The organism is Sphingomonas sp. PP-F2F-A104-K0414 (assembly GCF_004340945.1).
GTDB lineage: Bacteria > Pseudomonadota > Alphaproteobacteria > Sphingomonadales > Sphingomonadaceae > Sphingomonas.
In genome coordinates, this window is sequence record NZ_SLYD01000006.1 from 1 (window position 1) to 115,343 (window position 115,343).

General features: G+C 60.2%; 104 protein-coding genes and 1 pseudogene (1 of these 105 running past the window's edge). 42 read left to right on the forward strand and 63 right to left on the reverse strand.

The features are described from left to right. Nucleotides 1-188, reverse strand: a 188-nt coding sequence (locus C8J46_RS15040; RefSeq protein WP_207894196.1) for a DnaJ domain-containing protein, incomplete at its 3' end; no start/stop codon positions are given. Nucleotides 189-585: 397 nt separating this feature from the next. On the opposite strand from C8J46_RS15040, the gene C8J46_RS15045 reads away from it, so the two are divergent. The 3 genes from C8J46_RS15045 (at nucleotide 586) to C8J46_RS15055 (ending at nucleotide 3,708) form a co-directional block, all read left to right on the forward strand. Beyond that, the gene (locus tag C8J46_RS15045) at nucleotides 586-1,683 is read left to right on the forward strand and encodes an alpha/beta fold hydrolase (protein WP_132740939.1); all 1,098 of its coding nucleotides are present in this window, start codon (nucleotides 586-588) and stop codon (nucleotides 1,681-1,683) included. Nucleotides 1,684-1,898: 215 nt separating this feature from the next. Beyond that, nucleotides 1,899-2,420, forward strand: coding sequence for a hypothetical protein (locus C8J46_RS15050; RefSeq protein ID WP_132740942.1), 522 nt, complete (start codon nucleotides 1,899-1,901; stop codon nucleotides 2,418-2,420). Between the two features lie 271 nt (nucleotides 2,421-2,691). Further along, nucleotides 2,692-3,708, forward strand: coding sequence for a hypothetical protein (locus C8J46_RS15055; RefSeq protein ID WP_165886573.1), 1,017 nt, complete (start codon nucleotides 2,692-2,694; stop codon nucleotides 3,706-3,708). A gap of 39 nt (nucleotides 3,709-3,747) precedes the next feature. Here C8J46_RS15055 and C8J46_RS15060 read toward each other — a convergent pair whose 3' ends face one another. Further along, nucleotides 3,748-5,106: a hypothetical protein gene (locus C8J46_RS15060; RefSeq protein ID WP_132740948.1), complete on the reverse strand. Its 1,359-nt coding sequence runs from the start codon at nucleotides 5,104-5,106 to the stop codon at nucleotides 3,748-3,750. Nucleotides 5,107-5,206: 100 nt separating this feature from the next. Between C8J46_RS15060 and C8J46_RS15065 the strand changes: the two genes are divergently transcribed. From C8J46_RS15065 to C8J46_RS15075, 3 genes are all read left to right on the forward strand, one after another. Then, complete coding sequence (locus C8J46_RS15065; RefSeq protein WP_132740951.1) at nucleotides 5,207-6,664, forward strand: caspase family protein; 1,458 nt, start codon at nucleotides 5,207-5,209, stop codon at nucleotides 6,662-6,664. A 462-nt stretch (nucleotides 6,665-7,126) separates the two neighbouring features. Then, nucleotides 7,127-9,100, forward strand: a complete 1,974-nt coding sequence (locus C8J46_RS15070) for an AAA family ATPase (RefSeq protein WP_132740954.1) — start codon at nucleotides 7,127-7,129, stop codon at nucleotides 9,098-9,100. Further along, nucleotides 9,097-11,100 carry a UvrD-helicase domain-containing protein gene (locus C8J46_RS15075; RefSeq protein WP_132740957.1) on the forward strand — a complete coding sequence of 668 codons (2,004 nt, stop codon included), beginning with the start codon at nucleotides 9,097-9,099 and terminating at the stop codon, nucleotides 11,098-11,100. The genes C8J46_RS15070 and C8J46_RS15075 overlap by 4 nt, the downstream gene beginning before the upstream one ends. 32 nt (nucleotides 11,101-11,132) lie before the next feature. On the opposite strand, the gene C8J46_RS15080 is transcribed toward C8J46_RS15075, so the two are convergent. The 3 genes from C8J46_RS15080 to C8J46_RS15090 form a co-directional block, all read right to left on the reverse strand. Further along, complete coding sequence (locus C8J46_RS15080) at nucleotides 11,133-11,759, reverse strand: hypothetical protein (RefSeq protein ID WP_132740959.1); 627 nt, start codon at nucleotides 11,757-11,759, stop codon at nucleotides 11,133-11,135. A 294-nt stretch (nucleotides 11,760-12,053) separates the two neighbouring features. Continuing rightward, nucleotides 12,054-13,241 carry a reverse transcriptase family protein gene (locus C8J46_RS15085; RefSeq protein WP_132740962.1) on the reverse strand — a complete coding sequence of 396 codons (1,188 nt, stop codon included), beginning with the start codon at nucleotides 13,239-13,241 and terminating at the stop codon, nucleotides 12,054-12,056. A 203-nt stretch (nucleotides 13,242-13,444) separates the two neighbouring features. Beyond that, nucleotides 13,445-14,605 (reverse strand): hypothetical protein, encoded by a 1,161-nt coding sequence (locus tag C8J46_RS15090; protein WP_132740965.1) that lies wholly within the window; start codon nucleotides 14,603-14,605, stop codon nucleotides 13,445-13,447. Between the two features lie 1,009 nt (nucleotides 14,606-15,614). Between C8J46_RS15090 and C8J46_RS15095 the strand changes: the two genes are divergently transcribed. The 3 genes from C8J46_RS15095 to C8J46_RS15105 are packed head-to-tail and all read left to right on the forward strand — an operon-like array spanning nucleotide 15,615 to nucleotide 17,597. After that, complete coding sequence (locus C8J46_RS15095) at nucleotides 15,615-16,034, forward strand: hypothetical protein (protein WP_132740968.1); 420 nt, start codon at nucleotides 15,615-15,617, stop codon at nucleotides 16,032-16,034. Then, on the forward strand, nucleotides 16,031-16,552 hold the full coding sequence (locus C8J46_RS15100; protein WP_132740971.1) for an ImmA/IrrE family metallo-endopeptidase: 522 nt from the start codon (nucleotides 16,031-16,033) through the stop codon (nucleotides 16,550-16,552). Before C8J46_RS15095 ends, C8J46_RS15100 begins: the two co-directional genes overlap by 4 nt. After that, a complete protein-coding gene (locus C8J46_RS15105) occupies nucleotides 16,530-17,597 on the forward strand; it encodes a hypothetical protein (protein WP_132740974.1) in 1,068 nt (355 codons plus the stop codon). Before C8J46_RS15100 ends, C8J46_RS15105 begins: the two co-directional genes overlap by 23 nt. On the opposite strand, the gene C8J46_RS15110 is transcribed toward C8J46_RS15105, so the two are convergent. From C8J46_RS15110 to C8J46_RS15130, 5 genes are all read right to left on the reverse strand, one after another. Further along, a complete protein-coding gene (locus tag C8J46_RS15110; RefSeq protein WP_132740977.1) occupies nucleotides 17,594-18,280 on the reverse strand; it encodes a hypothetical protein in 687 nt (228 codons plus the stop codon). The two genes, C8J46_RS15105 and C8J46_RS15110, sit on opposite strands and share 4 nt — an antisense overlap. A 370-nt stretch (nucleotides 18,281-18,650) precedes the next feature. Continuing rightward, complete coding sequence (locus C8J46_RS15115; protein WP_132740980.1) at nucleotides 18,651-21,284, reverse strand: ATP-binding protein; 2,634 nt, start codon at nucleotides 21,282-21,284, stop codon at nucleotides 18,651-18,653. Beyond that, complete coding sequence (locus C8J46_RS15120) at nucleotides 21,281-22,396, reverse strand: DNA repair exonuclease (RefSeq protein WP_132740983.1); 1,116 nt, start codon at nucleotides 22,394-22,396, stop codon at nucleotides 21,281-21,283. The genes C8J46_RS15115 and C8J46_RS15120 overlap by 4 nt, the downstream gene beginning before the upstream one ends. Before the next feature lie 99 nt (nucleotides 22,397-22,495). Beyond that, nucleotides 22,496-22,780 (reverse strand): transcriptional regulator, encoded by a 285-nt coding sequence (locus C8J46_RS15125; RefSeq protein ID WP_132740986.1) that lies wholly within the window; start codon nucleotides 22,778-22,780, stop codon nucleotides 22,496-22,498. Beyond that, on the reverse strand, nucleotides 22,777-23,118 hold the full coding sequence (locus C8J46_RS15130) for a type II toxin-antitoxin system RelE/ParE family toxin (protein ID WP_132740989.1): 342 nt from the start codon (nucleotides 23,116-23,118) through the stop codon (nucleotides 22,777-22,779). Before C8J46_RS15130 ends, C8J46_RS15125 begins: the two co-directional genes overlap by 4 nt. A 522-nt stretch (nucleotides 23,119-23,640) precedes the next feature. Here C8J46_RS15130 and C8J46_RS15135 point away from each other — a divergent pair. Continuing rightward, a complete protein-coding gene (locus C8J46_RS15135; RefSeq protein ID WP_243643427.1) occupies nucleotides 23,641-23,886 on the forward strand; it encodes a hypothetical protein in 246 nt (81 codons plus the stop codon). 45 nt (nucleotides 23,887-23,931) lie between these two features. On the opposite strand, the gene lldD is transcribed toward C8J46_RS15135, so the two are convergent. From lldD to C8J46_RS15150, 3 genes are read right to left on the reverse strand one after another with little or no spacing between them, the layout of a single operon-like run. After that, the gene (gene lldD / locus C8J46_RS15140; protein ID WP_132740992.1) at nucleotides 23,932-25,086 is read right to left on the reverse strand and encodes an FMN-dependent L-lactate dehydrogenase LldD; all 1,155 of its coding nucleotides are present in this window, start codon (nucleotides 25,084-25,086) and stop codon (nucleotides 23,932-23,934) included. Next, nucleotides 25,083-25,847 (reverse strand): SDR family oxidoreductase, encoded by a 765-nt coding sequence (locus C8J46_RS15145; protein WP_132740995.1) that lies wholly within the window; start codon nucleotides 25,845-25,847, stop codon nucleotides 25,083-25,085. Before C8J46_RS15145 ends, lldD begins: the two co-directional genes overlap by 4 nt. Beyond that, a complete protein-coding gene (locus C8J46_RS15150; RefSeq protein ID WP_132740998.1) occupies nucleotides 25,844-26,626 on the reverse strand; it encodes an IclR family transcriptional regulator in 783 nt (260 codons plus the stop codon). Before C8J46_RS15150 ends, C8J46_RS15145 begins: the two co-directional genes overlap by 4 nt. A gap of 95 nt (nucleotides 26,627-26,721) precedes the next feature. Here C8J46_RS15150 and rhmD point away from each other — a divergent pair, with 95 nt between their 5' ends. Genes rhmD through C8J46_RS15170 form a run of 4 tightly spaced genes read left to right on the forward strand, consistent with a single transcriptional unit; the run spans nucleotide 26,722 to nucleotide 30,498 of the window. After that, nucleotides 26,722-27,906 (forward strand): L-rhamnonate dehydratase, encoded by a 1,185-nt coding sequence (rhmD, locus tag C8J46_RS15155; protein ID WP_132741001.1) that lies wholly within the window; start codon nucleotides 26,722-26,724, stop codon nucleotides 27,904-27,906. Nucleotides 27,907-27,919: 13 nt separating this feature from the next. Beyond that, the gene (locus C8J46_RS15160) at nucleotides 27,920-28,780 is read left to right on the forward strand and encodes a fumarylacetoacetate hydrolase family protein (protein WP_132741003.1); all 861 of its coding nucleotides are present in this window, start codon (nucleotides 27,920-27,922) and stop codon (nucleotides 28,778-28,780) included. Next, nucleotides 28,777-29,526, forward strand: coding sequence for an SDR family NAD(P)-dependent oxidoreductase (locus C8J46_RS15165; RefSeq protein ID WP_132741005.1), 750 nt, complete (start codon nucleotides 28,777-28,779; stop codon nucleotides 29,524-29,526). Before C8J46_RS15160 ends, C8J46_RS15165 begins: the two co-directional genes overlap by 4 nt. A 45-nt stretch (nucleotides 29,527-29,571) precedes the next feature. Further along, a complete protein-coding gene (locus C8J46_RS15170; RefSeq protein WP_132741007.1) occupies nucleotides 29,572-30,498 on the forward strand; it encodes an amidohydrolase family protein in 927 nt (308 codons plus the stop codon). Nucleotides 30,499-30,624: 126 nt separating this feature from the next. Here the strand turns inward: C8J46_RS15170 and C8J46_RS15175 are convergent, their stop codons facing one another. Both C8J46_RS15175 and C8J46_RS15180 read right to left on the reverse strand, forming a co-directional pair. Then, nucleotides 30,625-33,012 carry a TonB-dependent receptor gene (locus C8J46_RS15175; RefSeq protein ID WP_132741009.1) on the reverse strand — a complete coding sequence of 796 codons (2,388 nt, stop codon included), beginning with the start codon at nucleotides 33,010-33,012 and terminating at the stop codon, nucleotides 30,625-30,627. A gap of 161 nt (nucleotides 33,013-33,173) precedes the next feature. After that, the gene (locus tag C8J46_RS15180; RefSeq protein ID WP_132741011.1) at nucleotides 33,174-33,857 is read right to left on the reverse strand and encodes a TetR family transcriptional regulator; all 684 of its coding nucleotides are present in this window, start codon (nucleotides 33,855-33,857) and stop codon (nucleotides 33,174-33,176) included. A gap of 343 nt (nucleotides 33,858-34,200) precedes the next feature. On the opposite strand from C8J46_RS15180, the gene C8J46_RS15185 reads away from it, so the two are divergent. Further along, nucleotides 34,201-35,712, forward strand: coding sequence for an MFS transporter (locus C8J46_RS15185; RefSeq protein WP_165886574.1), 1,512 nt, complete (start codon nucleotides 34,201-34,203; stop codon nucleotides 35,710-35,712). 52 nt (nucleotides 35,713-35,764) lie between these two features. Here the strand turns inward: C8J46_RS15185 and C8J46_RS15190 are convergent, their stop codons facing one another. After that, on the reverse strand, nucleotides 35,765-38,695 hold the full coding sequence (locus C8J46_RS15190; RefSeq protein ID WP_165886575.1) for an alpha-L-rhamnosidase: 2,931 nt from the start codon (nucleotides 38,693-38,695) through the stop codon (nucleotides 35,765-35,767). Between the two features lie 365 nt (nucleotides 38,696-39,060). Here C8J46_RS15190 and C8J46_RS15195 point away from each other — a divergent pair, with 365 nt between their 5' ends. The 5 genes from C8J46_RS15195 (at nucleotide 39,061) to C8J46_RS15215 (ending at nucleotide 46,346) form a co-directional block, all read left to right on the forward strand. After that, nucleotides 39,061-40,701 (forward strand): GMC family oxidoreductase N-terminal domain-containing protein, encoded by a 1,641-nt coding sequence (locus C8J46_RS15195; protein ID WP_132741017.1) that lies wholly within the window; start codon nucleotides 39,061-39,063, stop codon nucleotides 40,699-40,701. Further along, a complete protein-coding gene (locus tag C8J46_RS15200; RefSeq protein WP_132741019.1) occupies nucleotides 40,688-42,670 on the forward strand; it encodes a cellulase family glycosylhydrolase in 1,983 nt (660 codons plus the stop codon). Before C8J46_RS15195 ends, C8J46_RS15200 begins: the two co-directional genes overlap by 14 nt. Then, nucleotides 42,660-43,646, forward strand: a complete 987-nt coding sequence (locus tag C8J46_RS15205) for an alpha/beta hydrolase (protein WP_132741021.1) — start codon at nucleotides 42,660-42,662, stop codon at nucleotides 43,644-43,646. Before C8J46_RS15200 ends, C8J46_RS15205 begins: the two co-directional genes overlap by 11 nt. Before the next feature lie 18 nt (nucleotides 43,647-43,664). Continuing rightward, nucleotides 43,665-44,576: an alpha/beta hydrolase gene (locus tag C8J46_RS15210; protein WP_132741024.1), complete on the forward strand. Its 912-nt coding sequence runs from the start codon at nucleotides 43,665-43,667 to the stop codon at nucleotides 44,574-44,576. 132 nt (nucleotides 44,577-44,708) lie between these two features. Beyond that, a complete protein-coding gene (locus C8J46_RS15215) occupies nucleotides 44,709-46,346 on the forward strand; it encodes an AMP-binding protein (RefSeq protein WP_132741027.1) in 1,638 nt (545 codons plus the stop codon). A gap of 556 nt (nucleotides 46,347-46,902) precedes the next feature. On the opposite strand, the gene C8J46_RS15220 is transcribed toward C8J46_RS15215, so the two are convergent. Further along, on the reverse strand, nucleotides 46,903-48,603 hold the full coding sequence (locus tag C8J46_RS15220; protein ID WP_132741030.1) for a peptidase M61: 1,701 nt from the start codon (nucleotides 48,601-48,603) through the stop codon (nucleotides 46,903-46,905). A gap of 281 nt (nucleotides 48,604-48,884) precedes the next feature. Here C8J46_RS15220 and C8J46_RS15225 point away from each other — a divergent pair, with 281 nt between their 5' ends. From C8J46_RS15225 to C8J46_RS20890, 4 genes are all read left to right on the forward strand, one after another. After that, a complete protein-coding gene (locus C8J46_RS15225) occupies nucleotides 48,885-50,279 on the forward strand; it encodes a coniferyl aldehyde dehydrogenase (RefSeq protein WP_132741033.1) in 1,395 nt (464 codons plus the stop codon). Nucleotides 50,280-50,301: 22 nt separating this feature from the next. Continuing rightward, nucleotides 50,302-51,984 (forward strand): acyl-CoA dehydrogenase, encoded by a 1,683-nt coding sequence (locus C8J46_RS15230; protein ID WP_132741036.1) that lies wholly within the window; start codon nucleotides 50,302-50,304, stop codon nucleotides 51,982-51,984. Then, nucleotides 51,984-53,669: a fatty acid--CoA ligase gene (locus C8J46_RS15235; RefSeq protein ID WP_132741039.1), complete on the forward strand. Its 1,686-nt coding sequence runs from the start codon at nucleotides 51,984-51,986 to the stop codon at nucleotides 53,667-53,669. Before C8J46_RS15230 ends, C8J46_RS15235 begins: the two co-directional genes overlap by 1 nt. Before the next feature lie 122 nt (nucleotides 53,670-53,791). Continuing rightward, nucleotides 53,792-54,067 carry a hypothetical protein gene (locus C8J46_RS20890; protein WP_165886576.1) on the forward strand — a complete coding sequence of 92 codons (276 nt, stop codon included), beginning with the start codon at nucleotides 53,792-53,794 and terminating at the stop codon, nucleotides 54,065-54,067. A gap of 721 nt (nucleotides 54,068-54,788) precedes the next feature. Here the strand turns inward: C8J46_RS20890 and C8J46_RS15240 are convergent. Then, a complete protein-coding gene (locus tag C8J46_RS15240) occupies nucleotides 54,789-55,679 on the reverse strand; it encodes a LysR family transcriptional regulator (protein ID WP_207894197.1) in 891 nt (296 codons plus the stop codon). A 79-nt stretch (nucleotides 55,680-55,758) separates the two neighbouring features. On the opposite strand from C8J46_RS15240, the gene C8J46_RS15245 reads away from it, so the two are divergent. The 4 genes from C8J46_RS15245 to C8J46_RS15260 all read left to right on the forward strand — a co-directional run bounded on the left by C8J46_RS15245 (nucleotide 55,759) and on the right by C8J46_RS15260 (nucleotide 59,822). Next, nucleotides 55,759-56,259 carry a lactoylglutathione lyase family protein gene (locus tag C8J46_RS15245; protein ID WP_132741042.1) on the forward strand — a complete coding sequence of 167 codons (501 nt, stop codon included), beginning with the start codon at nucleotides 55,759-55,761 and terminating at the stop codon, nucleotides 56,257-56,259. Nucleotides 56,260-56,298: 39 nt separating this feature from the next. Then, nucleotides 56,299-57,417, forward strand: a complete 1,119-nt coding sequence (locus C8J46_RS15250; protein ID WP_132741045.1) for an NADH:flavin oxidoreductase/NADH oxidase — start codon at nucleotides 56,299-56,301, stop codon at nucleotides 57,415-57,417. Between the two features lie 30 nt (nucleotides 57,418-57,447). After that, the gene (locus tag C8J46_RS15255; protein WP_132741048.1) at nucleotides 57,448-57,957 is read left to right on the forward strand and encodes an SRPBCC domain-containing protein; all 510 of its coding nucleotides are present in this window, start codon (nucleotides 57,448-57,450) and stop codon (nucleotides 57,955-57,957) included. Between the two features lie 110 nt (nucleotides 57,958-58,067). Next, a complete protein-coding gene (locus C8J46_RS15260) occupies nucleotides 58,068-59,822 on the forward strand; it encodes a tannase/feruloyl esterase family alpha/beta hydrolase (protein WP_132741051.1) in 1,755 nt (584 codons plus the stop codon). 175 nt (nucleotides 59,823-59,997) lie between these two features. Here C8J46_RS15260 and C8J46_RS15265 read toward each other — a convergent pair whose 3' ends face one another. The 4 genes from C8J46_RS15265 to C8J46_RS15280 all read right to left on the reverse strand — a co-directional run bounded on the left by C8J46_RS15265 (nucleotide 59,998) and on the right by C8J46_RS15280 (nucleotide 64,854). Continuing rightward, the gene (locus C8J46_RS15265) at nucleotides 59,998-61,464 is read right to left on the reverse strand and encodes an efflux transporter outer membrane subunit (protein ID WP_132741054.1); all 1,467 of its coding nucleotides are present in this window, start codon (nucleotides 61,462-61,464) and stop codon (nucleotides 59,998-60,000) included. Continuing rightward, the gene (locus tag C8J46_RS15270; protein WP_243643429.1) at nucleotides 61,464-63,032 is read right to left on the reverse strand and encodes an MDR family MFS transporter; all 1,569 of its coding nucleotides are present in this window, start codon (nucleotides 63,030-63,032) and stop codon (nucleotides 61,464-61,466) included. Before C8J46_RS15270 ends, C8J46_RS15265 begins: the two co-directional genes overlap by 1 nt. Nucleotide 63,033: 1 nt before the next feature. Beyond that, nucleotides 63,034-64,218, reverse strand: coding sequence for an HlyD family secretion protein (locus C8J46_RS15275; RefSeq protein WP_347812384.1), 1,185 nt, complete (start codon nucleotides 64,216-64,218; stop codon nucleotides 63,034-63,036). Between the two features lie 90 nt (nucleotides 64,219-64,308). Beyond that, entirely contained in the window at nucleotides 64,309-64,854 is a 546-nt protein-coding gene (locus C8J46_RS15280) for a TetR/AcrR family transcriptional regulator (protein WP_132741056.1), read from the reverse strand. Between the two features lie 290 nt (nucleotides 64,855-65,144). Here C8J46_RS15280 and C8J46_RS15285 point away from each other — a divergent pair, with 290 nt between their 5' ends. The 6 genes from C8J46_RS15285 (at nucleotide 65,145) to C8J46_RS15310 (ending at nucleotide 73,037) form a co-directional block, all read left to right on the forward strand. Beyond that, nucleotides 65,145-65,720 (forward strand): sigma-70 family RNA polymerase sigma factor, encoded by a 576-nt coding sequence (locus tag C8J46_RS15285; RefSeq protein ID WP_165886577.1) that lies wholly within the window; start codon nucleotides 65,145-65,147, stop codon nucleotides 65,718-65,720. Nucleotides 65,721-66,111: 391 nt separating this feature from the next. Further along, complete coding sequence (locus tag C8J46_RS15290; RefSeq protein WP_132741060.1) at nucleotides 66,112-67,905, forward strand: ABC transporter ATP-binding protein/permease; 1,794 nt, start codon at nucleotides 66,112-66,114, stop codon at nucleotides 67,903-67,905. Beyond that, complete coding sequence (gene trxA / locus C8J46_RS15295) at nucleotides 67,902-68,228, forward strand: thioredoxin (RefSeq protein WP_132741062.1); 327 nt, start codon at nucleotides 67,902-67,904, stop codon at nucleotides 68,226-68,228. The genes C8J46_RS15290 and trxA overlap by 4 nt, the downstream gene beginning before the upstream one ends. Then, entirely contained in the window at nucleotides 68,228-69,091 is an 864-nt protein-coding gene (locus C8J46_RS15300; RefSeq protein WP_132741064.1) for a hypothetical protein, read from the forward strand. The genes trxA and C8J46_RS15300 overlap by 1 nt, the downstream gene beginning before the upstream one ends. A 25-nt stretch (nucleotides 69,092-69,116) precedes the next feature. Next, nucleotides 69,117-71,063 carry a S9 family peptidase gene (locus tag C8J46_RS15305; protein ID WP_207894198.1) on the forward strand — a complete coding sequence of 649 codons (1,947 nt, stop codon included), beginning with the start codon at nucleotides 69,117-69,119 and terminating at the stop codon, nucleotides 71,061-71,063. A gap of 351 nt (nucleotides 71,064-71,414) precedes the next feature. After that, complete coding sequence (locus C8J46_RS15310; RefSeq protein WP_132741066.1) at nucleotides 71,415-73,037, forward strand: family 20 glycosylhydrolase; 1,623 nt, start codon at nucleotides 71,415-71,417, stop codon at nucleotides 73,035-73,037. A gap of 109 nt (nucleotides 73,038-73,146) precedes the next feature. Here C8J46_RS15310 and C8J46_RS21465 read toward each other — a convergent pair. From C8J46_RS21465 to C8J46_RS15325, 3 genes and pseudogenes are all read right to left on the reverse strand, one after another. Beyond that, nucleotides 73,147-73,458 (reverse strand): annotated as a pseudogene (locus C8J46_RS21465) (Tn3 family transposase); the annotation flags it as partial. Between the two features lie 624 nt (nucleotides 73,459-74,082). Next, complete coding sequence (locus tag C8J46_RS15320; protein ID WP_132741068.1) at nucleotides 74,083-74,406, reverse strand: hypothetical protein; 324 nt, start codon at nucleotides 74,404-74,406, stop codon at nucleotides 74,083-74,085. Between the two features lie 193 nt (nucleotides 74,407-74,599). Beyond that, nucleotides 74,600-74,896 carry a hypothetical protein gene (locus tag C8J46_RS15325; RefSeq protein ID WP_132741070.1) on the reverse strand — a complete coding sequence of 99 codons (297 nt, stop codon included), beginning with the start codon at nucleotides 74,894-74,896 and terminating at the stop codon, nucleotides 74,600-74,602. A 240-nt stretch (nucleotides 74,897-75,136) separates the two neighbouring features. Here C8J46_RS15325 and C8J46_RS15330 point away from each other — a divergent pair, with 240 nt between their 5' ends. After that, nucleotides 75,137-75,454, forward strand: a complete 318-nt coding sequence (locus C8J46_RS15330) for a hypothetical protein (protein WP_132741072.1) — start codon at nucleotides 75,137-75,139, stop codon at nucleotides 75,452-75,454. A gap of 687 nt (nucleotides 75,455-76,141) precedes the next feature. Here C8J46_RS15330 and C8J46_RS15335 read toward each other — a convergent pair. After that, the gene (locus C8J46_RS15335; protein WP_132741074.1) at nucleotides 76,142-77,377 is read right to left on the reverse strand and encodes an integrase; all 1,236 of its coding nucleotides are present in this window, start codon (nucleotides 77,375-77,377) and stop codon (nucleotides 76,142-76,144) included. Between the two features lie 348 nt (nucleotides 77,378-77,725). Here C8J46_RS15335 and C8J46_RS15340 point away from each other — a divergent pair, with 348 nt between their 5' ends. Beyond that, nucleotides 77,726-78,619, forward strand: a complete 894-nt coding sequence (locus C8J46_RS15340) for a hypothetical protein (protein ID WP_132741076.1) — start codon at nucleotides 77,726-77,728, stop codon at nucleotides 78,617-78,619. A gap of 83 nt (nucleotides 78,620-78,702) precedes the next feature. Here the strand turns inward: C8J46_RS15340 and C8J46_RS20895 are convergent, their stop codons facing one another. The 11 genes from C8J46_RS20895 to C8J46_RS15385 form a co-directional block, all read right to left on the reverse strand. Then, nucleotides 78,703-79,053 (reverse strand): hypothetical protein, encoded by a 351-nt coding sequence (locus tag C8J46_RS20895; RefSeq protein WP_165886579.1) that lies wholly within the window; start codon nucleotides 79,051-79,053, stop codon nucleotides 78,703-78,705. Beyond that, complete coding sequence (locus C8J46_RS15345) at nucleotides 79,050-79,733, reverse strand: ParA family protein (protein WP_082445157.1); 684 nt, start codon at nucleotides 79,731-79,733, stop codon at nucleotides 79,050-79,052. The genes C8J46_RS20895 and C8J46_RS15345 overlap by 4 nt, the downstream gene beginning before the upstream one ends. Before the next feature lie 347 nt (nucleotides 79,734-80,080). Continuing rightward, nucleotides 80,081-80,320 (reverse strand): hypothetical protein, encoded by a 240-nt coding sequence (locus C8J46_RS15350; protein WP_165886580.1) that lies wholly within the window; start codon nucleotides 80,318-80,320, stop codon nucleotides 80,081-80,083. A gap of 280 nt (nucleotides 80,321-80,600) precedes the next feature. Then, a complete protein-coding gene (locus tag C8J46_RS15355) occupies nucleotides 80,601-81,359 on the reverse strand; it encodes a hypothetical protein (RefSeq protein WP_132741080.1) in 759 nt (252 codons plus the stop codon). Continuing rightward, nucleotides 81,349-81,651 carry a hypothetical protein gene (locus tag C8J46_RS15360; protein WP_132741082.1) on the reverse strand — a complete coding sequence of 101 codons (303 nt, stop codon included), beginning with the start codon at nucleotides 81,649-81,651 and terminating at the stop codon, nucleotides 81,349-81,351. The genes C8J46_RS15355 and C8J46_RS15360 overlap by 11 nt, the downstream gene beginning before the upstream one ends. After that, nucleotides 81,638-81,805, reverse strand: a complete 168-nt coding sequence (locus C8J46_RS20900) for a hypothetical protein (protein WP_165886581.1) — start codon at nucleotides 81,803-81,805, stop codon at nucleotides 81,638-81,640. The genes C8J46_RS15360 and C8J46_RS20900 overlap by 14 nt, the downstream gene beginning before the upstream one ends. Before the next feature lie 139 nt (nucleotides 81,806-81,944). Further along, on the reverse strand, nucleotides 81,945-83,138 hold the full coding sequence (locus tag C8J46_RS15365; protein WP_132741084.1) for a nuclease-related domain-containing protein: 1,194 nt from the start codon (nucleotides 83,136-83,138) through the stop codon (nucleotides 81,945-81,947). Next, nucleotides 83,129-83,890 carry a hypothetical protein gene (locus C8J46_RS15370; protein ID WP_132741086.1) on the reverse strand — a complete coding sequence of 254 codons (762 nt, stop codon included), beginning with the start codon at nucleotides 83,888-83,890 and terminating at the stop codon, nucleotides 83,129-83,131. Before C8J46_RS15370 ends, C8J46_RS15365 begins: the two co-directional genes overlap by 10 nt. A gap of 2 nt (nucleotides 83,891-83,892) precedes the next feature. Next, nucleotides 83,893-87,156: a MobF family relaxase gene (gene mobF, locus C8J46_RS15375; protein WP_132741088.1), complete on the reverse strand. Its 3,264-nt coding sequence runs from the start codon at nucleotides 87,154-87,156 to the stop codon at nucleotides 83,893-83,895. Nucleotides 87,157-87,158: 2 nt separating this feature from the next. Further along, nucleotides 87,159-89,492, reverse strand: coding sequence for a type IV secretion system DNA-binding domain-containing protein (locus C8J46_RS15380; protein ID WP_132741090.1), 2,334 nt, complete (start codon nucleotides 89,490-89,492; stop codon nucleotides 87,159-87,161). Then, nucleotides 89,482-89,769, reverse strand: coding sequence for a hypothetical protein (locus tag C8J46_RS15385; RefSeq protein WP_132741093.1), 288 nt, complete (start codon nucleotides 89,767-89,769; stop codon nucleotides 89,482-89,484). Before C8J46_RS15385 ends, C8J46_RS15380 begins: the two co-directional genes overlap by 11 nt. A gap of 547 nt (nucleotides 89,770-90,316) precedes the next feature. Between C8J46_RS15385 and C8J46_RS15390 the strand changes: the two genes are divergently transcribed. Next, entirely contained in the window at nucleotides 90,317-90,541 is a 225-nt protein-coding gene (locus C8J46_RS15390) for a hypothetical protein (RefSeq protein ID WP_093400787.1), read from the forward strand. A gap of 176 nt (nucleotides 90,542-90,717) precedes the next feature. On the opposite strand, the gene C8J46_RS15395 is transcribed toward C8J46_RS15390, so the two are convergent. From C8J46_RS15395 to C8J46_RS15410, 4 genes are all read right to left on the reverse strand, one after another. Beyond that, nucleotides 90,718-91,299 (reverse strand): hypothetical protein, encoded by a 582-nt coding sequence (locus C8J46_RS15395; protein ID WP_132741095.1) that lies wholly within the window; start codon nucleotides 91,297-91,299, stop codon nucleotides 90,718-90,720. Between the two features lie 388 nt (nucleotides 91,300-91,687). Further along, nucleotides 91,688-91,996 (reverse strand): hypothetical protein, encoded by a 309-nt coding sequence (locus C8J46_RS15400; protein ID WP_132741097.1) that lies wholly within the window; start codon nucleotides 91,994-91,996, stop codon nucleotides 91,688-91,690. Nucleotides 91,997-92,572: 576 nt separating this feature from the next. After that, nucleotides 92,573-93,661 (reverse strand): DUF2493 domain-containing protein, encoded by a 1,089-nt coding sequence (locus tag C8J46_RS15405; RefSeq protein ID WP_132741099.1) that lies wholly within the window; start codon nucleotides 93,659-93,661, stop codon nucleotides 92,573-92,575. A gap of 77 nt (nucleotides 93,662-93,738) precedes the next feature. Then, nucleotides 93,739-94,185 carry a DUF736 domain-containing protein gene (locus C8J46_RS15410; protein WP_132741101.1) on the reverse strand — a complete coding sequence of 149 codons (447 nt, stop codon included), beginning with the start codon at nucleotides 94,183-94,185 and terminating at the stop codon, nucleotides 93,739-93,741. Between the two features lie 1,033 nt (nucleotides 94,186-95,218). Between C8J46_RS15410 and C8J46_RS15415 the strand changes: the two genes are divergently transcribed. Continuing rightward, nucleotides 95,219-95,635 carry a hypothetical protein gene (locus C8J46_RS15415; protein ID WP_132741103.1) on the forward strand — a complete coding sequence of 139 codons (417 nt, stop codon included), beginning with the start codon at nucleotides 95,219-95,221 and terminating at the stop codon, nucleotides 95,633-95,635. Nucleotides 95,636-96,154: 519 nt separating this feature from the next. Here C8J46_RS15415 and C8J46_RS15425 read toward each other — a convergent pair. From C8J46_RS15425 to C8J46_RS15440, 5 genes are all read right to left on the reverse strand, one after another. Then, the gene (locus C8J46_RS15425; protein ID WP_236701757.1) at nucleotides 96,155-96,568 is read right to left on the reverse strand and encodes a response regulator; all 414 of its coding nucleotides are present in this window, start codon (nucleotides 96,566-96,568) and stop codon (nucleotides 96,155-96,157) included. Nucleotides 96,569-96,622: 54 nt separating this feature from the next. Continuing rightward, nucleotides 96,623-96,787 carry a hypothetical protein gene (locus C8J46_RS20905; protein WP_165886582.1) on the reverse strand — a complete coding sequence of 55 codons (165 nt, stop codon included), beginning with the start codon at nucleotides 96,785-96,787 and terminating at the stop codon, nucleotides 96,623-96,625. A gap of 77 nt (nucleotides 96,788-96,864) precedes the next feature. After that, nucleotides 96,865-97,110, reverse strand: a complete 246-nt coding sequence (locus tag C8J46_RS15430) for a hypothetical protein (protein ID WP_132741107.1) — start codon at nucleotides 97,108-97,110, stop codon at nucleotides 96,865-96,867. A 121-nt stretch (nucleotides 97,111-97,231) separates the two neighbouring features. After that, a complete protein-coding gene (locus C8J46_RS15435) occupies nucleotides 97,232-97,657 on the reverse strand; it encodes a type II toxin-antitoxin system VapC family toxin (RefSeq protein WP_132741109.1) in 426 nt (141 codons plus the stop codon). After that, a complete protein-coding gene (locus C8J46_RS15440; protein ID WP_200874032.1) occupies nucleotides 97,657-97,965 on the reverse strand; it encodes a type II toxin-antitoxin system Phd/YefM family antitoxin in 309 nt (102 codons plus the stop codon). Before C8J46_RS15440 ends, C8J46_RS15435 begins: the two co-directional genes overlap by 1 nt. A 78-nt stretch (nucleotides 97,966-98,043) precedes the next feature. Here C8J46_RS15440 and C8J46_RS15445 point away from each other — a divergent pair, with 78 nt between their 5' ends. After that, a complete protein-coding gene (locus C8J46_RS15445; RefSeq protein WP_132741111.1) occupies nucleotides 98,044-98,532 on the forward strand; it encodes a hypothetical protein in 489 nt (162 codons plus the stop codon). Between the two features lie 462 nt (nucleotides 98,533-98,994). Here the strand turns inward: C8J46_RS15445 and C8J46_RS15455 are convergent, their stop codons facing one another. The 5 genes from C8J46_RS15455 to C8J46_RS15475 all read right to left on the reverse strand — a co-directional run bounded on the left by C8J46_RS15455 (nucleotide 98,995) and on the right by C8J46_RS15475 (nucleotide 101,457). Next, the gene (locus tag C8J46_RS15455; RefSeq protein WP_132741113.1) at nucleotides 98,995-99,384 is read right to left on the reverse strand and encodes a type II toxin-antitoxin system VapC family toxin; all 390 of its coding nucleotides are present in this window, start codon (nucleotides 99,382-99,384) and stop codon (nucleotides 98,995-98,997) included. A 14-nt stretch (nucleotides 99,385-99,398) separates the two neighbouring features. Next, complete coding sequence (locus tag C8J46_RS15460) at nucleotides 99,399-99,665, reverse strand: antitoxin (protein WP_243643430.1); 267 nt, start codon at nucleotides 99,663-99,665, stop codon at nucleotides 99,399-99,401. Between the two features lie 299 nt (nucleotides 99,666-99,964). Beyond that, nucleotides 99,965-100,810 (reverse strand): D-alanyl-D-alanine carboxypeptidase family protein, encoded by an 846-nt coding sequence (locus tag C8J46_RS15465; protein WP_132741117.1) that lies wholly within the window; start codon nucleotides 100,808-100,810, stop codon nucleotides 99,965-99,967. Nucleotides 100,811-100,906: 96 nt separating this feature from the next. After that, entirely contained in the window at nucleotides 100,907-101,176 is a 270-nt protein-coding gene (locus C8J46_RS15470) for a DUF1488 family protein (protein WP_132741119.1), read from the reverse strand. 59 nt (nucleotides 101,177-101,235) lie between these two features. Further along, nucleotides 101,236-101,457 carry a hypothetical protein gene (locus C8J46_RS15475; protein WP_132741121.1) on the reverse strand — a complete coding sequence of 74 codons (222 nt, stop codon included), beginning with the start codon at nucleotides 101,455-101,457 and terminating at the stop codon, nucleotides 101,236-101,238. A gap of 204 nt (nucleotides 101,458-101,661) precedes the next feature. Here C8J46_RS15475 and rpsU point away from each other — a divergent pair, with 204 nt between their 5' ends. Then, complete coding sequence (rpsU, locus tag C8J46_RS15480) at nucleotides 101,662-101,862, forward strand: 30S ribosomal protein S21 (protein WP_056483632.1); 201 nt, start codon at nucleotides 101,662-101,664, stop codon at nucleotides 101,860-101,862. 20 nt (nucleotides 101,863-101,882) lie between these two features. Here the strand turns inward: rpsU and C8J46_RS15485 are convergent, their stop codons facing one another. The 9 genes from C8J46_RS15485 to C8J46_RS15525 form a co-directional block, all read right to left on the reverse strand. Beyond that, on the reverse strand, nucleotides 101,883-102,233 hold the full coding sequence (locus tag C8J46_RS15485) for a protealysin inhibitor emfourin (RefSeq protein WP_132741123.1): 351 nt from the start codon (nucleotides 102,231-102,233) through the stop codon (nucleotides 101,883-101,885). Beyond that, nucleotides 102,233-103,306 (reverse strand): M4 family metallopeptidase, encoded by a 1,074-nt coding sequence (locus C8J46_RS15490; protein WP_243643431.1) that lies wholly within the window; start codon nucleotides 103,304-103,306, stop codon nucleotides 102,233-102,235. Before C8J46_RS15490 ends, C8J46_RS15485 begins: the two co-directional genes overlap by 1 nt. Nucleotides 103,307-103,331: 25 nt before the next feature. After that, complete coding sequence (locus C8J46_RS15495; RefSeq protein ID WP_132741127.1) at nucleotides 103,332-104,093, reverse strand: hypothetical protein; 762 nt, start codon at nucleotides 104,091-104,093, stop codon at nucleotides 103,332-103,334. A gap of 10 nt (nucleotides 104,094-104,103) precedes the next feature. After that, nucleotides 104,104-105,123, reverse strand: a complete 1,020-nt coding sequence (locus C8J46_RS15500) for a hypothetical protein (protein WP_132741129.1) — start codon at nucleotides 105,121-105,123, stop codon at nucleotides 104,104-104,106. Between the two features lie 26 nt (nucleotides 105,124-105,149). After that, nucleotides 105,150-105,320, reverse strand: coding sequence for a hypothetical protein (locus tag C8J46_RS20910; protein ID WP_165886583.1), 171 nt, complete (start codon nucleotides 105,318-105,320; stop codon nucleotides 105,150-105,152). Nucleotides 105,321-105,395: 75 nt separating this feature from the next. After that, nucleotides 105,396-106,322, reverse strand: coding sequence for a DNA/RNA non-specific endonuclease (locus tag C8J46_RS15505; RefSeq protein ID WP_132741131.1), 927 nt, complete (start codon nucleotides 106,320-106,322; stop codon nucleotides 105,396-105,398). A gap of 252 nt (nucleotides 106,323-106,574) precedes the next feature. After that, a complete protein-coding gene (locus C8J46_RS21255; protein WP_243643432.1) occupies nucleotides 106,575-106,745 on the reverse strand; it encodes a hypothetical protein in 171 nt (56 codons plus the stop codon). A gap of 840 nt (nucleotides 106,746-107,585) precedes the next feature. Then, complete coding sequence (locus tag C8J46_RS15520) at nucleotides 107,586-108,017, reverse strand: DUF3768 domain-containing protein (RefSeq protein WP_132741137.1); 432 nt, start codon at nucleotides 108,015-108,017, stop codon at nucleotides 107,586-107,588. Between the two features lie 113 nt (nucleotides 108,018-108,130). After that, complete coding sequence (locus C8J46_RS15525) at nucleotides 108,131-109,423, reverse strand: hypothetical protein (RefSeq protein WP_132741139.1); 1,293 nt, start codon at nucleotides 109,421-109,423, stop codon at nucleotides 108,131-108,133. A gap of 225 nt (nucleotides 109,424-109,648) precedes the next feature. Between C8J46_RS15525 and C8J46_RS15530 the strand changes: the two genes are divergently transcribed. Then, nucleotides 109,649-110,707, forward strand: coding sequence for a serine hydrolase domain-containing protein (locus tag C8J46_RS15530; RefSeq protein WP_132741141.1), 1,059 nt, complete (start codon nucleotides 109,649-109,651; stop codon nucleotides 110,705-110,707). Between the two features lie 132 nt (nucleotides 110,708-110,839). Here C8J46_RS15530 and C8J46_RS15535 read toward each other — a convergent pair whose 3' ends face one another. The 3 genes from C8J46_RS15535 to C8J46_RS15545 form a co-directional block, all read right to left on the reverse strand. Next, nucleotides 110,840-112,249, reverse strand: a complete 1,410-nt coding sequence (locus tag C8J46_RS15535; protein ID WP_243643433.1) for a hypothetical protein — start codon at nucleotides 112,247-112,249, stop codon at nucleotides 110,840-110,842. 29 nt (nucleotides 112,250-112,278) lie between these two features. After that, nucleotides 112,279-112,779: a hypothetical protein gene (locus C8J46_RS15540; protein WP_132741143.1), complete on the reverse strand. Its 501-nt coding sequence runs from the start codon at nucleotides 112,777-112,779 to the stop codon at nucleotides 112,279-112,281. A 781-nt stretch (nucleotides 112,780-113,560) separates the two neighbouring features. Next, nucleotides 113,561-113,968, reverse strand: a complete 408-nt coding sequence (locus C8J46_RS15545; RefSeq protein WP_132741145.1) for a response regulator — start codon at nucleotides 113,966-113,968, stop codon at nucleotides 113,561-113,563. A gap of 169 nt (nucleotides 113,969-114,137) precedes the next feature. Between C8J46_RS15545 and C8J46_RS15550 the strand changes: the two genes are divergently transcribed. Further along, on the forward strand, nucleotides 114,138-115,343 hold the 5' portion of the coding sequence (locus C8J46_RS15550; RefSeq protein WP_132741147.1) for a GAF domain-containing protein. Its footprint extends 759 nt past the window's final position; 1,206 of the gene's 1,965 nt are visible here — the first part of the coding sequence; the start codon lies at nucleotides 114,138-114,140; its stop codon lies off the right edge, out of view.

Genomic DNA, 115,343 nt, shown 5'->3' on the forward strand with positions numbered 1-115,343 from the left:
GCAGACGGCCTGATCTGCGACCGATCATAGGCGGCGCGTGCTTCCTTCTTCCCCAAAACGGAATACGCCTCGTTGATCTCTTTCGCACGAGCAGAAACATCCACACCATGATTGGTATCGGGGTGATATTGACGGAGCAGCGCTTTCCATGCGGCGTGGATAGTGTCGCGACTTGCCGTCGAGGACACCCCTAGAACAGAATAATAGTCCGGTGAGAGAGCCATCTAGCCGTAACTTGCGGCTAAATCGCGCCAAAGGAAAGTCCACACGGCGCGTGATCTTAACCTGGCCTTCCTGGTAATCCAAAGATTGGCTTTAGGCGCCAACAGTCAGATAGCTACCGTTCCCACCCGCAACTTCGTGGTTTTGACGGCACCACGCCGCCCCCCGGCGCAGACCCGGAAGCAGTCGTTGAAGCTCGAAAAGGCGCTTCCCGAAATTGGCCTTTCGTTCATGCCCGAAGTCAGATGCCCGAAAGTCGAGTGCCCGATCACGAAGCCATCCAGCTCGAACGCATGAAAGGCACGCGTATGGCGGTTCGGAATGCCCGCTTGCACCGTAGGCAATCAGGCGCGACGATGCGCCATGCTGTATCTCCTGCCACTTCTGCTCCTCCAAGCCGCGACCACCCAGACCCCGCCGCTCACTCCGGCGAGCAAGTCTGCGCCATCGGTCTCCAAGTGGCCGGCGCGCGACGCGCAGTTCACGGTCCGTGCTTTCCGCCTTCGTTCCGGTGAAACTATGCCCGAGTTGCGCATCAATTACACGACGCTCGGATCGCCTCACCGGAACGCCAAGGGTGAGATTGATAACGCTGTGATGGTCCTACACGGCACCGGCGGCACCGGCCGCCAGTTCCTCGCCCCACAGTTCGCCGACGAGCTCTACGGCCCTGGCCAGCCTCTTGACATCAAGCGCTACTGGATCATTCTCCCCGACGGGATCGGCCACGGCAAGTCTTCCAAACCTTCCGACGGCCTGCACATGCGCTTTCCGCACTATGACTACGATGACATGGTCGAGGCGCAATACCGCCTGCTGCACGATGGGCTTGGCATCAGGCGCATGCGCCTTATTATGGGAACCTCGATGGGCTGCATGCACAGCCTTATCTGGGGCGAGACGCACCCCAACTTCTCCCGTGCGCTGATGCCTCTCGCCTGCGAGCCGGTCGAGATTGCCGGCCTCAACCGGATGTGGCGCAAGCTTGCGATTGATGGGATCGAAGCGGACCCGGCATGGGCGGGTGGAGAGTACCGCACGCCACCCACGCAAGGACTGCGCACCGCCGCCAGCCTTCTCTTCGTGGCCGGTGCCGCACCCCTTTACTTCCAAGCGCAATACCCCGGGCGCGAAGCGGCTGAGGCGTTTGCCCGGGAGCGGGTTGCAGCGTCTATCAAGGGCACGGACGCGAACGACCTGATCTACCAAGTGGACGCATCGCGCACCTACAACCCCTGGTCGGAGCTAGAGGCGATCACGGCGCCCACGACTTGGGTGAACTCGGCCGACGACTTCATCAACCCGCGCAACCTCGACTACCCTCAGCGTGCGGTGGCGCGCATGAGAGATGCCAGATTTCGCCTTGTCCCCGAGACGACTGACACTCGCGGTCACGGGACGCACACCTCTGCCCGGTTTTGGAAGCGGGACTTGGTCGACCTGCTCCGTCGCACAGAATAGACTTCAATCCGCCTACTGGTGGGAGAGATCATATGAGGCTCAATGGTTCAGTCAAAGCACGGATCGTCATAGCATCGACTATGCTGCTGGCAGCGAATGGAGGGCATGCACAGTTCGTACCCCCGTCGGGCTTTAGCGGGCAAGGTGACAGGCCTGGAGTTGCCGCTCCGACCGACCCTACGGCGCCAGCGCTGACGCGCCTTCCGAACAATGGCTTGGCTGATCGCTTCGCCATCGTGCCAGGTTACAAGCGCGGAGCAAGCACGGGACACGTCGAGGTCGTAGGAGCCTTTGAGATCAAGGAGACGGATAAGCGACATCTTATCGCGGCATGGTCTACTGGCTTTCTCCCAATCACACTCTCGTTCGATGATGGCGAGTGCTATTCTCTACAGGCGGACTATTTCGGGGGCACACTTTCGAACGGCCGTATGTCCCCGATCGACTGCAACGAGCAGCAGGTAGCAAGTGAGGCAATTCCTCCTTCGCCTACGGGTGGTAGCGGCCTAGCATTCATTAACAGCGCTTGGAGCTATGCGGCATGGTCGGACAAGCAAGCAGGGACGACGATTGTCACGGCTCCGTACACGGACTCCTTCAAACCTCTATTCACCGCGAAGATGGCAACTATCGCAATCATGGCGATGAACGGACCGGACTATCCGGGCGGGAATGTTACTTTGGTCGGTAGGGTTGACGGCCGCCTTACGGTCGTAACGCTGGAGGTGGGTTACTAAGGCAAATACCCGCCTAGACGAACGCAGGTTAAAGACCCAATCTCGGTCATCCAGAGCCTTGCGCGCGGCGCTCAACTCCGGACGCTCATTCACGCTGATGACTAGCCTGTTACAAACAGGGTGCTCTCGCCAATCATCGCAATCGAGTAGACGTGGCGTCGACCCGCGCTAGTCCGACCGGCCGCTCGGACGCAGGCGGGAACGCCGCTCGCGAGGCGACGCGGCCGCCTAAGCGCTAGGCGAGCACAGCCGCCGCCGCTACCGTCCCGGCATGGACCTAATGCAGGGCGTCAGCCGCATCCTCGAGCATCTCGAGAACGACAGCGTCGAGGGCGCGACCATGGCCTGCATGCGCCTCGCAAGGCTCGCGCAGGACCACCTGAACGCCGCGATCTTCTTGCGCGAGCTCTATCCCAAGAAAGAGGAGGTCGCCCGCACGCTCTACGACGACACCTGCCATCTTGGTGCCGAGGCCGGAAAGTTCGTCTTCGAGACCTCCTTCAAGCGCTGGATTGAGATCCACACGCTCGACTATCCGCTATCGTCCTCCGCAGGCGAGGACATGACGGTCCTGCGCGTCGCCGCGGGCGAGATCGAGCCGGAGTTGGAGCAGTGGAAGGCGACGTTGGTCGACCTGCAGCCACCTCCGGGGCTGGCGGCGTTCGACGCTGCGGCGTTCCACGATTCAGCGACCTCGGAACGCGCGGGCATCAGGCTGCGCATCACCGCGCTCAACACGATCAAGGCCCGACTGAAGACGCGCTGCCTCAACTACGCGGTGCGCATGGAGCGGCAGCTCGCGTCGCAGGACCGCAACCAGCAACTGCTTTGGTCAGTGCAAAACGACGTCAACAACCATTTCAAGGAGCACGCGCCCGACGTCTACGCGAAGATGCAGAAGGCGTCCGTGCTCGCGGCGTCGCCTGACGCGGAGGACGCCGCCCTGACGCTCACCGAGGTCCGGCGGGCGCTGCAGTCGGCCGCCGACCACTTCTATCCGCCCAGCACGGAGCCCGTCATGTGCTCGGACGGCAAGGAGCGCGTGCTGGGTGCGGACAGATACTTGAACCGCCTCAACGAACACCTCGCCATGAGCCTGCGCAGCAAAGCGCAGCGAGACCTCGCCGCAGCAGAACTTACCCTACTCGACACCTTCATGCGCCGGTTAAACGACCTCGCGTCGAAGGGCGTGCACGCTGAGGTGACCCAGGCCGAAGCTCGGCAGGGACTGGTGGGACTTTTTCTGTTTCTGTCGACGATCACGCGCAGCGCGGCAGGCAACGGGTGACTTAATCTTGTTCGACGTCGAGACGTTGCCCGCTGCCGTTCAGAGGTGAGACCCCGGCTGGCCATCCTGGTCCATGAAGAGCAGATGGCCGGGAAGAGGCTCCCTCATCGGTTTTCGCCCAACCGGATGCCACGCCAGCGTCTCCGTGACGGCGGCGCTCTCGTTGCGGGCGGTCACCAACTCGGGCATGAAGTAGTTACCGTACACCATGCGCAAGCCAGTCATACCGGGCTCGAATGTCGCCATCTCGCGTCGGTTGAGCGCATGCCGGCGGCCATCCTCGTTGTTTCCGCCGGCGCCCTCGTAGCCGACGTGGATAGCGCCAGGCCGGTCGCCAGGAAGCTGCAGGGACGCCTGGCCGATCAGGCCGCGAAAGTGCGTCGACTTTCGCCGCGCGGCCTCGTCCGAGCCACTCCGCCAGCCGACCAGGCTCAGGTGGTCGACCCAAGCGGCATGAAGCGGGCGCCCCTCCGCGGGCGTCCAGTCGCCGGCCATCGTGAAATCGACCGCCGGCTCGTAGCTGCCTAGCAGCAGTTCGACCATTCGGCTGGAGCCGAAGTAGATGTCATCCTCGACCATGACTGCGTGTAGACGGGCCCAGCCGACGTCGGCCACCATACCTTCGCCACCCTCGTCGTCCCACTCGTAGATGCCGTCCGACCCCAGGAAGCGCTCGACCTTGGCGGATAGATAGTCGTCACCCAGAGTGTGCAGCTCCCCACGGAACCTGGTCAGGAGGAGGAGCGATCGACCAGCGTCGCGTGAGAGCGCGTGCACGCCATCCGCCATGCGTTCACCGGCGAGCCGCTCGTCGCGAGCGTAGCCGGACCGACCGGCACGCTTGATCTCGACTGCCCAGCTGTTGCCGGGGCGCTCCACCATCAAGTCGTTGCGCTTGGCGACTCCCGGCGCTTCGGGCACGAACCGCACGTCGTCCCACCCCCGTCTGGCATAGGCGCCGGCGACCAGAAGCTCGTAGATGCCGTCGTCCGGCTGCGCCGTGTTCTCCGTCATCACTCTGGCGGCGCGGGCCTCACCGCCATCGACGCCAACGAGGGTGTCGCGCAACTGCCCGATGCGCTGGAAGAGCGGCGCGATCCGGTAGCCTGCGGGCAGGAAGAAGTCAGGTCTCAGCGCCGGGTCCGCGTAGCGGGTCGCCTGATACACATACCACGCGATCGCGTCGGCGGGATCGAACAGCGCGGCCCGCCGGCCTTCGGCCCATTCTAGCTTGGCCGCCTGGAACCGCTCCTCAACGGCAGCCAGGCGAGGCGCCCATTCGGCCGACGGCACGAGCGACTGCAGCCAGGCGACGGCGGTCAGCACATCGTCGTCGCGCCAGTCCTGGCCATGGCGCTGCGCGAGCCAGAGCGTGTTGTGCTTCGGCTTCCTAGCCATCAAACATCTCCTTAATCAGCATGTTCTGCGCATCGCAAGCACCTGGGCGCGGCGCAAACTGCGCGCTACATGCGCAACCAGAGTAAGATAAGGCAGCGGTATGACACGTAAGGCGCTAGTCATTGGCAACGGCAAATATCCGATCGGCTACGATCTCTTGAATCCCGTTAATGACGCAGTCGCTATCGCAGAGGCGCTCCGCCGCAACGGCTTCGAGGTGACCGAGCTAACCGACGTCGACCACAACGAGATGGAGATCGCGACGGTCGCGTTCGGCAAGTCCCTCGAGCGCGACGGCGCGGCCGCCTTCTACTTCGCCGGTCACGGCGTAGAGATAGATGGCGTCAACCACTTGGTGGGCATCGACGCGGATCCGACCAACGAGACCTCGACGAAATACAATTCGCTCAGGCTTGATTTTATCGTCGACGCCATGGATCGTGCCGGGTCCGAGACTAACATTGTCATCCTCGACGCCTGCAGAGAGAACCCGTTCGGCAAGAAATGGGCACGCTCGTTCGGCGCCGGCGGCCTCGCGCCCGTCACCGCGCCGCGCGGGACGCTTATTGCCTTCTCAACGTCGCCCGGCGAGAAGGCAATGGACGGCGAGGGTTCGCACGGTCGGTACACGGAAGCGCTGCTCCAGCACATCGACGCAGTCTGCCCGGTTGAGACGATGTTTAAGCGCGTGCGCGCGACGATGGCCACCACCACCGGCAAGAAGCAAACCCCGTGGGAGCATACGTCGCTCATCGCCGAGTTTTTCTTAAACCGCAGCCGCCACGTGCCGATCACCCAGTACAGCGACCAAGCGGTCAAAGACGGCGGCTTCATCGCCGACCCCAAAAAGCCATCGCATTTGGTAATCGCGGAACTCAAATACCGCCATTACGACCGACAGAACACGGCTGCGCGGGGCCTGTCGGTGTCGGCGCTCAACAAGTTTTCCGACAGCTCTTGCTTTATGATCGGCCGCGCGCTGTACGCAGCCGCCGACGGCGACGCCCACGCCGCTAAGGGGTGGATCGCGAGCTTTGTCGGCAACGCGGCGAAGGTGAACCCGGGTAAGCGGAAGGCGCTTCTCGACGGAATGCTATTCGAGGTATTCTTTGATAGTCAGGGAACGCTTCGCGCCAAGCCGAAAGGTAAGCACTTCGACTCCCTGTACGCGATGGTGGACGTGCCGGCGCTTCGCCCCAGCCTAGAGTTTATCGCGGAGGTGCTCGTAAGTACCGGCCGAATGTTCCTGGCATTCCCGAACCTTGACGACGACGTCTCCATCGATGTCACGACGTCAATCATGCCGGGCAAGCCAAATCCCGCGGTCACCGGCATCATGGTCGGTGGCCGCGACATTCTGAAGCTTGACAGCCCCGACCGGCTGGATGACAAGGGTGTCCCGCTATACTTCATTATTTCGCTAGGCGAACTGAAGAGGCGGCTTGCGGCGGATGCGGCGTTGCCGACGTCGCGACAGGTGCTCAATTTTCCCGACCTTTCCAAGCCGCCAGAGGAGCTGCGCTACCCGGCGGGCTATTCGTTGGCTTGGTCGGGCTGAGGTCGCCGCAGAGGCGACCCACAAGACGACATTCAGCCAAGTTTGCGCGCTCACCGACTTTGGACATCCGTTCATGTCCACTCTACGTCTCGAAGAGCGATCGCGGAATGGCAAAAAGTGAGACAAACCCGTCGTTCCGATGCCGCAGGTTGAGCAGTAGCTCTTGTCGGAAGCCGACGTCCAGCGCCTGTTCGTGCGGCGTGGCGTTACGACTGAAACTGGGCCGGTCTGGGACTGTCCGGTCTTGGTCGCTTGATCCAGCGAAGCCGCCATTCGACTGTGGCAATGTCCGTGGCCGTTTCCGACCCATTCTCGGTCACTCAGCCACCAATCTTTCATCCCTAGCTGCGCCAGTCCGCTTTTTCTATCTCGGATGCCCAAGACTATCGGTGGATTGCAGTCGCGAGACCGCTATGTCTTAGCGGGGGGAATGTGTTTTAGCGAACTCTCCGGGGAGGGCATGTGCGACTGGCTGAAATACAGATCGAGAACTTCAGGACTTTCGGCGAAGGGGATGCCGCGTTTCGGCTGACTTTGCCGGCCGGCATCGCGGCATTGGTGGGAGAGAATGATTCCGGCAAAACCGCTATCGTTGACGCCATCCGACTCGTTTTGGGTACGCGGGGCCAGGATTACTTCAGGGTGGGTGAGGCAGATTTCCATCAGCCACCGGACGGTGGTGTAGCCAGAAACGACATCCGAATTGTCTTGAGGTTCGATGCGCTCAGCGCTGGCGATCGTGGGGCTTTCCTCGAGCATCTCACTTATCTCGATGGCAAGGCCCATCTGTTCTTGCATTGGCAGGCGGTGGCGGGCTCCCGCGGTCCGTCCAGACGTTTCACAACCGTAGAGTGCCGTTCGGGTGCCACGGGCGGTGGTCCGGCTCTGGAGGCCTCGGCACGGGCTCTACTCTGCGCGACTTATCTGCGGCCACTCCGCGATGCCGATCAGGCTCTTTCGGCCGGCCGCGGCTCTCGGCTCGCCCAGATCCTCCAGCAGACTGAAGAGATCGAGAGCGTTGGCGAGGACTTTGATCCTGCGGCTTTCCCGGAAGATCCGACGACACTGAGCGTCCTCGGCATAGGCGACTTCGCCAACGAATTGTTGGAGCGTCAGGCCGGGATAGGTAACGCACGCGCACGCCTAAACGACGACTATCTCGCCAAGCTCTCGTTCGAAGGCGATACGCTAAAAGGTGCGATCTCCGTTAGTGGCGCTCGCGGCGACAAATCCGCACGGCTACGACAACTTTTGGAGAAGCTTGAACTCGATTTGCGCGACGACGGCGTCGCGGACCCACCCCCAGGGCGCGGCCTTGGTTCCAACAATCTATTGTTCATGGCATCCGAGCTGCTTCTCCTCAGCCAAGAAAATGAGGGTTATCCTGCGCTGCTAATCGAAGAGCCCGAGGCGCATCTCCATCCCCAGCGCCAACATCTCCTGATCAACTTTCTGAAGCAGAAGGCGATTGTGGATCGGGGTGCCGAGCATGGGCTTCAGGTCTTGATGACGACCCACAGCCCATCGCTTGCCTCGTCGCTCAAACTCGAAAATCTTGTGCTGGTTCGCAATGGGCGAGCGTTCCCGATGGGCCGCGAACATACCTTGCTCGCGCCGGACGACTATGCGTTTCTCGAGCGATTTTTGGACGCCACGAAAGCAAACCTCTTCTTTGCTCGCGGCGTCATGATCGTGGAAGGCGATGCCGAGAATATCCTCCTGCCCACGCTCGCCAGGCTGATCGGAAGGGATTTGGCACGCCATGGTGTGTCAGTTGTCAATGTTGGAGGTACGGGCCTTGGCCGATATGGGCGGATTTTCCAGCGCCGCGCGGCGGACGAGCAGGGGCTACTCAACGTCCCGGTGGCCTGCATGACCGACATGGATGTGATGCCCGATTGTGCGCCGGCCATACTCGGTCTTACCGCTCCAGATGGTTCGGTGCCCACGAAGGGCAGCAGGCGGTGGCGCAAGAAGGGCGACTTCGAGGACGATGGCCTTGAGAGCCAACGCGCTTTAATTGCTGCCCGCGCCAACGGCCAATCGGTCCGCACCTTTGTCGCCGACGAATGGACCTTCGAATATGATCTTGCACATTTCGGCCTCGCGAGGGAGGTGTGGATTGCTGCGGATCTCGCGATCGCCGACGAACGCATCCATGCGGGCCGAGTGACGGTAGCCGACGTCCTGCGAACCTCGATCCGCAACTTCCGCGAGCTGTCTCACCTGGCCCCTGAAAGCCTCAGTACCTCGGTATATGCGAAGTATCGAGGCGGTGCCTCAAAGGCGATTGCGGCCCAATATCTGGCGGCGTTGCTCGATCGCGCAGCGGACCGGGGCCGTCTGCCTCCGGCCACACTTCGCGAGCTCCTACCACCCTATGTTCGTGCGACGATCGACTATGCCACGGGAAATGCCGGCGAGGCGCCGGTGTGATCGGTGTAGCGGAGCTTCTGGCACGGGCCGTCAGCGACGAGGACATCGCCGCTGCCTGTGCCAGTCTGGGTCTGCCAGCCTTGGCGTTTCACGGAGCCGACGGTGAGGATGCGCGCCTTGCCGTTTTGCGCTCGAACGGATCGATCGACGTCGCAGCTTGCCCCGGCAGTGGAAAGACGACGCTGCTCGTCGCGAAACTCGCGATATTGGCGAAGCGCTGGACCTCGCCCGCCGCAGGCGTCTGTGTGCTCTCTCACACCAATGTGGCACGGCTGGAGATCGAGAAAAGACTTGGTGCTGACCCAGCCGGCCGGGCGATCCTTTCCTATCCACACTTTATCGGCACGATCCACGGGTTCGTGAATCAGTTTATCGCGCTTCCCTGGCTTAGATCGCAGGCGATCGACGTGGTCGCGATCGACGACGACATCTGCCTCCGAAGGCGGCTGCACAAACTGACCCCGCCCCAACGTTCTCGGGTTTTGCAAACCAAACGCCGGGAGGATCTCCTTCGGATCATCGACGCCAACCACGATATTGGCGACGTCGCTTGGGGCGGTGGGCCGCTTGGGAAGCACACCGCGACCTATCAGGCGTTCGTTGCTGCTTGTCAGGCCACGACAGCGGAGGGATATTTCTGCCACGATGACATGATGATCTGGGCGGCGCAGGCCCTCGATCGCAATCCTGATCTACGGAACGCAGTCCGTCAGCGCTTCCCGGCGCTGTTTCTGGACGAGGTTCAGGACAATGATGACGTCCAGTCCGCGATCCTTCATCGTCTTTTTATGGAGGATGATCGGCCGGTCATGCGTCAGCGCTTCGGCGACATGAACCAAGCGATTTATGGGAGCGCGTCCGCAACCGATGTGAATGGCACGAACGGCGATGTCTTTCCCAACGCGGCAATTTCTATCCCAGTGGCTAACAGCCATCGCTTCGGTCCCCAGATCGCAACGCTGGCCGATGGGCTCGCCCCGTCCCCTCCAGGCCTCATCGGTCTGCGTGAGCATCCTGAAGCCGAACAGGGCACACAGGCTGCGATCCTGCTCTTCGGCACCCAGCAGGCCACGGCTGTGCTGCCGGCGTTCGCGCATCTCTTGACTACGCGGTTCAGTCCCGCAGAGCGTGCGGCCGGCGTTTTCGCTGCGGTCGGAGCGATCCATCGCGACACCCATCGACCGGATACGCCAAATTGCGTGGCCCACTATTGGGATGGTTACGATCATGAGTTGGCCCGCATCGAAGGGCGGCCCGCCACCCTGATCGGCTATCTCAGGCGCGGTGTCCGGGACGCGGCCGGAACGGGGGATGTTCGTCCCATAACCGAAAAGGCCGCCGATGCTGTGCTGCGGCTGGCGACAATGCTCAACCCGTCCGTTCGACATCCGAATCTGGCCAACCGCTTCCGCCAGCTAGGCCGGCTTCTCGAGCACGATACAGCGACACTCCGACGGTTTCATCTTTTGTGCTGGAAGGTTGCGACCGGCGAACTGCCTACAAACGCTGGGGTGTGGCAGACTTGGAAGAAGCCGATCACGGATATTGCCACCGCTTTGCTGGCGGGCGCCGTAGCGGAAAGCGCGGATGATTTTATGGCGTGGGAAGACGAGCGTGGAGCGGTCGGTGCTCTGGCAACGCCGGGCAACATCTTCTCTTACCCGAGCATGGAGCCTGCGGTTCGGATCAAGGTCGGCTCGATCCATTCCGTCAAAGGTGAGACTCATCTCGCAACGCTAGTCTTCGACACTCACTACAAGGGGTCGCACCTCACTCGGATCAAGGACTGGCTTACGGGCGCGAGATCCGGATTGACCGCCAACAAGCTCGAGCTGCGCAAGAGCCTGAAGCAGCATTATGTTGCGGTGACTCGTCCTTCCCATTTGCTTTGTCTGGCTATGCGGAGCGATGCCTTCACAGACGCCGAACTCGTGCTGCTGCGCTCGCGCAACTGGAACATCGGCGACATCGCTGACCAACAGATCGTTTGGCGGCCCTGAGATTGACTCGCGGACCGTTGCCTATCCGCCCCTCACTCCGGCGGTGCGGAATGACCGAGCGCGATCGCCTTTTTGCGCTGGGCTGAGGTCAGCGCTTTCCAGATACGATGGACGTTGCGCTGGGGCATTGCCCCAAGATCGGTGACATAGCTCGCCTTATCGAGCCGTACCTTGAAGAACGTGGGGTCGTGATCGATCGCGTTGGCCTGCAATCGCCAGAACACGACATTAGCGAATTTTGGCGTCAGCGATTTGTGGAGCCGGTAGTAAGCGAGCGCATTCGAAAGAATATCATTCGCTTCGGCTCCTGCAAGCCGTTCCAGCGCGCGCAGGCAGCTTTCGAGCCGCATCTGTCGCATCCGTTCGGCAAGGGTTTTACGCGCCTCGTCCGGTCCGAGCTCGCGCCCCTCGTCGAAGACAGCGACCTGGAATTTGAGGATGCACTCGGAACCGACGTCGAGGCGATGACCCGTTTGGTCGTTCCGGATCTCGAAATGGTATCGAAGACCCTCCTTGTCGCAAAGGCGGCAGGTCTCCTCCGGTATCTCGTGATCAACTGTTTGGCCGGTGAAGTGCCATTCCCGGAAGGCAGCAGGCAAAGCCCCTGCGATCGACAACGGCAGGATATTTTCGGCTACGCGTCTTGGGAAAATATCCATGCTTGGCATCATCTCCAGCCTGTGTGGGAAGATAGCTGCAAATCGACGGATGGAAAGCGCAGTTCATATCGGCTTCCCTGCTTGGGCAACCGCCCAATCCTCCGGAGGTTGGGGCCACCAATTTAATTGTCAGCACGGCAAGATTTCTGAGGTCCATGGAGGCCAACGTCCACAGTGTAAGCCGATGAGTCGTTGACCGGCTGATCGGGCGTCCATCATCCATGTCTCGGGGTCAGCTAACCGGACCCCGCCCTCGGCGCCTATGTGCTTCCATAACGGAATCAACTCGCTCGGTCACGCGCGTCCCAGCGCATCAGCCGAGGCTCGATCACCGGTCCAGTCGACGGAATTCGCCTTTGCGTAAAGCGTAGCGGCATAGTCTTCGTCGACCTGGTGAGCGTATGCGATCAGCCCCAAAATGTGCCGACGCATTCCGATCACCGATGAGAAGCCGCGCTTGGTACGATGCTTCTCTGCACCGATCTTTTTGTGAGTGAGCGCGTAGAGATGAGTCTCGATGTTGTTACGGAAAGCCTTGGTGAGCTTGGGCTTGCCTGTGTCGACGAGCATGCCGAGTAGGATCTTCCTGCTGCCCGGAGAAAGGATGCTGGTCTTCTGGCGATGAACCACGAGGCCATGCATTTGGAGCGACAGTTCGGCTAACTTCACTAGCTTCATCGCGTCGCCCCGGGTTGCATCGGTTGTACGTGAGAAAGCAAGATCGTCCGCATAGCGAGTGTAGGTCCAGCCAGCTCTGATAGCCAGCCTTTCAAGCCTGCAATCAAGTGCTTCGACGGCGCGATTTGCGAGCATTGGGCTTGATGGCGCGCCTTGCGGCAAATGCCCCATTGGATGCGAGCGGTAGGGACGTTGACCACCTCGACCGAGCAACGCCCGCGCGTCACGTCGGTGATGATCCGGGCGCCGGGTACAGACCCTCGCCATTTGGAAAGAAAGGAGGGCGCCATATCCAAAGGTGCGGAAGACGCGATAGACTGCCGCTTCCGAGATCGACTCGAAGAACTGCCGAACATCCATCTTCACGACCCATTTGGCGTTGACGTGCATTTCTGCCGCCCCCTTGAGATCGCGGTTCTTGGTGAAGGCGAAGCTTGCCATGTGCGACGGCGTAACCTGGAGAATATTCTGCGCAATCCAGCGCTGTACGCGCATCAGCCTCGGTTCGGGAACGCAGATCGTGCGGTAGCGCCGTGGCTGCGCCGGCACTAAATTGGCAACGCCGCGCTTCTTGACCCGAAAAACGCGATAAGGGTCTATTTTGCGGTGCGCGACTTCCTGAAGGAAGTCGGCATTAACGTCAGCGAGATGGGCAAGGTGGTTGAGCGTCAAGATGACCGGCAAGTCGGGATGGGTTCGCTTGATCGCGATCGCTGCCGCCTGACCCGCCTGAATGGTGACTTCACTGCGACCGGCCAGCCTAGCTCCGGCAATGAACGTCTGAGGATCCCACGGATGAGCCATCTACTTTAGCGCGGCCCTGGCGGCGCCGGATCGTCCATCAAACCGAGCCGTTCCGAGGAGGTTGCCCGAAGGGCAATGATGGATGATCCGGCGTGGACCTGCATTCACGTGCTCTTTCAACGGCAATGGAAAACTCCATTCCCCACGACAATGGATTCGTATCCACCATCACGGTCACCCTTTCGGATGACAATAGCTAGATGCTACCGTGGAATCCTCAGAGCTTCTGGATAGTAAGGTTGCGTGGTCGTGGCAATAACCGGCGTTTTTCTTTCGCGAACGCCCCCCGCTTCCAGAAACGCATAGCCCTTATCTGTCAGCCTGCCAGTGTTAGTGATCAGCGCTTTTGCGAGTGCCTCGCGTAGCATATCCATCAGTGGCGGTACCGCCATTCCGCTTCGAGCCGCCAAAGCCGTCTCCGATCCTCTGTGCCAGCGTCCCCGCAACAGGCTGAGGACGACAACCATCTTGCGCTCTTCCTCGGTCAGCGACGGCGGCAAGACAATTCCGTTGCCAGAGGCCGCCTCCCCAATGATCTGGGCGATCGTGCGGACGCCGAACAAGGCGCTGAGGGTTGGCGGAATTGGGCCGTCGTAAAGCGCCCGCCAAGCGCCCTCGCTCTGATGGATTATGGCTGGCGTGTTGTTCGGGATGCGGTAGCTGAAGGCTATGAGAGCAGCTTCGCCGCCAAAGCCATATCGGCCGGACCCGCGCCCGTCTGGAGGACCATATGTGTCCATCAGTTTTCGCCACGCGAAGTACCACGAGGGCGATGTAGCCCAGTCGATGATGGGTGATATCCATTCGCTGACAACCTCGGGGCGCAGCCGATGGGACCGAACTTTGATCAATCCTGAATTGGTCGCCGCCGCTGCGACCACGCGAAATTTGAGCAATCTTCTCGATACCCAGGAGCGGACAGTTGGCACCGCCCAAAACTTATCGAGCATCGAGCGGACGCGACTTCCAGAACCGATGAAGTCAGTCAATATGATGACCTCTCCTGCCGGTGCTGTCTTGCCACGCAGCAGATCGGGGCCCGGATGGTTCATGAAGATTTTAGGCCACGCATCTTTTTGCTGCGACGCGAGGAAAGCAATTAAGCCCTCACTACCTACACGGCTGCGCCCGCGGATCGGCTTCACGGCCGGAGGACCTGATCTCCCTACGGCGCGACGACGCAGTTTGCCATGGCGGTCGGGCAAGAGTTCGAAGGAAAAAATTGCAGATTGCTGAAACTCGCGCTCCGCATAAAGCGCGATCCGCTTCCCTCGGTGGCGAGCATTTTCGGCGATTTTATCGAGGGTTCCTCTGATTGCCGTAGAGACCTGCTCCTCGTTCAGGAGAAGCATCGCATCGAGCATAGCCGCAGCGGCTGCCTGTTCAGCCGTGGCGAATTGCGCGAGCCATTTTCGGCCAACGCTAGTCTCGCTCAATGTCGGAGGAATTGCGATGATCTTATACCGGAGAGTATGGCCTATCAAAATTGAAGGAAGCCAGAGTAAGTGTCAGTTCGCAAGCCAATTATTGGTGACAACATATCTTCAGTGGAGGAGCGACAGCAATACCGCCATTGCTGTTTGCGCCTCCCGCGGAGCGCTCCATGTTTCAGCCAAGGTCCGTCAATCTGATCGATATTACAACTAATGAACGCATGGGGGGTTTCGGGATGTCTTTTCAAGGTTGGAGATGACCGCTTTGAAGGTGCGCCAACGGACAGCACATTCGCTCCGTTCGACAACCGGAATCGGTGCTGATGTTCCCGAAGCTGACCGTCGCGAAAGTCCCAGACCCGGTCCTTGAGACCGATCAGCAAGCATGTCCGCTTTCAGGCGGATCGTGAGGCGATCCGCAATGACCGACATTAGGACGCAAAGCCGACCGGCTGGTTTGCGCGGCACGAATGACGGGTTTCAGCAAGAGCCGCCGCTCACATCAACGCCGCTGAATGTCTTAAGATGGTCGACACCCGCCAAAGCCACAACCCGATCCTGGCGGTTCACGTGTCCCTCGCCGCCGCCCCAAAACTTACCGGTCGTTCGGAGTCCTTGGCGTTCGGCTTGATACGCACCGCATCGAAAGCGCCGCCCAAAGCTTAATCTTCATGACGGAAACACCTGAAGCCCCGCCGGTGACAGCTTGCCGGTCACGGGGCGGACCAGGCAGTGCCGGCCCCCAACGCTTTCATCGCTTAGCAATATGCGGCAATCATCTGCTTGAGCGGAGCGGACGTGCTCCATCATATCACGGCTAACTTGACGCGCGCGCCCTCAGCGTGTGTGTTATCCGCTATGATCTGATCGGAGAGCTGGGGTGGTGATTGGAAGACAGCCGGACAGAGTTCCGGTATATGCTCCAGCTCGCCCATCTCTTGTGCTGGCATCGTTCCTTGGCGCGATCCTCGGAGCCGCCTTCATCGCCTTTCTTTCCACCGGCGGTATCAAGGCGGACGGCATGACCTACGCCGACCTCGCTGCCATTTTGCTTTCGGCGGTCGGGGTGATAGTCGCCATTTTCGGCGGTGTTTTGGCAATCGCCGCGTTCTGGGGGTTCGAGCAGATGAAGCTCGAGGCAGTGCGTAGTGCCACAAACGCCTCACTCGCTGAGACTCGTGAACAGATTGAGAACGGATCAATCCGACGCTATATACTCGAGGAAGTAGAAACGCGCATTTCTGAGATCGTGGCTTCCCCCGACTTCGACCGGCGCGTTAGAGCGCGGGTAGACCAGATCGTTCTCGGCAAACCGGACGATCGGCTGCTCGATGACGATGATGACGGAGACGACCGATGAGCCCCGAGTGGCGTACCCTAGGCGAAGGCGTTCGCGATACTATTGAAGAGTATCAGGATACGGCACCCGTCCGGCTATCCCAACTGGCCCGAGCCCTTGGGGTTCCGATCAAGGCCGCTACGCTCGCCCCTGGCATTTCCGGTGAGATAAGGCCGCAAGACAACGGCTTTGTCATCCGGATAAACCGTCATGATCCCTCAAAAAGGCAGCGGTTCACAGTAGCCCACGAACTTGCACATTTTTTACTTCATTCAGACCAAATCGGCGCTGGCGGCATCTCAGACGACGTGCTCTATCGATCTTCCTTATCCGACAAGCGAGAAGCGCAAGCCAATCGGTTGGCGGCTGACATTTTGATGCCCGATGACCTTGTTCTTGCCAGTGTAAACGAAGCGCGCGAGAAAGGGGTCGGCGATCTAATTCTATTCCTAGCCGAGCAATTTTCTGCATCGGAAGGTGCAATGCGGATCAAGCTAGAACAGTTAGGGGTCGTCGATGCCGCTCAGGCCATGGGATAGCGTTTCTTACCTACCTCTTCTGGCGCTCAAGCCCGCGGAGATGCGGGCCCTAGAAGAGCTGCCGGAACAGACGAAAGACCGCTTACTGCCACTGGTGCCGTTAAGGCCTTGGGTCGGATCTCATCGCCTGGAAAGCTCCATCGATCGAATAGCTGTATCCTATGGTGATCGCCCGGTCCTCGTCGAGGTAGGAGAGCGTGAGGTCCCCAAATCTCGGCCGGTATTCGAAGAATTGGAGGCTCTTCGAAGTCCAGACGAGGGTTTCGACAACTGGTGCGAGTTCATTGAACAGAATGAAAACTATATTCCTGTTGCCCAGGTTGGCATTGATCCAATAGCAGAGCGCCAGCAAATCGCCCGGCTCCACGCATTGGAACGCGGTCTGGCGGTCCGGATAGAACGAAGCGCGTTCGGTGGTTTAGGCAGGTTGGCAGTTGAAATTGGTCGACTCACAAGAGGCGGGCTCGATGTCTGCTTTATGATCGACTATGGCGCTGTCCGTAGTGACCATTTACTCATTGCCGCTCAAACCGTCGGGCTGATCAGGACGGTTTGGGCAGCTGCGCCACTGGCCACCGTGTCGGTGTCCGCTTCGTCGTTCCCGTCGAGCTTCACAAATCTCCCGCGCCAGCTCATCTTTGAACGACGCCTGTTCGACGAAGTGGCCGGCCAGTTAGGTCACGAGCGGCTGATCTATGGTGACCGTGGCAGTGCGCGTGCGGACCAGCTCGGGGGAGGAAGCGGAGTGATCCCGGCCCGGATCGATTATCCCGATTTTGAGCAATGGACCTTCTTTCGCTCCGACGAGGCCGGGCTCGACGGATATATCGAACAAGCTCAAGCCCTAATGGCAAGCCCCCTCTGGAATGGTGAACTACGGGTTTGGGGCACGCAGATGATAGAACGAACGGCGAGGGGCGACGCCTCTGCTATAGATACGCCAAGCAAATCAACCGCCGCGCGCATCAATCTACATCTACAGTTGCAGACGTTTCACGATGACCCCGGGGCGGTCGAAGACACTGAGGATGACTGGGAGGACTAAGCGGCGTGCAACGGTGTTTGCATTGCGGCGACCCAAGTCGCCCAACGCTCCGCTTGTTCTTGCGCGATTTCTTGCCGTTGCTGGCGTCCCGCATGGTAACGGCTGAGCAGCTTCAAATCGTCGACACGGATCGGCCGACCTCGAACGGCTTCCCAGAAGCGAGCGCTCGTCTCGCCATAGCGCTTATGAAATGAGCGTCCAAACTCAGCGCGGCGCGCATGGTCGACGTCAATGGGTGAGAGTTCAGCGGTCTGCCGTTCAATGGCGCGGGTCGCACGACGCTCGTCCTCAGCAGTAAGTAGGTGGAGCAACCACTGGCCGCTGATCGTACGCAACTCTCCCGGCGCGTGAAGCTCCCAGTCGCCCAAAACTTCGGCCCGCCAGACTTTCGCTCCATGCAGGTCTACATCCCGTAAGCCATGGATATGCTTGGGGGCGACGATCAGCTCGGTTTGATCGAAATAACGGGCGTAACCCTCCATTTGAGATGGCAAGCGCTTCAGGGTGTCTGACGCACTCTTGATCTCTACCCCATAAAAGGTGTTACGATCCAGCAACGCGAGATCGGCACGAATTCCAGTCCCGTTCAGCGAAAACTCACTAGTCACGATTGGCAAGACGCGCCCCCGTGCTTCCCGCCGAATGCGCGCTAGCGCGACTGCCTTGATGCCATTTTCGTCCATGTCACGCTCGCTGGGTGGGTGGGCCGATGGCTGTGCATCGGCGTACTGTCAATGCATAACCGGCTGGCTCAAGGATCCAAGGCTCGTGGCTCGGCTTGGGGCAACTGTCCGCCATTCGATGCAGCCCCTCCCTCGCGAAGCCCCCCCTGCTTTCCATAAGTGTTCCGACGCTCTCTCGCCTAGCCACCCATATACCGTAGGTGAGGTGCACGGAGGGGATCATTTCCAACCTCAAATCAGAAGGTCCGTTATTTATCATGGAAGTGGCTGTTCGCCCCCCTGCAACACTTCCTCAACGAAAGTCCGTTTACGATGATTGCTGTTCCGAAGCGGACCGGCAGCCATCCACCATCACCTCTACTCTTCGTTCTCACTGAGCTCCAATCAGGTTGATCCGATTGCCAAGATGACGGAACGCGCGGTCACGGCAGGTCAGCAGAATCACCTGCATTCGCGACGCCGCGTCGGTCAGGATCTCGGTCATCAGATCGAGGCGGGCATCGTCCGAATAGACGAGCGGGTCGTCGAGGATCAGCGACACCGGCACGCCCTGCTCCAGCAGCATGTCGGCGAAAGCCAGCCGAGTGAGCACCGCCAATTGCTCCTGCGTTCCTCGCGAAAGATCGCCGCAAATCTCGCCCAGACCACCACGCGTGATCGACGTCAGTCCCAGATCATCCCCAAAGCTCGGATCGCAGCCAGGCAGGAGACGTTCGATATGCCGACGCGCGCGCCGTGCAACCGGCCCGACGAACGTCCGTGAGGTCTCTGCTCGCGCCCCTTCCAGCGTGTCGCGAAGAAGCTTCAGCGTCTCCGCCTCCTGCGTCACGCGCGCCAGGTTGGCGGCCGCAGCATCCGCTTCTTCTCGCGCAGCAGCAGCGCGGTCCGCCAGTCCCTTGCCGCCTTCCGCCTCGATCCGCGCCTCGAGCCCGGCGACCACCTTTTCAAGATCGACCCGCTGCGTCCGGGCGACCTCAACACGTTTGTCCAACACCCCGATCTGGCGTTCGATCGCCGCTACATCATGCGCTGTCGCAGCACGTTCGGCGTCCTGCAGACTAACCAGCGCTGCAGCTTCCCGCTGACGTGCATCCAGCAGAGCCTTATCCAGACGATCTACCTCAGGCTTGCCTTCCAGAGCAGCCAGCTGCGCTACGGCGTTGGCAGCATCACGCTCGGCGCTAGCCGCCTGAACCATCAGCGGCGCATTGCGCGCTTCCAGCTCGCGCAGTTGCGCAGAAGCCGCCTCATCGACACCCTCCGCCTTCGCAAGCGCTGAATCCGCCTCCGCCGCGATCACGCTCAACGCGTCGACGTCCGGTCCTTCCTCACTGCCCTCCCCTTCAGTGCTTTCCGGCAATCCTGCGATGAAGGTCTTCAGGGCCGAAGCACCGGCGTCGAGACCGAGCAACGCCACGGCCGGCGTGATGCCAGATATCCTCGCTTCAAGCGTCCGCCCGTTGGCAACAGCATCACGTGCGACCTCATTACGGGACCGAGCGTCTGTGACACTCGTCACCCCGTGGTCAGCCAATGCGGCGCCCAGATCATCGCGGGCGTTGGCAAGCGCCGTTTCTGCGCTTTGCAGCCCCGCTGGCGGTCGGATGACCAACTCAGCATCGCCAAGCTGGATGCGCGTCTCGCGCGATAGCGTCCGGTCACCGGTCTCAGCCGGCATGCCGTCGATCCGAACGCCGCTGACATCGCCCGTGAACTCCACCCGGGTCGCCCCGGCCTCGACGGCCGCGCGCGCCTTGTCGACGACACGCTCGCGTTCCTCCAGCGCCTTGATGACGCTGGCGGGGATTATGGTCGTACCAAGCTCGCGCTCTGCCTCCAGTTCGGCTTCGAGAGGCAGCAATTCGGCGTGCCGCTGGCGTACCAAGGCGATCTCGATGTGGCGTGCCCGCGCCGCAACCAATTTGGTGCCAGCATCGAGTGCGGCATGCGCCTTGCGCCGGCCGTCGCGAGCCTTAGCCAGCCGATCACGCGCCGTACTCGCTCGCTCTCGCGTGCTAGCAAGCTCCTTTTCAAGGCCGGATCGTTTCTCGCGGGCGTTGATGAGGGCTGTGGCCGTGTCGCTGACAGCCTTCCGAGCATCGGCGAGGCGGGCGGTTAGATCCTCCAGTGCCTTGACCTGGTCGCCAAGACGGCCTTGTTCGGCCCGCCTGGTATCGCGCAACTGCGCCGCAGACCGCGCCACGTCGATCTGACCGACCAGCACCTTTCGCCGCTCTGTGTCCGTCGTATCAGCAAGATCGCGATCGAGCACCTTCAGCCTGGCCCGAGCCGCCTCGAGATCGGAGAAGCCCTGCTCTAGAGCGGCAAGCCGAGTTGACGCCTCGGTCGCAGCGCTCTCGGCAGCGTCATGCTCGGTACGTGCTATCGTCTGGCGACCGCTAGGCCGGCCGGTGGTGGTCCAATAGTCTCCGAACTGGCTGTCGATCCGGGGCCGGACACGCTGGTAGGCTGCGCCGCCCATGATCGTGCCAACCTCCGCCTCCAGCGTCGCGCGCACGCTGTCGCGGACTATGTCACCCGGAGCCGTGACTTCGAGCGCCTGCGCCTGCCCTACCCAAAGCAGCCCCAGCGCGCCGTGTGCGGCCGCGTCGCCGGCTTGGCTCGTGTCACGCCGCGCGCCGAGCAATGCCTGCAGCTGAGCTTCAGCATCTTCGCCTTGTGCACGGCCGTTTGGTCCACGCACCTCGACCGACGCACCTTTCAGGAAGCGCTTGCTGACCTGCCAGTCCTCGCCTCGCGCCTCGAAGCCGATCTCGATCTGCGGGGCGACGGCTTCGCCGTGCGGTGCATAGCTGCGCGCCAGGCGGTTGGCTGTGTTGTGCCGAATGAAGAAGGCCGCGCGCATGGCTTCGAGCAGCGTCGACTTGCCGGTCTCGTTGGGCTCGATAATGACGTTCAGGCCGTCGGTCAGCCCGTCGAGGACGAACGGATCACGGAACTTGCGGAAGTTGGACAGCACGATGCGCCGGATCTTGAGACTCATGCTGCGTCCTGTCCGCGCTGATATTCCACGAAGAGGCGCTCGAGCGCCCGCTTGGCCGTGACCCCGTCGGTACCGCCGGCCTCGATCATGCTCATCAGCTTCGCGGCTGCCGTTCCGATCATGCCCTCGACTTGAAGATCCGCCAGATCCTGCTCGCTCGGCCGACCCACCAGGTCATCTGCCGCAACCGCCAGATGCCGAAGGCGATGACGCAGGTCATTGTCCAGTTTGCCAAGGACCGCGATCCGGTCGGAGAGGCTGACGATCCCGGCCAGCGACAGCTGCAGGAGCGTCGCCGACGGTTCGATCGGGCTGAGCAGCCGATCGCACTCGGCTACGAAGCCGTCCGCGTCCGGGATCGTCCAATCCCGCATCAGCCATTGGAACCTGCCCGTGCGGATAGGTGACACGACCGGCTCCACGCCCGGCTCAAGCGTCACGAGCAACGCATATCCCGGTTCGTCTCGTTGGAAGCGATCTGTTTCCGGTGTGCCGGAGTACCAGGTTCGCGCGTCGACCCGCAGCGCTCCGTGCCAGTCACCGAGTGCCAGATAGTCCAGGCTGGAGCGCTGTGCGCGGTCCGGAGCGATTTGGTTTTGCGCCTCGCCACGCGACGAAAAGTCACGGATCGAACCATGGGCCAAGCCAACGCGTAGTGTCGCGCCCGGCGTCTCCATCGTGTCGAACAAGGCGGTTGGATCATCCAGGTTGTGCCGGTGAGTCAGCGGTGCTGGCAGGAGCCAGTGTCCAGGTTCCAGCTCGCACGGCACGGGCTCCGTGACGATGCGGATGTTCGCCGCCCCCTTGGCGCGAACACGGTCCCACAGACCACTGTTACGGGCGAAGTCGTGATTGCCGGGGAGCAGCCACCACGTGCAGGCATATCGCTGCATCCGCGACACTGCCTGCACAATGACGCGATCTTCGGGACCCTCGGTATCGAACACGTCTCCAGCGACCAGAACATGCGCGGCACCATGCTCGACCGCTGCCTTGCCGATCGCATCGATCGCGTCAAAGCGCGCTTCGCTGAGCGCTGCGCGGACTTCGCTGTCGAAGCGACCGTACGGCTTGCCCAGCTGCCAGTCTGCGGTGTGGATTAAGCGTAGCATAGGGCTCTCTCGGTAACTTCTGACCCACGTGTCGAACGCTGCCGCCACTTTGCCGTACTGCTGGCAACCATTATCTCGAGCGCGTTCTTGTTCAGGACGCTAAGCCCGCTGCACGAGTTGCTCGATGGTGTCTGGCTCGGCTTTGATCAGCGACAATAGAACACGCGCCGGCGCATCTGGCTGGCTGCGGCTCTGCTCCCAGTCGCGCACCGTCCCCAGTGGGAGATGGTACGCCCGCGCGAACTGATCCTGTGTCTTACCCGTACGCTTGCGGATCGCCGCCACATCGATGGGTGCCGCTACCCTCCCGTGGCCCGTTTCCCCGTTGGCATGAGCAATAGCGTCACCGAGGCCAGCTGCGATCTTGTCGAAGGCACTCTTCATTTTTTCCTCCTAATGCTGTCAGTCAGCGTCTTGGTGAAAGCGGCAAGGGCATTTCGCTCACCCTTGGTGAGGTTGGCCTTTTCGTTTTTTCCGAACACGGTCAGCAGGAACGTCGGCACATCTATACCCGCATAATAGGTAATGACCCGATACCCGCCAGATTTACCGCCGCCCGGCCGCGCTACCCGTAACTTACGGGCCCCGCCACACCCCGGCATGACCTCACCGGCTTCCGGATTGGCAGCGATCAGGTCGACCACCATCTGCTGCTCCTCGGCACTCATGCCAGCGTCCTTCGCCGCCGCAAGGTAGGCATTGGTTTCGATGACGGACTGCATACCAGAACATGTACGGGTTACCCGTAGTTAGTCAAGCGGATAGCATTTGGTTGGGAGGCACCAGAACGCGGGCGGTAGCCCCCTGCCCCATAGCCTGAACGAACGTCTGCTTACGCGGATCACTGCCCGAAAACGGCCGGGCCGTTTTCCACCAGTTTTGCCTAAATGTAGACGGTCCGCATCCAAAGATCGGCTCTTTGCGCCGACGTCAAAAAGTAGACATTCCCAGCTGTCTCGACGGTCCTACAAGCGATAACGGCACGGAAGCACGACCCTACGTATTCTCAACCAAAGGTCGTCGGTGATAGGGCTGTTTCTCGCGAGTTTCCGCATTCACCTGCGCCAGACGCTCAAGAAGCTCCCCTTGCGCTGCCATCGCGTCCCATGCCTCCGCGGATCGAAGATGACGCGCTCGAACAAGCGGTAGCAAGGACCGCTCCGCCTCGGACCGTTCTTTGGCAGCGGCGTTACGAAATGACTCAGTTTGCGATAGGCTCATCCGGCAACCTTTACCTGACATACATGGATCCGGAAGCCTGGACGGTAAGGGTGCTCATGGTAGGAAAGCGTATGCTCAAGACAAGAAGGAAGCGGCTGACCGATCGCAGTGTTCGCGCGGTCGAACGCCTCGCAAAAATCGAGACATCCATCATCGACCTTGCCGACGAGGATCTGCTCGATCTAGCCGACATATTCAAACCGGAGCCCCGCGCCCCGATCGGCGATATGGCATTCCTCGAGATGGCACGACGCAACATTAGCCTTTGAAGGCAGCAAACTATGCGGAGGTAGCTCTTGTGCCCACGCTGGGCATTATCGATCGAAGTCTACCAATGCGTTTCTCCCGATCTCGCGAACGGAACGACACGAGGTTAGAGCCATCGCAACCCGCATCTCAGCTTCGACAAGCCTCAACATGTGTGACACGCCCTGTTCCCCCGCCGCGGCCAGCGCGTAAGCCCAAGCACGGCCGAGCAAGACCCCATTGGCCCCCAGCGCCAGCATGCGCACAACGTCGAGACCCGATCGAACCCCCCCGTCCGCCAACACAGTCAGCCGGTCGCCCACTGCGTCTGCGATTGGCGGCAGCGCCCGCGCGGTCGACGGCACGCCGTCGAGTTGGCGACCGCCGTGGTTCGACACGACGATTCCCTCGGCGCCGATATCAGCCGCGGCGATCGCGTCGTCCTTGTCCAGAATACCCTTGATCACGAGCGGCCCGCTCCACTCGGACCGAATGAAATCAAGGTCGCGCCAGCTTACCGTGGGATCAAAATTGTTTCGCATCCAGGCGAAGAAGTCCTCCAGCCCGGTATTCTTGCCAAGCACAGGCGCAACGTTGCCGAGTTGATGCGGGCGTCCGTGGATTCCAACATCCCAGGCCCATCGAGGATGGGTCATTCCCTGCCAGACGCGTCGCATCGTTCCGGCAAACCCAGAAGCCCCGGCGAGGCCTGAATGGTAGTCGCGATAGCGCGATCCCGGCACGGGCATATCGACAGTAAATACGAGCGTTGAACACCCCGCCCCACGCGCTTGAGCAAGGAGCTCTCGCATGAAACCCCGGTCGCGGATCATGTAAAGTTGGAACCAGATCGGCGCCTGCACTGCAGATGTTACCTCTGACAGCGGGCAGGCGGAGACGGTGGACAAGCAGAAGGGGATACCAGCGGCTTCGGCCGCACGAGCTGCTTGGACCTCACCTCTCCTGGCGTTCATCCCGGCCAAGCCAACTGGAGCCAAGGCAACGGGTAGCTTCAGCTTTTGACCGAACAACTCGGTCGTGAGATCAAGCGTAGACACGTCGGTCAAGACACGCTGGCGAAGCGCAATGTCCTCTAGATCGGCGATGTTCCGTCTCAGCGTGACTTCAGCATAGCTACCGCCGTCGATGTACTCGAACAGGAACGGCGGAAGTCGACGGCGCGCAAGCTCGCGGTAGTCGAGCGCAGAAGCCGCGCCTCTCACTGCAGGTTCACGAAGGCGCCGCCATCGACCAGCAGTGCGGCGCCGGTGACGTAGCGTGCCATATCAGAGGCGAGGAAAACAGCTGGCCCTACCATGTCCTCTGGTTGACCAAGGCGACCGAGCGGGATGCGGCTCTCCATATACGAACGCTTCGCCTCGTCAGCGAGATCGTCCTTATTGATGTCGGTAAGTATCGTACCGGGCAGTAGCGAGTTGCACCGGATACCGTGCCGTCCAAGCGCGATCGCGGCCGATTGCATCAGCGAGTGTAGCCCGGCTTTCGTAGGCGTATAATGCGTCTGGAACTCGCCCCCAACCAATGCGGAGATCGAGGACACTGCGATCAACGTCCCACCCCGCCCCTGATCGACCATGGCCCGAGCGGCTGCTTGGCACATATAATACCCTCCAAACATGTTGACGCGCTGCGTCCGCTCGAAGGTCTCAACTGGCATATCCAAGAAGCTGTGGAACGGACAAATGCCTGCATTGGACACCATGACGTCGATGCCACCGAGTTCGGCCACCGATCGAGCAACGAAATCCGCTGCAGTCTCGGGCAACGCGACGTCGCCCTGGACGGCGATACCACGCTGACCCGTCGCTTCAATCGCTGCAAGGCATGACGCGGCACCAATCGTATCGCGGACGTAGTTGATCGCGACGTTCGCTCCGTGCTTCGCCGCACCGATCGCGATCGCCCGACCAATACCGGCCGAGGCGCCGGTTACGAGAACAGTCTTTCCCTCTAGCAGCTTCACGCCAAGTTCCCCTTCTCTTGCTTATCAGTCCAGCCGAGATCGATGCTGATCACGCGCGCGGTGGCGCGGACGTCGTCTCCCAGTCTCTGCATGCGGTCGTCATCCATATACTGCGCCGCGCTGGACACGCTGATCGCCGCGACGATCGTTCCGGTAGCATCGCGGATTGGCGCGGCGACGCAGCGAATCTGGTCCTCGTTCTCTTCCAGGTCGAACGCGCGACCGGCATCGACATAGCCCATCATGCGGTCATGCCATCGCGCGCCGTCGGCCTTGGCTTGCTCAGCCGCCAGCCGTGCATCCCAATAGGCGGGCGGATGGTCGAGCATCAGCGCTTTACCAAGCCCGGTCGAACTGAGTGGATGCCGATCTCCGACGCGGCTGGAAATTGTAATGCGCCGGCGCCCGGGCACCTTATCGAGATAAAGCGCCAAATCCGTGTCGATTACGCCCAAATGGACGGTGTCCTCACTCATCGCCGCCAGCGTCTCAATGTGAGGGCGGGCGACCTGGACAATATCGGCCTGTTCCTGGGCCTGATGTCCAAGCGCGAGAAGTTGCGCGCCAAGTCGATATCCCTCACGCGGCGTGAACGCGAGATAGCCCCGCTCAACAAGCGCCGACGCAATACGGTGCGCCGTGGAGCGGCTGAGTCCGAGCGTATCGGCGAGACGAGGCAGCGTATCTTGCCCCCGTGCGACAGCCTCCATGACATCGAGGCCGCGCATCAACGTCTGACTACCCGCAATACCGCGGTCTTTTGATCCATCCTGATCCATAATCCCATTAGCTGACACAGAATCCCAGCAATTGAAATTAGATATTGATCGCGGAAGCGGCTCTGGCCATAATCACTATCCAAGGGAGAGGTGAATTGCTGCCCAAGATCAAACACGTTCGTGCCTTCGTCGCGCGAGGCAAAGGTGCTGATTATCATGATCAGGGCGAAGGCCACTGGATCGACGATCACATCGCGACGCCCATGGCGAAATACCCTGAATATCGTCAGTCGCGGCAAAGCTTTGGCATCAACGTACTCGGTACGCTCGTCGTCGAGATCGAAGCCGAGGACGGCACAATCGGCTTTGCCGTGACGACGGGCGGGGAGCCCGCCTGCTTCATCGTCGAGAAGCACCTCGCGCGCTTCCTCGAGGGGCGCTCACCGGTGGAGGTCGAGAAGATCTGGGACCAAATGTACTTTTCGACCCAATATTATGGCCGCAAGGGGCTGGTCATCAATGCCATCTCCGGCGTCGACCTGGCGCTTTGGGACCTGCTCGGCAAACTCAGGCAAGAGCCGGTTTACCACATGCTGGGCGGCGCGGTGCGCGACGAGCTGCAGTTTTACGCCACAGGTGCGCGGCCAGACGTCGCCAAGGAGCTTGGGTTTATCGGTGGCAAGATGCCGCTCCACCACGGCCCCGCCGAGGGGCTCGAGGGGATGCAGAAGAACATCGACGAGTTGGCCGACATGCGCGCGAAGGTCGGCGACGACTTCTGGCTGATGTGGGACTGCTGGATGGCGCTCGACCTCGATTACGCCACGCGCCTCGCGCATCGGGCGTACCACGAGTGTGGGCTCAAGTGGATCGAAGAGGCGCTAAGTCCTGATGATTACTGGGGCTATGCCGAACTGAAGAAGAGCGTGCCCAAGGGCTTACTGGTCACAACCGGTGAGCATGAGGCGACCCGGTGGGGCTTTCGCATGCTGATGGAGATGAACACCTGCGACATCATCCAGCCCGACGTCGGCTGGTGTGGCGGCGTAACCGAGCTCATCAAGATCGCCAACTATGCCGATGCCCGCGGCACGATGATGGTCCCGCACGGCTCGAGCGTGTATTCCTACCATTTCGTTGTAACGCGTCACAACAGCCCGTTCGCCGAGTTCTTGATGATGCACCCCGGACCGACCGAGGTGGTCCCGATGTTCGCGCCCCAGTTGCTCGGCGAGCCCGTACCAGTGAACGGCCGCATCCGCGCGAGCGAACTCGACAAGCCCGGCTTTGGTGTCGAGCTCAATCCCGACGTGCAGCTCCACCGTCCATACAAACGCTAAGGAAGCTCCTGCAATGAAGTTCTGCCGCTATGGCGCCAAGGGCGCTGAGAAGCCGGGTATCATCGACTCAGACGGACGCCTGCGCGCGCTCTCTAATGTCGACGACATTACTCCATCGGCGTTCGAGAACGGGTCGCTCTCGCGCTTCGCCTCGATCGATCCCACGACGCTGCCGCTCGTCGAGGGCATGCCCCGTTTTGGCGTGCCAATCGCCGGCGTCGGTAAGATCGTGGCGATCGGGCTCAACTACCGCGATCACGCTATTGAATCGAACCTGCCCATCCCGACTGAGCCAATGATGTTCATGAAGGCGGTGACTAGCCTGTCGGGCCCGAACGACGACGTGATCCTGCCCGAAGGCGCGACGCACGGCGACTGGGAGGTCGAACTGGGCGTCGTGATCGGCAAGACCTGCCGCTACGTATCGGAAGCGAATGCGCTGGATCATGTCGCTGGTTACGTCCTCGCCAACGATGTCTCCGAGCGCTTCAACCAGAAAGAGCGCGGTAGCCAATGGTCCAAAGGCAAGGGCCACGACACCTTCTGCCCAGTCGGTCCGTGGCTGGTGACCCCCGACGAGATTGGTGATCCCCAGAACCTCGACATGCGGCTCGACCTCAATGGCGAGCGCATGCAGACTGGCAATACGCGCACGATGATCTTCAACGTGGCCGAGCTGATCGCCTATGTCAGCCGCTACGTCACATTGCTGCCGGGCGACCTGATGATTACTGGAACCCCGCCCGGTGTGGGCGAGGGCAAGAAGCCCGACAAGATCTTCCTCAAGCCGGGAGATGTGATGGAGGTGTCGATCGATCGACTGGGCACCCAGCAGCAGCATGTTCTCGCCTTCGACCTGGAGAAGCTGTCGTGACCGCATTTGCCGGCCGCTTCTCCGGCCGCACTGCGATCGTTACCGGCGGTGCGTCTGGCTTGGGTCGCGCAGTCGCTGCCCGGATCGTCGCCGAGGGCGGTATCGTGGCGCTATGGGACCGCAATGCGGAGGCTCTCGCAGTCACAAAGGCGAACATTGGTGCAGCCGACGTCCGGGCGCTAGACGTATCCGATCCAGCGGCTGTCGCCGAAGCTGCGCAGGCCAGCATCGCGGTGCTCGGTCGGGTCGATGTGCTGGTGTGTTCGGCCGGTGTTACCGGCCCCACTTCTGCAGTCGAGACCTACCCTATCGAAGGTTGGCAGCAGGTCATAGATATCAATCTCAACGGCCTGTTTTACTGCAATCGGGCGGTGATCCCTGCCATGTTGGCCAACAGCTACGGGCGTATCGTCAACGTGGCATCGGTTGCCGGCAAGGAGGGCAACCCCAACGCCTCGGCCTATTCCGCTTCCAAGGCTGGTGTGATTGGCTTCACCAAGAGCCTGGGTAAGGAATTGGCGGGCAAAGGCATCATTGCCAATGCACTCACGCCAGCGACCTTCGAGAGCCCGATCCTGCAGCAACTACCGCAAACTCAGGTCGATTATATGCGGTCGAAGATACCGATGGGTCGGCTTGGCGAGGTCGATGAGTCCGCAGCGATGATATGCTTCATGGCCTCTGAGGAATGCAGCTTCACAACGGCCTCGACTTTCGACACCTCAGGCGGCCGAACGACTTTCTGACGTCGCGGTTACTTAGTAAAATCAGCGCCGAGGGAAGAGACAGCGATGACGGCCGTTCCGTTTGTTGACGCGCATTTCCACCTTTGGAAGCTCGACCGGCTTCGCTATCCGTGGCTGTCGCCGCCCTTCGACGACAGCGGCCCAAATGGCAGCGCCGCGGCTATCGCGCGGAACTATCTCGTCGACGACTACCGCGCTGACATGGCAGATTGGAACGTCGTCGCGGCTGTTCATGTCGAAGCGGGTGCCGATGCCCGCGACGCGCTCAACGAAACTATATGGCTTGAGCAGGTCGGCGCGATGACAAACCTGCCCATAGCGATCGTGGCGTATGCCGCGCTCGAAGATCCGCAAGTAGAGCGCAACCTAGCGGCCCAGGCAGCGCATTCTCGGGTTCGCGGCATCCGGCAGATCGTAAATTGGCACGCCGATCCCGCGCGCAGTTACACGACAATGGACCTTACGGTAGATGATCGATGGCAAAGGGGTTTCGCGGCGCTAGCCGCTTACGGCCTTTCCTTCGATTTGCAGTGCTACCCGGATCAAATGTCCGGACTTGTGAATCTGTTCGACCGCAATCCCGATGTTCCTGTCGTTATCAACCATCTCGGTATGCCGGTCACGACCGACGCTGAGGGCTTCGCCCGATGGCGATCGGGGATGCAGGCACTCTCAGCCCTGGAGTCGGTCTCGGTCAAAATATCGGGTCTTGGGTTCATTCACCGCGCGTGGACGAATGAGAGCGTTCGGCCGTTCCTCACAGAAGCCCTCGAGCTGTTCGGCCCGGAGCGCTGCATGTTCGCGAGCGATACGCCGACCGATAAGCTCTTTGCGCCACTCGACCGCTACCTCGCAACGTATCAAGCTTTTTCCGGCGCGCTCTCACCAGACGATCAACTAAGCATGTGGTGTCGGAACGCGGCCCGGACATATCATCTCGATCTCAGCGTCGAAACGTCGATCGATCGATAGCACGTGAAGAAAAGCCGGTAAATTATTGCCCAGCGGGCCGGAGCTAACTTACTGCGTCGCGCCATTAGAAACTAAACTTGATTGGCGGTGGACGGAGAATGGGCTCTCCGTCCACCAATCATTCCGTCAGAAGTTCAACGTCACCGCTGCACCGATCGTCCTAACCGAGTTATATCCCCAGATCTGCTGCGTCGAGTTGATCTTCAGCAGTGCGCCGTCAACGGCATCACCACCGATAGACAGGGGATACTTCTTGTCGGTGCAGTTCTTACAGAAAACCTCGAACTTGAGATTCTCATTAAAGCGCGCGCCGAGATTTAATCCGAAAATATCGATGCCGCCCAAGCGGGTGTTCGGGTTGTTGGTGCTATCAAAATAAACTGATGACCGATGGAAGTAACTGCCTGACGCGATCAAAGAGACGGAGTCGGATACCGGTCGCTCGTACGTTGCCGAGATCGTCGAAGTGAACTTGGATGAGAAAGGCGTACGATTTCCCGATGAGTCACTGCCGAAGATTGGTACACCGTTATTCGTTGCGACGGCGAGGCAGGTCGTTGCCGGCTGACCCGGATAGCACACGTCATTGGTATACCGCCGGAACTTGGAATCCAGAACGGTCATCGAGGCGTTTACCGTCAGACCACGCACCGGCCTTGCGTCTGCCTGCACCTCAAAGCCTTGCGACTTTACCTTCGCGGCGTTGCCCAGGAAAAACTGCTGGCTCGAGGCATCAAAGCCCTGGACCTGGAAATCATCGAACAGCTGGCGGAATGCCGAGAAGTTGAGGCGCAGTTTGCGATCGAGCAATGTTGTCTTCAGACCCAGCTCCAGAGCCTTAACGGTCTCGGGACCGACGCCGACTTGGCCAGTCGTTACGTTACCTGGAAAGTTAAGGGTCGGCCCCTTGTAACCCTTGCTGTAGGTCGCATACCCCATAGCCCAGGGCGTTACCTGATATTGTGCGCCGAACTTCCAGCTGAAGTCAGTGTTGTTGATCTCGTCCTGGCGACCCGGCGCGGCAAAGGTTGGCCCAATTGGCACCGGATAGGCAAACAGCACGCCCGACTGGATGGCATCCTGCCGCACCTCGTCACGGGTCACGCGCCCGCCTGCGATCAACGTTAGATCCTCGATCGGATGTACGTTGACCTGACCGAAGGCCGCCTTGCTTTCGACCCGGAAGACACTGCGCTGATCCGTCCCAAAAACAGGGTTGCTCACCGAATTGAAGAACCCGGGAACGGGATCGAGCGCGCCAAACGCGCCGGCACCAATCCGATTCTGATTTCGCAAGCGCGAGTCAAAATAGTAGAGACCCGCCTGCCCGTCGATGAACGCATTTCCGCTCCATGCCAGTCGCGTTTCGTTCGAGAACTGGCGATAGCTGCTGCGCGTTGCATTGACGTCGACCCCGTCAAAGCTTGTAAGATCCTGGTCGAGGTTGAAGTTTGTCTTATAGGCGCGCCAGGCAAAGATGTTGCTGAGCGTCAGGCTGTCGGTCAGCTTGTAGCTGACGTTCGCCGAAGCGCCACCGCTCTCTACGTTGCGGAAATAGTCGCCACTGACGCCAACATCGAAGTTGTCCGGTGCGGCGGTGATGCCGTTTGCAGCAGCAAACGCACCTGTCAGGGACCCTGGAGCAAAATATCGAGCGGAGCGATCGAAGATACCGCCGATGCCCGTCTCCTTGGAGTAGTCGCCGATGATATAGAGGCTGAGACGATCATTCGGCTCAAACAGGAGTTTGGCGCGTGCTCCGCCCCGGCGCCGGTAATTGTCGATCCGATTGTTCGCGCCTTGCGCGACGACGTTCGTGATCGGATCCTGATCCTCGTAGAAACCATTGATCCGAAATGCCGCATTCTCGCCAAGCGGCAGGTTGACCGTACCCTTAAAGAGTCCGCCCCACTTTTTCCCAGGAAGGCTGTCACGGTAGTCCGCCTCGGCGTAGAGACGACCACTGGCGACACCGAGCTCTGGCTTGTTGGTCACCACGTTGAGCAGGCCCGCCGAGGCGTTGCGGCCGAACAATAGACCCTGTGGCCCCATCAGCACTTCGACCTGTGCGACGTCATCCAGGATGCCATTGCTCATGAAGAGCGGCACACCCAGGGAAACATCGTCGACAGCGACGCCGACGCTTGAGTCTACATTGGCGTTGAAGCTTTGGCTGCCGACACCGCGGATCGCAAATTGGTTCTCGCCGGTAACCTGAAGGCTGGGGGCAGCGATCTGCAGCTGGGCCAGATCGTTCAACTTCCGGTTCTCGAGTTCTGCACCAGTCACCGGCTGCACCGCGATCGGCACCCGCTGCAACGGCTGGCTTATCCGCTGCGCGGTGACGACAATATCACCGAGCTGCGTTTGGGACGCTGCAGGGTCACTCGCCGTTGTCGTAGCCGTTACTGTTGGGGCATCGGTTGGCACTGTAGGCGCCTGCTGCGCCATCGACGGCGTCGCCATAATTGTGATCGCAGCCGCGCTGACACCAGCCAAGTACGAGATCTTCATCAGACACTCCTCCCAAAATGCGCCTTGCTGCCCGTTCGTATGTGCGGGCTTTGAGCGACGTTGCGAATCAGGTATCCGAATGTAATTCGAATAACAAGTGGGTATCCGACTGGGTAGCGATATTGGCGTCGATAGGCGTGCTCCGCCTCTCGATCAGAAGTTCAAGCGCGGATCAGCATCGCACAGAGTGCCTCTGCATGGCCCTCGACGATGTCGGGCGCGCCCATGTCTAGGTCGTATAGGTGCTTTCCCTCCGCTCCCAAGGCGAAGATCATCTGCGAGGCCGACGTGAGGATATACATCAAGGAATGCATCGGGACATCAATGACGATCTTCTCCTCGATCGCGCGGGCAAGCAGACGGGTGAGTGGGTGCACGGTTCGTTTGATATGAGCACCGACAACCCATTCGAGCCGATCGCTATCGCGCATCGATTCGTGAATCATGATGCGGACATGTTCGGGATGCCGTGCGCAATAACGGACGTACCGATGAATCAGATCGCGGAGCGATTGCTCCGTCAGCTTTTCGAGCGATAGAACCTCTGCATAATCCAATTCCACATTCTGGCGCTCGAACATGAGATCAATGGCCGCACGCCATAACTCCTCTTTTCCGCCAAAATGGAGGCGAATAACGGCGTGGGTCACGCCCGCCTCAGCTGCGATATCACGCAACGATCCGGCTTCGAAACCACGCTCACTGAAATGCACGATGGCGCAATCGAGGATCCGCGCACGGGTCTCGCGTTTCTGTTCGTCGCGCCCCGCAGAACGATACTGGCGACGGCGCGGCTCTGGAGTAGCTACGATCGATTGCGCTTCTTTTGTCAGTGCATGGCTCATCAGTTGTTCACCCCGATCGCACCGAGCCTCCCAGCGAGAACTGGACATGCGCGATACCATTGGACGCACCTCTGTCGCGTTTGTTCGCCCGGCGAAGTGCTCTGCATCGGAGTTCCTATCTCGTGTTAAGATTTCAATACGCGGATGGATGCCGAATATGCAACGTCATGCGGTCTCGGAGTCAAATGGACGTCCGAAAACCTGCTGCTGGACATCCGAAAACCTGCTGCGCGTTATTCCACTTTCCAACTGGATATCGATAAGGCATGATTGTCGAAGGGCCTATCCAAAGTGCCCGGCGCCCAGCCGAATTGCGGCGGACGCTGATCTGAGAGGAGCACTCATGTCCGTGACGGTTGGCGAAGGATCGAGCAATTTCGATCTCGGCATTGGCGCGCCCTCGGGAGCTATGCCTCGATCAATTGATCTTCGTTCGACGCGCCTACCGCTCGGGCAGCGGCTTGGTTACGCTACTGGTGGCCTTGTCGACGGCACGATCCTGGGAACACTCAACTTGTTCCTTCTCTATTATGTCACTGCGGTATGTGGCCTGTCGGGCAGCTTGGCTGGGGCTGCAATTGCTGCAGGGCTCGTGGTCGATGCCATCGCCGATTTTATGATAGGAGTTTGGTCAGACGGAGCACGAACGCGGTTTGGACGACGTCTCCCTTTCATGCTGCCTGCGCTTCCGATCATCATTTTATCGCTTGTCGCTCTATTTTCGGCGCCTGTCGGGCTCAGCAGCCTTGGGCTTTTCGTTTGGATCGCAACGCTTTCCACCTGCTTGCGCGTCAGCACATCACTTTTCTTCCTCCCGCACACGGCATTGGGCGCGGAGCTATCGGATGACTATTCCGAACGATCGACGATCATGGCGCTACGCTGGTTGTTCAACATGTTGGCTGGCGTGATCGCGATGGTGATCGGTTTTGGCCTGTATTTTAGTGGGGCTCAAGGTCTTCTGAACCGTGCCAGTTACACGCCTTTTGCAGCGACTATTGCAGTTGTGATCGTCATAGGTGGGCTGATCTCTTCGAGGACGGCGTGGATGACACGCAATCGCGAGCATAGCGCATCAAGCCACGGTGTTGGCGGCAACCTGCTGGCGCAAATCAAGGAGATGGTTGCGAGCCTCTCCTTTCGAACCTTGTTCTTTGGTTCGCTTCTGTTTTTCATCGGTTGGGGAGCATCGAGCTCGCTAATGCTTCACGCATATACTTATTTCTGGGGCCTTACAGGCGCGCAAGTACAGGCCGTCACTACCGGTTTAATGGTAGGATTGCTGGCTGGAGGACCTGTGGGCGGACGATTGCTCGCATCGTTCGAAAAGCGCTCGGTTGTTGTCGCCGGTATCGCGCTGATGCTGATCCTTCTAGCGGCGCCGCCCCTTCTGCGGCTAACCGGCGCGCTGCCGCTCGAAGGCGTTCAACTTACGGTTCTCCTGACCGTCATTACGGTGGTCAGCGGCGTCGCCACAGCCTGTGCGGCTATCGGTCTCGCATCGGCACTGGCGGATGCGGCCGACGAGCATGAGCTGTCGTTTGGCAGTCGGCGCGAAGGCTTATATTACGCTGGTTGGGCATTCGCGAGCAAAGCCGCTGCGGGTCTCGGCACGCTCATCGCCGGTATTGCTCTTCAGGCGATCGGCTTCCCCAGCCATTTGGCGAAAGACGCCGTCAGCAAACTACAGCTCAGCGAGCACACGATATCACTGCTAGGCGTCGCAGCTGGGCCCGGTGCCGCATTGGTTTCGGCAACGGGACTGATCGTTTTGCTGCGTTACCGCATCGATCGTAAGCGCCACGCCGCAATCATCGCAGCTCTCGCAGATCGAAAGGCCGCGACACCCACATAATGGGGTCGCGGCGCTCTAGCACTGCCACTGCCCGTCGAGGGCCACTTTCGCCTTACGACACCCTGGTCTTAAAATGGTAGGTGCCGCTGCCGAGCAAGCCGGTACTGACGCCTGTAGCGCGATCGTACGCTAGCGTGGTCGTATCGATAACCCGACCCGGCAGCCGCACCTCCGCCTCGCTGCCGACCGGTATCCGCAGAGTGTGCACCGTTTGATCGCTGTCGCGCTCCCAACTGCTCTCGATCCTGCCCCGGACGCTGTCGTAGCCCCCTGATGCAGACGTCAGCCGCGCATCCGTGAGCGGTGCGATGCTAAATCGAGCGAAGCCAGGCTCCAGCGGCTCGATCCCGGCGACCCGGCGATAGAGAAACGCGCAGACCGCTCCCAGTGCATAATGATTGAAGCTGTTCATCGCGATATCTGCGGTATCACCGTTCCATCGTTCCCAGATCGTGGTCGCGCCGCGTTCGATCATATAGCCCCATGACGGGTATTCGCGCCGCAGCAGCAGTGAATAGGCAAGCTCGACCTCACCAACATCGGCGAGTGCATCGAGCGCAAGCGGAGTCCCTAGGAACCCCGTCGTCAGCATCGTTCCGCGAGACCGGACATTGGCGGCCAATAGGGCGCCGGCTTTTTCGCGCAGCAGCTCGGGAACGAGCCCGAGCCGCAAGGCCAGGATGTAGCTTGTATGACTGCCGTTCCCCACTGTGCCATCGTCCTGCACGAAAGTACGGCCAAAGGCGGCTGCGACGGTATCAGCCTCATTCCGCCATCGCGCCGCTTCAGCGTGTCGATCCGTCCAATTGGCCATCACGGCCATTCGATCGAGTGAGCGAGCGAGCATCGCGGTGCCAATCAGATCGCGCGGGGTCGTCTCATCCATTGGCTCGACGGCATCGAACGACAGCCAGTCGCCCAAATCAAGCCCCCGACCATTCCTCCAGACGCCATCAGGGTTCGACGCTAGGATGCCGTCGAGATAGGCCGTCATCGCATCCCAATTCTCATCGACAATCGTGCGATCGGCTGTGTGGAGGTAGGCGACATACGGTAGCTCGACACCGGCATCGGCCCAGCCGGGCAGCGGCGATCCCGCCAACGGATGCCACAACGCGGCTTGCGGTGCCCACATGGGGAAGGCACCGTTTACCTCCTGCGCGCCGCGCATTTCGCGTGCGAACGAGCGGGTGAAGGCTGCCACATCCATGTTGTACGACGCAGTGTCCCAGAACACCTGTGCGTCGCCAGTCCAGCCAAGTCGCTCATCACGCTGCGGACAGTCCGTAGGAATACCAACGAAGTTCGAACGTTGGCTCCACAGCGTATTTTCCCATAGCCGCTGAATGATTGGATCCGAGGTCTCGAACCTTCCGGTTTGAGGCAGATCGGACGAAAGCACTACGCCCACGACATCCGTCATATTCAGTTGCGCAGGACCGGTCACCTCTGCGTATCGGAAGCCGTGATACGTGAAACTAGGTTCGACGACCGTCGTTTGATCGTCGCGCAGGACATACGTGTCGGTAGCATTCGCGATACGCAGGTTCGAAACATCGAGCTCACCCTCATCGTCGAGGATTTCAGAATGCCGGACAGTAATAGTCTGACCGGCTTCACCGCTGATCCGGACCCTGACGCGGCCAGCAAAGTTCTGGCCAAAATCAATGAGGTAGCGAGATGTTCCAACCAATCGCAGGCTAACCGGAGCCACCGAGACGATCGCGCGCACGGGCGGCGCCAAAGCGGCGACCAGTGGGCCTGCCGGCGCCTCAGCGGCCCCTACAGGGTCCCAGTCCGCGTCGTCGAAATCTGGGCTGTCCCACCCGATTGGCTCCTGCCGAAGGTCCCAGTGCTCACCGGCATAAATCTCCGAGCGAAGCAGATGAGCGCTCCGACCTGTCCAATCGTGATCACCAGTCACCTGTCGGGTACTGCCATCGGCGAACTGCATGACAAGCGCGATACGAAGCCGGCGCGGGGCGGCGCCGAAGGAGTAGCGTCCGGTCGGGGCAAGATAGCTTGCGTAGAAACCATCGCCGATCAGGGCGCCGATCGCATTTTTCCCTTCGGTCAGTTGCGCTGTTACATCGTAGGTGCGGTACGGCACATGCACGCGGTAATCGGCCGGCTCGCCCTGCAATTCGGCATCCCCGACACGCGTCCCGTTCAACCGCAAGACGCAACCACCAAGGGCCGCTACATGAACGCAAGCTCGTACTAGGCCGGCCGGGACATCAAACGTCCGGCGCAACAACCTTGCCGGTCCAGGTGGCCAGGGAAAATCGGTTTGTTCTGCCGCGCTCGCTGCGGGTCGCCATGCGGCATCCTGTCCTGCGCGCGTTTGCCAGCGATCGGCAGACAGGTCGATCGATGGCACCACGGAATCCGTCAGATGAGCCGCAATCGCGACTTCCGATAACGATAGTGGGTGTGGTCGCTGAGCTACCACCGCGGTTATCTCGTGGGGGCCCGCTTCCAGCTTCAAATCGAAGGTGTAGGCAGGCGGACCACCGAATGCGATCACGCTCCACGGCTCGACCGGCAGAACCTTTCCATCAACGGCGATCCGTTGCAAAACGCCTTTGGTCGCCACGATCAGGCGCACAGGTCCAGCCTGTGTGATCACCCATGTGACATTGAACTCGCGCGACGCATCAGGGCCGATTTCCCCCGCTAGCCAGATCGGCGGAACTTGACGGGCAAGTTGGTCGGCGTCCGATTCAGCCGCCAGCCACGTGCCGTCCCAATCTTGTTCGGATAACGGGCCCATCTCCCAGAAAGACGGCTCGCTCGCCTGCCCCTCGCCCTTTGATGTCCAGACTGACACCGCCCAATAGCAGCGCAAGCCTGCTACCAAGGGTTGCCCAGCATACAAGACGGACGCTGCGGTGCTCTCCACCACACCACTGTCCCATAAGTCGCCGCCTTGCGGCAGCAGTTCCGGACTGCTTGCGACGACGATCCTGTAGGCATGCTGCATCTGGCCTGGTTCCCCATCCAGTCGCCAGGAAAGCGAAGGCCGCAGATCATCGATGCCCAAGGGGTTCGGCAGTGCCGCGGTTTTTAGATGCACTGCTCGGAAAGGACGCGCCGCCATTGACCTGCTCCATGCCGGAATTGCCGGCGAAATTAGATATCCACGTGTAATCTAGAATATCAAACTGTCTACGTCGCCGCATGGTTTCACTGACTGCATTTCGGCATCCAGCTGTAATTCGACTTGCGTTCCGATATCCAACCGGATAGCTAATTCCAAGGAATAGAGACGGCCAAGCACAGGCCGCAGGGGATCGGGGCTCGACACCACGAAGCGTCGCAAGAGCCCCTCGTGGAGAGGCCGAAGCGATGACACAGGACATATTTGATATCGTGGTGGTTGGCGCCGGGCCCGCAGGGTGCGCGGTTGCGTCCCGCCTCGCCGACGCCAGGCCGAATTGGCGTGTAGCACTCATTGAAACTGGCCCAGCCAAGGCTGGCGCACTCGTCAATATTCCCTTGGGCATTGTTGCCATCCTGCCCAAGGCGGGAAAGCACAACTACGCCTATGAAACGGTGCCGCAGCGCGGTTTGGATGGACGTCGCGGGTATCAACCACGTGGTCGCGGCGTGGGCGGGAGCTCTCTTATCAATGCGATGATCTGCATTCGCGGGCAGCGCGAGGATTACGACGAGTGGGCACGGGAAGGATGCGTTGGCTGGGGATATGACGATGTCCTCCCCTATTTCCGACGCTCGGAGGACAATGCTCGAGGATCCGACCGGTATCATGGGAAGGGCGGGCCACTACATGTCGACGATGGCCGCTATGATGGCGCAGCGACAGCTGCCTTCCTCGCAGCTGCACAGCAAGCCGGTCACCGGCTCAACCCCGATTTCAATGGCGTCGACCAGGAAGGTGTCGGCCGTTATCAACTCTTTCAAAAGAATGGTCGCCGCTACAATGCCGGCCAAGCCTACATCCATACGGTCGCTCGTTCGAACCTGACTGTCATTGCAGATACGTTGGTGAAGCGTGTCGTGTTCGACGGCACCCGTGCGACCGGCGTGTTGGTCCAGGGACCGGGTGGTGAACGCGTTATCCAGGCCAGCAACGAAGTCGTGGTGTCAGGCGGTGCGTTTGGTAGCCCCCAGTTACTGATGCTCTCGGGCATAGGCCCTGCCGCTCACCTGCGCGACCACGGCATCAATGTCATTGCCGATCGCGGGCAAGTTGGCGAGAATCTGCAGGATCATATTGATTATATCGCTACCCGCGTTGCGCGTACGCCAGGCACCGTCGGCTTCAGTCCGTCCGGTACGCTGCCGATACTGGCTGGCATCCTGCCATTCTTCCGCTCTGGGCGCGGTGCACTTACGACCAACGCAGCGGAGGCCGGGGGCTTTGTGCGTTCGACGCCCGACGCGGATCGGCCCGACATCCAGTTTCATTTCGTCGTTGGTCTGATCGATAATCATGGTCGCAAGATGCATCTGAAACCGGGCTTGTCGCTTCATGTTTGCCTACTTCGGCCCAAGAGCCGCGGGAACGTGCGCCTTGCAGACGGGGCGGCCGACAGTCACCTTTTGATCGATCCCAACTTCCTTGATCACCCCGACGATCTTGCTGGATTGGTCCGTGGCGTCAGAAAGGCGGACGAAATTCTCAACCAGCCTGCGATCGCTCGCTTTGGTGGGCGACCACTCTATCCGTCGGGCAGTACCAACGACGAAATCGTTGCCAGCATCCGACGTCACGCCGACACGGTTTATCATCCGGTCGGCACATGCCGGATGGGATCGGATGCTAATTCTGTTGTCGATCCGGCTCTGCGCGTACGCGGTGTGCAAGGGCTCCGTGTCGTCGACGCGTCGATCATGCCCACGCTGATCAGCGGCAATACACAGGCCCCAGCAGCGATGATCGGCGAAAAGGCCGCTGACATGATCCTCGCTGACGCGCTGGCCCCCTCTACCCCCATCATCGGTGATATTCATGCAGCAGTTTGAAGAGAACGTCCGGGTCCCCTCGCCGGTTACCATTGAGGCTACGCGGTTCCGCGATGCCGAAGGACGCCACGTCATCTTGCGCGGTGTCAATTTCGGGGGCGACTGCAAGCTCCCCGCTGGTCGTGAGAACGCGACCTACATGCCGACCGACTTCGCGGATCATCGCGAAGTCAGTTTCGTCGGCCGCCCTGCCCCGTTGGACGAAATCGATGCGCATCTCGCCCGTCTTGTGCATTGGGGCTTCAACAGCCTGCGTCTGCTGACCTCTTGGGAAGCGGTCGAGCATGCAGGGCCGGGGCTCTACGACGGAGCCTATCTCGACTATCTGACCGAAGTCTGCACGCGCGCCGGCAGACACGGACTGCGTGTTTTCATCGACTTCCACCAGGACGTCTGGTCACGCATGTCCGGTGGCGACGGCGCACCTGGGTGGACATGGGAGGCAGCGGGACTGGACTTTACCCGCTTCCATGCCGCGGATGCAGCTCTGGTCATGCAGTATAACTACGATCCCGCAATTGGTGGGAGGCAGCCCAGCTATCCAACAATGAGTTGGCCGTCGAACTACGCGGCACCAGCGAACGGCATCATCTGGACACTGTTTTTTGCCGGCGAGACGTTCGCGCCTGCGGCCCGGGTCGGCGACGAGAACATCCAGAGTTATTTGCAGCGGCACTATTTCGGCGCCGTTCGTGCGGTAGCCGAACGGATCGCTGACATGGATCACGTGATGGGCTTCGATACCCTTAATGAACCAGGCGTCGGGTTTATCGGCAAGGCATTCGATCGGCGTGATGCGGGTCTGGGCGGTATCGCTTGGTCGCCGCTTGATGCACTGGCTGCCGCATCAGGTATCTCGCGAGAACTCCCGTTGGTCGAGCTTGGCAAGGGTGAGGTCGGCACCCGCCACGTCAATGTGGGCGGCGTTTCGATTTGGCTACCTGGCCGATCGGATCCTTTCCGTGACGCCGGGGCGTGGGGCTGTGACGACACAGGCGAGCCGATTGCGTTGAACCCCGACTATTTCACGCGCACGGATGGTCGGGATATCGATCCCGAGCAGGATTTTTTTGCTCCATTCTTTGCTCGTGTCGCCGATACGATCCGCAGTGTCCGTCCGGACTGGCTGGTGTTTGCCGAAATCAATCCGTTCGACGCTGCCCTTGGGCATGGTTTCCCCGAAGGAAGCCCCGAGCGTGCGGTAAACGCCTCGCACTGGTACGATTTCGCTATTCTTGCGACCAAGACCTTTGACGTTGCCGCCTCGACCAATTTGCTGAGTGGCAAGCAGCGGCTTGGGCGTGAAGCGCTCGAAGATGATTATGTCGCCGAACTCACGATGATTAAGGCCGCTGGTGACAAGTTGAATGGCGGCGCGCCGACCCTCATCGGCGAATGTGGTATCCCCTTCGATATGAATGATGGCGAGGCTTACGCCCGCTGGGCACGCGGTGAGCGTACCGCTGACATTTGGACGAGGCACGTTACCGCACTCGACCTCATGTACAATGCGTTCGACCGGCTACTGCTATCTTCAGCATTGTGGAATTATACCGCCTCAAACGCCAACGATCCGATGATCGGCGATGGCTGGAATCAAGAGGACCTATCGATCTGGTCGGTTGATCAGGCGACGTCCCCACAGGACCCGGATTCAGGCGGCCGAGCAGTGGCCGGCTTTTCCCGACCCTATGTTCGGGCCGCGCAGGGCGAGTTGCTGAGCCACCGCTTCGATAGTCGTGACCGTTCGTTCACCGCGACAGTGCTCGTCGATCCCGATGCGGGCCCCACCGAGATATTCCTTCCCAGCCACCTCTATGGAACCGACCCTAAAGTCACGGCAGGCTCCGCAACCGTCACTTACAGCGGGCAAATCGCTACCGTGACGGCCCGCGAGACTGGCCCGCTGGACATTTTCGTTGGCGATCAAGCCAACGCGGTGACGAGGGATCAAACCGATGGCAATTAATTCCACGGCGTCACCCAATGACCGCTTCTACATACCCGCTTCCATCGGGACCGCCTCACGCGAAGCGCTGGCCGGTTATTATGCAATCCTGCGCGGCATGGAGAAACAGGCCGAGCCTTCTGAACTCGCGGATTTCGACGCGGCCAATGCAGCCGTTGAGGCGGCAGTCGAACCGCTCATGCTGCAGGTGACCGAGCAACTGAATCCTGGGGTCGCACACGATGTCATAGGCGGTGTTCCGGTGCTTCGGGTCACGCCGGCAATCCCTAATTCAGCCCGAGGACCCCTCCTCTATATTCATGGCGGCGGATGGAGCGTCTTTTCAGCTTGGTCGACGCGCGGTGTCGCTGCCATCGCAGCGGCAGCGAGCGGTCGAGAAGTCATCTCGATCGACTATACGCTGGCGCCACGCGGGAATTACCTCTCGATCACAAGCCAAATCCTTGACGTATGGGCAGGATTACTCGCGCTGGGACATCGTCCCGAGGCCATGGGCATCTTTGGCGACTCCGCTGGCGGCAACATCACGGCCGCCTCTGTTTTGCGGATGAGGGACCGCGGAATGCCGTTGCCAGGCGCGCTGGTTTTGATGTCTCCCGCCACTGATCTCACCTGGAGTGGCGATACGCTTTACACGCTTGCTGAAATGGATCCGGGCCTTGAACGGCAGGCGATGCCAGGAATGGCGAAAGCCTATGTAGGCGGTGATGATCCGCGCCATGCTTATGCCTCACCGGTTTTTGGCGACTACACCAAGCCCTACCCACCGACGCTTATCCAGGCCGGGACACGCGAGTTCCTCCTGAGCGACTCTGTTCGCCTGTATCAGGCCATCCGTTCCGGCGGTCACGATACCGTCCTGGATGTCTACGAGGGCATGCCGCACGTATTTCAGGCATTCCTCGCGGCTACCACCGAAGGCGCCACGGCGTGGGCGCGCGCAGCCGAGTTCTTCAACGCTCGATTAGCGGCTTAATTCGAACGGAAAATTGTCATGGCAAGTTTAGGTACACGCGCGTTCGGCGCTTTCTTTCGCCTCCTGGGGGCTGATCGACCGTTGCGCTCCACAGAGGCGGCGGAGACCTTTCTGAATGATCTGACGCTGCGTCCGGCGTCATATGCTCCACCCAAAAAGCTTGGAGCGCCTGTCGATATTCGGATCATGCACTCGCATCCGTGGCCCGTGTACGAAGTCACTCCTGAGAATGGCCCCTGTAACGGCGTCGTGTTTTACGTGCATGGCGGTGCCTGGGCGCTCGAGATCCAGGCCGCACAGTGGAAGCTGGTAGCGGAGGTGGCAGCTAAAGCGCAGACACGCGTCATCGTCCCCATCTATCCGCTGTTGCCGCGCGGTTCTGCCACCGATGTTGTCGAACGCATCGCGAGCCTCACGCGCGATGCCGTGGCCGCTTACGGCGCCGACAACGTCAGCCTCTGGGGGGACTCAGCTGGCGGCCAGATATCGTTGTCTGCAGCGCTGCTGCTCCGCGACGACGGCATCGCGGTTCGAAGCACGGTACTCGTCGCGCCGGCGGTTGACCTTACGTTCACCAATCCTGCGATTGCAGACGTGGAGCGCGTTGATCCGTTGCTTAAAGCGCCCGGAATACGGGTTGCCGCCAATTTGTGGAGAGGTGATCTCGACATCCGCGATCCGAGGGTCAGCCCGCTGCACGGTGACCTGACGGGCCTTGGCCGTTTGGAAATCTTCAGCGGCACACGTGACATCACTAACCCAGATACCCGCCTGTTGGTCGAAAAGGCGCGGGCGAGCGGCGTGTCTGTGAACTACCATGAAGGCCGCGATCTTATCCACGTCACCGTGGTCCTTCCCACCAAGGATGGCAGATCAATCCGCAAGAGTATCGTTGACGCGTTACGAGTTGCCAGTTCGCCGCAGCGATGATCGGGGCTCGGACGGGTTTCATGCGTGTCTTGAACCGTCCGTTCCCTCTCCGCTGGCGGCTGGGCCTGGCTATGCCGTGCCTAACTAAAGCGTGATCCTACAACCAAAGCTCGTAGTGGAGGAGCCGTCGACATGATGTCCTATTCTATGGGTCCCCTCGAACCCTCTGTGCCAGAAGGCACGATTGGTGAGCAGCTGGATCGGATCGCTGCGGAGAACGGCGCGGGTGAGGCCCTCGTTATCGCTTCGCAAGATGTACGTTGGACATGGGTGGAGTTGAGGGACCGCACCGATGCGCTGGTGCGTGGTTTCGCCAAGCTAGGTCTTACCGTAGGCGATCGGGTTGGAATTTGCGCTCCCAACTGCGCCGAGTGGGTGCTGACGCAGCTCGCCACAGCACGCCTTGGCTTGGTCCTGGTGTCAATCAACCCTGCATACCGCACGCACGAACTTGGCCATGCTTTGAGATTGGCTGGCGTAAGGGCGTTGGTTACCGCAAAGCAATTCAAGACCTCCGACTATGTTAGCATGATTGCAGAGCTAATACCTGCATCGAATAGCGACGAAGTCGCTCCCCTGTTCGATCCTACTCTTCCTGATCTGCGCTACGTCATAGAAATTGGAGGTGCCACGGCAAGAGCACGGATTGGTTTCGACAGCCTTCTCTTAGCTGACGATAATCCGATACCGACGGTCAAGCTGGATGCCGATCAGGCCATCAACATCCAGTTTACGAGCGGCACTACCGGGGCGCCGAAGGGAGCGACACTCAGCCACCGGAACCTGCTGCACAACGCCGTGTGTTCGGCTGCCGGCATGCGGCTCGGCGCCGATGACCGCTTGTGCATCCCAGTGCCGCTATACCATTGCTTCGGCATGGTCTTGGGTGTGCTCGTCTGCCTCGTGAGCGGGGCTACAATGGTGTTTCCCGGCCAGACGTTCGATGCAGGCGACGTCCTTAAAACGATATCCGCGGAGCGTTGTACTGGCCTTCACGGGGTACCAACGATGTTCCTAGCGGTGCTGGATCATCCAGAGTTCGGAAAGGCCGACCTGACTTCCTTGCGTACGGGCATCGCTGCTGGCGCGCTTTGTCCGGCACCGATGATGCGGCGCATGATCGACGATATGAACCTCAGCGACATTACCATCGGCTATGGCATGACCGAGACGAGCCCGCTCAGTACGCAAACGTTGCCGGATGCGGACCTGGTAACGCGAACTGAGACGGTCGGTACGATGATGCCCTACTTCGAGGGTCGTGTAATCGATCCGGCCGGCAATCTCGTACCACTAGGAGCAACTGGCGAATATTGCTCACGAGGCCCAGGCGTAATGCTCGGATATTGGAGCCAGCCCGAGGCTACCGCGGCCGCAATTCGTGATGGGTGGATGCATAGCGGCGATCTCGCAACAATGGATGAGCAAGGTCGTGTTCGCATTGTCGGTCGGATCAAGGATATGATCATTAGAGGCGGAGAGAACATTTATCCCGCCGAAGTCGAGGCTTTCCTGGCGACCCATCCGGCAATTGCCGAAGTGGCGGTGTTTGGCGTTCCGTGTGAACGCTTGGGTGAGCAAGTCTGTGCCTGGATACGACCGCGATGGCCAATAGACGCCAACGAAGTTCTGGCGTGGAGCAGGGGCAAGATCTCCCATCAGAAGATCCCGTCTCGCATCCGGGTAGTCGATGCGTTTCCAATGACTGTCACTGGCAAAATCCAGAAATTTGCCATGAGGGATATCGAACAGGGAAATATAAGTATGTAAGAAATCAGGCGATAGTCGTAGCCGCCAGCGATGCTGCGGGTGGCTACTCCTTGGCCTTCAGGTCGCATTCATTCCGAGCAGTCAACCCTTAACGAGACGTTCCCTTCCTTACCTGCGCTGGAAGTCCATGTTCGGCTGATAACGACCCTCCCGCCCTTATCAAAAGTTATTGTCGTTGTTTGAGTTCCGCCGGACGGAGTTGAGCCGCCTGTCACGGTGCCCGACGTCACAGCTTGGCCAACTGGGCAGGTTCTACCGTTTGCTAAGAGCAACTGACGAACACCTTTGTAGCTTACCAAGGCCTGCCGTTGGTTTAGCCTAACGGGCAGATCCCCTACTGCCATTGCAGGTGCCGAGACGAGAAACATCAAGGCCACAGTTACCATGGCGGAAAATGACTTCGGGATCACATTAGCTTCCATAGCTGAGACAATGGTACAGAACGGGATTGAGTGCTTCAAAATATCGCCCTGTCATCCATGAATTTTTCGGCAGTTTATTTATCTTGCGCATTATATTTTGTAGAGTTCTAAAATAGACAAATCAGGTATTTGCATCACCTTCTTGCTGCGATCCACTGATATCCCTCTATTTTCTCGCCTCGTGGTAGATAATGTAGATTGAGCATTCTTCCTGCCCGTTTGATTATCAATTCGTTGTCGGCATCCTGATCCAGTTGCAAAGCATCGCCGTCCCGGGAGGAGAGGATTTCGTCCCCTACCTTCAGTCCAGCTTTTGCAGCATTGGACATGGCGACCACGCTTCGAACTATGTTTGAGTGATCACCTGACCGCATCTTTTCGTAGCCAATCTCATAGCGACGCAAAGGTACCACCACACGCCGGAACTCAGGACCGTATGCATCAGAAGGCGGTACGACCGTCTCTCCAGCAAGCATCGCGTCGAGGTCCTTGATGCCCTGTGGACCAAGTTCAGCGTCGATAAGCGATCGGTACAGTGCCTCATCCATCGGACGTTCCGAATGCCGAGCCGTCAGCATAGTACGAACGATATCGTCCAGAGACCTTTTGCCCCGAGAGGTCGCACGTATCTGCGCATCGACCTTGTCGAAATAGAGCGAGCCACGGTCATACGCGAGCACACGAATGTTGCCGTCAGTCCAGAAGCCTAGGGGGATTTGACTATTAGAGACATTAATACGAATATTTGTATAATATCGACTGGCCGTCTGATTAATGTCTTTCAAATATTCAGCGATTGAAATCATACCTGCTTTGTATGGCAGCCTCCGCTGATAATGGACAGCAAGGCCTTCAGAAAACCACGAACTGCCTTGATCGGTGGTCGCGTTCTTTGCAGGGTCTAGCCCATGGATGAAGGTATGAACCATTTCATGGGCCAGTATTGACCGCAGTTCATTCGCTTTTGTTGATTCATTGTATGTGAAGGCAAAACTATCGGTTAAACCAACACCACTTCCCGGGTTTATAGTATTGGTCCGCGCGAATATGCCAAAGCTTGCCGGAGCGAAACCGAAGACTGAACCATAGAAACGGTGCAAAATTCCAGCCCATGTCAGTAGCGGTGTCATCGGGAAAGGGGGTTTACCTTGCCAAGCCGCAAAGAAGCCATCAGCCGTGCGCGCGACCGTGCCGGGATGACCTCCCATAAAGTAAATTGCGCTCATTTCTTCACCCGAGCGGGGCACGTTGCTCGTCGTTGATCCGGTCCCGAGGCTGGATATGCCGATGCCCCCGTTGCCGTACGATGTGAAGTCCCACTCAACCTTAGCAGTGCGCTTGATCGCGTCGGCCGGAACCAGAAGGAAGCTATTTGAAGCAGCGGAAAAAGTACCGAACTCGGTTCGCAGTTCATATTGAGGCAACGCAACAGGCGGCGCACTGGCATTTATGGGTACGCGGTAATGGGCTCTTACGGGACCCTTTACGTCGCGAGCTGCTCTCCACAGTCTTGTTACGCCGCTGCCGTCATCCGGGACATCTCCGGTCGCCGTTGCCAGTGGCCCCAAGGCGTCGGAAAACGTAAGGTCACGGAAGTCTTTTGCGCTGGTGACGCCGAACCCTGTATTGGCGGTTACCTCATATACCGGCTCCCCCTTTTTGACGGAAAGACCCGTCGTTTCGACGGTGACGTCGATGTATGGGATATGCTGCTGCGCGTCAGGAGCCGCTGGCGTAATCCGAATATTGAATTGAGGCGGCATCGACTGTGCCCCGCCATTCGAGCCGAGAAGGAGGGCGGCGACGGAACCAACGATTGGTAAGGCGATCTGCATAACTCGGCATACCTTCGTGTCCGCTCAATGCAACGGCATGAAAAATGGGAGGACCATTCGTCAAGCTGTCGGACGGGCGGCATACCCTGTCTAAATCCACCTTGATTTCGGGTATCCATCCGGATAGCGATTATGCCAAGAGGTCCGTACGGGGCCCACGTCGTTCCGCTTTGGGGAGGTATCATGACACCAGATCACCATTGGGGCCAAACCGCCGCGGCGCGATGCCACCGCTCGCCGTTCAGCCCTTCTTCGGGTTTGATCGAGAGCCAGCTGAAGTCATGACTACCGACCTGTACCACCGCTTCGATCGGGTACGCGCCGCATCGCGTACCCTCCCCACGCCCGGCCTGGCAGAACGTCGAAAACTACTGTCGTCCCTGCGCGATATGGTCCTCGATAATGCGAAGCCGTTGGCTGCCGCAATTGCGCAGGACTTTGGAGGCCGCTCTGAGGCGGAAACGGAACTCGTCGAAGTCGTACCGATCATGAACGGCATTCGACATGCGATGAGTTCATTGCCCCGCTGGATGCGCGACGAACGGCGCCATGTCTCGGCTGCCTTTCAGCCGGCCAAAGCGTGGGTGCGGTACGAGCCTTTGGGCGTGATTGGGATCATCGCCCCCTGGAATTACCCGCTTTATCTCGCACTGGGACCACTGATCGACGCGTTCGCTGCCGGAAACCGCGCCCTGATCAAACCATCGGAGCTGACCCCCGCTTTCTCGGATCTTTTGGCGCGCATCGTCGCCGATCGCTTCGATAGTGACCGGGTGTCAGTGATAACGGGCGGCCCCGACGTCGCGCAGGCGTTCTCCGCACTGCCGTTCGATCATCTTGTCTTTACAGGTTCAACAGCCGTCGGCCGGCATGTCATGCGCGCTGCGGCCGAGAACCTAACGCCGGTAACGCTGGAGCTTGGCGGCAAGTCGCCGGTGATCGTGGCGCGTGACTATTCGATTGAAAAAGCCGCCCGTTCGATATCGTTCGGCAAGTTCATCAATGCGGGCCAGACATGTGTCGCGCCCGACTATGTGCTGGCTCCAACGGAGAGCGCCGAGCGGCTGGCTGAGGCCGTCCTTGCGGCCGCTCAGCAGGCGTATCCGACGATCCAGACGAACGATCAGTATAGCAATATCATCACCGACCGGCATCGCGCGCGCCTTCAAGCTGGGGTCGATGAAGCGATCGCGGCCGGTGCCAGGGTCCTTACCCATCCCGATGCGACCGGCCCGAATGGCAAGATGGCGCCGACGATCGTGCTGGATCCGCCAATGGATGGGCTGCTGATGACCGAGGAGATATTCGGTCCGGTACTGCCGGTGGTGCGTTATTCCTCGTTGGCTGATGCGCTGGCGCAGGTGAATTCTCGTGAACGCCCGCTTGCCTTGTATTGCTATACCGATGACCGGAAGACGCGCGATACCGTGCTCGATGGCGCCATCTCAGGTGGTGCAACGCTTAACGGCGCTCTGATGCATGTTGTTCAGGATGATCTCCCCTTCGGCGGTGTCGGCGCGAGCGGTTCGGGAGCGTATCACGGTCGCGACGGGTTCCGGCGTTTCAGTCACGCCCGAGCCGTCCACCAGATCGGCTTCGTCAATGTTTTCGAGAAGCTCGGGCCCCCTTGGGGGGGACTCGCTCGTACCACCGCTCGCCTGCTTACGCGGCGCTGAGCCTTTCCTGGATTCCCAAACTATGAACACGACTTCCCAGGTTGCCGAACAGCGCTTCGTTCTTGAAAACGTCGTTGGCACCACGGCCGATGGACCGGACAGCGAGATTATCGAAGCGGTACTGGAGGGCGTCGGCCAATTTGCCGCAGGCGAATGGCTCCCCCTGCGCAAGGTCGGCGACGAGGTCGGAGCGACATTGTCGGACAGCGGCGTGCGTCTGCCGACGGGGTATCGCGACGCCTACAAAGCCTATGTCGACGGTGGATGGGGAACAATCGGCGTAGCCGAAGCCTGGGGCGGCCAAGGCCTGCCCTTCAGCATCCAGACCGCGGTGCTAGAGACATTGGGGACCGCGAACCTTGCTTTTGCGCTGTGCCCTACTCTCACGGTCGGTGCCGTAGAAGCACTCGAGCATCATGGCAGCCCTGAGCAGCAGCGCCTGTACCTACCCAAGCTCGCCACCGGCGAATGGACCGGAACGATGAACCTGACCGAGCCGCAGGCCGGCTCCGATGTTGGTGCGCTTCGTTCCCGCGCTGAACCCCGCACCGATGGGACTTGGTCGATCACTGGCACCAAGATTTTCATCTCCTTTGGCGATCACGACCTGACGGACAACATCGTGCATCTGGTGCTGGCACGTACGCCGGATGCGCCCGCCGGGACCAAAGGTATCTCGCTCTTTCTGGTGCCCAAATACCGTCTCGATGCCAGCGGGGCGCCAGGTGAAACGAACGACGTGCGTGTAGTGTCGATCGAACACAAGATGGGGTTGCACGCTTCTCCAACCTGCGTGCTCAGCTTCGGCGATAACGGCGACTGTGTCGGCGAACTCATCGGTCCCATTGGCGGGGGCATGCGGGCCATGTTCACGATGATGAACAACGCCCGATTGAACGTAGGCCTTCAGGGGGTGCAGGTCGCTGAGGCCGCGACGCAGAAGGCCGTGCTGTACGCCCTGGACCGGGTACAGGGTGTCCGCGCAACTGGTGCGGCGCGCATCGTTGAGTTTCCGGACGTGCGGCGCATGCTGCTGCGAATGAAGGCTCAGACGCAGGCGGCTCGCGCGCTCGTCTATTATGCGGCTGGTTTGGTCGATCGAAAGCAGCGCGGTGACCAAGACGCTGCATCGCGCCTGGAGATCCTCACACCTCTAGCCAAGGCGCACGCCACGGACATCGGATGCGAGGTCTCCAGCCTCGGCGTTCAGGTTCATGGCGGCATGGGGTATATAGAGGAAACCGGAGCATCGCAGTTCTTCCGGGATGCACGGATCACGCCGATCTACGAGGGAACGAACGGCATTCAGGCCGCAGACCTCGTTGGCCGAAAGCTGTCGCTCGAAAATGGGGCGGTCATGTCGAGCCTGATCGACGACATTCGCCGGGACGGTCGCTCAGAACACTTGATCACGCTTGCCGAGCAATGTGATGAGCTGAGCCGACGGTTGAGAGGACTTGATGCAGACGATCGTCTTGCAGCGTCTTACCCTTTCCTGACGATGCTCTCTACGGCGGTTGCCGGCTGGCTTATGGAACGACAGATCGACGCAGCTGCAGATGATGCGTTTGGACGCTCCAAGCGGACCATCGCCCGGTTTTATCTGGATCAGATCGTTCCAGAGGCGCTCGGCTTGCGGGCAGCCGCACTGCAGCCTGCCAAAGCGCTTTATGAGCTCGACGCCGACGCACTGGCGGCTTGGTGATGTCTGATACAACTGAAGACCCGTTCGCGGCACCGTCCTGCGATGCTGCGACGGACGTCGCGCAAGATGCGTATGCATATCCGCTTCTTTTGAAGCATCTGCTGGCCTCCGGTCGTGCCCGCCGGTCGGGCGCCGAGATCGTTTATCGCGATCTGCTGCGCTATGATTATCCAGCACTGGTAAAGCGGGTGGCGCGTCTGGCCCATGCCCTGACCAATCTGGGATTGCGCCCCGGCGACACGATTGGAATGCTCGACTGGGATAGCCACCGGTACCTGGAAAGCTATTTTGCTATACCAGGAATGGGAGCCGTCCTTCACATGGTGAACGTCCGGCTCTCACCTGATCAAATTCTCTACACGATCAATCACGCCCGTGATCAGGCGTTGCTGGTGCACGTCGACTTCCTGCCGATGCTGGAAGGCATCTGGGATCAGATTGACGGCGTAAAGTCTGTCATCGTTTTGACCGACGGATACCCAGTGCCGGCAACTCGCATCCCAATTTCAGGTCATTACGAGGAGCTGCTCGAAGCAGCTCAGTCGGAGTACGACTTTCCAGATTTTGACGAGACCACCCGCGCAACGACCTTCTACACGACTGGAACAACCGGTCGACCAAAGGGCGTCTACTTCAGTCACCGGCAGCTCGTTCTTCATACGCTCGCGGCTGCAACGGCTCTCGCAGCCTCACCTGTCCAAGGTCGGGTACACCGTGCAGACGTATACATGCCGATAACGCCTATGTTTCATGTCCATGCCTGGGGCATGCCCTTCGTCGCGACGATGCTGGGACTCAAGCAGGTGTACCCTGGCCGCTATGCGCCTGATGTTCTGCTGCGCCTTCACCAGGAGGAAGGTGTCACGATATCGCACTGTGTGCCCACCATTCTGCAGATGCTTCTCGCCTCCCCGGAAGCGGCCGCCTGCGACCTGTCAGGGTGGAAGATGATCATCGGTGGATCTGCGCTTACCAAAGGTCTTGCCCTTGCCGCGCAGGATCGTGGAATTGATGTGTTCGCGGGCTATGGGATGTCCGAAACCTGCCCGATCCTCACAATTGCGCAACTCACCGCGGAACAATTGCAGGGCTCGTCAACCGTCGAGATTGATGCTCGAACCCGTGCCGGGTCTCCCATTCCGCTGGTCGACCTTAAGGTCGTTAAGGCCGCCACAGAATCCGGATCAATTGACTCTGCTAAAGCAGGAGAAATCGTTGTTCGAGCCCCTTGGCTAACACAGGGATATGTTGGTGACCGAGACAACTCCCAAGCGCTATGGGCGGGTGGTTATCTTCATACCGGCGACGTGGGCGTCCTGCACGATGACGGAGCACTCCAAATCACCGATCGCATCAAAGATGTTATTAAAACAGGTGGTGAATGGATTTCCTCGTTAGAAATTGAGGAGCTAATTCTAACACATCCAGACGTTATATCGGTAGCTGTGATCGGCGTTGCAGATGGCAAGTGGGGAGAACGACCTCTTGCCGTTGCCATAAGCTCATCAGAGGCGGTAAACCACGATTTAGCCGCCTCAATTCGGTCAATTCTTATGACTTGCTGCGACCGTGGGATAATATCACGGTGGGCTATTCCCTCCACAATTATATTCACTAAGGATTTGCCCAAAACTAGCGTAGGTAAGATAGATAAGAAACTACTCCGTCAGCAGTACGGTAATTAGGATTTAGTCTTGATTTTAATATTATAAACATATCGGCAGTCACTTATGCGTAAATTAAAGATTCTGAATGCATGTATAGCGCTCACAAGATGAGCGCTTGCGCAGACCCTAACCTGAGCCCTATGCAGAATGCCTATAACGCTCACGTTGCGGTAGAAAAAGCAACGCAAGATTACGAGAATGCTCGACCTCATGCGATCGCGCTTCTTCCCTACCTCTCACCAAAAGACGCATCTAATTTGCGTAATGCGATGGTAGCGATCGAGCACTACCTTGAGCTCGCACGAGCGGCCACTGACTTTGCACAGCAGGTAGCTGCAATCGAAGAGGCCCGGCAATCACTAACCTTCGTAGAGAATACAAACGACAGGAATCGAACCCCTCGCCCAGGATACTAACGACCCGGATTGCTTCCACTCAAGAACCACCGCTTCGTGGCCCCGGGTTCTTGAGTTCACCCCGATTAAGCTCCCTCGCCTTCTGATTATATGAGTCGAATAATATTAGAACGCTTGGACCAATGGAGATTTCTTATTTACCGCAGTATCAGGACGCCACGAAAGATCGTTATGTTTCGGTTTATCTGTATTTGTTACACTAACTGAATAGGTAGGATGAACCAAAGGCGACTAAACCATCCGTGCGAGATATGGGCGGCCATCGACCGCGGGCCTGCGGCCACGTCCTTGGTTTGACGACAACACTGGACCGATCAGCAATCGCTCGTGATCGGAAGCCTAGTCGGCACGCCCAACGCCGCGTCCGATGGACGGCTCAAAATCAATCGACCAGACGCGCGTCGACTTTCCCACGAAACCTACCCACCGCCCGTTTTGTCCGCGCGGGCATCTCTTGATTTGGGGAATCTGCGTGGCCCAGAGCTTGGCGAACGCGAGACGTTGCCGTTTTGCCTAGGCTACCCTCCTCATGGAACCGTGCTCCTTGAAAAGCGTATAGATATTCGCCATCCGGTTGGATATTGAAATCGTAGGAGCCGTCGAGATAGGTCGGACACGGCTCAATATGCTCTGATTTTTCGATATCGACATGTACAACGGGTTGTTAGGATAGCTAGAGGCCAATGGGTGGCGCGACGATCTATAGTCACGCAGAAAGGCGCTACTCGCCGCGCAAGCTTGTTATCATATATCTTAGATGGCGTAGAACATGGCCGGCCCGCGCCGACAGCGGCCATTCGGATCGGTGGATCAACCACAGCGTGTCCACGACCGCGACACCTTCAACGACACGGATGTGCGTCGCCTTGTCGAACGCCTGACGGGCGTAACGCGGGAGTACGGTGAAGCCCAATCCGCGCGCGACCGGCTCGAGGATCAGACTTATCTGGTTGCTGAAGCCGCGCACGGGCAAGCGGCGCACGCCCGGATTGCCGTCGAACCGCCGCGACAGCAGACGGGTCGCCATCGCCTGGCCGTCCGGGTGATCAATGAACCCGATCCGCTCCAGATCGTGCCAGTCGCGAACCGTCTCGCCTGCGGGAACGATGAGTTCGAGCGGTTCTTCGAGGAACGGCATCGCCGTCAGGCGCGGGTCTTCGCTACGCGTGGTGGCAATACCCAGCTCGGAACGGTTTGACGCGACGGCATCGATGACCTCGCTGTCCGGCGCGAAACGATGGCAGATTACCAGACCGGGCTCGGCGCGTTGCAGATCGAGTAGCAGCGGATAGAGCAGCAATCCTACGCTACCCGGCGTGACGAGGTCTAGCGCGCCGCGCAACGCATCGGTATCCGCCAACCGCGCCGCCAGCCGCTTGTCCGCGGCTTCCAGTTCGCGCGCATACTCGAGCAGCGCGAGGCCGGCAGGCGTCCACTCGAGCCGACGCGAGCGACGGATCACGATGGCACCGAGCCGGGTTTCGAGCTGCCCGACATGCTGGCTGACCGCAGCCTGCGTCAGATCGAGGACCGCAGCGGCGCGCGTGAAGCTGCCGGCCTCGGCCAGCGCCACGGCACTACGGATCCAGAGCGGGTTCAGCATAACCATCATTTATCGATGCCATAAGGACACGCTGGTTTCGCTAATAATCGGCCGCCTCCATCTGGTTCGGACAGCAAGAGGACACGTGATGGTCGCCCCCTACCCCCGCAGTTTTTCGCATATCGGCCTGTCGGTCACCGATCTCGACCAGGCCGTGACGTTCTACACCGACGTGCTCGGCTGGTATCTGATCATGCCGCCGACGACGGTTGCCGAGGACGACAGCGCGATCGGCGTGATGTGCACCGATGTGTTCGGCGCAGGCTGGGGATCGTTCAGGATCGCGCATCTCTCGACGGGCGACCGCGTCGGCGTGGAGATGTTCGAGTTCCGGAATGCGGAAAAGCGCGAGAATAATTTCGAATATTGGAAATCGGGCATCTTTCACTTCTGCGTGCAGGACCCCGACGTCGAAGGTCTCGCCGCCAAAATCGTCGCGGCGGGCGGCAAGCAGCGGATGCCGGTGCGCGAATACTTCCCCGGCGAGAAGCCGTTCCGGATGGTCTATATGGAGGATCCGTTCGGCAACATCCTCGAACTGTACAGCCATAGCTACGAGCTGACCTACTCGGCCGGTGCCTATTCCTGACCGGCGGCCCGCCCGCTTCCCGTACAAGAGAGACGTTCCATGGCAGCGCTTTTCACGCCCTTCACGCTGAAGGACGTCACCCTTCGCAACCGCATCGGCATTCCGCCCATGTGCCAGTATAGCGCCGTCGACGGCGTCACCACCGACTGGCACCTCGCGCACTACACCGGCATGGCGCGGGGCGGCGCGGGGCTGGTGATCGTCGAGGCTACCGCGGTGTCGCCGGAGGGGCGGATCACGCCTGGTTGCACAGGGTTGTGGAACGACGACCAGGTGCCGGGCATGGCGGCGATTGCCAGGGCGATGAAGACGGCGGGCGCGGTCGCGGGCATCCAGATCGGTCATGCCGGCCGCAAGGCGAGCGCCAACAAGCCCTGGGAAGGCGACGACCATATCGCGAACGACGCTCCTGGCGGCTGGCAGACGATTTCGCCATCCGCGATCGCGTTCGGGGGTGGCTTGCCGAAGGTCCCGACCGAGATGTCGCTCGACGATATCGCGCGCGTAAAGGCGGACTTCGTGTCCGCGGCCGAGCGCGCGCGCGACGCCGGGTTCGAATGGCTCGAACTGCATTTCGCGCATGGCTATCTCGCGCAGAGCTTTTTCTCCGTCCACGCCAATACGCGCACCGACCAATATGGCGGCAGCGCGGAGAACCGCGGCCGCTTCCTCCTCGAGACATTGCAGGCGGTGCGCGCGGTGTGGCCGGAAAACCTGCCGCTCACCGCGCGGTTCGGCGTGCTCGAGTTCGACGGCCGCGACGAGGAGACGATCGCCGAAGCGATCGCCCTGGTCCGTCGGTTCAAGGATAACGGCCTCGATTTCCTGAGCGTCAGCATGGGATTCTCGACACCCGATGCGAACATTCCGTGGGGCCCTGCTTTCATGGCGCCGATCGCCGCGCGCGTCCGTGCCGAAACCGGGCTGCCGGTCGGCACGGCATGGGGCATGGACATCCCCGCCGACGCAGAGCGGTCGATCGTCGATGGTCAGCTCGACGTACCGATGATGGCGCGCGCTCATCTCGCCGATCCGCATTATCCGTTCCGCGCCGCGCGCGAACTGGGGGTGCCGAAGGCGTCGTCGGTGTTGCCCGATCAATACGCCTATTGGCTGGCACGCTATCCGGGACCGCAAAACGGCGACCCGATCGATTAATCCCATTCAACGAGACCAAGGACAAAACGCATGAGCGATATCATCTGGCCGGCGGGCTACGTGCCCGGCTTCACCGACAACTTTTGCTCCAACGAGATGATCGTTACCGGCCTTACCGCGGCCGAGATCTGGCCGTTCCTCAACATCCCGACGCGCTGGCCGACCTATTATCCGAACTCGGCCGATGTGCGGTTCCACGACGGCAAGGGCCCCGAGCTCGAGGCGGACGTACGCTTCTTCTTCTCGACCTTCGGCTTTCCAGTCGAAGCGCAGGTCGTCGAGCATGTCGCGCCGGTCGTCGGCCAGCCCGCACGCGTGGCCTGGCACGGCTGGTCCGGCGAAGGCGCGGATCGCCTCGACGTCCACCATGCCTGGCTGATCGAGGACCTGTCGGGTGGCCGCGTGCGTATCCTGACGCAGGAGACCCAGAACGGTGCGCCGGCAAAGGAACTCGCAAAGGCGAACCCCAACCCGATGATCAACGGCCACCAGGACTGGCTTGTCGGACTGGTCGCCGCGGTTCGCGGCGTCACCGGCTGAGCCTGTCAGAAAAGTATCGGCATCGGAATGCTTCCTGGCACAGATGCGAGCTTGATGGGCACGTCGCGTCGGATACCAGCGCTGCATAACGAAGTATCGAGGAACGAGAGATGGTCAGGCGCATGCATGTGACGCTACGGGCGTTGGGCGCAGCAGCGGCGACGTTCGCGCTTGTCGCAGGGGCGCAGCCTGTCGTGGCACGAACTACCACGTCGCTCGCCGCGGTGCCCGCCCAACGCAGCTGCGCATCGCTGGCCAATTTGAATGTGTCGACCATGGATACGGGCAAGGTAACGATTGCCGCCGCAACCGTTACCACCACCACCGCCGGACAATTCTGCGAAGTCCGCGGCACGATCGCCCCAGCGCCCAGCTCGACGATCAATTTTCAGGTTCATTTGCCGCTGACCAAATGGACGCAGCGCTATGTACAGGTCGGCTGCGGCGGCCTTTGCGGGAACGTCAACGTCGCGATCGACAACGCCAGCGGCTGCGCGCCTGCGCTGAACGGCGAATTCGTCGTCGCCGCCAACGACATGGGCGCAAAAGTACCGGAGGGCGGCCCAATGGGCAGCTTCGCGACCGATCCTGAGAAGCGCATCGATTTCGCCTACCGCGGCAACCACGTCACGGCGCTCGTCGCGAAGTCGCTCATCCGCGCCTTCTACGGCCGACAGCAACGCTACGCCTACTTCACCGGTTGCTCGGACGGCGGGCGCGAAGGATTGATGGAAGCGCAGCGTTACCCCGACGATTTCGACGGCGTGTCCGCAGGCGCGCCTGCAATGAACTTCCAGGTACAAAACAGCTTCTACCATGCATGGATGGCGTCGGCGAACCTCGACGCGGCGGGCAAGCCAATCCTGCTCGCCGCCAAGATACCGGTGCTTCATACTGCGGTGCTGGCGCATTGCGACGCGATGGATGGGCTGAAGGACGGGCTGCTGTCGGATCCCCGCGCCTGCCGGGTGGATACCGATTGGGTTGCCTGCAAGCCCGGCGCCACTGCTACCGATGCCTGCCTGACCGCGCGCGAAGCGGCGATCGTCCGTCGCATCTATGACGGCCCACGCGCGCCGGATGGTCGCAGCTTTCTCGTTGGCGGTCCGCAGCCCGGGTCCGAGCTGCAATGGGACTTTATTCCTGCCAATGCCACCGATCGGTCGATGAGCGCGATGCTGGGCGCAGCGATGCGGCGCTACATGATCTTCCCGCAATCGCCTGCCCCCAATGCAATGGTCGACGACTTCTCGTTCGATGCCAGGACCTTTGCTGAGGTGACGAAGCTGCACGGACTGAACGATGCCACCAATCCGGATCTGCGTCCCTTCGCGCAGCACGGTGGGCGGGTGATCTTGTGGCATGGCTGGTCGGACACCTCGATTTCCCCGATGACATCGATAGCGTATTACAAAGCGGTGCAGCAATTGATGGGCGCGCAGTCCGCAGATGCCACGCTGCGATTGTTCATGCTTCCCGGCACGGGCCATTGCGGCGGTGGTGACGGCTTTGCGCAGGTCGATACGCTGACTCCGCTGATGGCATGGGTCGAAGCTGGTCATGCGCCGGCGCAGCTGACCGCCGACAAAGTGGCCGACCTTGCCAAAGGTCCCCGGGGCGGGTTGCCGGGGGCCGACCAGTCGGGAAAGCAGTTACCGCTCCCCAGCCCTGCGACCACCGTCCTGGCCAGACGCTCGATCTACCCCTTCCCCGCCATTCCACGCCCGGGAAGCAGCGATAGCGTTGCGGGGAAAAGCGTCGTCATCGAACAGCCCGTGATCGACTGGTACGGTGCCGACCTGTTTCGACCGGGGTTTCAGCGCGCTTACAGCGTTCGCGATAATGCGCTCGTCGCCGACCGCTGATAAAAGGGATCATATACCACGGACGCTCGAAAGAGACTTAGACGACGATGCGACTAGCTCTGCTTCTTCCAGTAGAACCCGGAGGTCGTCATTGCGCAACCCGTACCCGCCTCCCGATATCAGACATTCATGCGGTGTCGACTGTTGCGCGTGAAAGCATAAATGCCCCGCTAGGTCAGCGCCTTCGATCGGTCACGGTCGACCACCCAAGGCCCAGCGCCTTATTCACGGCGATATAGCTAAGCGTAAGTTGCGCGCGGGCCTGTTCGGCGGCGATCGAAGCCGACAGACGTTGGCGTTCGATGTCGAGTTGGTCGCTCGTCGAGCTCGTACCTGCCTCCACTCGCTGGGCATTGAGCGCCACCGAACGCATGGCCGTTGCCTCGACACGACCTAATTGCCCTAGTTGCGCGCGCGTATTGCCAAAGCGGGAAAGCGCGTTCTCGGCATCCTGCAGCGCTGCCAGCACGGTCCGGCGATAAGTCGCCTCGGCGCCATCGCGGTCCGCCTTCGACGCGTTGGTCGCGGCCCGGTTCTTGCCGAAATCAAGGAACGACCAGCTCAGCGATGGTGCAAGCAGCGTGGTCAGGTTGCCGGTGTCCAACACGTCCCCCGGGCTGGTACCCCCAAGCCCGAGAATACCAAGGAAGCGAATACCTGGGAGTTCTTTCGCCTTGTTCACACCGACCGCAGCGGTGCTCGCCGCAAGCTGGCGCTCGACTGAGCGAACGTCAGGCCTGTTGGCAATCAATGCGGCCGGATCGCCGATCGTAACCCGCGCCGGCGGCAGTGGAACGGCCACTACCGTGGAGAGCGTCGCGTCGAGCGCGCCTGGTGTGCGGCCGGTAAGCACCGCCATCTGGTTCAGATACTCGTCGCGCTGGCTGCCGAGCGGGATCGCGTCGGCCTGCGTGCTTTCCAGCTGACTCCGCAACCGGTCGACGTCGAGCAGTGATGCCGTGCCGCCGTTGTAGCGCTGCTGCGCCAAGGCCACCTGACGTTTCTGCAAGGCGGTCGCTGCGACGTTGAGGCGGATCCGCGCTTGGACGTCGCGCAGATTGACATAGGCCTGGGCGACCTGCGCCGACAGCGAGACCTGAGCGTCAGCCAGATCGGCGATACGGGCATCGATCGTCGCGCGCGACTGCTCAACGCGGCGCCGGGTGCCGCCGAACATATCTAGTTCCCAGGACGCGTTGAGGCCGAGATTGTAGAAATCGACGCTACTTGATCCGCCGAACGCGGTAGCGTCCGAACTGCCGGTATCGGTCGTGGTGGTCTGGCCAATACCGACGCCAGGAAGTTTTGCGTGGATATAAGTCGCGTTCGCGCTGACGCTGGGCAATTGCGACGTGCGTTGCTGAGTCAGTTGCGCCTGTGCGGACCGGATGCGAGCAGCGGCTTCGTCGATTGAGGGACTGTGCGCCAGAGCGTCGTCGACCAGCGCGGTCAGCGTCGGATCAGCAAGCATCTCCCACCAGCGCGCAAGACCCGGTGCCGGGACTAGGGCCGTATCGCGGGCGCGGACAAAGGTTCCGCGTGTCGCCGCATCCGCCGCAACGGCGGGGGGGGCCTTATAGTCTGGGCCGACCATACAGCCCGCCAGCGCTGCAGACACGAGGAGAGCAACGTAAAATCGCATCAGTGCACCATCGCCGGTTCGGCGTCCTTTGGCAGCGGCTTAAGGAACAGCACGAGCGGCAACACGGCCAACGTGCCGACGCCCATGATCCAGAAGATATCGTTATAGGTCATCACCAGCGCCTGCCCCTGAATCTGCTGGCTGATGACCCGGAGCGCTGTCGGCACGCCGCCGAATTCGCGTGACAACCCCTCGACGGAAGTCTGCACCGCCACGCTGTTAGCGTTCAGTGATTCCTCGATCCGGCGCGAATGCAACCACATCCGCTGATCCTGCAAGATCGAAATGCCTGCAAGCGCGAAGCTGCCGCCCAGGTTGCGCATCGCATTAAACAGCCCGGATGCGTCGCCGGCATCGTCGGGCGGCACCGATCGCACCACCGCCTGGCTGAGGAACAGCATGCCGAGTATCTGCCCGACGCCGCGCATCAACTGGCTGACCGTGAAGTCACCGCCGGCCGAGGCCTGGCTGAGGTTCGCATCCATCAGCGCGGAGATGCCCATGATCGCGAGCCCAGCGGCAACCGCCAGGCGAATGTCGACTCGCCGTAGCATCAACGGGACGATCGCCATCATGAAGAGGCTGGGCACGCCCGACAGCAACACGACCTTACCCGATTGGAGCGCGTTATAGTCGGCGATCGATGAGAGGAATTGAGGGATGGCGTAGGCAGTGCCGTACAGGACAACGCCGAGCACGACGCCCATCAATGCGACGGATCCGAATTGCCGGTCGAGCAGCAGCTTCAGCTTGATGATCGGGCGCCTCGCGGTCGCCTGTCCCCAGAACAGCAGTGCAAAACCGACCAGCATCGTCGCGAACATAACCCGGATAAGGTTGGAATCGAACCATTGCTCACGCTGACCGTCTTCGAGGAACACGGTGAGGCCGCCCAGCCCGAGCGCGAGGCCAGCAATACCCTTCCAGTCCGCCTGCCCGAACAGATGCAGCTTGGGCTTCTCGTGCGGCAAGCCGAGCAAGAGAAGAGTGACGAGTACGGCACAGATCGGCACGTTGATGAAAAAGGCATAATGCCAGCTGACGTTCTCGGTCAGCCAGCCGCCAATCAGCGGCCCCAGCACCGGCCCCAGAATCGCGGTCGCACCGAACGCCGCGATGCCTACCGGCTGTTGCGCGCGCGGCAGGCGCTGGGCGATTATGACCTGCGCAGTCGGGATCATAGCACCGCCGGTGAACCCTTGCCCGACCCGCCCGAACACCATCATGCCAAGCGTCGTGGATACCCCACAGACGACCGAAAAGGCTGTGAACAGACCGGCGGCGATCAAGAGGAACGTGCGCAGGCCGAGCATCCGCTCCAGCCACGCAGCCATCGGAATGATGATGATCTCCGACACCAGATAGGCGGTGGCGATCCACGTTCCCTCGGTACCGCTCGCGCCGATCTCGCCTTGAATCGTCGGCAGCGACGAATTGACGATCGAAATGTCGAGCGTCGCCATGAACGCGCCGAGCGTACCCGCCGCGACAGCAAGCCATGCCGATGCATCTGCACGCTCGTCCGACCGCGACGCCGCACCTGTTGCGTAAGACGCGCCGCCGGCCACGTCAGCGACCCTCGCGGTTGACGTGCTTCTGCTGATCGCGAATACGGTCGAGTTCGCCCTTGGCACCGATCGTATCGACCGTCACGACGACCGACAGGCCAGGTACGAGCAGTTGTCGTGCCGCGGGCGTCGTCTCGATTGAGATGCGCACCGGCACGCGCTGCGTGATCTTGGTGAAATTACCGGTCGCGTTCTGCGGCGGCAACAGTGAGAATTGGGCGCCAGTGCCCGGGGAAACGCTTTCCACGTGGCCCTTCAGCGCGATCCCGTCGAGCGCGTCGACGTCGATCGACGCCGGCTGGCCCGGCCGCATCAGAGCAAGCTGGGTCTCCTTAAAATTGGCCGTGATATATATCCGGTCGAGCGGCACTATCGACATCAGCCGCGTTCCCGCCTGGACATATTGCCCAACCGTAACGGTCTTGTCGCCGATCCGGCCTGCCGTGGCTGCGCGGATCAGCGTCGCGCGGACATCGACGTTAGCGGAGGCAAGTTGCGCGCGTGCCGCCTGTCCCTGTGCCACCCCCTGACGGACTTGCGACTGGAACGACGCAATGCGGCGTTGTTGCATTGTCAGCGCCGCGGCCTGTGACCGCACGTCCTCCGCAGATTGCCGCGCAGCCGCCTCCAGTTGCGCAAGTTGCTGCTTGGTCTCGGCACCGGATGCCGCCAGCGGGCGATAGCGCGCAACTTCTCCCGCGTCATACGCAGCCTTTGCGCGGGCGGAGGCGAGTTGCGCTCGCGCCTGCTCGATCGTCGCATATTGTTCCTGGATCTGGGCTTGTGCGTTGTCCGCCTGTGCCGCGGCGACGGCGATCTGCGCGTTGGCCTGTGCCGCCTGCGCTTGGGAATTGCGGGGGTCGATCCGGGCGAGCGGCTGTCCTGCGCGAACGTCCTGATGGTCGCGGACAAGCACCTCGGCAACGTACCCCGCGACCCGCGGCGAAACCGTCACCATATCTACGGCGACCTGCGCATCGTTGGTTTCCTGCAGGTATTTCCCTCGCGTTTCGTGCCGAACATACCAGACGGCGACAGCGGCGACGGCTGCCAAGCTTAGCACGACCAAGATGATTTTCGCGCGCAAGCTCAAGCGTTTCTTGGCGGGCTTTCCATCCCGCGTTTGGGCGTCGTCGGCATTGTCCATCGCGTCCTGTTCGCGATGCGCTTCTTCATCCTGGGTCACGGTCCGCCTCGTCGCTTGTCCGGCTCAGCCGAACGTGTCGGCGGCCCCATAGAACGACTCCGCTATCCGGACAAGATGTCCGGTTTGTAGTTATCGCGGGCGCAGACCGTCGAACACGAGGTCCAGCGCATCCTCAAGCTTGCGCTGCCCCGCCGGACCCTCGTGGAGGTCATGAAACAAGCCACTCACCATGCGCAGTGCAAGCCCGAGCTTCTCACCGTCGATATCGGCTCGCACATCACCATTTGCCCGCGCCCGCGTCGCCACGGGATCCAGCACGCGCGCTAGCCGCTCACCCAGCGCCTCGAACGCTGCCATGTTCTCGGTATCGGCGACGATATCTGCAGCGATCCGGGCGAACAACGCCGTGCCGCGAGTGCCGGCCAGCACGAGATCGATCAAAGACTGTCGCAAATCCTGTTCGTGTGCCACGGCCTTCTCGACGCGGTCGACCTCGCCTTCGAAAATCGCAAGCGCGAGCGTCTCACGATCCCGAAAATTGCGATACAGCGTACCACGCCCGACGCCAGCACGGGCGGCGATCTCCTCAAGTGGAACGCCGTAGCCGCGTTCGGCAAAGCTTTCCGCTGCCGCCGCGATCAGCGCATCGCGCCGCAGCTTGGCGTCACGGCGCATCAAATACCGCCTGATGGTTCAGAACGGTCGTCTCCGCCACGAATGTCATCAAGCTCACGTACCTCATGTAGCGCTCCAGGATCCGCCCCCGGTGGAACTATTTCCCACCGCATGGTTTGTGCCGACCACATACCGGACACATTGTCCGGTTAGGAGTTCGTCACCATAGATCGTCCGTAGCGGACCGAGGGACCGATATGCAAAGCTCTTTGACGCAAACTTCTCCGCGGTTTGATTCGAGATCTAGAACTGGAAACGAACAGTCATCACCTGATGGAGCGGCCTTCGCAGTGTCTCTACTAGCGCTTCGCCCTCGTTTGCAGCGCTACGCCCGTTCGCTCGTACACAATCCGGACTTTGCCGAAGATCTGGTTCAGGATACGCTGTTGCGCGCCTGGAAAGCACAAGCGCAGTTCGTCGCAGATACCAGCATGAAGGCGTGGACCTTCACGATCCTACGCAACCTGTTCCTGAGCGCGCGTCGACGCGACCGGTTCCACGGTGACTACGATGAGGTCGCAGCGGAACGGATCATTGCCATCACTGGTAATCAGGAGAGCGCCATCGATCTGACGAAGGTGGAAACCGCGATGGCGATGCTACCGGAGGATCAGCGGCAGGCTCTCCACATGATGACGTTCGGCGGCCTTACTACCGAGGAAATTGCGAAACGCATTGGTGCGCCGGCAGGAACGATAAAGAGCAGAGTTTCACGGGCACGGACTGCCCTGAAATTGCTTATGACTACACAATATTCTGGATCCGCAATTTCGGCAAAAGCGCCCACCTCATCAGCAAATAAACAACAAAGATCGGCGAGGAAGCCTCAGATAAAGGGCACATCTGGTAGCCTTCTCATCGGATAAGATTGTAGAACTATGCCCACATTTTATGCTTTCAACCAATTTACACAATAAGCTATTGGCTCTGATTTTCACAGCCTAATCCCTAGACTCTAATACACCTACTTCTATAACTACAAGATTTTGGTTTCGATGTATTTGAGAAAGTATTTGTGCTGAGCATATCAACCCCAAATGCTCACCCCGCACACCTAGTTGCAAATAGCGAAGACGTATTGATGTATAACCCCGCACCTAAAGACATGTACTGCCACCATCACGAATCGGAAGCTCAATGCCGTGTCGAACAGTCCGAGCTACGTCGCCTATCTTCAGCCCCGAACCGTGACTGCGACGCTGACCTACCGGTTCTTCAGATGATTATCGTCGGGTCGGGTACAGAAGGTCGGTCGAGATGACAGGGAACACCTTGTGGCGGCCAAGCGCCGAGGGAGAGATAGTCGCAGCTGGCGAGCGCTCCCGGCGCTGGCGACACTTCTGGAGATTGGTAAGCGCTTTCTGGGTTTCAAACCAAGCAAAGATTGCCTGGCCGATGTTCGCGGTGCTGATCGGCATCCAGTACGCATCCGTCAGCAGCTTCGTATGGATGGCCAACTGGGAAAAAGCGTTATTTGACTCGCTCGAAGCGCGTCGCGTGGCAGCCCTGGGGCCACTTGTGATCCAGTTCATCGGTATCTCGCTAGCAACCGTCGGCTTCGGCATCGTGCAAGCCTATTTAGGCGGCATGCTGAAGATGCGGTGGCGCTCATGGCTGACCGCCGACTATATGGAGCGGTGGCTCCGTCATGACAGTTACCTGGACATCGAGAGGACAGGTGTAGTCGACAACCCTGACCAGCGCGTCGCTGAAGATATCGACATTTTCACCAGCGAAGCGCTAGAAATGGTGTTGAGCGTCATTTCGGTGGTGATGAGTGTCATAACGTTCGGCGCGATCTTGCTTCAAGCGTCGCAGCCGATCGTTTTCGCACTGGCGGGCTATCAGTTTTCGATTCCTGGCGACCTGGTAATATACGGCATCTTGTACGCCGTCGCTGGCAGCTGGTTCATCACGTTCGTCGGCAAGCATCTGGTGCGCTGGACGATCGAACAGCAGCACCTCGCTGCCAATTTTCGATTTCGCCTCATCAACATCCGTAGAAATGCCGAACAGATCGCATTTGCCCGGACTATAGCTAGCGAGTGGCGGAAACTACGGCTCGATTTTGCCCGGATCTTCACCAATTACCGCGGATTACTTATTCGTCAGCAATATGTGACTTCGGTCGGTGGCCTGTACGGCAGCGTCGGTGGGATACTGCCAGTCTTTCTGCTCATGCCAAAATATTTCTCCGGTCAGATGACGCTGGGTACGGTGATGCAAAATCGCACCGCGTTCGGGCAATTCAACAGCGCCCTTTCCTACTTCGTCCAGGCATACACAACTATCGCCACGCTCGTCGCGGTCATTGCGCGCATACACGATCTTGATTGGGCAATTGCCTCGCCGACCTTGAGCGGGATCTCCGTTCGGGCAGATCCAGCAGGTGGCCTCAAGGCAACAGGCCTTCGGCTCAAAACGCCCGCTGGGGTCCAACTCGCCACGATTGGCGACTGGACCGTAAGGGTCGGCGAGCGCTGGAGCATCCGGGGTCCGTCTGGCGTAGGAAAGAGTACGTTGCTGCGAGCCGTCGCAGGAATTTGGCCATATGGTGCCGGCGACGTGTCCGTCCCGGCCACGGGCCACACGATGTTCGTGTCGCAGCGCCCCTTCCTGCCGATTGGAACGCTAAAAGAAGCGTTATGTTTTCCGGGCGAGCAAAGTGTCTTCACAGATGACGAATGCCGCAATGCGCTATCCATGTTCCGCCTGGGCGCGTTGATCGAAGACCTCGATGTGGAAATGGTCTGGCAAGATCGGCTCTCCCCTGGTGAACAGCAGCGCCTCGCGTTCGCACGGGTCGTGCTTCAGCAGCCCAACACCCTGTTTCTCGACGAAGCGACCAGTGCGCTCGACGGCGACAACGCACATCACGCCTATCAAACACTGCTGGGTGTCTTCCCGGAACTGACGCTGGTGAGTGTCGTCCACGACCGGAACCTAGACACCTATCACAGTCGTCAGCTCGAGATCGTCGACGGGGCGGGGCTTACGCGCGTGCTGCCCGACGTGATCAAACTTTCTTCCAATGAGGATAATACACGATGAGTAACCTGACTACGCAGGCGACCGATGAAACGTTCGACGACTTGATCAAGAGCGACAGCAAGCTCGTGCTCGTAGATTTCTGGGCTGATTGGTGCGGACCATGCAAGGCGCTGGCCCCAGTACTAGACGACATCGCCGAGGACTTTGGAGATGACGTGTCTATCGTCAAGCTCGACATCGTCGCGAACGAAACAACAGCCGACCGTTTAGGAGTACGAGGTATTCCGCTGCTGATTTTCTACAAGGATGGTATTGAGGTCAATCGATCCACCGGAGTTCTCTCGAAGAGCCGCCTCGCCAATATGATCGAAAAGTATCTGTGATGCGCGCTTTTCCAGAGGGTGCCGCGCAGAAGGCCGCAGTTATAGCTTCGGTGACGGCAGCCATTAAAGCCGGAGGGCTTCATGGCGGCACGGAAGTAACGAGCGCAACGCTGCTTGCGTGTGTTGTGGAGGAGGACGATCCTAGAGCTTTCGAAACCAGAACGGGCATTCCGGGCAGCTTGGCTTTTCTTGGCAATCTGGGCATCGAGGCACACGACGATCCCGCCGAAGCAAGTGCGTTTGCGCAGGCGTGGATCGCGGCACCCGAACTCGGCGCTGATTTGACCAAAGTCCCGAGCGAGATGGTTCTTTGGGTAATCGACCATGCCGAAAAAATCTGGAGGTCGGCGTTTGACGGCGCCACGCCGAGTAGCCTTGGCATGGTGCGCGAAATGCATGCACGCCAGTTTGCCGGGGAAAATCCCGGTCGATCGGAATGGTCAAGCGTCCGGAACGAGGCTCTGACGAAGACTGATGCGGTGGGAGACCACCGGCAGCGTGACCTTAATAAGCTGGCCGAAACCTTGGCGTGGTCTCCGTTGTCGTCCCGGACGATCCTCGCAGAAGGTGTCAGAATTCTCGCCGGCATCGCCGGAGCGGCCGCCGCGGCCAGAGCACCGATGAGCGATGAAGAACGTGCCGAGATCTACCGCGCCATGGAGACCCTGTACGCCAAAACAGAAGCCGAACGTGATGCAGACCCCGAAAACTATTACTTTCCAGACGTTTTCGAGAAGGAGATGCCGGAAATGTCTGCGCGATTCAAAGTCGATCTACTCGCCCAGAACGCGGCGTTCGCGGACGCTATCCGCTCGGCTGGAAAGCACGCGCTGGCCTTGATGCGCGCAGTTCCAAGCTCCTGAAGACCACTTTTCCAAAAGGAAAACCATGACCCTGCCCCCTCTCATCCCGCGCCGAGACATTTTCGGCAATCCCGAACGGTCCGGTGCCGGCATCAGCCCTGATGGCGAATGGCTATGCTGGATAGCGCCGGTCTCGGGCGTAATGAATCTATGGATCGCGCCTCGAGATCGCCCTGACAACGCCATGCCAATAACAGACGACACGAACCGTGGCATCGACAATTACGGCTGGAGCTACGACAGCCGTTACCTGCTTTTTTCAAAGGATAGGGACGGCGACGAGAACTGGCATGTCTATGCCGTGCCCGTCACCGGCGGACCGTCCCGCGACCTTACTCCGCTCGAGGACGCGCAATGTGGGATCGCGGCGATCAGCCGTCACCTACCCACCGAAATTTTGGTGACGTCTAACGCCCGCGATCCCAGTTTCGCAGATCTTGTTCGGATCGACCTCGACACTGGCGTGACAACCGTCGTGGTCGAGAACCCGGGCTTCGCCTTCTTCATCTGTGACGATTGGTTCGTGCCACGTATCGCAGTTCAAAATACGATGACGGGGACGCTGGAAATACTCCGACCAAATGGTGACGAATGGTCACCTTGGATGACATTCTCACCTGAGGACGCTCGCAGTTCCGGCCCATCGCACCTCGATGCTGCCGGAAAAACGCTTTATTTTCTGGACAGCCGGGGTCGCGACAAGACGGCTCTGATGCAGGTTGCACTAGATGACGCCGAGCCGGTTGTGATGGCGCAGGACGACCGTGCGGATATTGGTGGGCTTATTGCTGATATCGACACCTACCGGCCCCTCGCCTACTCCGTGACCTATGAGCACCATGAGTATGTCGTGCTAGACGAGGCTATCCGGAGCGATATCGAATTTCTCGACGCAGCCGACGTTGGCGACTGGTCGATTATGAGCCAATCGAACGACAACCGCTGGTGGACGATTGGTGCAAATTCCGATTTACGCCCCGGCCGGGCCTATTTGTACGACCGGCAGGGAAGGACGCTGACGCAACTCTATGAGTCCCGCCCGGCCCTTGCCCGCGCAACGCTCGCCCAGATGCATGCGGTCACCATACCGTCCCGCGACGGGTTGCCGCTGGTCTGCTACCTGACCTTGCCTCCAACCGGCGACGCGGGCGGCGCGACCCCTCGGACCCTTGGTCCGCAACCGTTAGTGCTAAGCGTTCACGGCGGTCCGTGGACGCGCGATACATTTGGGTTCAACGGCGAGCATCAGTGGCTCGCTAATCGGGGCTACGCAGTACTTAACGTCAACTTCCGCGGATCAAGCGGACTCGGAAAAACATTCCTTTCTGCTGGCGACCTGGAATGGGGTGCGCGTATGGACGATGATCTGAGTGATGCGGTCGCTTGGGCCGTCGACGCAGGGATTGCCGATCCAGACCGTATCGCGATCATGGGCGGCAGCTATGGTGGTTATGCTACGTTGGCGGCCTTGACACGTAACCCGGACAAATACTGCTGTGGTATCGACATTGTAGGCCCGTCCAACCTTGAAACGCTTCTGGGGGCGATCCCGCCCTACTGGGAGACAGAACGCGCTAAGCTGTACCGCGCGATCGGCGATCCACGCACGGACAAAGGCAAAGCACTGCTTTACGACCGGTCGCCAATGCACCGCGCCGGTGACATCCGCCGCCCGCTCCTAATCGGGCAAGGGGCGAACGACCCTCGCGTCAAGCAAGCAGAATCGGATCAGATGGTGGCGGCAATGGAACAACGCGGCGTGCCGGTGACCTATGTGGTCTACCCTGATGAGGGGCATGGTTTCCACCGCCCGCCGAATCAGGTCTCGTTCAACGCCATCGTCGAGGCATTTCTGGCCCGTCATCTCGGTGGAAGATTAGAACCGGTTGCGGCGGATGAGGTTGCCGGGGCGACATACGAGTTGCGCGGCGACGCTGCGTGGCTCGAAACCCTGTTGCCCGAGCGCGACTAAGTCGGGCGTCGGGGGTCCACCTTACCTCTCTAGCGACGGCGGCGTCTACACGATGCCGCCGTCGCTGCTTACCAGCCAAAGCTGCCGGACAAATCATGGCAGAGAACCCGTTAAACGACGTGATGGGGCGTCGGCGTTCTCGACATCAGCGCGGCCGTAACACTCCAGCGATGGCGTTGATTGACCGCGGGGCCTTCCGCAAGTCGTTCACGATTCTAAGGTCCCGGACGACCACCAGGTTGGACTCACGCTGCCAATCGGCTTTGGCGCGTTGTTTTCTGTCTCCACCTTCCGCCCCTTTTTGAATTTCCATCGACTAATACTGTACCATCCTTAGCTCGAAAGAGGCATATGAACTTCGATCTACACCGTCGCGACTTCCTACTGAGCGCGACGGGAGCGTCAACGCTGCTGATGATGGGGAACGCAGGGCCTGCGCCAGCATTTGCGATCCCGGAGCCCAAGCAGGTGCGCATGCTTGGCCGCGACAATTGGCGGCCGACCACCGCCACACGGATCGTCACGGCAGCGGTGTGGTTGCCCGAAGCGCAGCGTTTGGCAGACGATCTTGTCACCTGCGGTCTGTCGCGCGTCCGACCGCAGGTGGTGGCGCGCGGCCCCCGCCGCGGCGACATCCTGATCGGACATACCTTGGGCGGGGGAGCGGAAGCATATCGCCTCACGATAGAGCACGATCAGGTACGTATCGAAGCCGGCGACGCGGCGGGCGTCTATTACGCGACGCGATCGCTACTCCAGCGGTTAATGCTGGCGGGTTCGGTACCGGTGGCGGTGGTCGAAGATGCGCCAGACTGCCCGCAGCGTGGTGTCATGGTCGACGTCGGCCGCAAATATTATTCGCGCGAGTGGCTAGAACGGCTGATTGTTCGCATGGGGTGGTTGAAGCTCAACATGCTTCACCTTCATCTGACAGACAACGAAGGGTTCGGTTACTCCAGCGCGATAGATCATCGACTGGCCTCCCCGCTGCATTTAAGCCGCGACGACCTGCGATCGCTGGTTGCGCACGGAAAGCGCCACCATGTCACGCTCGTGCCCGAACTAGACGCACCGGGACACCTAGCCAGCGTCATTCGGCTGTATCCGGAACTGGCGCTTATCGCGGCCGACGGGTCCAGCACCGGACGCGCGATCGACGTGTCGATGCCCGCCGCGCGCACTCTACTGGACCGATTTATCGATGAACTGTTGCCGATCTTCCCCGGCCCAGTATGGCATCTGGGCGGGGACGAGGTGCTGCTCACGGAGAAACCCGATCACAGCACGAACGAGCTCGACGTTCTCTTCCCGCAACTCGTTCGGCACGCGGCCCTTGCCTCCGGGCCGGGCGCGACAGCGCACGACGCGCTGAGCCTGCACCTGAATGCAATGCAAATCCGCTTGGCGGCGCACGGCAAGCGGTGCCGTGCGTGGAATGACGGCATGCAAGGCGATGGCATCGTAGCGCTCGATCGCAGGATCGAGATCGACTATTGGGAAAATCTCGGCGGGAAGCTGAAGACGCCGCAGCAGCACATTACGGAAGGCTTTCGACTGCTCAACGCGCATTCGCGCTACCTGTACCATGTTCTCGCCAACCCACCCTTCCCTTGGTACCCGCACCCGACCAGAGATAAGATGCTCGACGAATGGAGTGTCACGCTGTTCGAAGGGGAGAAGCTGCCGATTGCATCCTCGCCGTCTATCCTAGGCGCGCATCTGGCGGTGTGGGCCGACCGACCGGAGGCAAGCAGCGAGCAGGAAATCGAACGCTCGCTACTCGGGCCGACCTTCGCGCTGGCGGAAAAGACGTGGAACGCGACACCGCCGCCGGGGTACGATCGGGTAGGGTTCGTCCGTGCGCAGCAGCAACTGTCGCGCCGGATTGACAGCCGTTCGATCCTGGCCTCCGGGAAACCGGACTGGCGATCGATGTGCAATTCTGAGCACGCGACCGACAGAAGCCGCAGTTAACGGTTTGTAAAGCCAGACCGGTGCATCCGTCATCGTCGAGGAAGGCATCGACACCTTCAACGACCATCGCGCTTTGGCCCCCCCTGTGCATTTTCCAGACACAGATCCACGGAAGTGGCTTGATGAGCAGCAGCATAAGGCCGTTGCCATCGAGATCGAGGCGGTCGGACCAAAGATGATCGCCGGTGAGGTTGATGCCGTCCCAGCCCAGCGGCGAGAGCCGGGACAGCATAGCCGGATTAATGGGACTTCCTCGGCGCCGCCTTTCCCCGACGGTACAACCGAGATAGCGGCAGTTAAACAGAATGATAACGGCGGTGGTGACAAGGTTAGTTGCGGCCGCGCGGGTCTGCTGGGTCTGCTGGGTCTACAGACCCCGGCCACGGAAACGACCGAGCCGTTGAAGGGCAACTGCTCGGGCGCAATGCCCGCTGCGGTACGAGGTTCCAGTTATAACCCAATCTAAAGTGTAACCTTTATTTCATACCAGACGCAGTCTCAGCTCAGGACAATAAAGTGGCGTAAATACAAATAAAGTACGGTGTATATGATATTTTACATTATCTTGTCTTAGTAGAATCCAGTCGAGATATTGCAGTGGAACTAAACGTATTCTTGCGCCCCTGCGGTGTATGGCTATCCACCGGAATGGCGGCCGGACGCTGTTTTGCTGGAAATCGTGGAATTGGGGGGAGCCAAACCGAAGAAGCGAACGTAAAGTGTGCTTCGTGAGGTTAGTGCCTCAAAGCGCTACGCCCATAAACCCATGGAATAGCTATGAATTTAAAATCTTGCTCTCTGGCTTGCGCTGCGTCGTTGACTTTCATGATGGCAGCCCCGGCCGCAGCGGTTGGCGACATGCCCGTCAAGCTAACTCAGTGGCAGGGGTCGATCGCTTACCGCAATGTTCGTCCCCTGCTGTCAGCGGAAAATCTGACTTGCCCGGTAGGTCAGGTCGTTTCGTCGGGCATGGTGACGGGTGGCTCAAACCCGGGCGGCGGATCGCAGATCACGACTATCATGTTCAACAAAGGCGCCAAGGTCGTCATCTCTCGATCATGGGAAACAAACAACGGTCGGAGCCCCACGGTGTCGACAAAGATCGACTGTTCGGTTTAGTGGAGATATTGAAAAGGTGGCCGGCTACTGGGCACGCTCCGTCCGGCAGGTTGCTGACCCAGCTCGACATGAGGTCGAGCACCCGCCCGCCAGGGGGGATCGAATCGCGGTACACGCTGGTCAGTGCGCCGACAGCTGCCTCGTCAATGTGCTTGAGCAAACGCGGGGGCGCGTAAAAGCCAAGGTCGTCGCCATCATCCTGGCGTTCGAAGGCATGCGCCGGCAGTCCCAACTCGAACGCTTCGATCACGCGGTGAACCCTGGCCAAGTAAACCGGCCGGTATTTGCGACCACAGCGTTCGTTCGTAGCCGTCTGCCCGAACGCAGCGCGAGATAGCGGTCGCCCTCAATCACTGACGACGGCCGAGCCATACACCGACCCCCGCAAGGCTAGAACCGCCATACCCCCAGCACGATATTCCTCGGGATCGCTGCAGGAATGATCAGTTCGGATTGGTATGCGGTTCCTTGGGGCCATCGTTCAACGATCTGAGCTGCGCTTCGCGAGTTGGGTTACCACCACCATGTGGAACTGGCACATCGATAGGGCTGTGCGGCGTTGCACCACCGCTAAGCTTTCCCGATCCACTCAGGACATCCGCGGCATCGGCACCGCCTAGCCCCCCGCCGCCCGGCGTTTCGATCATCTGCGCATCGTCTAAAACAGTCGCCGCGTTATCCGCGTCGTTCGGCTCCGGCTTTACTTCGCCAGGTGCAATGTTCGGCTGTTCGGTTGCCATGTCGATGTCCTTTGCTCGCTCTAGAACCTTCCAAGCGAGGCTAGTTTCCGATTAACTCAACGATTTAACTCCTTGTTGTCAGGACACAGGAACCCCTGAGAACACCGTCTCGGCCCACCCCACCTTATGGCCCACTCATCCAGCATTACCTGGGAGGATCAGAGGCAAATTCCGCCGCTACGCCATCATGGATATGTTCGAAAAGCTAGGCGTTTTGAACATCATCTCAGGGAGAGCATGATGCCCGATACGTTCAAACCAACTGCGAAAATCGCCGCCAATGCGAAGAAGGGGCTAAAGTTGCGCGACGATTTCGGGCGAGGCGGTACGGACGTCGGGGTTCGTCGTGCCGAGCAACTGGCAGCGCAGGATGATGTGACCACCGAAGATGTGAAGTCGATGCATAGCTACTTCGCGCGTCACGAGGTCGATAAAGACGGCAAAACACATGAGTGGGGACCGGACACTGATCCTTCTGCCGGCTATATCGCCTGGCTTCTCTGGGGAGGCGATGAGGGCAAGGAATGGGCTGATCGACACGCCGAGAAGCTCGACTAGAGGGCTGTCGGAACGGCAGGTCGCGATCACGATCGGCATTCGATCACGGTTCATCACCACTTTTAACGCGGATGGCCAGCGCGATGCCGTTGGCGCTCCTCACTCCTGTAATTGATCGGCGCCTGTCAGATGTACGTTCTCCTGTTCGCTGCGACCGCAGCCCTAGTGCAATCTCCGGTTGCCGGATCCGTTGTGAAGCCAGGCACGATAGCGATCGTTGCTGCTGACAGTCCGACCACGTCTCCCGCTATCACCAAACCGTTCAAAGACGCCGTTCGGCGAACGCTCCTTTGGACACCTTTCCTGCCCCTGCCCGACGCAAACCACAGCCTTTACATCGCCAAGGTTGAGGTATCGCAGACCCAGCGCGGCGTTGTCCGGTCCGGCGACGACCGATCGGATAAGCCGGGCATGGCGGCTGGTTTTGGAGGCCCGTCGCTGACTTTGCCCTCGGGGAGGATCAACTGCACGGTCTGATCGTGACCCGGCTCGAAGTGACCGTGTCGTTGCGCCGCGACGATCACGTGGTTTGGACAGGGCAGGCGACCACGGTGCGCGCTAGCGGCACACGAACAGGCGACCCCTCGGTTGTTGCAGCAGCCCTGTCCGATGCCCTCCTGACGTGGTTTCCCCGGCAGCTGCCGGGACCGTTGTCTGTCCCGTAAGACTTACCGGGTAAGGCGATTATCAGCCTCTGATCTTCGACAACACGCGCGCCGCGACATTGCTCCTGGCTGCAAGCTTCCGCCCATAGCGTAGCGCTGTCGACGGTGAAGACCATCGCAGCGCCTGTGCAATGCCAACGCCGTCCTCCCCGGCCGCAAACAGATCCTGCGTCAGCCCTACGCGCAGCGAGTGGCTCGACAGGGCACGCGCCGCCTCCTCAACCTTCGCGATCGGCATCTCTACCAGCCCCTGATCGAATGCACTCAGCGCCACACGCCGATAGATGCCGTTGACTCCCTGCCGACTCAGTGAGGCCGTCCCGACGGTGTAGACCGTCCTCGCCGGTTCGGCCTTCTTGCCCTTGAGCTTCTCCTGCCAGTGCCGCGTGTGCCCCGGGATTGCCTCGTACGCCATCGGCGGAACCGCAGCGCGGAGACGGCGCCGATCGACCCCGACGCGGCGGAAGACGGGCCCCTCGGTAATCGCACTCGCGACCAGCCAGGCGCCGACCCGGCGCATCGTGTCCGCGGACAGCCAGCCCCAGGCTCCCTGCCCTTCCTGATCGGTCTTGGACGATGGGATGAACAGGAGCGCCGATCCATCGCTGTGTGGATCGATATGCGCGACGGTGACGGCGACGAGCTCGCTGACCCGCAGTCCAGCGTCATAGCCGAGCGACAGCAGCGCGCCATCACGCAGGCCCTGCAGATCGCCGCCACAGGCGCCTAACAGCGCGGTCAGCGTGAACCCCTTGGTATGGGGATCTAGCGAGGCCCCGAAGCGCAACGGGGCCGCCTGGCGTTGGGCCGCGCCACGACGCCGGCGCAGGCCCTTGAGCGCAGCGCGGACCATCACGTGGCTCGTCGGCGCGTGCCCCCTCTCCTGCAGGCCTGACAGGCCGTGTGCGGTGGCAAGACTGGCAACCCGCCGCGCGACCGTGGCCGGCTTGGCACCCCGCGCCTCGAGCATGGCAATGTAGCGGACCAGGTTTTCGGGCTCGGCGGGCAGCGGGGCGACACGGATGTCCTCACACCAAAGCAGATAGCAGGCCAGGTCCGACGCCAGCGCCGCCTTGCTCGCCGCGGCCATAGCGCCGAGCTGCGCCGCGAAACCGATCTCGCTGACAGGGCCGGCATCAGCCGGCAGCGCAATGCCAAGCAACCGGGTAACGCGGGCATCGATTGGCTCAACTATCCCACGCCGCGCTCGGATCGGCAGCCCCTCGCCGTCGGTGCGGTGGACGACGATCTCGCTCATGCGGGCCGCGCCCGCCGGTCTGATTTACCCTGCATTCCAGCTTCGTAGCACATCCCTTTAGTTACCATAATGTCCGATTATGGTAAGTCACCTTTATTGCTAAAAGATGCTGCCTAGTGATTTACAGTTTACTAGCGTACTGCCATCTCTATGTCGCTCCTTGATTTCACGTCCCTTACCTACGCGTTCGGTCGACTGGCTGGCGCAGCGCGCTTTGCGTCCCCCGAAATCCGCAGGGTTGCGAGCCTGGCAAACGTTGCCAGCGCATGGCGTGCGTATCGGCGCGACGCCGGCGCCGGCGATGTCGGCCCTGCGCATCAGCCAAGCAGCGATCCTGGCTCGATCCTAATGACCGACGACCCACGCCGCGACGCCGTCGTGCTCTGGCTTGCCGCACACGGGGTGCCACCGATTGCCGACGCTGCAACGATGGTCGTTCGCATGGTCAACGCGACGCGCGGGTTCGAGGTCGATGCGCTGGCATTGCTCAACGCCGCCGAGGATGCCTTGGCGCAGGCGGCTGCCGGTGGCCCCCTCACCGGTGCCTGCGGACTGGCGGACGCCGGTCCGGATCATCCGCTCCATGGGCTGGCGCGCGCTGCGGTCGCGGTCGACGTTTTGATCCGCGCGCCGGACTTCGCCGAAAGCTCTGGGCACGAGGCGCTACTCCCCCTGCCCTCCCGATCGATGCGGCATTACGTTGCGTCCGAGCCGGCCGGATGCTGGGCCCTGAACCTTGTGCTTGTTGCACGCGGCATCGTCCCACCGGTTACCGGGATAGTCCCGCGCACGGTCTTTCGCCTCGATGTCACGGACGCCCAGCGGGCTGCCGCGCTCGTCGACCATAGCACGCATGAAGCGTTGGCCGCGTTCACGAACTTGGAGCGCATAGAGTCGGTGTTGGCTCGCGGTCGGGATGCCCTCGTCGGCTTATCCCGCAACGCCCGGGCGTTTGAGGCTTGGACGCTTTTGGCGGCGCTCGGTCCGACCACGCGCAAGCAGCTCATGCGCGCGCTTGGCTTGTCGCGCGCCGGTGCCGATATCCAGGCGCGCGCGCTTGCTGCTGCGAGACTCGTCGGGCTCGAAACGGGAGGTTTGGTATCCCCCGCCCTCCCCGGTTCGTCTCCGTCGCCGTCTGCGTCCCTCGATCACGGTCCGCTTTGTGCAGCGGCTGCGGATCTTGATATCGCAATGGCAGAGATTGACCGCCTCCTCACACGGGGTCTCGATAAACGAAACTAGCCAGTGCGATTTTTGGATACCCACGAAGATTATTAGCCCGTTCGCTTGCCTTACTTGCAGGAGGCTCGGTGCCTAGAAGAACCCTAACACTTCGCGGTAAGTGCCCGCAGTTCCTCAAGTGCCTGCCAATAGGAACGGTGACCACGCTGGTTGGTAAATTCAACGAACCAGTCGAGTGTTTCCTGTGGACCCTTAATAAACAGATTTCCCTGAGCGACTGTCTCTCGCCGACGTCGGCTAGGTCGAGCTGAGACACTCTCGCCCTCCCCCTGGGCACGATCGACGAACCCCATTGCAGCGCCACGCGCGACTGCCTCCTCTTCTCTCATAGGATCGATACGAAGAGGCGCTTTCGAGAGGCCGGAAAGATTGAGTTTGTCGGCGACTTCGTCAGCCGATGCCGCATTAGGCTTCTTGAACCCATAACCGCTCATCGGTCAGTCTCCTCACGCACAGCCTCTACGACTGCGTACGCAACTTCGAATGCGTTTCGCTTGGCTGCTGCAAGCCCTGAAGTCTTTTCATCGGTCAGCTCTTCCAACGTTGATGCAAAATCGAATACGTCACGGTAAGCCGCTCGTTCTACCAGTCCCTTGTTGAGCAACGGTAGATCAGCATCCTTTATTGCGGAGGTAATTCGTTTCGCAGATTTCGTTTCGATCGCCGCGTTGTCACGACTTCGGACGAGGCGGTACGGAATAACGCGGCCTAAGGCTTCCGCCTCCTCGTGTATCAAACCAACGGCATTAGCTGCTAATTCTGCGTCAATCGGCGACAGATTGAACGGAATCAGTACCAAGTGAGAGCGGGCAAGTGCTCTTGATGTCATCCGCGAAGCCGTCCCCTCAAGATCGATTAAAACAAAGTCGTTCTTCTCGGTGAGGGCGTCGAGCACCTTTACTAGCTCTGACTCTTTAGGGCTTGCTACGATCTCAAACGGAAGTGCCCTCCCCTCAGCGGTACGCCTGGCGCCCCACTTCGCTATGATTGCGTTTGGATCAGCATCGACGACGACAACCGACGCGCCGCTGCGAGCCAGCTCCCCAGCGAGAATGAACGTAAGAGTCGTTTTGCCGGCACCCCCTTTCGGGTTTGCTACTGATATCGCTGGCATGCCTGCGTTTCCTCATTAACATTTTACTAGGCTACTAATTGCCTATTCCAATCGATTGGCCATGCATAGGCTGTTGGCTGCCTATCAAAATCCTATTAATAGTGCAAGACATATACAATGGATATCCTTTTGGTAGCCTTTGGATCGCCTATCGATATAGCTGCCTATGCATATGATGGCCTATGCATATGCTGGCCTATGGATATCCCTGCCTATGGATATCCTTTCCTATGGATATGGCGGCCTATCGATATGGTGGTCGATGGTTGATAGCCAACCGAAGAATATCGACTGGATATCCTTTTGGTAGCCAAACGAAATGGATATCCTGCGGATATTCACCCTCCTCACTGGCCTACGTCGTAGGCTGCTGGAGTTAGACGACCGCCGCGGCTGCCAGGATCGTTGGCAAAATAGAGCAGCTTTACATGCAATAGATAATCTGTAGCCTTCAGCGCAGCCTGATTGTTTGCGCCAACGACCGACCCACCCACAGCAAGCTGCCGCTCGCGCTGGAGGGCATATAAACCTTCTCCGCGGGCGACGAGCAGGGGATCGCCCAAATATGACACCAGGAGCTTCAGCAAAGGGCAGGGGAGGGGGTCAACACACAGGCATCCATCGTTTTGTGCGTCAGCCACCCAAATTAGAGCCACCATGGCGGCAAAGAGCCCGTCGGCAGGGTTCACCGCGTACGCTTCTAGCCCAGCGCGATTGTCCCTAGGAGCGGTCGCCGCACGGCATCTCCATGTCACCATCAGTGTCGATACCGCCCTTAAGGAGCTTTTGCGCCGTCGCAGGGGGAGGGAGGGCGATCGCAAGCATGCCAAGGATTGCGAGTGTCCGATTTATGTGTGTTCCCCTTGCTCAGTTGAGCGGTTTTGGGTTGGTAAAGTTGATGCTGGTGTGGAGGTTGCCGGCCGGCGACCGATGCAAGTCGATCGTCCGACTGGTTCGCTGTGTGAAGACCATCGGCCGCACCACAGTCTCATAGGTGGTCGATGTACCGAACCACTTCGTCAGACCGTGCCATTTGTCCCCCTCGATGATTCTCATCCGGTAAGTGCCGGGTGGCACCGGTACGGATACATCCTCGTTATGGTTCACATAGACGGAGATGACGTGAACGTCGGTTTTTCGATCAAACAGCTGTACGACAACATTTGCATCTGCCGCTCTCACCCCAATTTTCGACGTCGCCGTCTTTGGATCGACACTATTATTGACCGTGACGGTTCCGGACGCTGGGAAGGGCAGTTCCGCCACGCGATCGGGAAACCAGCCGGAGCGTTTTGCCTCACGGTAGGCGGGGATCAAGATAGGCATCGCGCATAGCAGGAATATCCATTTCTGCGCTGGGTGCGTCTGAGCATGTCGTTTCGGACGATGTCGGTTCTTCTGATAGTCGAACCCACGACTGGCTGTATCGAACCAGCCAGGGCCAACTCCGCTGCCGTTGCCACCGCCTCCGATCCAACGCGCGCTGCCAAGCGGTACCGCTTTTCTGTGTTTGTCGTGCGGCTGCTCTACCCTCGCTTTGCGATCGTCCCAGATTGTTGTGCCGGAGGCCTTTCTCTGACGGTCCCGATAGCGCTCGCGCATATAGTCTCGGTCATCAATGCCCATGACCAGCCCCCGCAATTTCCTTCGCCCGCCGGTTGACGGCGCGGCGGTGGAGAACACCGAGTTGCTGAGCGAAATCGACGATGACGAACGAAAACTCGTCAGCGACGTCTTGCTCGGCCGCGCAGGTGGGCGCGATCGAAGCTGCAGCCAGTACCAGATGCGCAGCGGCGATGGGATGCGCTTGCATTAGGTGGAATGACTGAGTCCGGAAGCCGTCCGCCAAGTCCGTGTCGGACAGTGCATCGGGTGTCAGCAGCTCGGCCGAGGACGGTTCACTTTCAGCGTGTTGCATGATTACTCCCCCCGGTACGTGGATCGCTTTGCGTAGTGTGCGGCGTGAAGGTGGCGCCCTGGCCGTGCCATTGGGCTCCGATCATCGCGCAGGCGATCGCCCACAGGGCCGTGAAGACGGCAGTCCCGCCGACGATCCAGAATGTCAGCGCCATCAGCCGGCGATGGCGGTGTCGCGGTGTGGCTTCAGGCGAGGGATCGACCGTCGCCCCCCAGATTACACCGTCGGTGGGCGCGGCATCGAGGCGGGTTGTACGGCCACGTTGCCTGGGTGGGGCTCGCATATAGTCGCGTTCAGCCAACCCCATGACTCACCTCCCGCTGTTCCCGATGTGTCGTGATAAGGGCGTCTCGGATGATTGGAGCTTTGCTCGCATCGCTCAGCCAGTTGCGATAGCGCGGGTTCCACCGGGCCAGGCCCTCGCAAGCCAGCTTCAGACAAACACCCGCTGCTTCATCCCTACCGGCGAGGAAGGCGACGCTGCCGTCAGGCAGTACGCGCTCGTATATACCAGGCACGATCTCAATCTTGTCCGATGCCTTGCCCTCAGCGGCTATGGTGCTCAGCGCGGTATCGCTCGTGACCACGGTTGCCTTAGGCTCGCTTGAGGCGACGACAGGGGAGGCCTCTTCTGCGCTAGCCACGGCCTGGATGCCGCCCTGCTGCGTGGCGGGAGGCTTTGTCTCGTCGTCGGCTCCGCCTTCCTCGTTGTCGACAACCATAGCCGGCTTGATCTTTGACGATCGCAAGCCGATCATTTCTTCGAAACCGCGGGGATCAGGCTGGTGGTCTCCTGCGAGCTGACTGCCAATCGCCAACAGCGTCTTCGCTGATACGCCAGTCGAGAACAGCCGGCCAATCGCAGTTATCCCGCCAAATTCCGTCCATTCTGCAATGAAGTTGTCTGCTTTGTAGATCGGCACGTCGGCGCCGACCTTCGAGCGGTCGATCGAACAGTCCGGAGGAATGATGACGAAGGCACCAATCGTCTCGAACGCGACGTCATGCCGACGCCCTTTCATCCAGGCCCTTAAAACCTCCCTTTGGCGTCGCGCCTGTTCAAGTGGATTAGGGATGTCGATCGGCCGTCGCCATCCCTCATACCAGACGTGCCATTCATTATGCTCGTTCTTGGAGATCCGACCACGATAGTTCTTCACCTCAACAACCGCAGCGGTGCGTGACAGTCGTGACAGGATGACATGATCGAACTGGGCGAACCCGCCGATACCGTCCGGAAGCCGCAGATCGTGCAAGAGCGCGTGGTTGGGCGCGTTATGGAAGTGACGATCTAGGATATGCGCGGTCGATCGCTCACCGTTTAGCCCGCGCTGTCGGTTCATAGTTTCCTTGCGCGCGCGCTCTGGCAGCCGGTCAAAATCCGAATTTGCCATGAACGCGGCGATCGCCACGCATTCTTCTGCTTTAGTCGACGGCTTAACGATCACGTATTTGTCCCCCTTTGGTTTGTTGAGTTTCAGCAGCAACCTTCTGTCCGGGCCTGCCAATGCACTGCCGGCAGTGACACGTCCCGCAACCGGCTGCCGGAGCCGCTCGCTGAATGAATTTGGACGATTTGGACCTCTCGCCCGGCGTCCACCTCAATTCGTGAGACGCAGTCGATGGCGGCCTGGACAGAGCGGCATGCACCGTCGTTGACCCCGGCACCGGCGTTCAGGAACAGAACTGATCTAGGGCTTGTGGTCAGCCAGCGGCGAATGGACGTTGTGGTGGACGACGTACCGGCCGCAAACCGTCCGGCATCCTCTTGAAGACGCGCTAACGCCATCCAGCCTGCTCGGTTGTCGGTGGAGACGTCGAGGTCCAGGCGCATCGCGTCGGCCATTGATTGATACCCGAAAGCACGAACTTTTTCCGAGACGTCATGCAGTCGGGCACCGGGTCTCCCCGCCACGTCCCAAATCATCTCGCCCAGCACACAGGTGAGACGGTTGTAAATGATGGGTTCCAGGCCGTCAGACCTTAAAATTGCTTCGCCGGCGCAGGCGAGCTCAAGCTGAGTGACGTGGTCCGCAAAAAAGTCCCAATTTCCCTTGACCGGGTCCAGCAGGAGGTCGGTATCCTGGATGGCCTGAAGGCGGGTGAGTTGGCTGCCTTCGTCGACAATCATCAGGCGTCCGCGACCTTGCCGCGCTTGATTCAGCAGCAGTTCTAGGATGTCCGCTGGAATGGTATCGGCCGTGCCGCAGAGGATCACGGTGGTTTGTGTGTCGGTCATCGTCACATATCCAAACTGAGGTTTTTCTGGGGAAGGCCGCGGATCTGTTCGCCAGACTCGATCATCGCGGGCAGGGCGCTTAGGTCGTCCATGTCGAGTGGACGCATGCCGAGCTCGTCGTCCTTGCGATCGGGCTGAACATCGCGCCGATCGGCGTCCTGGCCGTCCTTGATCGACGGCATCTCCCCATCGAGGTTTTTGATGTCGGAATAGTCGGTGGTCGACGCGCCCATTGGCGGCAGGTCCGTCATGTCGAGGCTGGCGGGATCGATCAGGATCTTTTCGCTGCTCGCCTCGTCGAGGCTCTCCATCGCTTTGGTGAGCGCATCGTCGGCCGCTTTGGTCTGTATGGCAGCACCATCGATATCGAGGCGGCCAAGGCTTTCCAGTGAAGAGGTTTTGTCGCCAGGGTTTTTATCCAGCTGCATCTCGAGCTTCTGCTGGCTGTCGACGACCATGGTCAGGTCGAGGCGAATACGGGTGACACCGACGTTGAAGAGCCGCTGGTTCGACAGATTACGCTCGAAGCTCTGCATCACCGTGATGCCTTTGTTCACGGTGATGCCCTGCGCCATGTGCATGTTTAGCGCGTAGGCGAGGTCCATCCGCTGCATCATCGGGTCGTTCTTCTCGAGCGTGACCTGTCCCTTGTTCGCCAGTTCGACCGTGACCTTGCCGTTCTCAATGCCGGCGATCGTGGCCAGCGAGGCATTGTAGATGCCGCGCTCCTTGTCGTTATCAGTCCACCGAATCCGGTCACCTTCGTGAACCTGGATCGTCTCGATCGTCGCGAGCGACATACGATCCTTGTCGATCATCGGATCGATCTTCTGAGGACTGAACTTGATCGACTTACCGTTTTTGACGATCTCGACCTTGCCGTTTGCAAAGCTGCGCCGGACCTCAGCTACTCCGCGTTCGAGGTTAAGCTCCGGCACCGAGCCCTTGATCTCCAGCCGCTGCCCTTTCTCGTAGGTTTTGGCGTAGCGCAGGTCCTCACGCTCGATGTTCACGTTCTGGATGACCGCAATGGATAGCCCGTCACCTTTGAGCGTGCCCTCGTCCTTCAGGCCTTTTTGCACCGCCTGATTGATCGCCGCGCGGGTCTGGCGGCCGGACGCGAAAATGGCCGTGTTGGCACGTTCATCGGGCGACAGGGCCAGCCACAGGTCGGAGGCGTGCGCCGATGGATCCTCATGCTCGACGACCTTGTCGCCAAGGACCTTCATGGCCTGACCCGCCTTGCCGATGTTGGCCAGCGCCGCGACCGTACGCAGCTGGTCAGTCTGCTGGCGAAGGTTGTCATCCATGCGCGCCATGCCGATCTTGTCGGCCTGCATCATGGCAAAAGCCTTGCCGGCATCGATCGGGAGGAGCTGCTGGCGATCGCCGATCAGTGCAATCTTCTCGATGCCGAGCGCTTCAGCGATCGTCAGCATTTTGAGCATGTCGCGGTTCGACACCATCGACGTCTCGTCGACGACGATAACCGTGTCCTTTAATTCGTCACGGCGTGCCTGCGCATCGAGCGTGTTCGGGTTGGTGACGTGCTTTTCGTTGTGCCAGATGAAGTGGGCCATCGTCTCGGCTTTAACGCCGGAATCCTGCATCTGGTCGACCGACATTTCGCGGCCGGGACTGGCGTCAGGGCGTGCCATCCCTTCGCTCATGTCGGCGACCATCTTATTCTGAAAGGCGAGGCCCAGGATCGATTTGCCTTCTCCCTCAACGACGCGGGCAACGGCCTGCAGCATCGTCGACTTACCGGCACCGGCGATGCCCTGGACCGCTACGATGCGGTCGGAGGTCGATACGATCAAGGTCGCGGCTGCGAGCTGGCCTTCGTTCAGAGGGTGAGGGGAGGCGGCCTGCAGTCGGTCTGGCGCTTCCGAGGGAGCCACGATCGGGGCACCTGCGTCTTTACCCGCCTGGACCCGCGCAAGGATGCTCTCCTCGGTGTGAAGCGCTTCCGGTGTCGTGACAGCCTCGACCTTCTGACCCTGGTGGGTAATCTCCCCGGATAGCAGTTTGCCCTTCTCGAGGAGCTGCTCGACCCTCGCCTCGACATGATCGATGGTGACGCCCTTCAGGCCGAAATCGAGCGCCTTTTTGGCGACCTTGTCTTTGTCGAACGCCGCTTCGCGCTGATTGAGACTACGGACCGCGGATGCGACAGCAAGCTGCGCGTTGGCCTGCCCCGTTGACTGCGCCAGGCGTACAAAGCCGCGGTCAACCAGCGGGTCCGGTGACCGGAGCAAGCCCGACACCGTATCTATCGCGACTTTCACGGCGTCCGCAATTACGGTGTAGCCGCGCCCGATCGGGCCAGCATTCTCGCGTTGCTCCAGCTTTGCGGCGTTCTGTAACGCTCCTTCGAGCAGCTTCTTGCCGTCAAACCCTTGCTCTGCGGCCTTCTTCATCCAGTCGAGCACGAGGCCATCGCGGTCTTCGACATTCAGCTTGGGATCTCGCGTATTTACGGTGATTTTGTTACGGCCTTCCGGCGAGACAATGCCCAGCTCAGCCGCTTTCTCCATGATCTGTTCACGGCGCTGGCTGAACGTCTCCAATACCGCTTTCGGAACGCCGGCAATTTCGAACGTCCCGTGCTTGCCGGTCATCTGCACCTGGTAGCCAAGCTTCTCCAGCTCATCGCGCAGGAAGCTATGATAGATCGAGCCGATCACGCTGTTGCTTGACCATATCCGGTCTGCATGAAGGGCATGGAGTTTGCCGTCCGGCCCCCTTGTCATGTTGGCGACGATGGCGTGGATATGTGCCTGCGGATCTAGTGCTCGGCTCGTGTCGTGCTGGAACAGGGCGTAGACCAGATTGCCGGTTTTAACCGCCTCGGTTTTCCCGTCTTTCGTCGAGCGCGTTTCGGCTAGGTTCTTTTCGACCCATGCCATGGTCTGTTGGACTGCCTTGGTCTGTGCGCCGTCGGGTCCAAGAATGCGTCTGTCGCCGGCAATATACGCCATAACCGACACGGATTTCGGTGCCGAGAACGTCAGGTCGTAGCCTGGCCGTCGCGAACCCTTATCATCTACGACGCGCTCGCCAGAGGGAAGCTCGCCATTGAGCGCCTTGGCAAATGCCTCCTGCGAAACGGTGCCGGTAAGGCCAGCTGCGGTAGCGCCTTCACCGCCCCACATGCTGACGTCACCGGCCTTCTCATCGGTGTAATATTCGCCGCTGACGAAGTCGTCCTTGGTGAAATATTTTGCGGCGCCGGATGCCGATTTAACGGATGCGATCGAGTGCATCGTTACATCCCGTATCCGTCATCAGGGAAGGCATCGCGCGCCTCCCGGATCGACAGGTCCTCCGGCCGTTCTCCGGTCGGCGTAGGATCGTCTTTCTGGCGCTGCTGGTCCTCACTGCGCGCCTGGACGGACTTACCCTCCAGAGACCGTTCGCGGTCCTTGCGATCGTCATCGCCGGAACGCTCACGCATGTCTTGGACGAGCACCGGCGGTTCGGTTCTGGCGGTGGCTTCAACCGGTGTAGCGTCGCGCGAATTGTCGACCTCGTTCTCAGTCGGCTGCGACAGGATATTAGTGGCGAAGGTGTTGGCCACGTTTGCCGGCTCAACCTCTTCTTCTGTCAAACCGGGCACATCGCCACGTCCAACATCGTCGTCGCCACTCTGCGGCTTGCCACCATCTCTGCGAACCACCCTTCCAGGCTCGTCCGGCTTAGCCGGTTTCCGCTCGATGAAGCCCTCGGCGACGGTCGGGTAATGTTCCCATTCCAGGCGGATGCGGGCAGCAGGGAAGCCATCGGGAAACTTCACGAAGCCGTGCAGGCTGGGCAAATTCATGATGTCATCGGGGATGACCAGCGGCTCGATCTGTTTACGGGGGGTCAGGGTCGAGGCGTCGCGAGTGTTGTTGTAACCATAACTGTACCCCTCATCCATCTGCCGGATCTCGCGGTTGCCAATGTAGCGGGCACCCTGTTCGGCGGTGTCGAGGTCGGCTGCGGCGAGGATCAGTTTGGTGCGTGCGAGCGACGACAGGTTGCGGGCATTTTCCTCGCCGTAGACCTGCGTGAGCTTGTCGAACGAGTGCAACCCAAGGACCATTGCACCGCCGAAGTTACGGGCGGTCTGGAGGCCGTCTTCGATCGCCGGCAGGCGGTGGAGTGCGCCCAATTCGTCGAATACGAACCAGGTGCGCAGATTGCGGGTCTTCTTCATCGTCATCAGCGCGTGAATGGCGAGGTTCGACCAGAGCGTGAGCAGCGCCCGGTTCATCTCAAGGTCGGTGTAGTTGGAGGTGATGAAGAGGATCGAGCCGGGCTTTTTCTCGGCCGTCATCCAGTCCTTGATTGAGTATTGCGGCCCGTCATCGGGCAGGAAGCGAAGGACCTGCGCGTTGGTATTAAAGACGGCTCGGATCGACTCCGCCATCTTGGCTGCCTCGGGTGCCGTGATGGGGTCGGCGATGGTATTGGCGAGATGCTTGTGAACCAGCTTGAGGTCGGCGGTCATCAGGTTGTCGGCGAGCGCCTGATTGGACGTCAGCCCCTTTTCGATGAGCTTCATGCACATCTCGATGAAAAGGGTGCGCGCAGCGAGTGCCCAGAACGGATCGGCCGCTCCGCCATCGGAGGGGATCAGGGCTCCAGCGGCAGCGGTAAATTCGCTATAGGTCCGGCAGTCGTTGAAGATCGTCCAGGCCGGGCAGCGTGCGTCGGCCGGGTTGAGAATGGTGTCACGTGTCGGGTCGTAGAACGCCTCAACATAGGCCCCGGTCAGGTCGAACACGACGGCGGTATCCTCGCGTTCGCGCATCTCCCGAAGGAGTTTACGGAACACGGTCGTTTTACCGGAACCGGTGGTGCCGAGCGTCATGAAATGTGACTGTTCGAGACGGTGTGGAAACGGGATGCCGGCAACTGTGTAGGGGTGGTGGATCCCGCCCATCTTGCGGGCCTTGAACTTCAGCTTCAGGACCTGTTCCGGCGTCTTGTCCGGAAAGAGTTTTGCGGCCTCCTTCACGAACTCGATTCTGTTATGCTGGGCGATCTCGGAATAGAGCAGATCGCGCTCGACCAGCATGGCGCCGCGCTCATGGCGCTCCTGGATCATCGCCTTGCCGCGACGGGCCGAGAAATCGACGTACCAGATCGACAGCGGGATGGTGATGCACGAGGCAATCGCGACCGAGCCCATGAACCCCTTCACGGCCTTGTGCCATGCGAGGATGACCTCTGGCACGTAAGGCACGTAGCCCATGTAGGTGTGGCGCACGCTGTTGTCGGGCAGACGCAGGTTGATGCGCTTCATTTCGTCGAACGATATCCAGTCCCACAGCCCGGACAGGATACGCATGGAGATGAGCTGGATGTTGTTCTCGTCGAGGGTGAGCGACAGGATCGTGGAGTAGGCGATGACGAAGATGCCAAGCCACATGTAGAGCGGCATTTTGGCACCCTGTAGCCACATCAGGACCTGGGTATTGAGAAGCTGGCTGCCACGGGTGAAGTTGCCCGAATTGCGCGGTGCTTCACCGCGCGCGCTATGGTGCTTCTGGGGGATCGGACGCCGGTCGTTACGGATGTCCTGGCGGGGCGCTTTGGGGTCATCACGCGCCATGATGAAGCTTCATGCGACGGTCGGCTTCGAGAACGAGTGTCTCGCGCAATTCCGGGTGGTTTTCCCGGATGATCGCATCGAGCGCGACCTGCATATATTCGGTCACGCGCAAGTGGCGTCGCTCGCTGCCTTCAAGCAGCTTTCGGCCATCAAGATGTTGTTCGATCGCCCGACGAATTAGGTCCGACGGCGAGCACTCCAGTTTGGCTGCTTCTGCCTCTATACGGGCACGCAGATCACCGGCTACCCGAAGGGTATAAGGGCGTGAGGTACTCAAGTAACCAGCCTCCTAGCAGAGAGGCTGATGGGTCCTTAGGAGGACGTTCCTTATAGCTGTGGAACGCGGCTACAACAAGCTCGATATCGTGGTTTGCGCATAAGCCGTATTACGGTGTCTTACGCAGGAAACGGCGGAAATCTGGGCTTTTTGGGGCGTATTACGTTGTAAGACAAACTGTAAGACGTTGTATACACTGTCTCTGACTCTCTAACTCGCTGTTAAGCCACGGAAAAAGGCAAGCGCAGCTTGCGTAAGGTGTGCTCTACTGTAGTCCCGATTCCCATGTGTCGATTTGATCTCCATGGTCCTTCGTATCGATATGATAGCATATCGGTTTTCCGAGGGGCAAAAGCCCGCCTTTGCGGCGGAATGATAGTCGAGCTGGTTGCGCTGGCGTGATGTCTTGGGATCGTTCTGCGATGATCGTCACCGGGTTTTCCTTGGTGTTAGAAGCTGGTCGTTGGTTGGCGCTTTTCCCTCGCCTAATCGATGGCTATACCGGTCCCGTTCAGAGCCCGATCAGCCTGACCAAAAGGCAAGTATTATGGCGAAGTCACTGGACGCTGAAATGGCCGCGATCGAGGCCGAGGAACGCAAGCTGGCAGATCGCCGAAAGGCGCATCTAAGGAAGCTGCGGGATACGGCTATTGGGACAGTCGAGAAGGTAGGGTTGCTCAAGCTCCCGCTAGATCGACTGGAGCGGTTGATGGAGGCGGTGAAGACGCTGGGCGTGGACGAGGTCGAGAAGCGGCTCACGGCGAAAGCCTGAGACGGTTCGAGACCGAGGCCCACGCTAATGGCCGCACGGGTTTGCTACCTTGTGCGGCCATTCTCTTTTTGGACAGGGAGAGGCGCAGCCGGCTTAGTAGCATCAGGAAAAAAAAGGGACGCGCCAGCCGGTAGGCTGGGCGTCCCATGCGGTCGTTTTAGATAGACGGGGACGGATCAGATCCACGCCAGCAGGTACTCCCCTTCGATCGGTTTCAGTGCCGCCATCGTCGCCAGCGTTTCACTGCTCTCGGCCATGTCCGGATCGGAATCGAGGCGCCGCCTGATGCGGGGATCCGTCAGCCTCCGGCGGAGCTCCGTCATCGGCACCATGCCGGCGACCATGCGGTCGATCCCAAGGCCGTCTAACAGCGCCAGCGCTTGGGGGTTTGCGAGAGCTATTTCCGGGGCAGCATCGGGGTTCAAAGACAGGCGTATCGTAATATCGCCAGTGGGTTCAGTCTGCGCCACCCGGACGCGTCGACCGAGGAACTGAGCCTCGTCCAAAATCGCGATGAGGGAAGGGTCGTGATCGAAGCATTTGGAGACGGTCGCGAGCGACAGATGGCAGACGCGGGCGTCGAACTCGAACCATGGATCGCCGATGACGCCGTAGGCCGGGAGCAACATGGCAAAACCCAACCGGAGCGATTGTTCGGCAAGCAGATCGCGTAGCGATGCGAGCTGGTCGGGAGTGATGATTGCCGCCATTGGCGCAAGGATGGCGCGGCCGTCTTCGACGCGGAACGTAATGGTCATGATGACCTCCTTCGTTGGAACCGCAAATCTCTCCCTCCCTCCTCTCCGGAGAGGTTTCGCGACGCCTGTGATCGAGCATCACCGTCGATGCCGCGACGCGTAGTCAGCGCACGGGGGAAAGGCCGCTGCGCGCAGGCGAGCGAGGCGTGCAGGTATATAACTGTCAGACGTTGGAAAACCGCGGCAGCAGCGCTGGGGCGGGCTCGATGCCCGCACCGGCGCTTCCCCGGCCGATGCGTAGCCAGGGGAGGCCCGACGGGGCCGTACCGAAGCGAGCGAGCCGGCGCCGCACGCCCGTCGAAATCAGCAACGGAAAAGGGCCACCCGATCGCCCGGATGGCCCTTTAAGTATTAGACGATGAAGGGAGGAGCCAAGCCCCTCCCGCGGTCATTTGATGAACTGGGCGTAGGCGGTGAGCGCAGCCCCGACCGCGATTGCTCCCGTCATCAGTGAGCCGAGCCCGATGATATACCATTTAAGTCCGTCGATTGAGGTCTGCATACCCTTAAGGCCGCTTTCCAGCTTTACCTCCAGACCGGCGATTTGCTGCTTCAACGGCTCTATTGCGCGACCCACGGCCATGTCGATCTGCTCCTCGACGACGACGACTGCCTTTGCCGCTGCCTCATCGTCTATATTAGCCGATCTTAGTGCTCTGAACAACGCGACTTGCATTTCGTCCTCCTTCTTCTTCAAGACGCATTCCGGATTAGGGCGGCGCGGCGAGGGTCAAGGGATCGCTCTTGCGACCGCTTTAGCGGCGGTAGGGGCAACGATTTTTCGCAGAAAAATGGTGGGACCCTGCCGTCCCTTGAGGCTTGTCGCGCCGCCCGGGATAATGGGACGACTTGAGATAGATTTTCCCCGCGGCAGCAGCGCCAGGGCGGGCTCGAAGCCTGCACTGGCGCTTCCCCGGCCGATGCGTAGCGAAGGGCAGGCCGAAGGGCCTGACCGATGCGAGCGAGCCGGGTCCCGCGCCAGCCCCAAACCGGACGGTCGGGCAGCTCGTTCGCAATGCTTCTCAAGCTGCGGCAGCGCATTACCGGAGGGGGGAAGGCGACCGGCTGCGCGGCGTCCAGGTGCGGCCCGACGGGGCCGTGCCAAGGACGGCGCGCGGCCGGTCGCCTGGCGTGGGGGGAACCGTAGGGTTCCCCCCACAGCAACGCTGACAAAAAGGGGCCAGCGCGGGGATTTCGCCCGCCGCTGGCCTAGTGTTTCCTGCCAAGGAAAGGGGAGGGGCGGCGCGCTCTTGGCTGCGCCGCCCGGATAGGGTCAGCCGATTGCCTGCCGCTTGGTTGCGGTCGGTGCCGGTGCCTGTCCGTCGATGCGGAAGGCGTGGGTCGGGACGCGGGCGTCCTTCAAGGTCTGTAACAGGTTCGATTGCAGGCCGGAACCTTGGCAAACGATGGCTTCAACGGGGGCGAGTTTTACAAGCTGCTCGTTGCGAACGAACCCGGCGCGGTTGCCATAGCGGCCCGTCTGCGGTGTGAAGGCAACCACGGTAACGCCACGGCTTGCGGCCCATGCTGCGGCGATCATGTCGCACCCTTTACGCTGCGCGGTGGTGCAAAGCGTCATGTGCGGGATACGGGCTTTGATCTGGTCGAGGCGGTCCCAGAGCTGTTTAAAGTCGTGCCACTCCTGACCGCCCGAAAAGACGACAAGCGGGCCGGTGGGGTTGCGCTTTTCGCGGTGGTCCTGCGCGCGGGCCTTCAAGAAATCGAGGGCGGCAATCTGGCTTGCAGTCCCTCCGCTGGAAACCTTCGATCCGCGCGCGGGGGACCAAGGGTGGCCGGACTGTGCCCGGTAGCAGTCGGCGGCATAGTCGCGCATGCATTCGATGGCGGCGCGCTGTTCGGTCTTGGTCTGCGCGCGGAGTTGCAATTCCTCCATCTCGACGGCGTAAATCTCGGACGGATCATAGCGGCGCGTCATCTCGCCAAGGTCGCGACAAAGCGTGTCTTCCTCGCGTTCCAGTTTCTGCGCTTCGTAGTGAAACGAATTGACGAAACCCCATGCAATCGCCTGTGCACTCGCTTCTAGGCGGGTATCGCGGAACAGGTCGAAAAGCGTTGCCATGATCGCCGCGCAATCGTGCTGCGCCTCGATCGGCTCGGGCATGTCGAGTTCGGCACGGTCTGCGCCCATTTCGACGATCGAAAGCGCGCCAACGTCGCCGAACGCTTCCTGAAAATTGGTCGTTGCCGCTGCGTCGGCGATGCTCTCGGCAATCTCCGCCGTGCGGGGGTCGGTCGCGTCGTCGGACGCGCTGCCGGTTGCGGGCGTGGCGTTGGTGCCGTTCATGGCTTCGCCCAAGTCGGCAAAGCTGGTAAGGCGCGGGGAGGTCGTTTTCTTGGTCATGGTGCTAACCTTTGGCAGGGATTGCGGTTTAGGGTCGGGGGAGGGTTGCACCCCTCTCCCCGCCCGTTTGAGTGGTCTTAGAACGCGGGGATTTCGTCGTTCAGCGGCTCGGAAAGCTGGCCGTTGTCGGTGGCGTTGCCGGTGCCGAAACCGTCATCCGATGCCTTGCGGCGGTTCTGGCGGGTGCCGTCCAAATTTTCGCGGCGCGTGGTCGGGCGGTTCCAGACGACGCGGAAACCCTCTTCGTTATTGCCGAAAAGCATGATCTGGAGGGGTTCGCTGATGCTGGGGTCGTCCAGCTTGCCCTGATAGAAAACTTCGCCGCTGCTGTTGCTGGTCATTTCCCAAAGCGCGCCGATCTGCACCCAACGTTTCGCGACGTTCAAAACCATGATTTCGAACGCGGGGGCCTTGTCGTTCGTCCTCTCGACGGGGCGGAGGCCAAGGCGCGCGAGGTCGATGGTTGCCGTTGCGACCGAACCGAGAAGCTGACCGCCGACTGACTTGAAAGAACCGATTTTCATAGTATTCACTCCACGTTGCAGGGGCCTATCCCCCTGTTTGCCGGTGATTGGGGCCTTTCCCCTCCGGCATCTTCTTTTTACCCCCTCCACTCTATTTTACCAACCTGATTGATTACTTGACGCCCAATCATCGTACACGGTGAGTCCGAGCATAAAAAAGCCCCCGACTAGGGGGCGTAAATAACAAATCAAAGAGGCATTGATCGCGGTAGCGAGCAATTCTGTTTCTACCGTGCTGATGGGCAAGGCCCGGCCTTTGTTCTCATCGCACCCGGAGCCGTCCTCGCAGGGGCTCAAGAGGCAGGCACGGCTGGCGGGGTCAACACGAATGACGGAGGCTCCGCCGCTTTAGCGGTGGAAACCGTAGGGCCTTTAGGCCCGGTATTCTTGTTGAGGCGTCTTCAAATCAAACAAAAGCATTGTCCGCTTGCGGACAATTCTCCTTTGACGCCGACCCCGTCGGACGGGTCTGCCACGCCGAGACACTGAGAGACGGCGAAGGGTGTGATGAGAACACAGGCCCACAAAGCACACATCATGCGCCTAGCGCATGATTCCACAGCCGAAGGCTGCCTGCGGTGGTCGTTGTCCTGGGCGTGACATCAGGGTGGATCCGTACCCCGCCCCACGCCATCCGCGGACCCTGGCGCACGAGCCCTCTCAGCGCGTGCCGGGAGCCCGACAAGTGATTGTACCCGAAGGGCGGAGACCCGCTCTTCGCGGGGCTCCGGGAGGCTCTTGCCGACTATTGAACGGTCCCGCCCTCTTGGGCGGGATGTCCCAAACCTTCCTATTTTTCCTTCAACTCTTCGAAGATTTCAGTCGGCTGTACCCCGCCCATAAGCCATATCCGAGACGACCCCATCGACAAGAAAGCATCACATTTCCGTAGGGGAAAAGCTTGGCTTGAGCCCATCAATCAAGTCTTTAGAGTGGCCTATCGAAAAGGGCGAACGTCACAGCGACGGTGGCCGAAAACACGAAAGCAGATGCCTCGCGATGTATGATCGTCCGGCAGGGGAGGGGTACAAAAATGAATCCGGAAGCGATGCTCGGCACATTGGAAGGGCATCATCGAGACATCATGGCTGGCCTTCGCGAAATCAGACGGCATTGCGGCGAGGAAAACCCGAATAGTCGAGAGCTGGCGGACGCCCGGGAACAGTTGACTGCGTCCAGCCTGTCGCGGTCCAGGTACGTCAGTGAGGTGATCGTTCCAACGTTACTAAAAGATGCCGACGATGGCTTGAGGACGGAGCTGTCCGAGTTACTCTTTGCGACCGCAACCAAGCGGATGATTTCGCGCGCGCATATTGCCGAGTGGACGTCGACGTCGATCGAGGCGGACTGGTCAGGTTATTGCGCCGCGGCGCGGGATATTTGGCCAATGATGGAAGAGCAGATCGCGCGTGAGACGAGGGTGTTGGCCGCCCGGCTAAAGCATCGGTAGCGACATCAGCCGAGTTGGGTTCCTTCAGATCATGGCGGCGGCACGTTGCCCTGGTCTACCCGGCTACCGTCAGGCGCAGCGGGTGGCGTTCGGCAGACAAAAAAAGGGCCAGCGTGAGCCAGCCCGGATAGTTTTTAGGAGAGGATGCCTGAAAGGCGTCGCCATGCTGCATCTGCGAACATCGTTTTGCAACCGCGAACAGGCTTGAACCGCATAATTTCTGGTTGTTAACCGGCGAAAGCCGGCAGCCGCATTTCGCGCGATCGATCGGCTATCCGGAGGGACATTGAGCGACCCGCCCATCGGCACTGTTGAACGAGCATTTCAGCTGGCGAGGGAGGGCGCCTGTCGCTCGGTTTCGGACATTCGAGAACGCCTTACTGCCGAGGGTTATGAGGGCGTGTTCAGCCACCTGAACGGCATGAGCATCAGGCGTCAGCTGACTGCTGCGCTCGTTGCGCGTGGCGTGACGACGCCGGTCGAGAGCGATGACGTCTGAACCACGCCCTCCTACGCGGCTCAGGCCGCGTTCTTGAGCGGTTCTGGCAACTTGCCATCGGGCAGGGTTTCGCGAAGATGGCCATGGATCATCTGCGCGTTGAACGGCTTCGAAAGAAACGTCGCCTTCTCCGGAAGGTCGCCGGTTTCTGGGCTTACGCGCCCGCTACCGATGACGATCTCGATCCAGGGGTAGTTTTCGGCGACGTGGCGCGCGAGCGCGAACCCGTTGGTGTCACCCGGCATGTCGACGTCCGAAAAGAGGAGGGTGATGGTGTGGGCGTACTCGGGAAGCATCGCGATCGCGGCATCGCCGCTACTGGCTTCGTAAGTGCGGAAACCCGCGTCTTCGAGGATCCCAGTTATATCCATAAGGATGAATGGTTCATCGTCGACGGCAAGAGCGTAGGGGATTGTTGATAAGGTCATACGCATCAACCCGCCATTTGCGAAAATGGCTCCGATGCAAAGCGCATGCAGTGCACGTGTTTACCTTTTGGAACGGGTGTCGATCGCTTCCTGAAGAAGGCATGCCGAAACACTTCCGCTATCTTCTTCGCGATCTAACAGAGTGAGCGCCATTTTCATGAGGTTCAGCGGGACGTCGACCAGCGGTTGATCGGCAGAGGTGGATTCCGGGATCGCATCAGTCATTCGACCTCTGATACCTTGATTCAGATCAGTCGGCTATGATCGACGGTTCGGTATCATCAACGAAGCAGCGCTCGATGTCATTCTTCGATCGGCCTACGCGCCATCGGCTTATTACCACGATTGGATAGGTGGACCAAAGCCACCCCGATCGCGGCAAAGACTACGAAAATAGCCCATGCGACTGGACTGGCATTCAGTTCGGGTTTTCCGGCCATGATAAGTAGTTCGCCGAAGGCAGCGCCAAGACACATGGCTGCCCCTACTGTGCCAATCGCCAACGACATGACGAAGCCTCCGGCCATCCCGAACACTGTCATCGCCATGAACCATCCCCAATGGTCAGGGATATACGGCGCCGCCCTCGTTACCGAGGCCCCAATAAGTACCACACCAAAAGCGAGGGCCGTTCGTGAGTGCATGGATCTCATGATCGTCTCCTGGCTGTCACTGATGGTAGGTCCACGGATCAAAAAGCGTAACATCTGTGCCTGCGAAGTCGACGACATTTCGGGTGACGATCGTCAGGTCGTGTACGAGGCCCGTCGCTGCGATCCAGGCGTCGCGTTCGCTCTTGGTGTCCGGAACGTGCAGCCTCGCGCAGCGCAGCGCGATCGTTGTGTCGACGGGGAGTATGCGCCCGGCAAAGGCGGGCATGACCTTGTCGTGTAGCCAGAGCTGCAACACGCCGGCTTGCCGCGTATCGCGCCGTTCGAGCAGTGCGATGCCGAGCTCGATCTCCATGATCGTGATGACCGAAAGGAACATGTCCGCCTGATCGACGCTACCGGCCCACGCTTCGACGGCTGGGCTAATCTTTCCGCTACGCCGCTTGCGAAGCTCGGACAGGGCGTTGGTGTCGAGCAAAAACATCAGTCGAACACCGCCGGACGCGGGAACGATGCCGCCCTGCTAAAGTCGACCTCGATGTCTCCGACCTCGTCCATGTCGAGGGCGTCGAGGATGTTGCCGGGGGGCGCTTTCAGCCGCTCGTATTCGGCAAAGGGCATGACCGCCATGATGGGTCGGCCGCGTTCGGTGATGATGACTGCGCCATCAACCGCGGCCCGCTTGATGCGACCTGGTTCGCGATTGAAGTCGCGACTGGAAAAAGTTTGCATGGCGGCTTGACCTTCTTTGTCGTGACGTACAGACATTGCCGCGGGCAGCGGAATTGTCAATGTTCGTCACGCGACCGGGTATTGCTCGATCGCTTGACGATCCCGCCAAATCCCAAGCCTCACCCGAAGGAGGATATGATGAAAGTACAGGATATGATGCGGGGGTACGACTATGACCTCCCGCTATATGACGTGCTGAACAACAGCGGCACCAACGAGAACGGCGACCCCGAAATATCGACTGATCGGCGGGTGCTGGCAGGCGCCACGATCGGGATCGGCCTCGACGTCGCCTATTTCGCCATCACGGAGATGCAGGAAGCGTTCACCGCACTGGCGAGCGAAACGAGCAACGGCATGGGCCGTGGCGAGGGGCACAAGGATCTCGAAGAGATCCTGCGCGACAAGAGCCCGTTCCAGATGCGGCTTTGGTACCTGCTATACGACACGCCTATCGAGCAGGCGATTACAGAACTCGCCTGGTTGCAGAGCCTGACGTACCGTCGTGGTCGGATGTGCGTGGTGATGCGCGAGCAGAAGCTCGCGGTGATCTACGCCACGAACGCCCAGTTGTGCGAGAGCCTGACGGCTGCGCAGATCATGGCCAACGTGACGACCGAGGGCTGACGATAGTCGCCCGGTCAGGCGACCAGGGCGAGAAGACTCTCCGGGTGATGTGGCCGGCACCGGGAGACACGGAAAGGCTGAATGGGATTTTCGGTGCGGACCACAAACTGGTCGACGCCGGTGCTCTCACGAAGCTGGATAGCCACGGCGTAGGCGTTCTCGAGTGAACTCAGTGAACCTCGTCGGGCTGAAAGTGCAATGACGGTCATGGTGATGTCCCTTCGGGGTGAAGTCCTTCGGGTGAAGTCCTTCGGGTGAAGTGCCGTATGGCGGGTGGAACGGCCGACAGGCTCGTTCATAGAAAATTGACGACGATCCGTATATCGAGGGTGGTGGACCGGATTCGACGCAGATGCGTTAAGCCAGTCTATCCACCGTTTCGACGGAGGATCCTTCGATCGACGGGGCCGGGACCGCTGCTATCGGTTCCGGCCCTGTTTTCGTAAGCGGAAACCGTCGGCGTCAGCTGAGCCAATTCTCCACGCGAAGACCCCGAATGCGTGTGAACTCGCCGACATTAGCGGTGACCAGCGTGGCACCCAGCGCATAGGCGTGAGCTGCGATCAGGAGGTCGTTGGGGCCGATCGGTTTGCCAGCGGCTTCAAGCTCGGCGCGGATCCCGCCATATTCGGCGTCGGCCGGGACATCGAGCGGAAGGATCTCGAGCCCGCCCAGAATGGCTTCGACTTGCTGGAGCAGGCGAGGGGACCCCTTACGGGCGCTACCATAGCGCAGTTCGGCCGCGGTGATGATGCTGACACACAGATTGTCGCTCCCGATCTCGACGATCTTATCGAACACCGCGCCTTGAGGATTTCGAACGAGGTCGGAGACGATGTTGGTATCGAGCATGTAGCGTGAGCCTGTCACAGGTCGACGGCCCTGAGCGGGAGCAGCGTAGCATCGAGATCCTCTGGAAACAGATCTTCAGAGGCGAGGGGGGTTAGCCCTTTCAGGATGTCGAGAAGACGGGCCTTGGGTTCGGGTTCGATGATAAGCTTGTCGCCTTCCTTGTGGATAAGCACACGGCTTCCCGAAAATTCGAACTCGGCGGGAATTCGCACTGCCTGACTGCGATTGTTGCGAAACAGCCTGGCTTCGCGCACGTCGACATTAGCAGATGTCTGGGTCACGACGCCTCCTTTGTATATGCCATGTATATACCTTGTGGGGCTGACGATATCAATCGCGATGAGCGATGGCGTCGTAGTTACGTCCGTGTCGTCCATCTCAGGTGGCGTCGCCGTGGAAAGCGCGGCGCTTTATGCGGTCCTGGCCTGGGTTGCTGCTTGAGACGGCTCCCGGCGAAAGCCGGAACCAAGCCATGCAAAATCGATGCCGAATATCCGCCAACTTATTGATTTAACATAAGACGTGTTATCGATCCGAATGATCTTCATGGCTCTAACCCATGCTGAAGCAGTTCGTAAAGTTACCGCCGTCGTATGCGACGCGCCTTCGATCTCGACCCGGTGAAGCCCAACTCGATCAGATTGGCAACACGCGCATCACGCGCCGAAACGCTGGTCTCGCCCAGCACGACGACCACGATACGCCGACCTCGACGCATCGCCGACGCTGCGAGATTGTAGCCGGCGTCGGACGTGTACCCGGTCTTGATGCCGTCGACACCCGCAACCCGACCGAGCAGATGGTTGTGATTGCCAATGCGGCGCGATCGCCACTGAATCGTACGTCTGCTGAACCGGGCATATTGCCGCGGAAATCGCCTGACGATGGCGCGCGAAAGCTTCGCCATGTCGCTCGCCGTCGTCACGTTCCCAGCGCTGGTCAGCCCGGATGCGTTTGTAAACCGGGTGTTCCGCATCCCAAGCTGGCGTGCCTTTGCCGTCATCAGTCTGGCAAATTTTGGTTCATTGCCAGCAATGCGTTCGGCCACGGCAACGGCCAGGTCGTTCGAAGAGATCGCTGCGATAGCATCCAGCGCTTTGCCGACTGTGATCCTCCCACCTGCGGCTATGCCTAAATGCGTCGCCGGCTGGCGGGCCGCCCGGCGGGATATCGGCAAAGGGTCACTTAGCCGTAAGCGGCCGTCGGCCAGCGCTTCGAAAGCAAGATAGAGCGTCATCAGCTTGGTCAGCGACGCTGGCCGTCTCGCCGCATCCGGCGCCTGCGAAAACAGAACGGTACCGGTTGAGGCATCGACAACGATCTCAGAGACGCGTGATCGGGCATATGCAGCCTGCACAGGCAGGCCGAATGCCAAGCTAGCAACGATAAAACAGATCTGTAAACGCCGTAGGGAACTGAAAAACATGCCGAAGTTGGTATCCTCAATGAGTATTGAAGATGCCAACTCTGACCTGACTGCTGCCTTAAGCGGCGCGCTCCGAAGGGCGCCTCGGAGCGACTGCTACTCGAGGTCGCTTTCTGTCACTGTTATCAGATTGGCCGTTGGCCGAAGCTCGGCAAGATCGGCGCAGATATCGAGTATCTCGTCGCTAAACCGCTCGAACAGTTCCAGGGCGTCATTGTCTGGTTCGTCGCCGCTCACTTCACGCAAAACGGCGTATTTCACGGCAAAATCGCGGTCGTCGCTGTCGATTTCGGCGGTAAACTCGACCTGCTTTTCGCGGTCGTTGTCGATCAGGCTGTCTTGATCAATCGTGAGACGGTTCGCCATGTATCACTGCTTCCTTGTTTGGCAGGCTCCCCTGCCCGAAGGCTACACAGCGCGCAAACTCAGCAAAGGCTGATCCCGCGGTACGTCGCATCGTCCACGATGATCTTGGCAGTTCCCGGCCCGACGATGGTGTTCACCTTCCCCAGCGTCGTATCGATCGTGTCCCCTGGGAATACGATCTCGACCACATGAGAATTGGCGACTGGGAGCCCATCAGCGTCGATCACCATCGGCGCCGGTAGCAGTTGAACACGAAAGGTAGGTATGTCGGAATTGGTCATCGTGCCTTCTCCGGCCTAGTGGATCAGTGTCAATGCCCAGGGGCTGCAGCGTAGAAACCGTTCCAGCATGGGCCAGGAGTAAACACAGTCGCGTTAGAAAACTGCGTTTGGAGCCGACAAGTTAATCATGGACTTGGCACATGCCTGCGGGGCTTATAGGCATGGCTGTCTTAATCAGCGACGCAATTTCGAAAGCCAGGTTTCATGCAGGTCATCGTCCGCGACAACAACGTCGACCAGGCTCTTCGCGTTCTGAAAAAGAAGCTGCAACGTGAAGGCGTGTACCGCGAGATGAAGCTGCGCCGTCATTTCGAGAAACCGTCGGAGAAGCGAGCTCGCGAACACGCAGCGGCCGTTAGCCGAGCGCGCAAGGCGGATCGCAAGCGCGCCGAAAAGGATCAGTAAGCCTAGGGTTTGTTAGACCGTCACCGTGTGGGTGCGTGCTGTTTGCTCAGGCGGCGGACAACGGAGACGAGCTTCGCCATTGCGGGGTCACGGATCGGCTCGGCGAGCCGCATCTCCCGGCTTCGTCCATCGATCGTAAGGCCAACCGTATAGGTGCGCGCATCCGGTCTGGCGATATCAGTCGATGGCTCGCAACCGAAGAAGTCAGCCTGGTCGGCAAGGCTGGTGAGTTCCTGGCGCTCGGGCGTTGCGAGGTCGCCGAACGAAATGGTCTGCTCCTTCGCACGACCGGGAAAATGGGCAAGGCCCCCCTCGATCCGTACCCGGGCTTCGCCCGTCACGGTCTCGTCGCAAGCCTTGCCCATCTGCATCAGATCACTCCAACCGCTGTCCATGCTTCGGCGACGGCTGTCGTCTCGGCACTGTCCGTACCGTGCAAACGCCCCGCAACGTCGATGGTGACGCGGGCAAAGCCGGCGAAGTCTGTGTTGGCCCGCGTATTGGGGTCCAGCAGCGCATTGTACCATATCCGACCGGCGCGGTCCCATGCGTTTCCACCGATCGTCGTCGCGGCCAGGTAGAAGGCCCGGTTCGGGATACCGGAGTTGATGTGAACCCCGCCATTGTCCTGATTGGTGCGGACAAAATCGTCCATGTGGCCCGGCTGCGGGTCCTTGCCGAGGACTGGATCGTCATAGGCCGTTCCGGGCTCCTTCATCGACCGCAGCGCGACGCCTTTGACCGCAGAAGTCAGCAGTCCGGCACCAATGAGCCAGTCCGCTTGATCAGCCGCCTGGCCCAGCAGCTTCTGCTTCACCAGGCTACCGAACACGTCCGAGATGCTCTCGTTGAGCGCGCCCGACTGGTTGAAGTAAGCGAGTCCTGCCTCCTTCTCGGTGACGCCGTGGGTGAGTTCGTGACCAATGACATCGAGCGCGATCGTGAAGCGGTTGAACAGCTCGCCATCGCCATCGCCGAATACCATCTGGGTGCCGTCCCAGAAGGCGTTGTCGTAGTCCTGATCGTAATGGACCGTGGCGTCGAGCGGCAGCCCGGCATCGTCGATCGAGTTGCGCTGATAGGCCTCCCAGAACAGCGCAAACGTTGCACCCAAGCCGTCATAGGCCTCATCGACCGCGATATCGCCGGTTGGTCCCTCCCCTTCACGTCGCACGACCACAGAACCCGGCGCCTCGGGCTCACCCCCGGCGTCACGGATTGTGCGCAATGGACTTGGGACAAGGATGTTGCCCGCAGCCGACCGCCGTCGGGCGAGATCTCCGGTGACGGGGCCAGCCGTACTGGCCCGGACGATCCGGATGGTCGGATCAATCATCAAGCTGTGCATTGCCATAGCGCGCAACGCGGGCGAACCGTTCTCGGCGATCTTGGATAGGATGTAGGGCGGCAGGATGCAGTGAAGCGAATGCCGATGCGTGGACATGCACATGACCGTGTCTCCTTTAAAATCAGCGGCGGGAGTGGCGGAGCGCGAACGGTACGAGCGCAACCCACATGATGGTGATGAAAGCGAGGAACTGGCTGGTCTGCGCCGGGCCGCCCGGGAGGTAGCCGAACCCGCCTAGCGAGGCGGCGTAGAGCTCGAACGAGATGACTGACACGCCGATCGCCAGCACATCTGCATCTCCCCCACTCTCCTCCTGCGTGCCGAACCAGCGCAGTGCGATGACGAACAGCGTGATGATGACGATCAGGATCAAGCGGATGACGATGTCGGTGCCCGCGATGCCTATGGCGAGGGGGTAAAGCGTTACCGCCTCAACCGGGAATAGCTTCACTAGGCTGGTGTAATATGGCTCGGGTGTTGGATCAGGCCGGCGCCTGGGTCTTACCAACGGCGTTGCTGATCGTCGAAGCCGCAGCGCGCCGCGCAGGGCTGGCCGAGCGGACACCACCTCCCCATTAGCGAGTGCCGCAATCGCGCGCTGTACGGCTGCCGCGTACCGCGACACCTCGGCATCGCCGGGAGTAAGCGCGGCGCCGATCATCGCCGCCTGTTCGCTGCGATCCAGGATCGTGGCGAACGCCGGTCGGTCCACGGTCTCGGAGCTGTGCAACGAAGCGAACCGATCGCGTTCGTTACCGAGCGCCGTGCGTAAGCCGAACATCGTATCGAAGAAGCGCGGGAGATAGCGGGGGTCCTCGGTCAGTTTCTGAACCTGATCGATGAGCGCGTCTGCAGCCTCCACGGCTTGGGTAAAGGTGGTCATCGGATCCTCCTCAGGCGGGGGTGGCAATCGACGCGATCAGTCCGAGCGCGCGGGTGATGCGATCGATGTTCATTCGAGCCGCGGCGTGGCGCTGCTGCGGCGATAAGCGACCTGCCAAGGCATCCCTCAGCCCGGCCTGGGCTTTCGTGGTGAGATCAATGGCGTCTGCGACTTTAGCCGCCCGTACGGGTCCCTGCTTCGCGGCCTCCCGGGCGGCAAAAACACGGGCCGCCAGCTGCTCGCGCTGTTCGGCCGAAAGACTGGTGCGATTGCGAAGGTAGGTTCGAAACAGCGCGTTGCCGTAGAGATCGTCGGCGTTACGCGCCGCCCCCCTGCCCCAAATTGTGACCTGTACGGACAGCGATGCCAGTGCGCGATCGACGACAGCGCCGCGTTCGACAACCAATGCACGCACATCGCGGGTTTGCCGCGCTTCGCGCGCAAGGTCGTTGGCAAACGCGATCAGCGCGACGACGCTCTGCCCTTGTTCGCTGGCGACAGCAGCGGTGACGTTTGGCAGGTCGGTGCCTGCCACAAAGTTCGTGAACCGGGCCAGCCGGTCGGCCTGATCGGCGAACGCGGTGATCTCGGCCGATACGTCGGTCTTGGGGGCGTCGAGAATGGCCGCTGGCGCATCAGCGTATCCACCGATTGCGGCGAGCAGTGCGACACGTGGCTCCAGTACCGCTCGCGGACTGCTCCCGATGTCGATTTCGAACGCCGTATAGCCAGGGGCGGGTGCCTCGTTCGCAAGGCATAGAGGTGCGGGCGGGACGGTCGGCGCCGTAGGCACCTGGATGCGCAGCGGAGTCGCCGGCAGGCAGCTTGGATCGCTCGCGACCAACGCTGCAGCAGCCTCCCGACGGCGCAGCTCTATCGTGTCGAAATAGGCCGTCGTGGCTAGGACTGCCTCTTGGCCTCGGGCCTGAACGGTCCCCGCGGTTTCGAGCTGGATTGCGTTTGTCGCACAGCCTGCCAGCAGAGGCAGGCTCGTCAGTACGGGCAGAAGGGAAATGACGCGGCAGCGCATAACGGTCTCCTTCGGGCTTTCGGACATCATGCGCCTAAACTGCGATTCTCTCTTCTCTTTCTACGCCGCTGGATCGTCCGCACACGCGAACCGTCCGCTGGCCGATCACGCGTGCGAACAGCCGTGATGATATTGACGACGCTGGTGATGAGCGCTGCGATACCTACGAGCATGGGGCCGTCGATCATGTCGGTCATTGTCCGACTCTCCTTGTTGATCCGACCGCCGATGTTCCATATATGTTCTCTGTAGGACAGCGCTATTTGCGGTCGTTACAGCCGAATATCTTCGGCCTCGGTAACCAGCACCCGGACAACGTCGCCGGTCGCCTTCTCCTCGTTCGAGAACCCATCGAATTGGCGCAGCGACCCAAAGTCGAGGTTCGTCAGGCCTTCTATCGCGAGGATTGATCGCTGATAGGTCTTGAACGCTCCGAACAGGAGCGACTGCGCGCCCAGGTCGACATCGTGATCGATCAGATACGCGGAGGCCGATGGACGGCCATCATCATGAATGAAGGCGACCACCTTCCAATAGGCCAGCGGGATAGCGACGCCGCGGTAAACCGGATCATTGGGCCGGAAGACAGGCCCCGTAAAAACGGTCGCACGTTCGCCGACCCGGCGCGTGTTGCCGAGGATGTAGTCCTCAAGGCTCAGCCAGGATCGCTGATTAAAGACCGAGAGCTGTGGCGCACAGTTGGTGAAATGGAAGGTATCGCGGTTGGCTACGCCGGCGGTCGGGCCCCAGTTCGGATCCTCGCGCCGCACAAGATGGCCGCGATCGAAATCGTTATCGGCATATAGCTCATCCCCCGCCTGGGCCTCTTCGGGAATGCGGCCGTCGAACGCCCACGGATCTCCGCCACGTGGTACCGACACGCTGGCGCTTCCATCGATATTGACGGCGGTGAAGAGGGCAAGACGCCGGCTTTTCGACATGAGAATCGAGAAGTGTTCGTAGTCGAGGCGGTCACCATCGCTGCCCGTAACCGGCAGCACATCCACAGCAATGGCACCGGTATCAGGGAGCGGCACGGCAAAGCCGGGGAGAAAATCTGCGTCGTAACCTGCCCGACCCTGGAACGCGACAGCGTCGGACGTCCTTACTCCTTCGCGTTCGAAGGGCAGTAAGCCGAGACTTTGAGGTGAGAGCGTCCTAAGGTCGGCCAACCGGGGTCTATATGACAGGTCGATCATAATGATCAGCTCCTCAGAGTTTCACGGCAGGTGCGCTCGATCCGTCGTGTTGTGATGACATCCGCGTCGGGGACAAACGCATAGAGACGCAAGGTGGCAGTCTCGTTGCATTGATGCGCCGCTACCTGACACTGCACAATCAAGGGCAGGCGAAGCTGTCAGTTACGACCCTTCCCGTGATTTTTTCTCGAACGAATACGAAAAGGCCGGGCGATCGCTCGCCCGGCCTTTCATTTAAACAAATGGGTAAGATCAGCGCGGCGGAGTAGTGCCGGGCGTTCCCCCTGTCGTGGAGCCCATCGTACCGCCGGCCGTGCCACCCATTGTGCCGCCAGGGTTCGTGCCACTCATCGAACCAGCGGTGCCGTCAGCCGTACCGCCCATCGTGTCCGCGCCAGTCGTGCTGCCGGTTGTACCGGACATCGTGCCACTCGTCGTACCTGACGTTGTGCCACGCGTCTTGCCGCGGGCCTTCGTGCCATGCTGCGTGCGTGTCGTTGCGGTCGACCCTGATGTACTCGGCGTCGGGTTCGTCTGATCCATAGAACCGGTCGACGCTCCCCCGCTCATGGTATCAGTCGCTGATCCGCTCATACCGCCGCTTGTCGTGCCACCGGTGGTGCTCCCGGTCGTCTGTGCCATCGCTACACCCGGAATAATCAGGGCTGCAGCTGCTATCGATGTCAAAATCCGCATTTTCACTCTCCTATATTATTAAATAAGAAAGCGATCGCGGTTAAGTATGTTCCCTACGACCTGAATATAAAGGGTCTTCGTCCAACTCTACCCTGGGCTCCTAGTATCTGTAGACCACTTACGCGACCTGATCGACGGAGGTATTATTCTAAACCGTAACGTATGGTACGCCGGTCCTGATCGTAATATTCTTCGCCCTCATCGCATCGGGATTTCGCGAACCAGGTCCATTACGAGCGACCCCGTCCAGCAAGGATTGGGGCGGGGGGCGTCACCGTGGCAAGAGTCCGCGGTGAGTGGACGGTCTGCAATTCTTTACATCCCGGCCAATCCGTTTCGTCGTTTCAAAGCATCAACCCTACTGGATCCCGACTTTGGGAGGCAGCGTCGTAACCGCGTTGCCACGCAGCGCGCAGACTACTGCCGCGCCGGCCGCTGGGGTTATCATGGCCCATGACGAAGCAGCGCCAGCCTGCTTTCTCGGCTTCCCAGTTCTCGTCGACTGGTCCAGGCGTCAGCAATGACATTAGGTCCAGGCGGCGATGCTTCAGTGTTGCCGTGACCATGTCAGAGGTCCTCTCGGACCATGATCGTCAGCACACGCCGGGTGATGCTGGCATCGGCGGGATCCTCCGATCCGTACTGAAACGCAGCGTCGTAATAGTCGATCTTGAAGTAGACCGTCGTCCCCTCGAACTCGAAGTTGCCGCGGTCCCGTTCGGCCGCATCCGCATCGGCGAAGACATGGTGGCGGATGGCGGCGTAGAGGCTCGCTTGAACGACGATCTCCATGGTGCCGTCACCGGAAGCGAAGGTGCCAAGGCAGGTCCTCGTCACCATGATCCGAGCGGTACGGTCGAGGCCTTGGCGACAACGGTCATTGAGACGGGCGATGGACGCCAGACGCGCTCCGGTGCTCGCCAGCGATCCGTTGAGCAGCCGGCAATCCTTGCCAGTGGCTTCGGGCGCGGCGCTGGTGGCGATCGTGGCAGGGAGCATGGCGGTGTCCTCAGGCTCGGCGGGGCCATTCCCCGAATCTGCCTGTCACCCCCCCTCCCTCCCTCCTTGAGCCTTGGGCCCACCCGTCGGCCACGGAGAAAGGTCGATGTCGCTCAGGCGTGGCGACTTTCGTCTGACGCGAAGACGGACCAGAGGTGAGCCTCTGCATCGATGAGGTGGTCGAAGCTCTGGCTGGTGTTGCCAACATCGACAATCCAACAAGTACCATGTGTCTGGACAAAGCCGACCGAGTAGACCCGGCCGGCGCTGTCCGAAGGTGGGATCGTCGCCAGATCGTGCCCCGCAGCGGCCAAGCTCTGCACATCGCGGCCCGTAACACGCCAATCGTCGAACCTACTCCCCTCGCTGGAGGCTGTCAGATAATAGCGGGTGGCGACCTCCCAGGCCGCGTTGACGTGGTGGAGTTCAGTGCCAAGGCCATCAGCATCACCATTGGCGACGATCGCCGGCGAGCGCGTAGCTTGCCACGCCGCTAGCATGACCATGTTAGCGTCGAGGAAATCATGCGAAGCGCAGACGCCGGCCTCGATCGTCCGGTTTTCCACTCGCATCTCGCGCCATTCGGCGGGACCTAGCTGCTCTGCGAGGAGGTGAGCAAACGCGCAGGCAAGCGTCTCAATCGCGATATGGCCAAGGGCTTCGGCATAGTCATCGCCTTCGTAGATGACCGTCAGTTCACCGATCGCGTCACGCCGGCTGAAGGTGAACCTCGCGGCCTCGGCAAATTCGCGCATCGCCGGTAGTTCGTAGTCAACCCAAATCTGTGCGGCCTCGCCCATCGGACCAACGCACGGTCCAAAGCTCGGCGCCGTTTCATGACGCCAGCTCATCTCCGACCATTCAGACGGGATCGGCACCATCGTATCGACTGGATAGTCAGGAAAGAACTCTGGCCATGTCGGCATTGCTTCTTGGGTGGCGAAACCGTTGGACAGACATACCAGGCCATCGGCGGTGCCAATCCGTCGATATGCCTTGATCGTGTCGGCATCCCCATCGGCGCCGGCTATCAGCTCGGTCAGCACGTAAGGCCATGCCGAGACCGGTACACGGACGTTGAGGAAGCCGTTCCAGGTCGTGTCATCGGTGAAGCCGGGGAACGTCGGCCCTTCCCCAAACGACCATGTGATCGAGCGCATACCGTTGTGCTGCCGCGTAATGTCCAAGGCCTCGGGGCCGACGTCGAGGTGCGCCAACGCCCGTGCGAACGCGGACTTGTGCTGAAACCGACCCAGCGCCGACAGGACGTCGACATAGGCCGACCGTGCCTCGTCAGTCTGAAACTCGTGATCGGTTGCGTCACGTGCCGAGAGATACTCGCGAGCGAGCGTTATCGGGTCGGTCCGGATCGTCTCGGCAAATGTAGCGATGTAGCGGATGCGCATGGGGAAGGATCCTGTCCGGTCTATTCCGGTCTCCCTCCCCCAATCCTTCTCCTCTCCTGTGCCGTTTTAGCTGTTTAGAAGGGTACGCCGCCCCTCCATGACCGGCTGATGACTGGTCAAGATTTCAACTCAGGCGTTCTGACATTCTCGAATGAGACCGGCACCGGACAGGCCATCCGGGGAGGTTTTCGTCGCATATGTCACTGAATAGACAGGGGGGACTGCATGATCGATAGACGTATGTTGATGGCGAGCGGCCTAGCGTTTGGTGCAACGAACGCGTTGGCGATGAAGCCATCATCCGCTGCAAAGCGCGCCGCAATCGAAGCGATCCAGTTACCGCCAAGCTTCAATGGCTCGTTCGCCTACGCCCGGGGCGGGAAGATCGAACATGCTCGGTACGTCGGCATGGCCGATGTAGAAGCAGGTAAGGCTATCTCACCCGACACCCAATTCAAATGGGGCTCTGCATCGAAGTGGCTGACGAGCGTTACCGTGCTTCGCTTCGTTGAACAGAAGCGGTTGTCGCTCGATGCCCCAGTCACTGCGTATCTCCCAGAGTTCCGGCACGATACGGGCGAGCAGGTGCTGTTGAAGCATGTGCTATCGAACACCAGTGGCATCCCGGATCTATTGAGCCGCCAGCTTGGGAAAGAGCCGGCGCTACGAACTTCGACCGCGAGCGCGGCAGCTATACTGTCGCGCTTCGGTGGTGGTGATTTGTCGTTCGTGCCCGGCAAGGGATGGGACTACGCGGCAATAAATTGGGTGATCGTTGCGGCGATTCTTGAACGGCTGACCGGAAAGTCATTTCCTGAGGTAGTCGCGAGGCAGACGCTTCGCCCACTCGGCATGTCGGCTACCGGGTTCGCGCAATCGGGCCAACCCCCGATGCCGAAACTGGCTGCTGCCTACGGCAGTGCATCGCCGCCAGTGCGTAAGATGGATCCGATCCCGCCGTTCGTTGCGGCAAGCGGCAATGCGGCCGGAACCGTGCGTGACGCAGTGCGTGCGGCACATGGCATCTTTCATGGCTCGCTATTGAGCGCAGCTTCACGGCGTGAACTTACGACAATCCGATGGCCGGAACAGGAATATGCCCTTGGCGGTCGTGTGCATCCCATAGACGGCACACTCTGGGCTTGGGAGACAGGCAAGGTTCAAGGGTATCGCGCTCACATCGCGCATCGGCTCGACCAGAGCGAAACGATCGTGATCTTCAACACAACGGACTTAGCGCAATCACAGCTTGGCACCTGGGTTGAAGCCATAGCCCGCGCTTAAACGGCGTTATCGAGGGGGACGCTGCTATCGCATGTCGACGATATGCCGGCCGGCCTTGGTCATCACGGCCAGGTCACGGATACCGGGCGTGGTAGTCCTCATGCGTACACTCGTAAGAAGGGGGCAGCGCTCTCAGCCACATGCGTCCATCAGGCGGGTTGCGCCGCCAAAGGCACGCAGGGCCGTGGCCATCTCGCGTCGGATGTTCATCTTGTTGGAGACGATAATCTCGGGCGCCAGACGATCACCGGTGGAGGTCGCGTAGCCCTTGGCGAGCGTGCCGCCTTCGGCCTCGATGCGGATCAGGTGGCCACGCCTGGGCGCGGGCCCGACATGGCGAGCAGTAAACTCGCCGAGCTTACCAGTCAGGCCCTTGACGGCCTTGCCCCAGCGGATGTGGCCGGCGCCGAGATTGTCGGTGCCGTCGTAGCCCCGGTCGAGCCAGCAGCGCAGATGGGCGCGCTGCTGCAAGAGCGAATTGCGCGATCGCTCCATGTTCGCGCACAACGGCAGAGCGCTGGCAAAGGCGTCGACGATGCGAAGGTAGTCACCCTGTACCGCGATCAAGATATCATCGATCTCGCGTCCGCGGAGGATGGCACGCAGCGCATCACCATTGCGAGGATCCGCAATGATCTCGTCTGCGCACATTGCGGAAATAGGAGCCTTCATCTCGGTCGGGCAGTCGTTCACGACGAAGCCAGCATGGCGATCGATCGTGACGATCGTCATGGCCTCGGTCCCGTGTCTGGCACGGACCTCGTCGATCAGTCGCAGACCCGACACCCGCATCAATCCCGGCGTCACCTCCTCGATCGCGGCATCCGCGACGATGAGTAAACGGCGCGACCACCGCGTTGGGCGGGCATGGTCGTTCGGCTTCGGCCAGCTGCTCGGAACCGGTCGAGCGACCAGAGGCGGTGTCTCAATCGGACGTTGATTGTCCTTGCGCATGGCGGCGAGATTGCTGCGGCGCGCGGCGTCGAATAGGTCGCCCTGGTCGCCTCCAGCATCGGCGAAGCCCCGGTCGTAGGCCTCCCGCTTGGCCTCTTGCCGGCGCATGCCATCGGCGCAAAAGCAATGCTCCCAACCGGCCTCGGCTGCGGTCCAGCCGCTCGCATAGGCAACCGCGAGATCCCAATCGTAGCCGTGGAGATCCCGACCACGCAGGATAGCAATCTCGCTATCGGTGATCGTCCCGTCCTGAGCGCGCGATGCCATGAAGGCGAAGTTGCGGTTCTGCCGCTCTGCTTCCGTCTTCGCGGCGATCGCGTCATTCAAGGGCTTCATAGCGGCGATCCGTTCGCGCCCCCGCGCCATTCGGTCAACCAGCGGCGCCGTCGGCGGAAGGTCCGGATAGGATCGCCAGATCCGGGCGAGCTCGGTCGCCTGCTCGACCGAGCGTCCACGCGTCAGCCAGCAGCGCATGTCGGTGGAATCGAAGTGGTCCAGTTCCACGGCCCCACGAGCACGCGGAGACCGGACGGCGGGAAACGCGCCCGCCGAGACGATCTCGGCAGTCTGCGACTGCAGCATCAGCATTGGCTCAATCCTCCAGAGGATAGGCGGGATTACGCGGCGGTGAGACGCTGGCGCGCCGTTTCGGCCTGTTGTGGGAAGGCCGCTGCTAAATGGCCGTAAAGGATCGCGAAGTCGGCGATCGGGAACGTCCCGTCAGCGTTCGGCCGTGTCGTCAGGAGGGCACCGATTACCATCTCGGTATGGTCAGAGCGCTCGATCTTCGCGACTTTGCCGGTGTAGTTGATGGGTGCTGTGAAGCCCGCCTCAATCCAGGAGCCGAGCCCCTCCTCTACGGCCTCCGCATATGCCGCGACCGCCTCGCTGTCTTCGTCCTCAACCTTCAGGGCGAGCGTCCGATAGATACCGAAGTCATGCAGGTTGGTGTGGACGATCAGCTTGCATCCTTCCGGTGGCATGCCGTGGCGCGCGATCATCGCCAGTTTGTAGGCCATTACCTCGTGCGTATTGGCCGTCTCGAAGTCGATGGTTTGCCCGAGTTGGGCGCATTCCTCATTAGCTGGCGCGCCGCCAATATCGATGATGTGGGACATGGGAGGTTCTCCTTTGATCCACCTGGATCAAAAGAAAACCCATCCCCCTTCCCTCTCACCGCCGCGAAGCGGGGTCAGGACATAGAACAGATCAGATATACGCTAAAAGCTGTCGGCCTGCTCACACGGCGCAAAACACCCCCGTTTGTCGTAGATCCGCGATGCCAACAATATTTCCCGCCGTCTTCGATGCTTTCTGGGACAAAGCGGTCACTAAAGTCTTCGGGCGCGCACGGGGGGATCGAATAGAAGCGACGCTCGCAGCGTGAGTTTTCAGACGGCAAACGCCCGGATGTAGCCGCCTCGGGGCCGCGTTTAGGGTAGGTACGCTCGAACCTATTTTCCGCTTTGCCCCGATCGCTTGCAACCACTCGCGTTGAACCGTTCACAGACACCCGTTTGTTGAACGGTCGCTTTGCCTAACTATCTGTGAACGCGTGGCTTTACAGCATCTAAGGAGATGGGAAGCATCTGTTCAGAAAACGTCAGTTTGTTGAACATACGCGGACGATGCTGCTGAGGGTGTTGTGTACATCAGCACCCGGCTTCAGGTTTGGGTATAGACGTCACCCCATATCCGCCCAAGAGCGATCGGCAGCTTTCCCAGTTTGCCGTGAAAATTCGCAATTTCGAGAATTTCAAATTGGGAACAGATTTTGAGAAAACGCACCCGTCTGCGGCTGTCAGCCGGCTCGGCTAGTCAGGTTTCCCGGTCAACGTTCGTTTATGGGAAAGTCCTCCCTGGTCTTAACGGCTGGTGCGAACCAGGTGAATGGCGTCGCTAAACGGCCTTTTTCAGAGGTTCTGGTAATTTGCTGTCAGGCAGCATGTTGCGCAAATGCCCGTGCACCATTTGCTTGTTAAACGGCTTAGAAATGAAGGTAGCTTTCTCAGGCATCTCGCCCGACTTGGGCAGGACATGGCCAGAGGCGATGACGATTTCGATCGCTGGCCAATTCTCCGCAACGTGCCGTGCTAACGCAAAGCCGTTTGTCTCACCGGGCATATCAACGTCTGAAAACAGCAGCACGATGTTTTCCGAATTTGCCGCTAGAATACGTTTCGCTTCGTCTCCATCCATAGCCTCATAGAACCGAAATCCGGCGTCTTCGAGAATGCTGGTTGTATCCATCATGATGAGCGGATCATCGTCAACGACGAGGGCATAAGGGACGGTGGAAAGGGTCATCACGCCCCAACCATCCGCCGCGCACGGAGTTGCCCTACTACATGCTATTTCAACTTTCGGGATCGCTGTAGGCCAAGGTCACGGTCCGTGCGGCGTATGCCATTTGAATTTCGCCTTTTTGGCGGCTAGCTGCAAATCAATGCGCCCATGCGCGAATTGAGAGGGCGCGATGACCAACGCGGAGGCAATCAGCCATTACGAAGTGCTGGATACGGGACCCGAGATCAGCTTCGACGACATCGTAGCTCTGGCTGCGCAGGTATGTGAGACGCCGACAGCGCTGGTCTCGCTTTTGGACGGTGACCGCCAATGGTTCAAGGCGCGCATCGGGTTTGAACCCTGCGAGACGGACATCGACAGTTCCGTATGCCGGCACGTCGTGGCAGCCAGAAGCCTCATCGTTATCCCTGACCTGACCAACGACGAACGTACGGTGTCTAACCCACTGGTCGTCGCCGACGACGGCATCCGCTTCTATGCGGGCGCGCCCCTTGCGACCCGCTTCGGGGTCGTAGGCTCGCTATGCGTCATCGATACTTCGCCTCGCCCGGCCGGTCTGACGGCAGATCAGGAGGCAGCGCTGCTACGGCTGTCGAGGCAGGTCGTGACGCTTTTGGAGATGAGACGTGACACGCTGGACCTCCAGGCAGCTCTGGCGGCGCGTGACGCGTCCCGAAAGGCGCAGGCGATCAGCGAACGCCGCTGGCAGGACCTGTATCAGAAGATGGACACCGGCTTCATTTACGCACGGGTGATCCGCAATGCCGACGGAAAGGTCTGCGACTGGCGATACGAGGAGGTGAATGACGCCTGGGGCAATCTCGTTGGCATCAATCCTGCCGATGCGCGCGGGCGCACGATCCGTGAACTGATTCCCAACATCGAAGACGAATGGGTTCTGGCGCTGGCGCGGGTCGTCGAGACTCAGGAACCGTATCACTTCACTAGCCAGGTGGGCGTATTTGAACGTTGGTACGACGGTACGGCGCAATCCCTCGGTGGTGACGATTTCACCGTCATATTCCACGAGGTCACCGCGCGCATCAAAGGCGTCCGACGCAGCGAGGCCCTGCTGGCGTTGGGCGACGTATTGCGGGATCGGATCGACAGCGATGGGATGATCGTCGAAGCCTCACGCATCATCGGCGAGGCGGTGGGAGCGTCGCGGGCCACCTTTGGCGAAATGGATCACACCCGGGAGATCGTAAGCGTCGAAGCCGGGTGGTCGGTGGCGGGCATGCCTTCGATCGAGGGCGAGCACCGATTCTCGGACTATGGTGAACTGCGCGCCGCGCTGCTTGCCGGTGATGTCGTTGTCATCGACGATACCTCGACGGATCGAAGGACCGCAGCTGACTTTGCCGCCTGGACTTCA

Bases quoted from the DNA above. Each gene is read 5' to 3' on its own strand.
- C8J46_RS15445 (WP_132741111.1), top strand. From the start codon at position 98,044: ATGAAAGTACAGGATATGATGCGGGGGTACGACTATGACCTCCCGCTA.
- C8J46_RS20890 (WP_165886576.1), top strand. From the start codon at position 53,792: ATGCAGAATGCCTATAACGCTCACGTTGCGGTAGAAAAAGCAACGCAA.
- C8J46_RS15325 (WP_132741070.1), bottom strand. From the start codon at position 74,896: ATGGCAACCGAACAGCCGAACATTGCACCTGGCGAAGTAAAGCCGGAG.
- C8J46_RS15130 (WP_132740989.1), bottom strand. From the start codon at position 23,118: ATGCAGTCCGTCATCGAAACCAATGCCTACCTTGCGGCGGCGAAGGAC.
- C8J46_RS15290 (WP_132741060.1), top strand. From the start codon at position 66,112: ATGACAGGGAACACCTTGTGGCGGCCAAGCGCCGAGGGAGAGATAGTC.
- C8J46_RS15090 (WP_132740965.1), bottom strand. From the start codon at position 14,605: ATGCTCGATGCGATGCTTCTCCTGAACGAGGAGCAGGTCTCTACGGCA.
- C8J46_RS15425 (WP_236701757.1), bottom strand. From the start codon at position 96,568: ATGCGTATGACCTTATCAACAATCCCCTACGCTCTTGCCGTCGACGAT.
- C8J46_RS15540 (WP_132741143.1), bottom strand. From the start codon at position 112,779: ATGTCCCACATCATCGATATTGGCGGCGCGCCAGCTAATGAGGAATGC.
- C8J46_RS15395 (WP_132741095.1), bottom strand. From the start codon at position 91,299: ATGACCATTACGTTCCGCGTCGAAGACGGCCGCGCCATCCTTGCGCCA.
- C8J46_RS15250 (WP_132741045.1), top strand. From the start codon at position 56,299: ATGGCAGCGCTTTTCACGCCCTTCACGCTGAAGGACGTCACCCTTCGC.
- C8J46_RS15170 (WP_132741007.1), top strand. From the start codon at position 29,572: ATGACGGCCGTTCCGTTTGTTGACGCGCATTTCCACCTTTGGAAGCTC.
- C8J46_RS15210 (WP_132741024.1), top strand. From the start codon at position 43,665: ATGGCAAGTTTAGGTACACGCGCGTTCGGCGCTTTCTTTCGCCTCCTG.
- C8J46_RS15120 (WP_132740983.1), bottom strand. From the start codon at position 22,396: ATGCTACGCTTAATCCACACCGCAGACTGGCAGCTGGGCAAGCCGTAC.
- C8J46_RS15060 (WP_132740948.1), bottom strand. From the start codon at position 5,106: ATGGCTAGGAAGCCGAAGCACAACACGCTCTGGCTCGCGCAGCGCCAT.
- C8J46_RS15160 (WP_132741003.1), top strand. From the start codon at position 27,920: ATGAAGTTCTGCCGCTATGGCGCCAAGGGCGCTGAGAAGCCGGGTATC.
- C8J46_RS15455 (WP_132741113.1), bottom strand. From the start codon at position 99,384: ATGCTCGATACCAACATCGTCTCCGACCTCGTTCGAAATCCTCAAGGC.
- C8J46_RS15245 (WP_132741042.1), top strand. From the start codon at position 55,759: ATGGTCGCCCCCTACCCCCGCAGTTTTTCGCATATCGGCCTGTCGGTC.
- C8J46_RS15435 (WP_132741109.1), bottom strand. From the start codon at position 97,657: ATGTTTTTGCTCGACACCAACGCCCTGTCCGAGCTTCGCAAGCGGCGT.
- C8J46_RS15135 (WP_243643427.1), top strand. From the start codon at position 23,641: ATGGATCCGGAAGCCTGGACGGTAAGGGTGCTCATGGTAGGAAAGCGT.
- C8J46_RS15300 (WP_132741064.1), top strand. From the start codon at position 68,228: ATGCGCGCTTTTCCAGAGGGTGCCGCGCAGAAGGCCGCAGTTATAGCT.
- C8J46_RS15485 (WP_132741123.1), bottom strand. From the start codon at position 102,233: ATGCAGATGGGCAAGGCTTGCGACGAGACCGTGACGGGCGAAGCCCGG.
- C8J46_RS15260 (WP_132741051.1), top strand. From the start codon at position 58,068: ATGGTCAGGCGCATGCATGTGACGCTACGGGCGTTGGGCGCAGCAGCG.
- C8J46_RS15495 (WP_132741127.1), bottom strand. From the start codon at position 104,093: ATGACCACCTTTACCCAAGCCGTGGAGGCTGCAGACGCGCTCATCGAT.
- C8J46_RS15150 (WP_132740998.1), bottom strand. From the start codon at position 26,626: ATGGATCAGGATGGATCAAAAGACCGCGGTATTGCGGGTAGTCAGACG.
- C8J46_RS20900 (WP_165886581.1), bottom strand. From the start codon at position 81,805: ATGGCGCTGACATTCTGGATCGTCGGCGGGACTGCCGTCTTCACGGCC.
- C8J46_RS15335 (WP_132741074.1), bottom strand. From the start codon at position 77,377: ATGAGCGAGATCGTCGTCCACCGCACCGACGGCGAGGGGCTGCCGATC.
- C8J46_RS15190 (WP_165886575.1), bottom strand. From the start codon at position 38,695: ATGCAGCATGCCTACAGGATCGTCGTCGCAAGCAGTCCGGAACTGCTG.
- C8J46_RS15280 (WP_132741056.1), bottom strand. From the start codon at position 64,854: ATGCGCCGTGACGCCAAGCTGCGGCGCGATGCGCTGATCGCGGCGGCA.
- C8J46_RS15220 (WP_132741030.1), bottom strand. From the start codon at position 48,603: ATGCAGATCGCCTTACCAATCGTTGGTTCCGTCGCCGCCCTCCTTCTC.
- C8J46_RS15380 (WP_132741090.1), bottom strand. From the start codon at position 89,492: ATGGCGCGTGATGACCCCAAAGCGCCCCGCCAGGACATCCGTAACGAC.
- C8J46_RS15185 (WP_165886574.1), top strand. From the start codon at position 34,201: ATGTCCGTGACGGTTGGCGAAGGATCGAGCAATTTCGATCTCGGCATT.
- C8J46_RS15505 (WP_132741131.1), bottom strand. From the start codon at position 106,322: ATGATCGACCTGTCATATAGACCCCGGTTGGCCGACCTTAGGACGCTC.
- C8J46_RS15105 (WP_132740974.1), top strand. From the start codon at position 16,530: ATGCCGCTCAGGCCATGGGATAGCGTTTCTTACCTACCTCTTCTGGCG.
- C8J46_RS15330 (WP_132741072.1), top strand. From the start codon at position 75,137: ATGCCCGATACGTTCAAACCAACTGCGAAAATCGCCGCCAATGCGAAG.
- C8J46_RS15175 (WP_132741009.1), bottom strand. From the start codon at position 33,012: ATGAAGATCTCGTACTTGGCTGGTGTCAGCGCGGCTGCGATCACAATT.
- C8J46_RS15520 (WP_132741137.1), bottom strand. From the start codon at position 108,017: ATGCTCCCTGCCACGATCGCCACCAGCGCCGCGCCCGAAGCCACTGGC.
- C8J46_RS20895 (WP_165886579.1), bottom strand. From the start codon at position 79,053: ATGAGCGGTTATGGGTTCAAGAAGCCTAATGCGGCATCGGCTGACGAA.
- C8J46_RS15230 (WP_132741036.1), top strand. From the start codon at position 50,302: ATGAACACGACTTCCCAGGTTGCCGAACAGCGCTTCGTTCTTGAAAAC.
- C8J46_RS15390 (WP_093400787.1), top strand. From the start codon at position 90,317: ATGGCGAAGTCACTGGACGCTGAAATGGCCGCGATCGAGGCCGAGGAA.
- C8J46_RS15525 (WP_132741139.1), bottom strand. From the start codon at position 109,423: ATGCGCATCCGCTACATCGCTACATTTGCCGAGACGATCCGGACCGAC.
- C8J46_RS15205 (WP_132741021.1), top strand. From the start codon at position 42,660: ATGGCAATTAATTCCACGGCGTCACCCAATGACCGCTTCTACATACCC.
- C8J46_RS15530 (WP_132741141.1), top strand. From the start codon at position 109,649: ATGATCGATAGACGTATGTTGATGGCGAGCGGCCTAGCGTTTGGTGCA.
- C8J46_RS15475 (WP_132741121.1), bottom strand. From the start codon at position 101,457: ATGACCAATTCCGACATACCTACCTTTCGTGTTCAACTGCTACCGGCG.
- C8J46_RS15410 (WP_132741101.1), bottom strand. From the start codon at position 94,185: ATGAAAATCGGTTCTTTCAAGTCAGTCGGCGGTCAGCTTCTCGGTTCG.
- C8J46_RS21255 (WP_243643432.1), bottom strand. From the start codon at position 106,745: ATGTCCGGTACAACCGGCAGCACGACTGGCGCGGACACGATGGGCGGT.
- C8J46_RS15110 (WP_132740977.1), bottom strand. From the start codon at position 18,280: ATGGACGAAAATGGCATCAAGGCAGTCGCGCTAGCGCGCATTCGGCGG.
- C8J46_RS15080 (WP_132740959.1), bottom strand. From the start codon at position 11,759: ATGGATATTTTCCCAAGACGCGTAGCCGAAAATATCCTGCCGTTGTCG.
- C8J46_RS15355 (WP_132741080.1), bottom strand. From the start codon at position 81,359: ATGGGCATTGATGACCGAGACTATATGCGCGAGCGCTATCGGGACCGT.
- C8J46_RS15065 (WP_132740951.1), top strand. From the start codon at position 5,207: ATGACACGTAAGGCGCTAGTCATTGGCAACGGCAAATATCCGATCGGC.
- C8J46_RS15195 (WP_132741017.1), top strand. From the start codon at position 39,061: ATGACACAGGACATATTTGATATCGTGGTGGTTGGCGCCGGGCCCGCA.
- C8J46_RS15465 (WP_132741117.1), bottom strand. From the start codon at position 100,810: ATGTTTTTCAGTTCCCTACGGCGTTTACAGATCTGTTTTATCGTTGCT.
- C8J46_RS15370 (WP_132741086.1), bottom strand. From the start codon at position 83,890: ATGACCGACACACAAACCACCGTGATCCTCTGCGGCACGGCCGATACC.
- C8J46_RS15085 (WP_132740962.1), bottom strand. From the start codon at position 13,241: ATGGCTCATCCGTGGGATCCTCAGACGTTCATTGCCGGAGCTAGGCTG.
- C8J46_RS15545 (WP_132741145.1), bottom strand. From the start codon at position 113,968: ATGACCCTTTCCACCGTCCCTTATGCCCTCGTCGTTGACGATGATCCG.
- C8J46_RS15055 (WP_165886573.1), top strand. From the start codon at position 2,692: ATGGACCTAATGCAGGGCGTCAGCCGCATCCTCGAGCATCTCGAGAAC.
- C8J46_RS15340 (WP_132741076.1), top strand. From the start codon at position 77,726: ATGACCGACGACCCACGCCGCGACGCCGTCGTGCTCTGGCTTGCCGCA.
- C8J46_RS15345 (WP_082445157.1), bottom strand. From the start codon at position 79,733: ATGCCAGCGATATCAGTAGCAAACCCGAAAGGGGGTGCCGGCAAAACG.
- C8J46_RS15405 (WP_132741099.1), bottom strand. From the start codon at position 93,661: ATGACCAAGAAAACGACCTCCCCGCGCCTTACCAGCTTTGCCGACTTG.
- C8J46_RS15225 (WP_132741033.1), top strand. From the start codon at position 48,885: ATGACTACCGACCTGTACCACCGCTTCGATCGGGTACGCGCCGCATCG.
- C8J46_RS15470 (WP_132741119.1), bottom strand. From the start codon at position 101,176: ATGGCGAACCGTCTCACGATTGATCAAGACAGCCTGATCGACAACGAC.
- C8J46_RS15235 (WP_132741039.1), top strand. From the start codon at position 51,984: ATGTCTGATACAACTGAAGACCCGTTCGCGGCACCGTCCTGCGATGCT.
- C8J46_RS15500 (WP_132741129.1), bottom strand. From the start codon at position 105,123: ATGCGCTGCCGCGTCATTTCCCTTCTGCCCGTACTGACGAGCCTGCCT.
- C8J46_RS20905 (WP_165886582.1), bottom strand. From the start codon at position 96,787: ATGACTGATGCGATCCCGGAATCCACCTCTGCCGATCAACCGCTGGTC.
- C8J46_RS15045 (WP_132740939.1), top strand. From the start codon at position 586: ATGCTGTATCTCCTGCCACTTCTGCTCCTCCAAGCCGCGACCACCCAG.
- C8J46_RS15305 (WP_207894198.1), top strand. From the start codon at position 69,117: ATGACCCTGCCCCCTCTCATCCCGCGCCGAGACATTTTCGGCAATCCC.
- trxA (WP_132741062.1), top strand. From the start codon at position 67,902: ATGAGTAACCTGACTACGCAGGCGACCGATGAAACGTTCGACGACTTG.
- C8J46_RS15535 (WP_243643433.1), bottom strand. From the start codon at position 112,249: ATGCTGATGCTGCAGTCGCAGACTGCCGAGATCGTCTCGGCGGGCGCG.
- C8J46_RS15240 (WP_207894197.1), bottom strand. From the start codon at position 55,679: ATGATGGTTATGCTGAACCCGCTCTGGATCCGTAGTGCCGTGGCGCTG.
- C8J46_RS15360 (WP_132741082.1), bottom strand. From the start codon at position 81,651: ATGCAACACGCTGAAAGTGAACCGTCCTCGGCCGAGCTGCTGACACCC.
- C8J46_RS15215 (WP_132741027.1), top strand. From the start codon at position 44,709: ATGATGTCCTATTCTATGGGTCCCCTCGAACCCTCTGTGCCAGAAGGC.
- C8J46_RS15200 (WP_132741019.1), top strand. From the start codon at position 40,688: ATGCAGCAGTTTGAAGAGAACGTCCGGGTCCCCTCGCCGGTTACCATT.
- C8J46_RS15115 (WP_132740980.1), bottom strand. From the start codon at position 21,284: ATGAGTCTCAAGATCCGGCGCATCGTGCTGTCCAACTTCCGCAAGTTC.
- C8J46_RS15490 (WP_243643431.1), bottom strand. From the start codon at position 103,306: ATGTCCACGCATCGGCATTCGCTTCACTGCATCCTGCCGCCCTACATC.
- C8J46_RS15180 (WP_132741011.1), bottom strand. From the start codon at position 33,857: ATGAGCCATGCACTGACAAAAGAAGCGCAATCGATCGTAGCTACTCCA.
- C8J46_RS20910 (WP_165886583.1), bottom strand. From the start codon at position 105,320: ATGACCGACATGATCGACGGCCCCATGCTCGTAGGTATCGCAGCGCTC.
- C8J46_RS15255 (WP_132741048.1), top strand. From the start codon at position 57,448: ATGAGCGATATCATCTGGCCGGCGGGCTACGTGCCCGGCTTCACCGAC.
- C8J46_RS15430 (WP_132741107.1), bottom strand. From the start codon at position 97,110: ATGGCGATGACAGTGTTCGGGATGGCCGGAGGCTTCGTCATGTCGTTG.
- C8J46_RS15125 (WP_132740986.1), bottom strand. From the start codon at position 22,780: ATGAAGAGTGCCTTCGACAAGATCGCAGCTGGCCTCGGTGACGCTATT.
- C8J46_RS15265 (WP_132741054.1), bottom strand. From the start codon at position 61,464: ATGCGATTTTACGTTGCTCTCCTCGTGTCTGCAGCGCTGGCGGGCTGT.
- C8J46_RS15310 (WP_132741066.1), top strand. From the start codon at position 71,415: ATGAACTTCGATCTACACCGTCGCGACTTCCTACTGAGCGCGACGGGA.
- C8J46_RS15100 (WP_132740971.1), top strand. From the start codon at position 16,031: ATGAGCCCCGAGTGGCGTACCCTAGGCGAAGGCGTTCGCGATACTATT.
- mobF (WP_132741088.1), bottom strand. From the start codon at position 87,156: ATGCACTCGATCGCATCCGTTAAATCGGCATCCGGCGCCGCAAAATAT.
- C8J46_RS15415 (WP_132741103.1), top strand. From the start codon at position 95,219: ATGAATCCGGAAGCGATGCTCGGCACATTGGAAGGGCATCATCGAGAC.
- rpsU (WP_056483632.1), top strand. From the start codon at position 101,662: ATGCAGGTCATCGTCCGCGACAACAACGTCGACCAGGCTCTTCGCGTT.